This is a genomic window from Sulfitobacter sp. CW3 (genome assembly GCF_019392245.1).
Lineage (GTDB): Bacteria > Pseudomonadota > Alphaproteobacteria > Rhodobacterales > Rhodobacteraceae > Sulfitobacter.
Window position 1 is genome coordinate 1 of sequence record NZ_JAHXRL010000010.1, and the last position, 115,343, is coordinate 115,343.

Annotated in this window: 111 protein-coding genes and 1 pseudogene (1 of these 112 running past the window's edge); 50 read left to right on the top strand and 62 right to left on the bottom strand. The window is 54.2% G+C overall.

What is annotated here, in order from left to right; genetic code table 11:
- The 8 genes from KZZ06_RS17585 to KZZ06_RS17620 form a co-directional block, all read left to right on the top strand.
- Positions 1–398 (top strand): hypothetical protein (locus KZZ06_RS17585; RefSeq protein WP_219581322.1); only part of this gene is annotated, 398 nt, incomplete at its 5' end.
- The gene (locus KZZ06_RS17590) at positions 395–1,294 is read left to right on the top strand and encodes a complex I subunit 1 family protein (protein WP_219581323.1); all 900 of its coding nucleotides are present in this window, start codon (positions 395–397) and stop codon (positions 1,292–1,294) included. The genes KZZ06_RS17585 and KZZ06_RS17590, both read left to right, overlap by 4 nt.
- On the top strand, positions 1,291–1,806 hold the full coding sequence (locus tag KZZ06_RS17595; RefSeq protein WP_219581324.1) for an NADH-quinone oxidoreductase subunit J: 516 nt from the start codon (positions 1,291–1,293) through the stop codon (positions 1,804–1,806). The genes KZZ06_RS17590 and KZZ06_RS17595 overlap by 4 nt, the downstream gene beginning before the upstream one ends.
- Positions 1,803–2,114: an NADH-quinone oxidoreductase subunit NuoK gene (gene nuoK, locus KZZ06_RS17600; RefSeq protein WP_219581325.1), complete on the top strand. Its 312-nt coding sequence runs from the start codon at positions 1,803–1,805 to the stop codon at positions 2,112–2,114. The genes KZZ06_RS17595 and nuoK overlap by 4 nt, the downstream gene beginning before the upstream one ends.
- A 2-nt stretch (positions 2,115–2,116) precedes the next feature.
- A complete protein-coding gene (locus KZZ06_RS17605; protein WP_257884445.1) occupies positions 2,117–4,006 on the top strand; it encodes an NADH-quinone oxidoreductase subunit L in 1,890 nt (629 codons plus the stop codon).
- A 12-nt stretch (positions 4,007–4,018) separates the two neighbouring features.
- Positions 4,019–5,479: a NuoM family protein gene (locus tag KZZ06_RS17610; RefSeq protein WP_219581327.1), complete on the top strand. Its 1,461-nt coding sequence runs from the start codon at positions 4,019–4,021 to the stop codon at positions 5,477–5,479.
- Complete coding sequence (locus tag KZZ06_RS17615) at positions 5,479–6,843, top strand: NADH-quinone oxidoreductase subunit N (protein ID WP_219581328.1); 1,365 nt, start codon at positions 5,479–5,481, stop codon at positions 6,841–6,843. The genes KZZ06_RS17610 and KZZ06_RS17615 overlap by 1 nt, the downstream gene beginning before the upstream one ends.
- 680 nt (positions 6,844–7,523) lie before the next feature.
- Entirely contained in the window at positions 7,524–8,849 is a 1,326-nt protein-coding gene (locus KZZ06_RS17620; RefSeq protein WP_219581329.1) for an APC family permease, read from the top strand.
- A gap of 53 nt (positions 8,850–8,902) precedes the next feature.
- Here the strand turns inward: KZZ06_RS17620 and KZZ06_RS17625 are convergent, their stop codons facing one another.
- The 19 genes from KZZ06_RS17625 to nhaA all read right to left on the bottom strand — a co-directional run bounded on the left by KZZ06_RS17625 (position 8,903) and on the right by nhaA (position 27,437).
- Positions 8,903–9,271 (bottom strand): potassium channel family protein, encoded by a 369-nt coding sequence (locus KZZ06_RS17625; RefSeq protein WP_257884446.1) that lies wholly within the window; start codon positions 9,269–9,271, stop codon positions 8,903–8,905.
- A 126-nt stretch (positions 9,272–9,397) separates the two neighbouring features.
- Positions 9,398–10,084, bottom strand: coding sequence for a DUF6629 family protein (locus KZZ06_RS17630; RefSeq protein ID WP_219581330.1), 687 nt, complete (start codon positions 10,082–10,084; stop codon positions 9,398–9,400).
- 48 nt (positions 10,085–10,132) lie between these two features.
- Positions 10,133–10,855, bottom strand: coding sequence for a CBS domain-containing protein (locus tag KZZ06_RS17635; protein ID WP_219581331.1), 723 nt, complete (start codon positions 10,853–10,855; stop codon positions 10,133–10,135).
- Positions 10,856–10,915: 60 nt separating this feature from the next.
- A complete protein-coding gene (locus KZZ06_RS17640; RefSeq protein WP_219581332.1) occupies positions 10,916–11,419 on the bottom strand; it encodes a cytochrome c in 504 nt (167 codons plus the stop codon).
- Entirely contained in the window at positions 11,416–12,333 is a 918-nt protein-coding gene (locus tag KZZ06_RS17645; protein WP_219581333.1) for a carbamate kinase, read from the bottom strand. Before KZZ06_RS17645 ends, KZZ06_RS17640 begins: the two co-directional genes overlap by 4 nt.
- A gap of 2 nt (positions 12,334–12,335) precedes the next feature.
- The gene (gene argF / locus KZZ06_RS17650) at positions 12,336–13,337 is read right to left on the bottom strand and encodes an ornithine carbamoyltransferase (protein ID WP_219581334.1); all 1,002 of its coding nucleotides are present in this window, start codon (positions 13,335–13,337) and stop codon (positions 12,336–12,338) included.
- A 15-nt stretch (positions 13,338–13,352) separates the two neighbouring features.
- Positions 13,353–14,582 (bottom strand): arginine deiminase, encoded by a 1,230-nt coding sequence (locus tag KZZ06_RS17655; protein ID WP_219581335.1) that lies wholly within the window; start codon positions 14,580–14,582, stop codon positions 13,353–13,355.
- Positions 14,583–14,599: 17 nt separating this feature from the next.
- The gene (locus KZZ06_RS17660) at positions 14,600–16,048 is read right to left on the bottom strand and encodes a YfcC family protein (RefSeq protein ID WP_257884447.1); all 1,449 of its coding nucleotides are present in this window, start codon (positions 16,046–16,048) and stop codon (positions 14,600–14,602) included.
- Positions 16,049–16,066: 18 nt separating this feature from the next.
- Positions 16,067–16,717 carry an isoprenylcysteine carboxylmethyltransferase family protein gene (locus tag KZZ06_RS17665; RefSeq protein ID WP_219581336.1) on the bottom strand — a complete coding sequence of 217 codons (651 nt, stop codon included), beginning with the start codon at positions 16,715–16,717 and terminating at the stop codon, positions 16,067–16,069.
- Positions 16,714–16,965, bottom strand: coding sequence for a DUF2933 domain-containing protein (locus KZZ06_RS17670; RefSeq protein WP_219581337.1), 252 nt, complete (start codon positions 16,963–16,965; stop codon positions 16,714–16,716). Before KZZ06_RS17670 ends, KZZ06_RS17665 begins: the two co-directional genes overlap by 4 nt.
- A 91-nt stretch (positions 16,966–17,056) precedes the next feature.
- Positions 17,057–18,238, bottom strand: coding sequence for a copper-containing nitrite reductase (nirK, locus tag KZZ06_RS17675; protein ID WP_219581338.1), 1,182 nt, complete (start codon positions 18,236–18,238; stop codon positions 17,057–17,059).
- A 124-nt stretch (positions 18,239–18,362) separates the two neighbouring features.
- Positions 18,363–20,762, bottom strand: coding sequence for a copper-translocating P-type ATPase (locus KZZ06_RS17680; protein ID WP_219581339.1), 2,400 nt, complete (start codon positions 20,760–20,762; stop codon positions 18,363–18,365).
- Between the two features lie 48 nt (positions 20,763–20,810).
- Entirely contained in the window at positions 20,811–21,617 is an 807-nt protein-coding gene (gene fabI / locus KZZ06_RS17685; protein ID WP_257884449.1) for an enoyl-ACP reductase FabI, read from the bottom strand.
- Positions 21,614–22,645, bottom strand: coding sequence for a bifunctional enoyl-CoA hydratase/phosphate acetyltransferase (locus KZZ06_RS17690; RefSeq protein ID WP_219581340.1), 1,032 nt, complete (start codon positions 22,643–22,645; stop codon positions 21,614–21,616). The genes fabI and KZZ06_RS17690 overlap by 4 nt, the downstream gene beginning before the upstream one ends.
- Before the next feature lie 3 nt (positions 22,646–22,648).
- Positions 22,649–23,857: an acetate/propionate family kinase gene (locus KZZ06_RS17695; protein ID WP_219581341.1), complete on the bottom strand. Its 1,209-nt coding sequence runs from the start codon at positions 23,855–23,857 to the stop codon at positions 22,649–22,651.
- Positions 23,850–24,026, bottom strand: coding sequence for a hypothetical protein (locus tag KZZ06_RS17700; RefSeq protein WP_219581342.1), 177 nt, complete (start codon positions 24,024–24,026; stop codon positions 23,850–23,852). The genes KZZ06_RS17695 and KZZ06_RS17700 overlap by 8 nt, the downstream gene beginning before the upstream one ends.
- A gap of 18 nt (positions 24,027–24,044) precedes the next feature.
- Positions 24,045–25,799 carry a DUF3141 domain-containing protein gene (locus tag KZZ06_RS17705; RefSeq protein WP_219581343.1) on the bottom strand — a complete coding sequence of 585 codons (1,755 nt, stop codon included), beginning with the start codon at positions 25,797–25,799 and terminating at the stop codon, positions 24,045–24,047.
- Positions 25,796–26,065 carry a hypothetical protein gene (locus KZZ06_RS17710; RefSeq protein WP_219581344.1) on the bottom strand — a complete coding sequence of 90 codons (270 nt, stop codon included), beginning with the start codon at positions 26,063–26,065 and terminating at the stop codon, positions 25,796–25,798. The genes KZZ06_RS17705 and KZZ06_RS17710 overlap by 4 nt, the downstream gene beginning before the upstream one ends.
- Positions 26,066–26,246: 181 nt before the next feature.
- On the bottom strand, positions 26,247–27,437 hold the full coding sequence (nhaA, locus tag KZZ06_RS17715) for a Na+/H+ antiporter NhaA (protein WP_219581345.1): 1,191 nt from the start codon (positions 27,435–27,437) through the stop codon (positions 26,247–26,249).
- A gap of 519 nt (positions 27,438–27,956) precedes the next feature.
- Here nhaA and KZZ06_RS17720 point away from each other — a divergent pair.
- From KZZ06_RS17720 to KZZ06_RS17730, 3 genes are all read left to right on the top strand, one after another.
- A complete protein-coding gene (locus KZZ06_RS17720) occupies positions 27,957–28,211 on the top strand; it encodes a hypothetical protein (RefSeq protein ID WP_219581346.1) in 255 nt (84 codons plus the stop codon).
- Positions 28,212–28,263: 52 nt separating this feature from the next.
- Complete coding sequence (locus KZZ06_RS17725) at positions 28,264–29,181, top strand: DMT family transporter (protein ID WP_219581347.1); 918 nt, start codon at positions 28,264–28,266, stop codon at positions 29,179–29,181.
- 85 nt (positions 29,182–29,266) lie between these two features.
- Positions 29,267–29,908 (top strand): RNA polymerase sigma factor, encoded by a 642-nt coding sequence (locus KZZ06_RS17730; protein ID WP_219581348.1) that lies wholly within the window; start codon positions 29,267–29,269, stop codon positions 29,906–29,908.
- A gap of 57 nt (positions 29,909–29,965) precedes the next feature.
- Here the strand turns inward: KZZ06_RS17730 and petA are convergent, their stop codons facing one another.
- Both petA and KZZ06_RS17740 read right to left on the bottom strand, forming a co-directional pair.
- Positions 29,966–30,523: a ubiquinol-cytochrome c reductase iron-sulfur subunit gene (petA, locus tag KZZ06_RS17735; protein WP_219581349.1), complete on the bottom strand. Its 558-nt coding sequence runs from the start codon at positions 30,521–30,523 to the stop codon at positions 29,966–29,968.
- Positions 30,524–30,598: 75 nt separating this feature from the next.
- A complete protein-coding gene (locus KZZ06_RS17740) occupies positions 30,599–30,796 on the bottom strand; it encodes a heavy-metal-associated domain-containing protein (protein WP_219581350.1) in 198 nt (65 codons plus the stop codon).
- A gap of 157 nt (positions 30,797–30,953) precedes the next feature.
- Between KZZ06_RS17740 and KZZ06_RS17745 the strand changes: the two genes are divergently transcribed.
- The 3 genes from KZZ06_RS17745 (at position 30,954) to KZZ06_RS17755 (ending at position 33,580) form a co-directional block, all read left to right on the top strand.
- Positions 30,954–32,234 carry a sialidase family protein gene (locus KZZ06_RS17745; RefSeq protein WP_257884450.1) on the top strand — a complete coding sequence of 427 codons (1,281 nt, stop codon included), beginning with the start codon at positions 30,954–30,956 and terminating at the stop codon, positions 32,232–32,234.
- Positions 32,231–32,782, top strand: a complete 552-nt coding sequence (locus tag KZZ06_RS17750; RefSeq protein WP_219581351.1) for a TlpA disulfide reductase family protein — start codon at positions 32,231–32,233, stop codon at positions 32,780–32,782. The genes KZZ06_RS17745 and KZZ06_RS17750 overlap by 4 nt, the downstream gene beginning before the upstream one ends.
- A 132-nt stretch (positions 32,783–32,914) precedes the next feature.
- On the top strand, positions 32,915–33,580 hold the full coding sequence (locus tag KZZ06_RS17755) for a L,D-transpeptidase (protein ID WP_219581352.1): 666 nt from the start codon (positions 32,915–32,917) through the stop codon (positions 33,578–33,580).
- Positions 33,581–34,237: 657 nt separating this feature from the next.
- Here KZZ06_RS17755 and KZZ06_RS17760 read toward each other — a convergent pair.
- The gene (locus tag KZZ06_RS17760) at positions 34,238–34,711 is read right to left on the bottom strand and encodes a hypothetical protein (protein WP_219581353.1); all 474 of its coding nucleotides are present in this window, start codon (positions 34,709–34,711) and stop codon (positions 34,238–34,240) included.
- Between the two features lie 625 nt (positions 34,712–35,336).
- On the opposite strand from KZZ06_RS17760, the gene KZZ06_RS17765 reads away from it, so the two are divergent.
- The gene (locus KZZ06_RS17765; RefSeq protein ID WP_219581354.1) at positions 35,337–35,966 is read left to right on the top strand and encodes an RNA polymerase sigma factor; all 630 of its coding nucleotides are present in this window, start codon (positions 35,337–35,339) and stop codon (positions 35,964–35,966) included.
- Between the two features lie 799 nt (positions 35,967–36,765).
- The gene (locus KZZ06_RS17770; protein ID WP_219581355.1) at positions 36,766–37,662 is read left to right on the top strand and encodes a patatin-like phospholipase family protein; all 897 of its coding nucleotides are present in this window, start codon (positions 36,766–36,768) and stop codon (positions 37,660–37,662) included.
- A 141-nt stretch (positions 37,663–37,803) separates the two neighbouring features.
- Here the strand turns inward: KZZ06_RS17770 and KZZ06_RS17775 are convergent, their stop codons facing one another.
- On the bottom strand, positions 37,804–39,156 hold the full coding sequence (locus KZZ06_RS17775) for a DUF6880 family protein (RefSeq protein WP_219581356.1): 1,353 nt from the start codon (positions 39,154–39,156) through the stop codon (positions 37,804–37,806).
- 620 nt (positions 39,157–39,776) lie between these two features.
- On the opposite strand from KZZ06_RS17775, the gene KZZ06_RS17780 reads away from it, so the two are divergent.
- Positions 39,777–40,553: a hypothetical protein gene (locus KZZ06_RS17780; RefSeq protein WP_219581357.1), complete on the top strand. Its 777-nt coding sequence runs from the start codon at positions 39,777–39,779 to the stop codon at positions 40,551–40,553.
- Positions 40,554–40,862: 309 nt separating this feature from the next.
- On the opposite strand, the gene KZZ06_RS17785 is transcribed toward KZZ06_RS17780, so the two are convergent.
- From KZZ06_RS17785 to KZZ06_RS17810, 6 genes are all read right to left on the bottom strand, one after another.
- Positions 40,863–41,228 (bottom strand): hypothetical protein, encoded by a 366-nt coding sequence (locus KZZ06_RS17785; RefSeq protein ID WP_219581358.1) that lies wholly within the window; start codon positions 41,226–41,228, stop codon positions 40,863–40,865.
- An 86-nt stretch (positions 41,229–41,314) separates the two neighbouring features.
- Positions 41,315–42,415: a hypothetical protein gene (locus KZZ06_RS17790; RefSeq protein ID WP_219581359.1), complete on the bottom strand. Its 1,101-nt coding sequence runs from the start codon at positions 42,413–42,415 to the stop codon at positions 41,315–41,317.
- A gap of 58 nt (positions 42,416–42,473) precedes the next feature.
- Complete coding sequence (locus tag KZZ06_RS17795; protein WP_219581360.1) at positions 42,474–42,827, bottom strand: hypothetical protein; 354 nt, start codon at positions 42,825–42,827, stop codon at positions 42,474–42,476.
- The gene (locus KZZ06_RS17800; protein WP_219581361.1) at positions 42,824–45,193 is read right to left on the bottom strand and encodes a hypothetical protein; all 2,370 of its coding nucleotides are present in this window, start codon (positions 45,191–45,193) and stop codon (positions 42,824–42,826) included. Before KZZ06_RS17800 ends, KZZ06_RS17795 begins: the two co-directional genes overlap by 4 nt.
- Positions 45,190–46,137 (bottom strand): PD-(D/E)XK nuclease family protein, encoded by a 948-nt coding sequence (locus tag KZZ06_RS17805; RefSeq protein ID WP_219581362.1) that lies wholly within the window; start codon positions 46,135–46,137, stop codon positions 45,190–45,192. Before KZZ06_RS17805 ends, KZZ06_RS17800 begins: the two co-directional genes overlap by 4 nt.
- Positions 46,138–46,139: 2 nt before the next feature.
- Complete coding sequence (locus tag KZZ06_RS17810; protein WP_219581363.1) at positions 46,140–46,484, bottom strand: helix-turn-helix domain-containing protein; 345 nt, start codon at positions 46,482–46,484, stop codon at positions 46,140–46,142.
- Between the two features lie 463 nt (positions 46,485–46,947).
- On the opposite strand from KZZ06_RS17810, the gene KZZ06_RS17815 reads away from it, so the two are divergent.
- A complete protein-coding gene (locus KZZ06_RS17815) occupies positions 46,948–48,489 on the top strand; it encodes a hypothetical protein (protein WP_219581364.1) in 1,542 nt (513 codons plus the stop codon).
- A gap of 64 nt (positions 48,490–48,553) precedes the next feature.
- On the opposite strand, the gene KZZ06_RS17820 is transcribed toward KZZ06_RS17815, so the two are convergent.
- The 5 genes from KZZ06_RS17820 to KZZ06_RS17840 form a co-directional block, all read right to left on the bottom strand.
- The gene (locus KZZ06_RS17820; protein ID WP_219581365.1) at positions 48,554–49,177 is read right to left on the bottom strand and encodes a hypothetical protein; all 624 of its coding nucleotides are present in this window, start codon (positions 49,175–49,177) and stop codon (positions 48,554–48,556) included.
- Between the two features lie 4 nt (positions 49,178–49,181).
- Positions 49,182–49,829, bottom strand: a complete 648-nt coding sequence (locus KZZ06_RS17825) for a hypothetical protein (RefSeq protein WP_219581366.1) — start codon at positions 49,827–49,829, stop codon at positions 49,182–49,184.
- 148 nt (positions 49,830–49,977) lie between these two features.
- Positions 49,978–50,406, bottom strand: a complete 429-nt coding sequence (locus KZZ06_RS17830) for a hypothetical protein (protein ID WP_219581367.1) — start codon at positions 50,404–50,406, stop codon at positions 49,978–49,980.
- A 288-nt stretch (positions 50,407–50,694) separates the two neighbouring features.
- Complete coding sequence (locus tag KZZ06_RS17835) at positions 50,695–51,327, bottom strand: retron system putative HNH endonuclease (RefSeq protein WP_219581368.1); 633 nt, start codon at positions 51,325–51,327, stop codon at positions 50,695–50,697.
- Positions 51,324–52,577 (bottom strand): AAA family ATPase, encoded by a 1,254-nt coding sequence (locus KZZ06_RS17840; protein ID WP_219581369.1) that lies wholly within the window; start codon positions 52,575–52,577, stop codon positions 51,324–51,326. The genes KZZ06_RS17835 and KZZ06_RS17840 overlap by 4 nt, the downstream gene beginning before the upstream one ends.
- Positions 52,578–52,824: 247 nt before the next feature.
- Here KZZ06_RS17840 and KZZ06_RS17845 point away from each other — a divergent pair, with 247 nt between their 5' ends.
- A complete protein-coding gene (locus tag KZZ06_RS17845) occupies positions 52,825–53,070 on the top strand; it encodes a hypothetical protein (RefSeq protein ID WP_219581370.1) in 246 nt (81 codons plus the stop codon).
- Between the two features lie 104 nt (positions 53,071–53,174).
- Here the strand turns inward: KZZ06_RS17845 and KZZ06_RS17850 are convergent, their stop codons facing one another.
- The 15 genes and pseudogenes from KZZ06_RS17850 to KZZ06_RS17920 form a co-directional block, all read right to left on the bottom strand.
- A complete protein-coding gene (locus KZZ06_RS17850) occupies positions 53,175–53,687 on the bottom strand; it encodes a histidine phosphatase family protein (protein WP_219581371.1) in 513 nt (170 codons plus the stop codon).
- A 26-nt stretch (positions 53,688–53,713) separates the two neighbouring features.
- A complete protein-coding gene (locus KZZ06_RS17855; RefSeq protein WP_219581372.1) occupies positions 53,714–54,667 on the bottom strand; it encodes a nucleotidyltransferase domain-containing protein in 954 nt (317 codons plus the stop codon).
- A 4-nt stretch (positions 54,668–54,671) separates the two neighbouring features.
- The gene (locus KZZ06_RS17860; RefSeq protein ID WP_219581373.1) at positions 54,672–55,766 is read right to left on the bottom strand and encodes an HD domain-containing protein; all 1,095 of its coding nucleotides are present in this window, start codon (positions 55,764–55,766) and stop codon (positions 54,672–54,674) included.
- A 157-nt stretch (positions 55,767–55,923) separates the two neighbouring features.
- A complete protein-coding gene (locus KZZ06_RS17865) occupies positions 55,924–56,913 on the bottom strand; it encodes an ATPase, T2SS/T4P/T4SS family (RefSeq protein WP_219581374.1) in 990 nt (329 codons plus the stop codon).
- Positions 56,913–58,409, bottom strand: coding sequence for a TrbI/VirB10 family protein (locus tag KZZ06_RS17870; RefSeq protein ID WP_219581375.1), 1,497 nt, complete (start codon positions 58,407–58,409; stop codon positions 56,913–56,915). Before KZZ06_RS17870 ends, KZZ06_RS17865 begins: the two co-directional genes overlap by 1 nt.
- Position 58,410: 1 nt before the next feature.
- On the bottom strand, positions 58,411–59,151 hold the full coding sequence (locus tag KZZ06_RS17875; RefSeq protein ID WP_203243549.1) for a TrbG/VirB9 family P-type conjugative transfer protein: 741 nt from the start codon (positions 59,149–59,151) through the stop codon (positions 58,411–58,413).
- A 2-nt stretch (positions 59,152–59,153) separates the two neighbouring features.
- Complete coding sequence (locus KZZ06_RS17880; protein ID WP_219581376.1) at positions 59,154–59,810, bottom strand: virB8 family protein; 657 nt, start codon at positions 59,808–59,810, stop codon at positions 59,154–59,156.
- 28 nt (positions 59,811–59,838) lie between these two features.
- Positions 59,839–60,846, bottom strand: a complete 1,008-nt coding sequence (locus KZZ06_RS17885; protein WP_219581377.1) for a type IV secretion system protein — start codon at positions 60,844–60,846, stop codon at positions 59,839–59,841.
- A gap of 2 nt (positions 60,847–60,848) precedes the next feature.
- Entirely contained in the window at positions 60,849–61,352 is a 504-nt protein-coding gene (locus tag KZZ06_RS17890; RefSeq protein WP_219581378.1) for a hypothetical protein, read from the bottom strand.
- A complete protein-coding gene (locus tag KZZ06_RS17895) occupies positions 61,349–62,149 on the bottom strand; it encodes a type IV secretion system protein (protein WP_219581379.1) in 801 nt (266 codons plus the stop codon). Before KZZ06_RS17895 ends, KZZ06_RS17890 begins: the two co-directional genes overlap by 4 nt.
- A complete protein-coding gene (locus KZZ06_RS22680; protein ID WP_306664495.1) occupies positions 62,139–63,245 on the bottom strand; it encodes a lytic transglycosylase domain-containing protein in 1,107 nt (368 codons plus the stop codon). The genes KZZ06_RS17895 and KZZ06_RS22680 overlap by 11 nt, the downstream gene beginning before the upstream one ends.
- Positions 63,246–63,440: 195 nt before the next feature.
- Positions 63,441–66,095 carry a VirB3 family type IV secretion system protein gene (locus KZZ06_RS17905; RefSeq protein ID WP_257884451.1) on the bottom strand — a complete coding sequence of 885 codons (2,655 nt, stop codon included), beginning with the start codon at positions 66,093–66,095 and terminating at the stop codon, positions 63,441–63,443.
- A 66-nt stretch (positions 66,096–66,161) separates the two neighbouring features.
- Positions 66,162–66,443, bottom strand: coding sequence for a TrbC/VirB2 family protein (locus KZZ06_RS17910; RefSeq protein ID WP_219581381.1), 282 nt, complete (start codon positions 66,441–66,443; stop codon positions 66,162–66,164).
- Positions 66,443–66,841 (bottom strand): annotated as a pseudogene (locus KZZ06_RS17915) (lytic transglycosylase domain-containing protein); the annotation flags it as partial. The pseudogene KZZ06_RS17915 and the gene KZZ06_RS17910, both read right to left, overlap by 1 nt.
- Before the next feature lie 253 nt (positions 66,842–67,094).
- Positions 67,095–67,421: a hypothetical protein gene (locus KZZ06_RS17920; protein ID WP_203243541.1), complete on the bottom strand. Its 327-nt coding sequence runs from the start codon at positions 67,419–67,421 to the stop codon at positions 67,095–67,097.
- A 682-nt stretch (positions 67,422–68,103) separates the two neighbouring features.
- Here KZZ06_RS17920 and KZZ06_RS17925 point away from each other — a divergent pair.
- Positions 68,104–68,856 (top strand): hypothetical protein, encoded by a 753-nt coding sequence (locus KZZ06_RS17925; protein ID WP_219581382.1) that lies wholly within the window; start codon positions 68,104–68,106, stop codon positions 68,854–68,856.
- Between the two features lie 25 nt (positions 68,857–68,881).
- On the opposite strand, the gene KZZ06_RS17930 is transcribed toward KZZ06_RS17925, so the two are convergent.
- Positions 68,882–69,235 carry a hypothetical protein gene (locus tag KZZ06_RS17930; RefSeq protein ID WP_219581383.1) on the bottom strand — a complete coding sequence of 118 codons (354 nt, stop codon included), beginning with the start codon at positions 69,233–69,235 and terminating at the stop codon, positions 68,882–68,884.
- Between the two features lie 233 nt (positions 69,236–69,468).
- Positions 69,469–70,494 (bottom strand): replication initiator protein A, encoded by a 1,026-nt coding sequence (locus KZZ06_RS17935; RefSeq protein ID WP_257884452.1) that lies wholly within the window; start codon positions 70,492–70,494, stop codon positions 69,469–69,471.
- A 1,196-nt stretch (positions 70,495–71,690) separates the two neighbouring features.
- On the opposite strand from KZZ06_RS17935, the gene KZZ06_RS17940 reads away from it, so the two are divergent.
- The 10 genes from KZZ06_RS17940 to KZZ06_RS17985 all read left to right on the top strand — a co-directional run bounded on the left by KZZ06_RS17940 (position 71,691) and on the right by KZZ06_RS17985 (position 86,641).
- Positions 71,691–73,664 (top strand): ParB/Srx family N-terminal domain-containing protein, encoded by a 1,974-nt coding sequence (locus KZZ06_RS17940; RefSeq protein WP_219581385.1) that lies wholly within the window; start codon positions 71,691–71,693, stop codon positions 73,662–73,664.
- A 164-nt stretch (positions 73,665–73,828) separates the two neighbouring features.
- On the top strand, positions 73,829–74,350 hold the full coding sequence (locus KZZ06_RS17945; RefSeq protein ID WP_219581386.1) for a DUF3085 domain-containing protein: 522 nt from the start codon (positions 73,829–73,831) through the stop codon (positions 74,348–74,350).
- On the top strand, positions 74,350–75,009 hold the full coding sequence (locus KZZ06_RS17950; RefSeq protein WP_219581387.1) for a hypothetical protein: 660 nt from the start codon (positions 74,350–74,352) through the stop codon (positions 75,007–75,009). The genes KZZ06_RS17945 and KZZ06_RS17950 overlap by 1 nt, the downstream gene beginning before the upstream one ends.
- A 107-nt stretch (positions 75,010–75,116) precedes the next feature.
- Positions 75,117–79,394, top strand: coding sequence for a strawberry notch-like NTP hydrolase domain-containing protein (locus KZZ06_RS17955; RefSeq protein ID WP_219581388.1), 4,278 nt, complete (start codon positions 75,117–75,119; stop codon positions 79,392–79,394).
- 206 nt (positions 79,395–79,600) lie between these two features.
- Entirely contained in the window at positions 79,601–80,329 is a 729-nt protein-coding gene (locus KZZ06_RS17960) for a DUF736 family protein (RefSeq protein ID WP_219581389.1), read from the top strand.
- A 199-nt stretch (positions 80,330–80,528) separates the two neighbouring features.
- Positions 80,529–81,737, top strand: a complete 1,209-nt coding sequence (locus KZZ06_RS17965; RefSeq protein WP_219581390.1) for an AAA family ATPase — start codon at positions 80,529–80,531, stop codon at positions 81,735–81,737.
- A complete protein-coding gene (locus KZZ06_RS17970) occupies positions 81,727–84,267 on the top strand; it encodes a S8 family peptidase (protein ID WP_219581391.1) in 2,541 nt (846 codons plus the stop codon). The genes KZZ06_RS17965 and KZZ06_RS17970 overlap by 11 nt, the downstream gene beginning before the upstream one ends.
- A gap of 18 nt (positions 84,268–84,285) precedes the next feature.
- Entirely contained in the window at positions 84,286–84,543 is a 258-nt protein-coding gene (locus KZZ06_RS22760; RefSeq protein ID WP_219581392.1) for a WGR domain-containing protein, read from the top strand.
- Between the two features lie 101 nt (positions 84,544–84,644).
- Positions 84,645–85,115: a hypothetical protein gene (locus KZZ06_RS17980; RefSeq protein WP_219581393.1), complete on the top strand. Its 471-nt coding sequence runs from the start codon at positions 84,645–84,647 to the stop codon at positions 85,113–85,115.
- Between the two features lie 590 nt (positions 85,116–85,705).
- Positions 85,706–86,641: a DUF2493 domain-containing protein gene (locus KZZ06_RS17985; RefSeq protein WP_203243529.1), complete on the top strand. Its 936-nt coding sequence runs from the start codon at positions 85,706–85,708 to the stop codon at positions 86,639–86,641.
- 105 nt (positions 86,642–86,746) lie between these two features.
- Here KZZ06_RS17985 and KZZ06_RS17990 read toward each other — a convergent pair whose 3' ends face one another.
- Complete coding sequence (locus KZZ06_RS17990; RefSeq protein ID WP_219581394.1) at positions 86,747–87,676, bottom strand: S1/P1 nuclease; 930 nt, start codon at positions 87,674–87,676, stop codon at positions 86,747–86,749.
- 709 nt (positions 87,677–88,385) lie between these two features.
- Here KZZ06_RS17990 and KZZ06_RS17995 point away from each other — a divergent pair.
- From KZZ06_RS17995 to KZZ06_RS18015, 5 genes are all read left to right on the top strand, one after another.
- Positions 88,386–88,601: a hypothetical protein gene (locus KZZ06_RS17995; RefSeq protein WP_203243527.1), complete on the top strand. Its 216-nt coding sequence runs from the start codon at positions 88,386–88,388 to the stop codon at positions 88,599–88,601.
- Positions 88,602–88,927: 326 nt separating this feature from the next.
- The gene (locus KZZ06_RS18000) at positions 88,928–89,329 is read left to right on the top strand and encodes a DUF1419 domain-containing protein (RefSeq protein WP_219581395.1); all 402 of its coding nucleotides are present in this window, start codon (positions 88,928–88,930) and stop codon (positions 89,327–89,329) included.
- Positions 89,326–89,955: a hypothetical protein gene (locus KZZ06_RS18005; protein ID WP_219581396.1), complete on the top strand. Its 630-nt coding sequence runs from the start codon at positions 89,326–89,328 to the stop codon at positions 89,953–89,955. Before KZZ06_RS18000 ends, KZZ06_RS18005 begins: the two co-directional genes overlap by 4 nt.
- Positions 89,956–90,169: 214 nt before the next feature.
- Positions 90,170–91,081 (top strand): ArdC family protein, encoded by a 912-nt coding sequence (locus tag KZZ06_RS18010; RefSeq protein ID WP_219581397.1) that lies wholly within the window; start codon positions 90,170–90,172, stop codon positions 91,079–91,081.
- A gap of 247 nt (positions 91,082–91,328) precedes the next feature.
- On the top strand, positions 91,329–91,748 hold the full coding sequence (locus KZZ06_RS18015; RefSeq protein WP_219581398.1) for a hypothetical protein: 420 nt from the start codon (positions 91,329–91,331) through the stop codon (positions 91,746–91,748).
- On the opposite strand, the gene KZZ06_RS18020 is transcribed toward KZZ06_RS18015, so the two are convergent.
- A complete protein-coding gene (locus KZZ06_RS18020; RefSeq protein ID WP_203243709.1) occupies positions 91,749–92,438 on the bottom strand; it encodes a hypothetical protein in 690 nt (229 codons plus the stop codon).
- On the bottom strand, positions 92,438–93,196 hold the full coding sequence (locus KZZ06_RS18025; RefSeq protein ID WP_219581399.1) for an AAA family ATPase: 759 nt from the start codon (positions 93,194–93,196) through the stop codon (positions 92,438–92,440). The genes KZZ06_RS18020 and KZZ06_RS18025 overlap by 1 nt, the downstream gene beginning before the upstream one ends.
- A 758-nt stretch (positions 93,197–93,954) precedes the next feature.
- Here KZZ06_RS18025 and KZZ06_RS18030 point away from each other — a divergent pair.
- The 3 genes from KZZ06_RS18030 (at position 93,955) to KZZ06_RS18040 (ending at position 98,311) form a co-directional block, all read left to right on the top strand.
- Positions 93,955–94,500: a helix-turn-helix domain-containing protein gene (locus KZZ06_RS18030; protein WP_219581400.1), complete on the top strand. Its 546-nt coding sequence runs from the start codon at positions 93,955–93,957 to the stop codon at positions 94,498–94,500.
- A gap of 97 nt (positions 94,501–94,597) precedes the next feature.
- Entirely contained in the window at positions 94,598–96,370 is a 1,773-nt protein-coding gene (locus KZZ06_RS18035) for a relaxase/mobilization nuclease domain-containing protein (RefSeq protein WP_219581401.1), read from the top strand.
- Between the two features lie 9 nt (positions 96,371–96,379).
- On the top strand, positions 96,380–98,311 hold the full coding sequence (locus KZZ06_RS18040) for a type IV secretory system conjugative DNA transfer family protein (RefSeq protein WP_219581402.1): 1,932 nt from the start codon (positions 96,380–96,382) through the stop codon (positions 98,309–98,311).
- A gap of 444 nt (positions 98,312–98,755) precedes the next feature.
- On the opposite strand, the gene KZZ06_RS18045 is transcribed toward KZZ06_RS18040, so the two are convergent.
- Positions 98,756–98,965 (bottom strand): helix-turn-helix domain-containing protein, encoded by a 210-nt coding sequence (locus KZZ06_RS18045; protein WP_203243517.1) that lies wholly within the window; start codon positions 98,963–98,965, stop codon positions 98,756–98,758.
- A gap of 377 nt (positions 98,966–99,342) precedes the next feature.
- Positions 99,343–99,861 (bottom strand): Crp/Fnr family transcriptional regulator, encoded by a 519-nt coding sequence (locus tag KZZ06_RS18050; protein ID WP_219581403.1) that lies wholly within the window; start codon positions 99,859–99,861, stop codon positions 99,343–99,345.
- A 56-nt stretch (positions 99,862–99,917) separates the two neighbouring features.
- Here KZZ06_RS18050 and KZZ06_RS18055 point away from each other — a divergent pair, with 56 nt between their 5' ends.
- The 12 genes from KZZ06_RS18055 to KZZ06_RS18105 all read left to right on the top strand — a co-directional run bounded on the left by KZZ06_RS18055 (position 99,918) and on the right by KZZ06_RS18105 (position 110,566).
- Positions 99,918–100,517: a hypothetical protein gene (locus KZZ06_RS18055; protein WP_219581404.1), complete on the top strand. Its 600-nt coding sequence runs from the start codon at positions 99,918–99,920 to the stop codon at positions 100,515–100,517.
- Between the two features lie 709 nt (positions 100,518–101,226).
- Entirely contained in the window at positions 101,227–102,666 is a 1,440-nt protein-coding gene (locus KZZ06_RS18060; protein WP_257884453.1) for a multicopper oxidase family protein, read from the top strand.
- A 37-nt stretch (positions 102,667–102,703) separates the two neighbouring features.
- Entirely contained in the window at positions 102,704–103,159 is a 456-nt protein-coding gene (locus KZZ06_RS18065; RefSeq protein WP_219581405.1) for a DUF411 domain-containing protein, read from the top strand.
- Between the two features lie 64 nt (positions 103,160–103,223).
- The gene (locus KZZ06_RS22605; RefSeq protein WP_257884454.1) at positions 103,224–103,358 is read left to right on the top strand and encodes a hypothetical protein; all 135 of its coding nucleotides are present in this window, start codon (positions 103,224–103,226) and stop codon (positions 103,356–103,358) included.
- A 151-nt stretch (positions 103,359–103,509) separates the two neighbouring features.
- Complete coding sequence (locus KZZ06_RS18070) at positions 103,510–103,935, top strand: cytochrome c (RefSeq protein ID WP_219581406.1); 426 nt, start codon at positions 103,510–103,512, stop codon at positions 103,933–103,935.
- A gap of 17 nt (positions 103,936–103,952) precedes the next feature.
- Entirely contained in the window at positions 103,953–104,528 is a 576-nt protein-coding gene (locus tag KZZ06_RS18075) for a DsbE family thiol:disulfide interchange protein (protein ID WP_257884455.1), read from the top strand.
- The gene (locus tag KZZ06_RS18080; protein ID WP_219581408.1) at positions 104,525–105,037 is read left to right on the top strand and encodes a TlpA disulfide reductase family protein; all 513 of its coding nucleotides are present in this window, start codon (positions 104,525–104,527) and stop codon (positions 105,035–105,037) included. The genes KZZ06_RS18075 and KZZ06_RS18080 overlap by 4 nt, the downstream gene beginning before the upstream one ends.
- 355 nt (positions 105,038–105,392) lie before the next feature.
- Positions 105,393–105,881: a hypothetical protein gene (locus KZZ06_RS18085; protein WP_219581455.1), complete on the top strand. Its 489-nt coding sequence runs from the start codon at positions 105,393–105,395 to the stop codon at positions 105,879–105,881.
- Positions 105,882–105,883: 2 nt separating this feature from the next.
- Positions 105,884–106,621, top strand: coding sequence for a cytochrome c biogenesis CcdA family protein (locus tag KZZ06_RS18090; RefSeq protein ID WP_219581409.1), 738 nt, complete (start codon positions 105,884–105,886; stop codon positions 106,619–106,621).
- 146 nt (positions 106,622–106,767) lie between these two features.
- Entirely contained in the window at positions 106,768–109,044 is a 2,277-nt protein-coding gene (locus tag KZZ06_RS18095; RefSeq protein WP_257884456.1) for a cation-translocating P-type ATPase, read from the top strand.
- 279 nt (positions 109,045–109,323) lie between these two features.
- Positions 109,324–109,875: a DedA family protein gene (locus KZZ06_RS18100; RefSeq protein WP_219581410.1), complete on the top strand. Its 552-nt coding sequence runs from the start codon at positions 109,324–109,326 to the stop codon at positions 109,873–109,875.
- A 187-nt stretch (positions 109,876–110,062) separates the two neighbouring features.
- A complete protein-coding gene (locus KZZ06_RS18105; protein WP_219581411.1) occupies positions 110,063–110,566 on the top strand; it encodes a murein L,D-transpeptidase family protein in 504 nt (167 codons plus the stop codon).
- A 26-nt stretch (positions 110,567–110,592) separates the two neighbouring features.
- Here the strand turns inward: KZZ06_RS18105 and KZZ06_RS18110 are convergent, their stop codons facing one another.
- The 6 genes in view from KZZ06_RS18110 to KZZ06_RS18135 are tightly spaced (at most 20 nt apart) and all read right to left on the bottom strand, a layout consistent with a single transcriptional unit that may run on beyond the window.
- Entirely contained in the window at positions 110,593–110,757 is a 165-nt protein-coding gene (locus KZZ06_RS18110; RefSeq protein ID WP_219581412.1) for a hypothetical protein, read from the bottom strand.
- On the bottom strand, positions 110,754–112,292 hold the full coding sequence (gene lnt / locus KZZ06_RS18115; protein ID WP_308340038.1) for an apolipoprotein N-acyltransferase: 1,539 nt from the start codon (positions 112,290–112,292) through the stop codon (positions 110,754–110,756). Before lnt ends, KZZ06_RS18110 begins: the two co-directional genes overlap by 4 nt.
- Before the next feature lie 3 nt (positions 112,293–112,295).
- On the bottom strand, positions 112,296–112,772 hold the full coding sequence (gene lspA / locus KZZ06_RS18120) for a signal peptidase II (protein ID WP_219581413.1): 477 nt from the start codon (positions 112,770–112,772) through the stop codon (positions 112,296–112,298).
- Positions 112,773–112,775: 3 nt separating this feature from the next.
- Complete coding sequence (locus KZZ06_RS18125) at positions 112,776–113,567, bottom strand: ZIP family metal transporter (RefSeq protein WP_219581414.1); 792 nt, start codon at positions 113,565–113,567, stop codon at positions 112,776–112,778.
- A 2-nt stretch (positions 113,568–113,569) separates the two neighbouring features.
- Positions 113,570–114,022, bottom strand: a complete 453-nt coding sequence (locus KZZ06_RS18130; protein ID WP_219581415.1) for a DUF411 domain-containing protein — start codon at positions 114,020–114,022, stop codon at positions 113,570–113,572.
- 20 nt (positions 114,023–114,042) lie between these two features.
- Positions 114,043–115,343, bottom strand: partial view of a M23 family metallopeptidase gene (locus KZZ06_RS18135; RefSeq protein ID WP_257884457.1) — the 3' portion only. The gene runs 46 nt beyond the window's last position; 1,301 of the gene's 1,347 nt are visible here — the last part of the coding sequence; the start codon falls outside the window, past its right edge; its stop codon occupies positions 114,043–114,045.

Genomic DNA, 115,343 nt, shown 5'->3' on the forward strand with positions numbered 1-115,343 from the left:
TGGCCAGTGATACGCGCAGCGACGACCCGGTTTATGCCGAAATTGGATTTTCTGTGCTCACAATGACTGACGGTGATGCGTTGGCAAGGTTGGTGCAACGCTGCAACGAGATTACCCAGAGCCTTGATTTGATCTCGGCTGTGGGTTCGGTTGCAAGACTGGAACCGCACAGTATTGGCGCTGCTTCAGGCACGGGCGAAGCCGTGGTCGAGACACCGCGTGGCGCAGCCCAACTGAGCCTAACATTGCAAAAAGGTAAAGTTATTGCAGCAGATATAAAAACACCAACGACAGCGCATTTAGCTTTGATTGGAGATGTCGCGGAGGGACAGGAGCTGGGCGACGCGCTGACCGGGATCGGATCGCTGGACATCAGCCCGTGGGAGGTGACATCGTGACCGTATCGATTGTGCTGGTAGCACTTGCGGTGGGTGCATACCTAGTTGCCGTGTTGGAAAGCTGGGCAGTTCACGGGCGGCTGGAACCCGCGCGTCCTGCAATTTCAGCGCTTGCACTTTTAGGGCGTGAATCCCTGCTGGCGCGCACGCCAGACAGGTTGTTTTTTGAAGCCGGACCAGTGGTCTTGCTTGTAGCTGGTCTTTTGGCGGTTGCTGTAATTCCACTGGCACCGGGCTTGATTGTCACTGATCTAGCGACAGGTGCTTTGTTTCTGAACGCGGCGCTGGCCTATGTTTTGGTCGCGCTGATCATGGCCGGATGGGGGCCGAACGGTGCCTATGCCATGATAGGTGGCTGGCGGTTTTTGGGACAGTTTGTGGCCTATGCGATGTTGATCGTGATGCCGATTACTGCCGTGGCAATGCGTGCAGAATCATTGTCGACCGTGGACATCGTTACCTCGCAATCAACCTTGTGGAACATCGCTTATCAGCCGCTGGGCTTCGTGCTGTTCGTTGCCGCTGCGATGGGGTTGTGCTGGTTGCCTCCCTTGGACTTGCCGACAGCGCGCGGTGATCTGACAGGTGGGATCGAGGCCGAATATACTGGTGCGCGCCTTGCCGTGCTGCGGCTGGCACGGATGGTCCTGATCATGGCACTGGCGGGTGCAACCGTGACCTTCTATCTCGGTGGTTGGCTTGGTCCATGGTTGCCAGCCTGGGCGTGGAGCGCGATCAAGATCCTTTTTGTAGCGGGTCTGATGGTTAGTGTCGGACGACTGGTGCCGCGCGTTCGCGAGGCGCAATATCTGGAGATCAGTTGGAAACTCGGCATCCCTCTGGCCCTCGCAAATATATTCCTTGTTGGCGTCATCACTCTGGTGGTCCCGATATGACCCCTCAGATGATCTTCCTCATGTTTTTTGGCGGTGCGGCCGTGTGGTTCGGCATCGTCGTATTTCGCACTCATTCAATGGTGCGCTCTGCATTAGCGTTACTGTTTTCGCAAACCGCCGTGGGTGTGATGTTCCTGCTGATGCAGGCGGAATTTCTGGGCGTCTTGCAGATCATGATGATGGCCACGGAGATGAGCGTTATGGCGATCTTCATGGTGATGTTCATGATGGACCCTGGCGGCATGGGCGCGATGGACATGACGCACCAGAAACGTCTGTCACTTTGGGCGGGGGGCATCGGATTTGTCGCCGCGCTGGCGGTTATATGGCTGGCCGATTGGGGACCGGCGAACCTTCAGATCCCGGACGCGACCGAGCAAACGGCAGAACTTGGGCGTGAACTCTTGGGCCGCTCGATGTTTATCTTTGAATCGGCCGCGCTCATGATCCTGACGGCGATGGTGGCCGCCACTATGGTTGCGATCCACCCGAACGAAGGACGCAAGCGATGATCCCCGAACTGATAATCGCCCTCAGCGTCGGTGCGGCCCTGTTTGGGGTCGGGCTTTATGGCGCGCTGAGCCAAACTAATCTTGTGATGATCATCATGGGGGTAGAGTTGATCCTTGCTGCGGCACTGGTCAATCTGGTGGCCTTCTGGCGCTATCTGCATCCGGACGTCCCGGCGGCGCAAATGTTTGTGCTGATTGTCATGGCGGTGATGGCGGTTGAAATGGCTGTAGGCTTTGGTATCGCCATCGCGCGGTTCCGTTCGCGTGGGTCGGTCGAGATGGAAGAAGCTCGCGAGTTGAAGGGATGACGATGCTGGTTCTGACCCTGCTGGGCCCACTGCTGGCAGCATTGGCGATGTTCACGCTGCGCCGCATACCCGAGGTCCTGGCGCTGACTGGGGCCGTGTTTGGGTTTGCTGGCGCACTCGGGCTTTTTGTTGCTGTATCAGACGGTGTGGTCGTGAGCATCTCACTGCCCTTTTTGCCTGATTTTCCGATCCGCCTCGTCGCTTCGCCCCTCACTGCAACGCTTTCGATGGTTGTGGCTACGGTTGCCGCTATGGTGTTGATCTATGCTGCGGGATACATGCGCAAGGACCCCGAGCGGGTGCGGTTTTTTGGGACAATGTTGCTGTTTGTCACCGCTATGCAGGCACTGGTGCTGTCGGGTGACTGGATCACGCTGCTGGCCGCTTGGGAGATGATGGGCTTTGCCAGCTATCTGTTGATCGGCTTTTGGTATGGCCGCGCGGGTGTGGCCAGTGCCGCAATGCGCGCGTTTCTATACACGCGCAGTGCAGATTTGGGTCTCTATATCGGGGTGTTCATCCTGATTGGCATGTCTGGCACATCCGAAATTGCCGTTACACTTATTTCAACTGGTACACCCACGCTTGTGGCCGGAGTGTTGCTGTTGGTGGCGGCGATGGGCAAATCGGCACAGGTGCCGTTACAGGACTGGCTGATGCGTGCCATGGCGGGGCCGACGCCGGTGTCGGCGCTGTTACACTCGGCCACACTGGTGGCGGCAGGGGCGATTCTGCTGATCCGCACGGCCCCCATGTTGCCCGATGGCGTGCTTTTGGTCGTCGGAATTGTTGGTGGCATCACCGCTGTGATCACTGGACTGATTGCATTGGCAGAGCGTGATCTGAAACGGTTGTTGGCGGCCTCCACCGCGAGTCAATACGGGCTGATGTTGTTGGCCATCGGTGCTGGAGCGCCGATTGCGGCCCTTCTGCATTTGATTGCCCATGCGGCGATCAAGAGTTCCCTTTTCCTAGGTGCAGGCGTGTTTCAGCATGACCGTGACGGCACTGGGCTAGAGACACTGGCGGGGGCAGGGCGTGCAAGGCCGGGCATTTTCGCAGGTTTTGCTATTGCCGCGTTGGCACTAGCGGGCATGCCGCCGCTGGCCGCGTTCTTTTCCAAGGATGCGATCATCGCGGCCGCACTGGACAGCCCCACGGCACCGTGGCTTTTGCCGCTGGCGTTGGCTGGATCAGTGTTGACGGGTGCCTATATGGGCCGCGCACTAAATGTATTGTGGGATGGCGACGCGGGGCCCGTGCAGGTGCCAGTACCACTCATGACCATTGGCATGGGCTTACTGGTAGCACTGGCCACCGGGCTAGGGCTCGGCTTTGGTGCGCTTGAACATATGTTAGGGGCGGAAATTGAAAAACCCGGCTGGATCGTGCCCGCAATGGGACTGGCCGTAGGGCTTGCTGGTTTAATACTTGGTTGGTTTGTGCCCCCTGCGCGTCTGCTTGGTCCACTCCTGACACCTGCGCAAAACGGCTTTGCTGTTGCGGGCGGAATGGACGGGTTGATCCTACGTCCCGCCTTGGCCATCGCTGCCAACTGCGAAGCCATGGAGCAGCGCCTTTTGCTAGCACAGGTCGGGACGGTGCGTAGAATTGGGCTTGGTACCGCGCAACTGGCAGAACACGCAGACGCCGCACTTTTTGCTTTTTCACTTTGGGTCGGACAGTTGTCGATGCGACTGGGTCTGGCGAGTAAATTCACAGATACCAATGGTATCGACGCTGCAATCTTTGGCTTTGTGCAGCGGATGATTGCCGCTGGTGCCCAAGCACGCCGCCTCCAAAGCGGCTTCATTCATCGCGAACTTGCACTGACAGCAATCGGCATCGCGCTGATCGTGGCCGGACTGTTGGCAGCACCGTATTATTCCTGAGGAGACATTACCATGCCACTCTTGACCCTTGCCACCTTCCTGCCGATTCTGGGCGGGCTGGCGCTGATTGCGCTGCCAAACAGGTCGGCCCGCGTGGCACATGGCATGTCGATTGCGGTGACGGGTGTCGTATTCATGCTCACGCTTGTGATCTGGTCGCGCGGCACTGTTGCGGGCGGTTTCGCCCAGATTGAGGAACTCGCGTGGATACCGGCCATTGGTGCCGCTTATCGGTTGGGACTGGACGGGTTGAGCCTGCCGTTGGTGTTGCTCACGTCGTTGCTGTTCTTTTTGTCAGCGATCTACTCGGCGCGGATCAGCGATCGTGCGCCAAGCTATGTTGTGTTGATGCTTATGCTCGAAACGGCCGCACTTGGCACGTTTATGGCGCTTGACGGACTGCTGTTTTATGTTTTTTTCGAGGTCTCGCTGGTAGGCATGTATTTCATGATCGCCGGATGGGGATATGAAGACCGACAGCGCGCCGCGCTGATGTTCTTTATCTATACGTTGCTGGGATCGTTGCCGCTGTTGCTCGCGATTATCGGGTTGTATCTGAGCAGTGGCACCTTCGACATGCGTGTCTGGATCGACATGCCACCTCTGACAGGCATTGCGGCGATGCTTGCGCTGATTGCGATGCTGTTTACCTTCGCAGTCAAGATACCGGCCTTTCCGGTGCACACTTGGCTACCTGCCGCACATGTTCAGGCACCCACGGCGGGCAGCGTGATCCTGGCCGGTGTGATGCTGAAATTCGGCACTTACGGACTGGTACGCTTTGCTTTGCAAATGACGCCTGAGGCATTTGCGCAAGCCGGTCAGGTAATCCTAGCGGTGGGGGTGGTCAGCGCGCTGTACGGGGCCTTCGCCGCACTGGCACAGTCTGATCTGAAAAAAATGATTGCCTACACGTCGATCAACCACATGGGCTATGTCGTGATGGGTGTGGCGGTGGCCGCGCTTACCGTTGATTTGCGTATCCGCACAATTGCATTGGACGGTGCGACTTTGCAGATGGTCAGCCACGGTCTGGTGACAGGCGCGTTGTTCTTTTTGCTGGGCATGTTGCAGGACCGCGCCCACAGCCGCGATATGAGTGAATTTGGTGGTCTGCTGGGCCGTGTGCCGTGGTTGGGCTGGTCGTTCATCCTGATGGCGTTCGCTTCACTTGGTTTGCCGGGGTTGGCGCATTTCCCTGCAGAGTTTCAGGTGTTTCTGGCGACCCTGAATACCGCTCCATGGGCGATCATAGCTATCCTTGCCATCGTGGTAACCGCAGGCCTGTATCTGCGCGCCATCGCCGCCGTGTTCCTTGGCTCCGAGAACGAGAAATGGCTGGAAATGCGCGATCTAGACCGCAGGGAGAAGCTGGTGATTGTGCCTCTTTTGATTCTGACTGTTTTAGTTGGTGTCGCGCCGAGTTGGCTGATCAACATGATCCACACAACAATGGAAAGCCTAAGTTTCTGATGGAGCGTGATCTTTCCTTTCTGATTCCGGAGCTTTTGCTGTCATCCGCCGCGATGCTGATGATCGTGGCCGAGATGATGCGTGCCGCGCGTCTGGCACTGGTGATTGGGCTGGTGGGACTGGCAGCAGCGACGCTGCTGACATTGCCGATGCTGCACGCTGACACAACCGTGTTCAGCGGCACCTACCGTATAGATCTGATTTCGGGCTGGGCCAAGTTGATCCTGCTTCCGGGCACGGCATTAGCATTGTTAATGGTGCGCGCCGAAATCGCGGGTCAAGACCGCGAGGGCAGCGTCTATGCGCTGATCTGTCTCGTGACACTTGGTGCGTTGATGCTGGCGGGTGGCGGCGACATAATGGTGCTGGTCTTGGGGGTTGTGCTGACGGGGCTCGGTTCGTTCGCGCTGGTGGCATTCCCGCGCGATGATGCGGCCACAGAGGCCGCGATGAAATACCTCGTTTTCGGGGCAGTCACCGGATCGGTGATGATTTACGGGCTAACCTTCTGGTTCGGCGGGGTAGGATCGACGCTATTCTCCGAGCTTGGCGCGCTTGACGGCAAACCATTGATACCCACGGCGGGGCTGGTGGCGGTGATCATCGGGTTGGGATACAAAGCCGCACTGGTGCCGTTTCATTTCTGGGCACCTGATGCCTATGACGGCGCGCCAGTGTCCATTGCTGCCTATCTGTCTGTCATCACCAAACTGGCAGCGATTTTTGCCTTTACGCAGGTGTTGCGCGATCTTCCAACCAGCAGCGGTTGGCCGCTGGTGATCGCAGTGATCTCAGCGGTTACAATGACATATGGGTATCTGACAGCGCTGGTGCAAACCAATCTGGTACGGCTGATTGCCTATTGCTCTATAGCGCAGTCCGGTTACTTCATGTTGGGCATTGTGGCGCTGGGTGCCAGCTCGCTTGCAGTCCCCGGATTGATCGTGCTGGGGGCTGCATACGCGGCAATGAACCTCGGTGCCTTTGCCGTGGTGATGATTTCCGGACGCAGCCTTGATGACATGCGCGGCTTTGGCCGCAAACGACCTGTCATGGGAGTTGCGATGGTTAGCTTCCTTCTGTCGCTGATCGGTATCCCGCCGTTGTTCGGCTTTGTCGGCAAGGTTTACCTGTTCACGGCCGCAATTGAGGCAGGCTTTGTTTGGCTGGCAGTGATCGGCATCCTCAATTCCGTTCTGGCACTTGGCGTCTATCTGCGGATCATCGTGCCGATGTATCAACCTGCACAGGATATTGACGAGAGTTCCGAAAAGTCACCTCACCCCGCGCTCGTCGCAGTCATCGGCATTACTGCGCTTGTAACGCTCGGGGTGGGGTTCTTGGCAGGCTTCCTGCCGGCATGATACCCAATTTTTGGGTGCGCTTTACTTTCGCTGTAACAAAGCACGGACCGGTACGTCTATTGTATGTACCCTTAGTATCAGGAGGCCCAGATGGAGCACACAACGACCCAAACCGATAAAGCCCAAGTTGAAACTGCCAAAAGCGGCGGATGCTGCGGCGGACATAAATCCCGCACAGATTCTGAGGTTCAGCCTATATCTCAGCCATCAGCCCAAAAAGCGCCTGTCGCCAAATCAGGCGGCTGCTGTTGTAGTAAGTAGAACTGAGAACGATTGGTGATAGTTACGTTTCCAAAACCGAAGGTGAGCGGCAGAATTGTGTTTTGATGTATCTGCCGCTCACGTTTGCGCCGGACGCGTCGAAGTTTCTCACTCTTGCTCGTCGATCGAGGCTGATTAGCGGGTTACTTTTCGATGGGGAGGTGTCCAAATGGCTTTGCTTCCATATGGATTTTTGGCGGCAGAGAGCGTAATTCAGATAGGGATCTGCGCCATATTCCTGTGCCACATCTTGAGCCAAACCTTCACGCCAAACTCACTTAACTATATGATAGCTATGTGAGAGGCTTGATGCGGACCACCTGTCTTTAAGGCCCCGAAAGTCGAAAACGCGGGACTAGACCAATGGATATTAAGGTCTGTTAAACACCTGAAATGAATTGAAAATGAAAGCATTATAGATGGATCACCAACACAGTGACGACACCGAGAACAAAGGCTCTATCAGCCTGAGCGGCGGCGTGGCGATGGGCACCGGAGTGATGATCGGCGCCGGAATCTTCGCACTTACGGGTCAGATCGCGCAACTGGCTGGGCCACTCTTTCCGTTATCGTTTGTTGCCGGTGCAATTGTCACCAGTTTCAGCGCCTATAGTTATGTCAAAATGTCGAACGCGTTTCCATCTTCGGGTGGCATCGCGATGATCCTGCAAAAAGCGTACGGACCGGGCGCAATTGCCGCGGCTGCGGCGCTGCTAATGGCGCTGTCGATGGTGATTTCCGAAAGCCTCGTTGCGCGGACCTTCGCTACCTATGTGCTGCGTCCGTTCGACATTACCGGCGGCCCGCTGGTTCCCATACTCGCTGTTGGGGTTATCCTGTTTGCCTTTCTCGTCAATATCGCAGGCAGTCGCTCGGTTGGGTTGTTGTCGCTTATCATGGCGGTGGTGAAAATTGGCGGCATCGCACTTTTTGGTATTGCAGCACTTTGGGCCAGCGGGTTTCAGTTCGCAGCCGCAAGCGAGGGATCTCCCGGGTTTGATATCACCGGATTCATTGCGTCCGTGGCACTTGCCATTCTGGCGTTCAAGGGCTTCACCACGATCACCAACAGCGGCGGAGAGATCACTGATCCGCACCGCAATGTTGGCCGCACAATTATGATTTCGATCGCGATCTGTGTTGTTGTTTACTTGATTGTGGCCTTTGCGGTTGGATCAAGCCTGACGATAGACCAGATCGTTGCCGCCAAGGACTATTCTCTTGCTGAGGCCGCAGCACCCGCACTTGGTAACGCGGGCTTCTACTTCACTGTCGTGCTGGCAGCTGTAGCGACAGCCTCGGGGGTTCTTGCCAGCGTCTTCGCGGTCTCGCGGATGTTGGCCATGCTTACAGATATGAAAATGATCCCGCATCGGCATTTTGGCATGTCGGGGCCGATCCGCAGTCACACGCTGGTCTACACGGTCGTTATCGCATCCATCCTCGCGGTCTTTTTCGATCTGACAAGGATCGCGTCATTGGGCGCTTTCTTTTATCTGGTGATGGACATGATCGTGCATTGGGGGGTTCTGCGTTTTATGCGCAAAGAGGTGAACGCAAATGCTTCGATCATCATCCTGGCGCTTGTGTTTGACGCTATCGTGCTTGCTGCCTTCACGTCTATGAAGCTACAGTCCGACCCTCTTATTGTCCTGTATGCAGCCGTCGCGATCACGGCAGTCTTCGCGTTCCAGCGGATATATCTGTCGCGCTGGACGGCGCCACAACCAAGCGAAGAACACTAGCCCTCCCCAAACAACAGGCGCGTCCGGCAAGCAGGTGCCGGGTGTGCCCTTTTTCACTTTTCTGGGTCATCAGGCTCGGCACAGGGGGGCCAATCCCAAAGCCGGTTCATCATCGCGAAAAGATATGCCCCTGACCACGCGATCAGCAGCAGCCCGGTCAACGCCTCGACGCCTGTGAGAAAGCGAAGATGATCTGTGGGGAAAATATCGCCAAGGCCAAGGGAGGTATAGCTGACGACTGAAAAATAGAAGTAATCCAGCACCGTATCAACGCCATCACCGGAAAACCCGCCGATGCTCAAAAGCTGGTGACCGACGCCAAACATGCCAGCAAAGATAACTATTCCGGCGAAATGCGCGACAAACAGGATCAGCACGGCCAGCATAACACGATTGAACGGCTCCAAAGGTATCTTTGCCATGCCTACCGATACCCACCGCATGACAGACAGATGTATCCAACTACTGGAAATGATGGCGATAGCTGCCAGAATTAGTGAAAAAAGCAAAGAAACACTCCTGATTGGGTGAACTTGCCCGAACGTACATCAGGCAAAAAGCATTGGGCATTCGCGCGCACATTTATTGCGCAGGATAATGTAGATCAGGTGCAGTGTACCAAGACCCGCCAAGAGGCAGAAGAACGAAATATAAGCATAGCGCAGCAACAGGATATCCACCACTACAACGGCGATGATGGTGGCGCCGAAATACCGCATGTGCAGATAGCGCGACATAAGCGGTGGCGCGATGATCAGGAACAGGTAGATGAGATAGGTCATCCAGCGCGGCATCATATAATCCAGTAGCATCATGCCTTCATAGGCCAGTGAATCTTGATTGACAGTGACCCTGACCCATTCAGGATTGATCAGATGGGGGATGTAAAGCAGCAGCCCAAACGCAATCCCGATTGCCGCAAAACCCAAGAAAAGCTTCTTGCGCGGGCTGTCGGGCGGTTCCAGCACATAGACAGAGATGGGTATCCAGATCGGCCACATGAACCATGTGAAAAAAATGAACCCTAACGCCCCCCAGAGGACCATGTCGGGATTACCTGTATTCATACCGATCCAGACGTGGCCTTCCATGAATTGCTGAATGCCGGCGAACAGCGGCATCAGGGCGACCGGAATGTACCGCCAATTGATTTGCGTCGCTTTCCAGGTGGCGAATGCACCACCTGCGACAAGAAAAACACTGGCAGCAAAGCTGACTTCTGCTGAAAGGCACATATCGAACTTTCTTTGCGGTTTTGATTTCTTCAGGTGCAGTTTAGTGCCCTAGAACGGGAAGCGTTTTGGGTCAGACACTAACCTAAGTACGCTATGTTCTGTATCCGCCCAAAGGCTGACTGAGATCTCACCAAGACCCTCAATGTTGTCCAGCGCCACCCAAGCAGCCTTTTCCTCAGCATCCGAATCTGCAAGTCCCCAAACATCAACGCGATCACCTTCGACCACGACGTTCAGATGCGCAGGATTGAGCCCCGGAACCTGTCCCAGTGCCGCCATGACAATCTCGCGCTTTTCGCGATTGGATGTCGATGGCTCAAGCGTTACCCTTTGCGTACTCGCAAGGGCTTGCATCAAATTGGCACGACTGACGATACCAACGATCTTGCCATTCTCGACCACTGGAACGCGTTTGATACGTTTTTTCTCAAGCAGACGCGCAATGTCTGCGACAGGTGTATTCGGAGACACGACCTCAATATCGTGGGTCATCAAATCCGTGGCTCGGCGAGTGCGCATGGCAATGAAGTCCCGCGCCATATTTTCGTGTCCGGAAAACAGCGAGAGCCACCAGGATTTATGGGCATCGCCTGATCCTTCAACCCGTCGCATAAGATCGCCCTCGCTGATTAGACCGATGACCGTCCCGTCCCCATCAAGGATGGGTACCGCGCTGATATGGTTCTTCATCATAAGCGCTGTGATTTGTTCCACAGTTGTATCAACGCCCGCGGATATGACGTTTTTCGTCATGATGTCTTGAGCTTGCATTCTGAACTCCTTTTTTGCGATGATAGTCGGCAGAAGACCTGCCAGATCTGGGGGCTACGCTCAGTCGTGGGGCACACCGAGCTCTTCTGCTTCGAGATGATCCATCAATTCCTGAATGTCTTCGGGAACATCTGTGATCGAGAACTTTGCCTGTTCCTCACGGTCGTGAACAAAAGCTGTGATATCGGCCAGTTCCTGTCCTGATATCTCGATCACATTGCCCAGCTCCTCGCGCTGCATTATCACCATGACCTCAGCACCGCGCCACATTTTCGCGGCGAAATCGAACGGGTTCATTGGCTGGCTCATGAATTCGGCGTCCAGCATCGGTGCATCTTCACCGCCGATACCGTTCACTGAATGACAGACGACGCAGGCCTTGGAGCCGAATGAAAACCGGCCGTTGGTGGCGTTCATTTCCGGGAGAGTTAAGCTGCTTTCCACTGTGGTTTCAAAGGTCTGTGTCGCGTGGGATGCGGCTGTTGCAAAAGTCCCGAAAGTCGACAGGGCAACTGCTATGACCCCCGCGCTGATTATCGCCGTGTTGAGTCCAATAGCGTTCATTGTGCATTCCCTCCGATTTCGTTTGATACTTGCGTTCCGGCATTTCCGTCCATGATCTCAATTGCGTCCTGCAATCGTCCGATCCCCGCCAAACCACCCGCTGCGGCAAAGGCTGCTGCGGCCTCCAATTTTGGGGCCATCGAGCCAGCAGGTGCATCGAAACGCAGGGCGTCTTTGGGTGAGAGCCATGGGCGTTTCATGGCGGTGTCGGACCCGAAATCCTGATAAACACCATCAACGTCGGTCAGCAACAAAAGCACATCCGCACCCAGCGACCGGGCTAGCAGGGCGCTTGACGCGTCTTTGTCTACCACCGCCTCAATCCCGATCAGACTGCCATCGTGCTGTCGGATCACCGGGATGCCGCCACCTCCTGTGCAAATGACAACAACGCCCGCATCCAGCAACAGTTGGATGACGCGGGTATCGGGGATTTCCATCGGGGCGGGCGAGGCTACTACACGGCGCCACTTTGCGCCATCTTGCGCGATGTGCCATCCATTTGCGCTGGCGATGGCTTGTGCCTGTTCGTGGTCATAGACCGGCCCTACAAACTTGGTCGGATCCCCAAACGCCGGATCATTGCGGTCAACCACGACCTGTGTCAGCAGCGTGGCGACGGGGCGATCATGGTCCAGGACATTTTCAAGCTCCTGTTCGATCAGATAGCCGATCATTCCCGCCGTTTCCGCACCCAGTACATCCAGTGGATAACCATCTTCCGCGGGATTCTGAAGCGCCAGAAGGCCAACTTGCGGCCCGTTACCATGTGAAATTACCAACCGATGCCCCGCGCGCAGGACATCGGCCAGGGCCCGTGCCGCAACCAGCGCATTCTTACGTTGGTTCTCTGCGGTCATGGGCTGCCCGCGTTGCAACAGAGCATTGCCCCCCAGGGCTGCGACCACCAACATGCCTAGGCCCCCAACGTAGCGACAAGAACGGCCTTGATGGTGTGCAACCGGTTTTCGGCCTGATCAAATACGATAGAGGCGGGGCTTTCGAACACCTCTTCGGTGACCTCCATCGCTGTGATGCCAAATTTTGCTTCAATATCGGCACCCACCTCGGTGTCGGCATTATGGAAGGCGGGCAGGCAGTGCATGAATTTCGTCCTCGGATTGCCTGTTCGTGCCATAACGTCGGCATTCACTTGATAGGGCGTCAGCAACTCGATCCGTTCTGCCCATTTTTCCTTCGGCTCACCCATCGAAACCCAGACATCGGTATAGATGAAATCGACGCCTTCTACGGCGGCATCCACGTCCTCAGTCAGCGTGATCCGTGCACCGGTCTCGGTGGCGATGGCATCGGCCTCGTCGCGGATCGCTTGCTCGGGCCATAAACTTTCAGGCGCACACAGGCGCACATCCATGCCCATCTTGGCCCCGCCGATCAACAGGCTGTCGCCCATGTTGTTCCCCGCATCCCCCAGAAATGCATAGGCAATCTGGCTCAGGGGCTTGTCCGAATGTTCGCTCATGGTGAGAAAGTCTGCGAGAATTTGGGTCGGATGGAATTCATCCGTTAAACCGTTATAGACGGGTACCCCGGCAAACTGCGCCAGCGTTTCGACAATTGGATGACCAAATCCGCGATATTCAATTGCGTCATAGACCCGGCCCAGAACACGCGCAGTGTCCTTGACGGTTTCCTTCTTGCCCATGTGCGAACCTGATGGTCCGAGGTAGGTGACATGCGCGCCCTGATCGTGTGCGGCCACTTCAAAGCCTACGCGTGTGCGGGTACTGTCCTTTTCAAAGATCAGCGCAATTTCTTTTCCGGTCAGGCGCGGCACTTCATAGCCGCCATATTTGGCGGCCTTGAGGTCGGCAGACAGTTTCAGCAGGAAGCCTATTTCCTGTGGGCTGAAATCACGCAGGGCCAAAAAGTGGCGGTTTCTCAGATTGTAAGACATTTGAAGTTTCCTTTTTCAGATTGCGTCGCGGATGGTTGGGCAGCTCATGCAATGGCTGCCACCACGTCCACGGCCAAGTTCGGCACCGGGTATGGCCCGCACGTCGATACCGGCGTCCTTCAGGGCCGCGTTTGTGTCGTCGTTCCGGTCATAGCCGATGACGACGCCGGGCCGCAGCGCCAGCACGTTGTTGCCGTCATTCCACTGTTCGCGGGATTGCTCTGCAGCGTCCGAACCGCCGGTGGGGACCAGATGCAGCTTCTTGTGGCCCAGAATCTCTGCGGTGATTTCGAACAGGTGACGTGCGTCACGGCGAATATCGAGCGGGGCCTTGCCCGCACCGGGACGTAGGTCATAACATGTGATCGCGTCGGCCACTTCCTGATAGGTGGTCACGACATCGCCGCCGCAGTGGGTGAATACGGTATCGAGATGCATCGCGGCCCGTGAACTGGGCATCTGACAGGCAATGATGCGATGTACATCGCCTCCAGCGAACAGAGCTTCAGCCAGCTGTCCGACCGCCTGGGGCGTTGATCTCTCGCCCATTCCTACCATGACCACACCGTGGCCGATTGGCATGATGTCGCCACCCTCTAGCGTTGCAGCGCCAAATTCCTGCGTCGGATCCCCAAACAACACCCGTGCCTTGCCGGCGAATTGCGGGTGGAAGCGATAGACTGCACCCAGGAGTAGCGTTTCGGGACGCCGCGCAGCAAAATGCATCGGGTTAAGGGTCACACCTCCATAAACCCAAGCGGAGTTATCCCGCGTAAAAATAAAATTAGGCAACGGCGGCAGAACAAAGCCGTGGTGGCCAAGGTAGCTGCCAAACATGCCGGATGGGGTGAAAGGGAGATCGCCAACTGTAACCCCGCCAACGAGGAACTGCGCCAAATTGCTGCCCGGCAATTCCTCCATCCATGCGCGCAGATCATCGCGCATCCCGACACCCACATCGTTGCGGGTGATGCGATGGTCCAAAACCCAGGCGCGCGCATCGGGCAAGTCCAGCGTTTCGGCCAGCAAGGTCATTGCGTCCAGCACCTCGATCCCTTCGCCGCGCATGATGTCTGCGAAGACGCCGTGATCCTTAATAGCCTGCTTGACCCAGAACACATCGTCAAACAGCAGCTCCTCGCGGTTGTCCGGTGTGAGGCGTCTGTGGGCGAGACCCGGTGGCGAGACAATCACTTGCCGCAGTTCACCAGTTTCAGAATGTACGCCAAGAGCGTGGTCAGTCATTGTAATTCTCCGTTGATTTACAGGATCACGGCAACGCTGAGCGCCGCCATGACGAACAAGGTCAAGATCAGCAGAAGCGGCCAGATAAACACCAGCCAGCGATCGAACGACACGCGCCCGATGGCCAGACCACCAATCACAACGGCCGAGGTCGGTGTGATCAAGTTCACCAGCCCGCTTGCGGATTGGTAGGCAGTCACGACCAGATCGCGGCTGACGCTGGCGAAATCCCCCAATGGGGCCAGGATCGGCATCGACAGAACTGCAAGCCCAGATGAGGACGGTACAAGAAAGCTCATCCCGATCTCGATCCAGAGCATCAGGTTGATGAAGGCGATCTCAGACAGGCCGCCCAACGTGTCGGCGGCACTGTTGAGAATAGTGTCCGCGATCAGGCCCTGTTCCATGATCACGACAATGCCGCGGGCCAGCCCGATCACAAGCGCCACGCCAAGAAGATCTTTGGCTCCCTCGACAAAGGCTGACGTCAGTTTTTTTTCGCCCATCCGCGCGACAAGGCCAACGACGATAGCCATGCCAAAGAAAAGCGCGCCCATCCGCGCCATCCACCAGCCTTGACTGGACACACCCCAGATCATTACGGCGAAGGTCGCAAAGAACAGCAGCAGTACCAGTTTTTGCGTGCCGGTCAGCTTTGGCTCTAAGAATTCGGCATCCGCATCGCCCAGAAATATTTGGCGGTGTGCCTCACGCTGCGTTGCCACGACAGACCGGGTCGGATCTGCCTTGACCCGTGATGCATAGCGCATCACATAGGCGATGCTGATCGCCAAGCCACCGATCAGAATGAACAAACGCAGCGCCAAACCTTCCGTAAACGGAATTCCTGCGGCGTTAGACGCGATGACTGTTGCGAACGGATTTATGGTTGACCCAAGCGTGCCAATTCCCGCACCGATCAGGATGATCGCAATACCGGTGAGCGCGTCAAAGCCAGCAGCGATGACAACCGGTATCAACAGCGCATAGAAGGCCAGCGTTTCTTCGGCCATGCCGTAGGTCGTGCCGCCCAACGCAAAGAGCGACATCAGAATTGGGATCATCCATATCTCCCGCCCCTTCATACGCCCCATCGCGGTTTGAATGCCGGTGTCGATGGATTTTGTGGCGTTGACCACGCCCAAAAACCCACCCAGCAACAAAACAAACAGCGCCACGTCAATGGCATTGGCCGCATAGCTGTCAGGATCGTAAAATCCCGCTACAGGTGCCAGCATGACCTCGATAAATCCCTGCGGATTGGCATCGACCGTCTGATAAGTTCCGGGCACGGCGATCTCACGCCCCACCTCATCGTTCATCGCCCTGTCATATTGCCCCGCTGGAATGATCCATGTCAGAGCAGCGACAATTATGATCAGTGCAAACAGGATCGTGTAGGCGGTCGGAAACCATGATGCCATGCCATCGGCGCTCGGTTCAGAGTTATCGGACTGGTTGGCCATAGTCTCACTCCCTTCTAGTTATTGCGTTGCTTTTGGCGTTTCGCTCAGCGACGGGATGAAGGCCGGTACGCGGGCCGCATACGCATCAAACTGCGCGCCAAAAGTTTCACGGGTTTCGCGTTCTTCAGCGCGGGCAAGTCGCACGTACATCCAGAGCAGCACCGGATACATTGCCAGTGTCAGCAGGGTCGGCCACTGAAACAGGAAGCCCGTCAGAACCAGAACAAAGCCCACATACTGGGGATGACGCACGCGCGCATAGGGACCGGTGGTCGCTAAAGTGCCACTACGTTGGGCTTGATAGAGAACCTGCCACGCCGTGGAGATCATCCAGAATCCAAGACCAATCAGAATAAAGCTGATCATGTGGAAAGGACCAAAATGGGGATTTGTTTTCCAGCCGAACATCATTTCCGGCAAGTGGCCCGCGTCGTGCGAGAACCAATCGATGCCCGGATAGGTCGTTTGCAACCAGCCGGACAACAGGTAGATCGTAAGCGGAAACCCATACATTTCGGCGAAAAGCGCAACCAGAAAAGCACTGAAGGCACCGAAGCTGCGCCAGTCGCGCGGTGTCTTTGGTTTGAAAAAACTAAACGCAAACATGATAAAGATTGCTGCGTTCAACAGGGCGAAGAACCAGAGGCCATAGCCGGATGCATCAGTCATGACTTGTCACCACCCCCATGCCCGCCGTGACCGCCGTGCATGAAAAAGTGCATCACAACGCATGCCAACAGCAGCAGGCCCAGAAACCCATTACCCGCAAAAATGTGAACCCGGTGCTCGAAACCCAGTAGCAGGGCGGCAATTCCCAGCGAAATAGTCAAGCTTATTCCGAAGCGAGACTTCCAGAAGGAAGGTGCTGTAGATGGTTCTGGTGGTTGATCTGAATGGTCGTGTTTATCTAAATCCATGGAAGCGTCCTCTGTGTTTTTTTTGTGCGAAGTTCTTGCAGTCCTATTGCGCCGACCGCATTCAGCTGGCGGACGCAAATCAATTTCAGCGCTACCCGTCCGAAGCAGGTGGCTCATCAAGTGAGGTGAATATGTCGGGGGCTTCATCGCCCTCTACAAAAAGATATCCGGCAAGACCGCGTTCAGCCCGTGACAGTGCGTGATCGACAAGCACAAAACGGCCGGGTACCTCGCACTTGAATTCAACGATTCCTGATCCTCCCGGTGCCACCAGAATAGTCTGGACGCTTTCGAGCGGGGGACTGACAAGGGAGCCGTGCAAGTATGCTTTGTCGAAAATCTCGCCGATTACGTGGAATGCGGACGTGTAGTTCGGCCCACCTACGCCAAAGTAGATGCGCACTGTCTCACCGACTTTGGCCTTCAACGGATAGTGGTCGGTCAAAGCGCCAACGTGCCCGTTAAATACCAGATACTCCGCATGCTCGTCGATCAGCTTGTCATAGCTTTCGTTCAGCAGACCACTGGTGCCGAACCGTTCCTCAGTGTAGATTTCGCCCTGCATGACATAGAATTCACGATCGACAGGAGTCATCCCTTCTTCGGGTTCGACAAGGATCATCCCGTACATGCCGTTGCTGATATGCTGGGCGACGGGCGAGACCGCGCAGTGGTAGACATAAAGACCTGAATTCAGTGCCTTGAACTTGAAGCTGTAGCTTTCTCCAGGCCCGGGCGCACCCAGCGACGCGCCGCCACCAGGGCCAGTGACCGCGTGAAAATCGACATTGTGGGCGTACCAGCTGTCTTCATTGTTCTTAAGATACACTTCGACCGTGTCGCCGACGCGAACGCGCTGAAACGGCCCGGGAACGGTGCCATTATACGTCCAGAACCGGTAGCGTGTGTCACCGTCCAGATGAGCCTCGACCTCGATAGTCTCTAGATCAATGCGCACAGTTGTTGGTTCGGTGCGGGTGATCGCGGGCGGCACGTTCGCAGGGTTTTCGCTAACGTCTGCCAAGCCGGGATGATCCGGGTTTGCGCTGTAGATACGATTGCCTAGGCTGGCGGAAGGGCGACCATGTGAGGCGGTGCCTGCTGGATCTGTTTGCGCGATGGCAGCCGATGTTCCAATCACGGTTCCGACTGTCACGCCTGCCGTACCGACAAGCAGGTTCCGGCGGCTCAGCCCAGAACCCGGATGCTGATGTACAGCTTGATGTGTTCCGTTTTCAGTAAGCTTCTTATCTTCAGGTTTTTTGCATGACATACGTATATCTCCCTTCACTGCTTGTGTTACCTTTGCGAGGTCCTCCTGATCGGCTCTCAAAAGTTTGTGCCCGATCAGGAGGAGGCAATTTACATGACTTTCCCGAGGTGATTTCAGACCCTTCTCAGAACTTCAGCCGTTTCAATCGCAATGCGTTCAGCACCACCGACAAGGACGAAGCGCTCATCGCGAAGGCTGCGAAAATCGGGCCAATCAGTATGCCCAGGAACGGGTAGAGAAGGCCCGCCGCAATCGGCACACCGGCGGAGTTGTAGATCAGTGCAAAGAACAGGTTTTGGCGAATGTTTCGCATCGTCGCGTGGCTCAACTTGCGCGCTCGGACGATACCGTCGAGGTTGCCTTTGACCAGCGTGAAACCGGCGCTTTCGATCGCCACATCCGCACCTGTACCCATCGCAATGCCAACATCGGCTTGGGCAAGTGCAGGGGCGTCGTTCACGCCATCCCCGGCCATGGCCACCTTTTTGCCTGTCGCCTGCAATTCACGAATGATGCGGGCCTTGTCTTCGGGCAGCACATCGGCGCGGATTTCGTCGATGCCCAAACGGCTGGCAACAGCTTGCGCTGTACGCTCATTGTCGCCGGTCGCCATGATGATGCGAAATCCCAGCTCGTGCAGCGCTTTGAGCGCAGCTGGCGTGGTTTCCTTGATTGGATCGGCAACGCTGACCAGCCCAGCGATGGCACCATCCAGCACGATGAACATCACCGTCTCACCCTCATCGCGTCGCGCATTGGCGGTTTCGACCAGCGGTCCACTGTCCAGCCCAAAGTCTTTGATCAGAGCTGCATTGCCCAACGCAACGGATTTTCCATCGACGATGCCTTTCACGCCCTTGCCCGTCACCGCTTCGAAATCTTCCGCCTTGGCAAACTCGATGCCGCGTTCTTCGGCACCGCGCACGATGGCTTCGGCCAGCGGATGCTCTGATCCGCGCTCCAGCGAGGCGGCAAGGCGCAGGACTTCGGCTTCGTCGTGACCGTCTTCTGGCATAACCGCGACCAGCTTTGGCTTGCCTTCTGTCAAGGTGCCGGTTTTGTCGACGATCAGTGTGTCGACCTTCTCAAACCGTTCCAATGACTCCGCGTTCTTGATCAAAACGCCCATTTGCGCTCCGGTGCCGGTCGCGGTCATGATCGACATGGGCGTGGCAAGACCAAGCGCGCAGGGACAAGCGATGATCAGGACGGCAACAGCCGACACAAGCCCGTAGGCCATGGCAGGGTCTGGTCCCCAGATCGACCAGATGATGAACGAACCAATAGCTATGGCGATGACCACAGGCACGAACATGCCCGCAACCTGATCAGCGTACTTCTGGATCGGCGCACGGCTGCGCTGCGCGTTCGCAACCATCTGCACAATCTGGCTGAGCATCGTGTCAGCCCCAATGCGGGTCGCCTCGATCACAAGACTTCCGGTGCCGTTAATCGTGGCCCCGGTGACAGGTTCACCCGCCACTTTTTCGACCGGCACAGGCTCGCCTGAAATCATGGATTCATCCACCGAAGAGCGGCCTTCCAAGACCACTCCGTCAACGGGAACTTTATCACCAGGACGCACACGAACGTGATCTCCCAATTGCACTTGATCCAGCTCGATTTCTTCTTCGGTGCCATCGGGACGGATCACCAGTGCGGTTTTGGCAGCCATGTCCAGCAATGCACGGATCGCTTTACCGGTCCCTTCACGAGCACGCAATTCCATCACTTGCCCCAGCAGGACCAGAGTGACGATGACCGCTGCAGCCTCGAAATAGACACCTACGTTGCCGTTCTCATCCCGAAACCCATCGGGAAATATCTGCGGCGCAATCACCGCAACGATACTGAAAACATAGGCGGCACCCACACCCATCGAGATGAGGCTGAACATGTTCAGGTTCATTGTTCGGAAAGACTCCAGGCCCCGTACGAAGAACGGCCAGCCCGACCAAAGGATCACCGGTGTTGCGAGCGCGAGCTCAAACCAGAGCGACGTGCGTTCTCCCAGTAACTCCATAAAATACGTAAAGCCGACGAATGGGCCCATCGCCAAAACAAGTAGTGGCACCGTCAGAACGGCTCCGACCCAGAACCGATGCGTAAAGTCGACTAGCTCGGGGTTTGGGCCCTCGTCTTCAAGGCTGATTGTTTCTGGCTCCAACCCCATGCCGCAGATTGGGCAGGAACCAGGACCGGGGTGGCGCACTTGCGCGTGCATCGGGCAGGTATAGATCGTACCGCCAAAGTCCGCTGGCACGGTGTCGTATTCGTGGCCCTTTTCAGCGACAGTCGCACTGGCGTGGTCGTGCCCGTGGTTGTGACCGGAATGGTCATGATCGTGACCTTCGCTTTCTGGTGTCAAAAACATCCCACATTTCGGGCAGGACCCTTCTTCGGTGCTGCGCACCTCGGGGTGCATCGAACAGGTGTAGACCGTGCCCGAGAATCCTTTGGGCACGGTATCGAAGTCTTCACTATCATTTGTTGTTTTGCTAAATCCGTCTTTGGTGACATTCATCTTGTGTTCCTTTCATGTCGGCCGAGCGCACAAAGTGCGGGGCGAAATTCAGTGAAAAACCATGCCATCGACATGAAACCCGGCATCGACATGCAGGATTTCACCAGTGATGGCAGTTGTGTGGTCGCTGGCCAGCAACAGAGCAGCGCGCCCCACCTCGTCAGCGGTGACAGTGCGGCGCAGTGGAGATTTGGTTTCAGTCTCGCGGATCAGTTCGTCGAAGTGTTCAATTCCAGAAGCCGCGCGCGTCTTGATCGCGCCCGCCGAGATCGCGTTGACACGGATGCCTTTCGGTCCGAGTTCATGGGCAAGATAGCGCACAGAAGTCTCAAGGGCTGCTTTGACCGGACCCATCAGGCTGTAGTGATCGACAACCCTTTCCGCGCCAATAAAGGTAAGTGTCGTCAGGCTGCCGCCCTGATGCATCAACGGTTCGGCCAGTTTTGCCATCCGGATGAACGAATGGCATGACACCTGCATCGCCTGTGCAAAGCCTTCGGCGGAACAATCCGTCAATCTCCCGTGCAGATCAGCCGCTGGTGCCCAAGCAATGGCATGCACCAGAAAATCGAGCTTGCCCCAAGTCTCGTTGATTTTGGCAAAGACCGTTTCCAACTCCCCTTCACGCGCCACATCGCAGGGCATTAAGAGAGGCGCGGAAATTGACTGTGCCAACGGTTCAACGAAAGGCCGCGCCTTGTCACTGAGATAGGTCAGCGCAAGATCAGCGCCTGCTGCATGACAATTGCGTGCGGCGGCCCAGGCCAGACTATGTTCATTGGCAACACCAACAATCAGGCCTTTCTTGTCAGTCATGTCCAGCAACCGAACCGGATCAAGGGTAGGACTGTTCATTCTGCTACCTCCGCAAGAGCTAATGTCGATTGCGGCGCGCAGCAGGCATGCTCAGGTTGCGGTGCGGCGGCTAGGCTTGCTTCGGCCTTAGGGATCTCGGGATTCTGCGGTTTGCTGCGATCCAGCATCACCGCCGCCACGGCCAGTGAGGCCAGTCGTGCAACTGCGGGATCGGCGCGTGATGTCAGAACAACCGGGGCCGACAGCCCCAGTGCCACTCCTGCGGCAACTGCGCCACCAAGATATTCCAATGCCTTTGCGAGGATATTCCCTGATACCAGATCAGGCACCAGTAGGATATCCGCCACTCCGGCAACCTCTGACAGGATGCCTTTTTCTCGCGCGGCTCCAACCGAAACTGCGTTGTCAAAGGCCAGCGGGCCATCCACGTGCGCGCCCGTAATCTGACCGCGCCGCGCCATCAGTGTCAGTGCAGCGGCGTCAAGTGTTGACGGGATCGCATCTGTGACGGTCTCGACAGCAGATAGAACGGCAACACGTGGTGCATGAACACCAAGCTTATGAAACAGATCAATCGCATTTTGACAAATCTCGCCCTTTGCGACCAGATCAGGTGTAATGTTGATGGCAGCGTCAGTGATACCGATCAATCGATCATGGCTGGGTACATCGAGCAGAAAAATATGGCTGCACCTGTGATAAGCCAAGCGCAGTCCGGTTTCACTGTCCAATATGGCACGCATTAGAGCATCCGTGTGCAGATTGCCCTTCATCAGGACCTCAACCTCGCCCCGGCGCACCATCGTTACGGCAAGGGACGCGGCCTCGCTGTCGGTTGTGGCGGGGATGATCCAATCCGGATCGATCTGCCAATCAAGATCGCGGCCGAGGCTGAGGATTGCGTCTGGGTCACCTACAAGTCGCGGCGCGACTAGACCGAGCAACGTCGCATCACGCACTGTTTCCAGAACCACCAATTGCGCGGCACAGGCGACAGCGACGCGCACCGGTGGCAGATCGTGTGCGCGGTCAATCAGGGCTTGCAGCTTTTCAGGGGGCTGAATCACAGCTCATGCCTCCACTTCTGATGCTTGCGGCATCGGTTTAGCCAGAAATTTTACAGCCACATGACGCGCGATCATCTTTTCTTCATCTGTAGCGCGCGCCTCAACAATCACCCTGCTGTCTGGCTTTGATATCTTGGTCCAGCCAGACTTGTTGGCCACACTGTCGATGTTGACCCCCAGATAGCCGAGACCGACGCAAATCCTGCTGCGGATCTCATCGGAATTCTCGCCAATCCCGCCAGTGAAAACAACGCGGTCCAGCCCGCCTAAAGCACCGGTCAGACGCGCCAGATGTAGCCTCGCCTGATAGCAGAAATATGCGACGGTTTCTGCAGCAGCTTCTTTGGGACTGTCCAAGAGATCTTCCATGTTCCGGCTGAGGCCCGACATTCCCAGCAGCCCGCTTTGTTCATAGAGCAGGGTGGCCATTTCATCAGATGACATGCCTTTTTCCTGCATCAGGAACAGCAAAATTCCGGGGTCAACATCACCGGTACGCGTCCCCATCGGAAGACCCGCAATTGTTGAAAATCCCATACTTGTCTCAACCGGGTTGCCGTTGCGGATGGCAGCCATCGAAGCGCCATTCCCCAGATGCGCAACGATGATCCGTTCGGCATCCACATCGACGCCATCATCGCGCAACGCTTCCATGATGTATTCGTAAGACAAGCCATGAAATCCGTACCGACGGATGCCATCCTTGGCGTAGGCTCGGGGCAGGGCGGTCATCCGCGCCAGACTGGGCAAATCATGGTGAAACGACGTATCGAAACAGGCCACTTGCGGTACTTCGGGCCGTGTTGCCAACACCGCGTCGATCCCTGCAAGATTGGGCGGCATATGCAATGGTGCAAGATGAGCGAGCCGGCGCAGCCTTGCCAACAGGGCCGGCGTGACGTCCTTGGGGCAGTCACATTCAGGCCCTCCATGAACCACCCGGTGGCCGACAGCAACGAGGTCGAGCGATCCCGGCAGGCTTGCGATGGCCATGAGCAGGCGAGTGAGTGCCGCCTCGTGACTGTCGAGCCTTCCAGATTCGTCAACGACAACGGTGCTACGGGCATCGCTCAGCTGAAAATGCCCGCCGGTAAGTCCGATGCGGTCAATCTCCCCTGACCACAGCCGCTTTGGCTGAAGCGATGCAGTAAAAAGCGCAAACTTGAGCGAGGAAGACCCAGAGTTGAGTGTAAGGATAACCCGTTCAGGCATCGGTAGCTTCCTCGGATTGATCTTTGTCCTTTTTGCCCTGCTTGTCTGAATGGTCGTGAGAGCCATGATCGTGGCCCCCTTTGCCGCCATGGCGATGTCCGAACAGGTGCATGCCGATCATGCCCACCCCGAACAGCAGGATCAGCCAGTTTTCAATTATCCATTGCATTTCGTTATCCTTTTCAGTTCAGACCGGCATGCGCGGGTTGCTGTCGGCATCCATCTTCTCATTTCCGTAAAGCGTCCTGAACGTGCGTTCGTATGTCGCATCGCGTGCGATACGAGCCCGTTCAATTGCGTCTCCAACTGCAGAGATCGCAGTTCTCTCGTGCTGGATCATTGAATCGTCAGGTTCCAACGGCACCCTTGTTTTGGCAATGTTGCTCGCTGTCTGCCGGACAAGCCGCATCCATGGATTATAACGTTCAGAGAACATCAGACGGCTGGTGCGCATGGGATGCATCAATCTCAGCATCTCGGCGCTGGCTGGCGTTGTCATCAAACGTACCCAGGGACTGACAAAGGTGCTGTAGAAGGCCTCGTTAATTTTGGACACGCGCTCCACCTTTTCGAAGGCCTGTTCGGGCACCTTATGTTCCAGATCGCTTACCTCGCGGGCCTCGAACCTGACTTTGTATTCGGGGGAGTGGCAATCGGGGTCACCTGATGGATTTTCGATCTTCATCTCGTACAGACCGGGTTTCAGCTTTTCGATCTTGTCCAGACTTTCCAAAATCGCGCGGTGCTCAAGCCTTGCCACCGAGGCTGATACGAAGATGCCCAAATGCCCAACATGTGTGTTGGTCAGGTAAACAATCCGCTGGCCAGCCGCCTTGAGATCCGCTGTGTCTTTGTAGACTTCTGGAATCCAACCAAGAGCCTGTGCAGGCGGCGTGATATTGTCGCCGTAGGACGCAAAGACGATCATCGGGCTTTTGATCTTGCGCAAGTCGGCGACGCAGTGATCGCCAATCGGCATTTCGCCATTTTCGAGTTGGTTGCCGATGAACAGATTCTGGGTAATTGACAGAATTTCAGAGCGGCTGAGGATGTAAAAACCGTTCCACCAGCGTTCAAAGTCGAGAAAACGGTCGCGTTCTGTGTCCACATTGGTCAGCAGGTTGGCGTATTTTTCCCAGATCGCCTTTTCCGGCTTCAGGCTCTCGAAATTCTGCGCCAACCATGCGCCGTCGAACCTCCCATCGCCCAGATCAGCAGTCAGATGGGCCAGCCACGCGCCACCAAGCAGTCCGCCGGTGACACGCATCGGGTTCACGCCTTCCTCGCCCGCCCAATAAGACAGGGGCGATCCGTTCAGAACCACCGGCCCCACAAGGCCTTCGCAATGTGCGGCCAACAGCGTAACGGCCCAACCAGCCTGACAATTTCCATAAAGGACGGGGGCGGCACCATCGTGGCGCGCCGAGACATCTTCGACAAAGCGGCGCAGGGCGAACAGAACATCCTCGAGAGTCTGTTCCGGGACTGGTTCAGGAAAGAAGACAACGAAATATACTGGGTGGCCCTCGGACATCGCCATGCCGACTTCGCTCTCGCGCTTGAACCCACCAATGCCGGGACCGTGGCCCGCACGTGGGTCCACCACGATGACTGGTGGTTTTGCGATATCCACGCAATCATCCCAGCAATTGCCATCCACTTCGGTGATCCTGAGCAGCGCATAGTTGGCCGGACGGCCAAACTGCCGCGCGTCCAGCAACGTCTCATATTTGAAATCCAGCAGTGGTGGCATCCCGGCCTGCTCATGGGCGATCATGTTGTCGGCGCGTTCGCGAAGCGTATCCAGGAACAACACTGAACGTTCCCAGAGATCACGGCTATATGCAGCTGGGTCGGGCAGGGATGATGATGAGCCAGATGATGAAGTCGCCGTATCTGAATTGGCAGGGAGGAGAGGTTTAATCGAAGTTAGGGTGTTCATGCTGACGCCCTCCGCGAAAAGAAGTTCCACGCGGGCACAAAGATCATAGCAATATACCAGCCGTAGGCATAGCTTTCGACCAGACCCAATAGGGCGCTCTGCCAACTGATCCAGCTCACACCCGGCAGCAGCGGCAACCACACCTGATACATCGTGGCCCCGGCGAAGATCAGACCGAACACGACGCACAGGGCAAAACTGAGCGCCAGCAAAATTCCGACTGACATTCCAACATTATAGATGCTTATAGGGTTTGAATCTGACATATGGGTCACTCCTCAAAATGTGAAGTTGCGAAAAAAATGGAGTTGTCCCATGTTTTCGCGGGTTCACTACTAAGACGCTCTCGGTGAGAGACCGTTACATGCTGGGACAAGAAATCCTGCGCGAAGACCAATCATCGCCGCAAAAAGCGTCAACTTCGCGTGGTAGAGGTCTAGCTGACAATCAGATGGCGTCCCTTTGGCGTCGTGATATGCGCTCTTCGTGTTTGCCTTGCGCAAACCGCAAGACAGCAAGTCCGACCACGGCAGACAGGGTTGAGCCAATCAGTATCGCCAGACGCGCGCTAGCGGCCAAAGCAGCCACGTCAAACGCAAGTGCCGTGACAAAGAGGCCCATGGTAAAGCCCACGCCTGCAAGAAGTCCGGCACCGTAGATGTGTCGGAACCCGACACCCGGCGGCAGCACACCGATGCGCAGTTTCACAGCACACCATGTCGCGCCCAGTACGCCAATCTGCTTGCCCAGAAACAGTCCAAAGAAAACGCCCAAAGACACGCCGCCCGTTACATTTTGCAAAGTCTCGATTTCGATTGTGACACCGGCATTGAAGAACCCAAAGATCGGAACGATCAGCAGGCTTGCCCAAGGGTGCAAAAGTTGCTGGATTCTGAGCAGCGGCGGATTGCTGTCATCATGTTTGGCCTCATTGGGGACGACGGCTGCGATCAGGACGCCTGCAAGTGCTGCTTCGATCCCTGATTGGAATAATGCCAACCAAAGTATTGCGCCGAGCATAGCCAGCGGCAGCGGCTTTGCCTGTCCAACGCGGTTCAGGCCGACCATGGCCGCAAAGGTCAGAGCGGCCAGCATCAATGGCAAGGTATGAACTTCCTCGCCGTAAAAGAACGCGATGATTGCAACCGCCCCGAGGTCATCAAAAATTGCCAAGGCCATCAGAAATACTTTTAGGCCAACGGGGACGCGATTTCCCAGCAAGGAGAGTAGCGCAAGGGCAAGTGCTATATCGGTTGCCATGGGGATCGCCCAGCCACGCACCGCGTCGCCCTCGAACGCCGCAAACGCGATATAGATGAGGGCAGGGACAATCATGCCGCCTAACGCTGCAATTGCGGGCAACGCCGCCTTACGCAAAGTCGACAGGTGGCCTGCCACCAACTCTTGCTTGATTTCGACTCCGACAAGCACAAAGAAAAAAGTCATCAGACCCTGATTGATCCAAACAATCAGCGGCGCGTCTATCTGGTAAGGGACCAAGCCAATCCGGATTGGCGCATGGTGAACCTTTGCATAGATTTCTGCCAGCGGAGAGTTGGCCGCAATCAATGCAAGAACAATGGCGCTGAGGATCAAAACGCCGGAAATTCTGTTGAGCGTCAGAGGTTCAATAGCCAATTTGGGTCCAGTTCATCCAGCGAGCCTGAAATCATGCTGACAAGCGGAATTGAGCGACATGAACAATGTTTGGTCTGCGCAGCTATTTTCGAAAGCCAAAGAGCTAGGTATCATCCTGTACGGTTTGAATGACGCAGACCAACTCAGGGTTAGCGATCATCGAAGCTTGCATCAAAAAAACACGACACATCAGCGTCAAGAAAAGCCCGATTCCTATAATAAACAACATAACATGTTCCTTTCATTTCTCATTCAGCGCTGTGGCCAAGCCACAAGGCGGCGTCACTTGCTCACCTAAACAATAGGACGTCCAAGCCCGCTTTTCGTTACAGATGCTGCCCACCCTCATGATCCGAAAGATGTAATTTTCCCAATTCATCCACGAATTCCGTAACGCTGAGGTCTGCCAACCGTCTTTCATCAAAAGGTTCGCAGCAATGAGGAGCGCTAAGGATGAGGCCATGCCGTTTGGATCGCGCGGAGCAAGACCAACGAAAAGCACGAACGTGCAATTGTGGCTTGGCAGAGTCTGAAGATCTGGAAGATGCTGACCTAATTCGATTATTCCAAGACCTAGCACTGACTCTTTTGGATCTGATGGACCCCGATGATGCCGATATTCTTGCGCGATTTGAACTGCGTGGCGAAACCGTTTCTGAGGTTGCGATCCAATTAAGATGTTCCAAAGCTCAAGCGAGCTGCCGACTCTCGCACGCGCAAAGCCAACTTTACCAATTGGTCGTTTTGACTCTCTCGCAGGCAAAATTCGAATGAAGTCTACTGTTTGGTTGCCTTCGTTCACAAGGGCTGAAAGTGTTCAGTTTACATGAGCATTATATCAATCTTAAAAATAGTTACGGTGATGGTGCTTTGGGCCGCGTGTTATCCATTGCTGACAGTCGGGATCCAATTGGCACCGCATCTCAGCTTTGCAACCTTACGCGCAGTAATTGCGGGTTTGGTGCTGGTCGGGCTGGCGTGCGCGCTACATCGCCCGTTTCCCCGAAAATTTGGTGTTTGGGCGACTTTGTCGGTTATGGGGTTTGGAGCCACAAGTCTGGGTTTTCTCGGTATGTTTCATGCGGCAGAGTTTGTCTCGCCCGGAATCGCGACGGTCATCGCCAACACGCAACCCTTGCTGGCGGCAGGTCTTGGCGGGCTCGTGTTAGGCGAGCGCTTGCAGCCTGCAGGAAAATTCGGCTTGTTTATAGGGTTTCTCGGCATCCTCGTGATCGCAGCACCGCAACTGCTCTACGGCGCTCAGGATAGCTATCTTCTTGGCGTCGCCTACATTGTGCTTGCGGCTTTAGGGGTCACAGTAAGCAACGTCATGATCAAAATGATCGCTGGGCAAGTTGACCTTCTCATGGCGATGGGACTGCAATTTTTGATCGGAAGCATCCCTCTGGCCATCATCGCGGGCATGACGGAGGATCCTTCCTTGATCCAATGGTCGTTGCCTTTTGTCACAATCCTGCTGACGTTGGCAGTCTTTGGATCAGCTTTGGTTTATGTGCTTTGGATGTCAGTGCTTACCGAGGTAGCACTCAATCAGGCCAATGCATTCAGCTTTTTAGTGCCAATCTTTGGACTGACGATGGGTGTGCTATTTTACGATGAATCGTTGGGGATTTTAAAGCTAATCGGCGTTGTACTAGCGATCATCGGTGTTATGCTGGTGGTACGCAAAGGCGTTGTGCAAGAGCAAAGTGCGCCACTGCCACAGAGTTCTGTGAACAACTGATCAATTTAGTGGTGATCTTTTTAATGGTGGTCTTAACGAGTGAAAGCCATGCTTTGCGGACGCATTTTCACCCGAGAGGCTTGTAATGTCTGATCTAACCCAAAAGTCATCTCATTTGCCAGACCCTCAAGAAGACCGGCGCGCGGGTTCGCCCGTCTTGGAACTTGCACTAAAAGCACATTATCTCGATTTTCAGCGCTATTTGATGCGCCGTGTCGGAGACAAAGCCACGGCTGAAGATGTCTTACAGAGTTTTTGCATCCGCGTGATGCAAAGCAAAACTCAGTTGCGCGATGAAGCCAGCGCTCTTGGTTGGCTCTATACCGTTCTGAAGTCTGTGTTGATGGACCACTTTCGAAAGGAAACCGTTCGGAAACGTGGCGATGCTCGGTACTCACAAGAGCAACTGGTCTTGGACGGTGATCATCTCGCACAAGAGTCGGATGACGCAATTTGCAAATGCCTTCGCGGATTGCTTCCCGAATTACGGCCTGAGTACGCCGAGATACTGAGGCGGGTCGACTTTTTGGAAGAGACGCGCAAGAACGTCGCGGATGATATGGGTGTCTCGCAGCAAAACTTGCGCGTACGTTTACACCGCGCAAGAGGCGCAATCGGCGTCGCATTAAAACAGCATTGTGGTGCGTGCTGTGAAACTGAATACAGAGATTGCTTTTGCGAGAACAGTTGCACAGATGACAGTTCTCACGGGAACGGAGCGTCCTAGAACCTTCGATCTTACGCTATTGGAGATAGGGATAGAGCCAGAATTTGCAGCCATCCTTCAACCGATCTTCAGAACAAGATCCTCTGATAACTCCATCTCTGGGATATGAAGGTTTTCGGGGGCAGGGCCTTTTCTGATCCGTCCAGCAGTATCATAGTGCGATCCGTGACAGGGGCAGAACCATCCGCCAAAGTCCCCGGCACCGTCACCTATCGGGACACAGCCTAAGTGTGTACATACGCCTATCATAACGAGGAATTGTTCTTGTCCAGCAACCGCACGATTGTCGTCTGTCGCCAACGAACCTTCTTTTAAATTCGGATTTCTTGCAATCTGGTCGGGCAAATCTTCAAAGATATCTGCTTTTGCGGCTTCAATTTCTTCTGGGGTTCTATATCGAATAAATACTGGTTTGCCCTGCCATTTTACTGTCAACTGACTGCCTTCTTCCAAAGACGATATATCCACCCGGATCGTTGAAAGCGCTACAACGTCTGCAGAGGGGTTCATTTGGTCTATCAGCGGCCAGATCGCCGCGCCGACTGCTACCGCCCCTGTGCCCGCAGTGGCAAAATATAGAAAGTCTCGACGCTCTTTGGGAATTGTTTCGGTCAAAAGTTTTTCTCCTTATGGCTTAGAGATTGGGTACTGCGGCTCAGTGATCTCTCGCGAACAGCTACTTCACGAAAATCAAATGACCTGTGCCTCATAGCCACCTGCATTAATGGATGAAATCAAGATGCCAGCCTCTACGTCGCTGCTGACGGTGACTTCCCGCTTGGCCATATCGAAGTCCATATGGGCACCGCCATCCGCTGCTTTGATCGCATTCTCGATCGCAGATTTACAGTGGCCACAGCTCATCTTCGGTACTGAGAACTTTGTCATGTCGATTCCTTTCTGACTATACGTATACGCTAGCTGGTTCCTGCACTGGAACGTCAACAGCTAATTTCAGAAAGGCAACGGGGCGATCTTTGCTGAACCTTTGCACCTCGAATATTTAAATGCGATGATAATTTCAGGAACTTAGCGAGGCGGGTTGATGCTCTTGGTGAACAGACTGGCAAGACAGATTTCAAAGAGCTTTCTTGCTGTAAGCATATTGCTTTTTCTTGGTGTCCAGATTGCCACCGCTGAAGGGGCGCTTTTCTCATCGATTACGGAACTCGCTGCTCCCGTGGCCGACGGTGCGCGCGAACCATCGCTTTCAACCACAAGAGACGGTCGCGTCTTGATGAGTTGGACCGAACCAGAAGGAAATGGGTTCGCGGTAAGGACTGCAATCGGCGATGCGGCCGGGTGGTCTGCGCCGCAGACTGTCGTCCATAGCAACGAATTATTCGTCAACTGGGCCGATTTCCCATCTGTCGTCGCATTGGCAGACGGGACGCTTGCCGCTCATTGGCTGCAAATCAACGGTGACGCTTCGTATCAGTACGACGTCAAGATCGCGTTGTCGGATGATGAAGGAAAAACCTGGGGCACGCCGTTCATCCCGCATGAAGACCGATCGCAACGTGAACATGGATTTGTAACCCTGCTGCCGGGGCAGAGCGATGAATTTACAGCAATCTGGCTCGATGGCCGAAACTACGACACCTATGGATCTCAGGATGATTCCGCCAATGCGATGCAGTTGCGCGCGCGCTCAATCGCAAGTGATGGCCTGATGACTGATGATACACTGCTCGATGAGCGGACCTGCACCTGTTGCCAAACGTCCGCCGTCCTAACGGATGCTGGAACCATTCTTGCCGTCTATCGGGACAGATCACCTAGTGAAATCCGCGACATCTCAATCGTTCGCAAAAACAAGGAGGGATGGTCAACCCCAACTTCAGTTGCTGTTGACGGCTGGCATATCGAAGGGTGCCCCGTTAACGGGCCTGCAATCGACAGTAGTGATGGCCAGACGGTGGTTGCTTGGTTTACAGCCGCCGACGACGTGCCAAAAGTGAAGGTGGCTTTTTCAGACGATGACGGCGTGAGCTTTGGAGCGCCCATAGAGATCGACAATGGCGCTCCTTCCGGGCGGGTTGATGTCCTTCAGCAACCAAATGGACCGGCTCTAGTCACATGGGTAGAACAGACTTCACAAGGCGAGGCCGTGTTGATCTGCGCGGTTGATGCAAAATTTGGATGCACAAACCCCAGTGTAATCGTTGTAAGCCCAACCGGGAGAACGGTTGGTTTCCCTCGAATGGCTCTTGGCAACGACGGTGTTTTCATTGCGTGGACCCAGCCTTCAGGAAAAGCTAGGATACATCCCGAGGGTGGGACGATTATTCGCACGATATTTGCGCGGCTAGGAGACGGACAATGAACGGATGGATGCGCCGATACACTCTTTTTGCCGCCCTTTTCGTGCTCCTCACTGGAACAGCTTTCGCCCAAGGCGGAAAGTTCCTGTTTGGCATACACTCCACAGCCAAACCTGTCCCAGCCATTGCGTTCAATGATGCGTCTGGAAATCCACTCACTCTCGACGATTTTAAGGGGAAGTACGTTCTTCTGAACGTCTGGGCGACTTGGTGTCCACCTTGCCGCAAAGAATTGCCGGACTTGCAAGGTCTCCAGCAGGAGCTTGGCGGGGATCAGTTTCTGGTGGTTGCCTTGTCGACTGATGCAGGCCGACTGGCGAACGTTCGTGGCCTATACCAAGAGCTGGGCTTGGATGAGACCCAAATTTTTATCGATGAAACAGGATCGGCAATGCGTAAACTTGGTATATTCGCAATGCCCACGACTCTCTTGATCGACCCGCAGGGGCAGGAAATTGGGCGCAAACCAGGACCTGCGGATTGGGACAGCGCTGAGGCATTGGCCTTCTTTGAAACGCAGATGGGCGGCAAGAAATACATCGATGACTGAATATATGGGCTTTCTTGTAACTTCGAGCCATGCAACCGGTTGAGACACGCATTCTTGATTAGCCTTTCAGCCGAGAATACCGGTTTCTGATCTAGAGCCTGTGCAATGCTAATAAATGAGGACGGCAAGCCTATGCTAACGAGACGTCACTTTGTAATCACTACAGCCGCCTTATTTTCGGCTCCGATAGCAAATTCTGCTATGGCCGCAGCCTCTTCTGATAGATCAAAATGGGACGCGTGGGATGCACAGGTGACGCCGCCCAACTACGATCCGGCGACATCAAATCCTTGGGGTTTCCATCGGCGGTTCTTGCCGCAGATTGTTGAGGCCAACTATGGGCTCACGCCCGGTGATATCCATGTGGATGCAGTGGCACGCTATCTCTATCATATCCGTACAGATGGTACTGCAATGCGCTACGGAGTCGCTATCGCGCGCGGGAACCTTTATGAACCGGGTACATATTTGATACAACGGAAGGCCAAATGGCCGATTTGGACGCCCACAGCGTCTATGATTGAACGTGATCCTGAACTCTACCAACAGCATGCCGACGGCATGGATGCAGGCCCGACGAATCCGCTGGGATCGCGCGCATTCTATCTATTTGTCGGTAATCGCGACACGTATTTACGCATCCATGGAACGCCAAGCCCGAGTTCGATTGGGGGCCGCGCCAGTTCGGGATGCGTTCGTATGGTAATGGCCCACATAAATGGCCTTTTTGAACAGGTCACAAGTGGATCGACGGCGTTCTTGTATCCTCCGGAAGATGGCGTAACGGCGCAAAGCTAACGGAGCCGCCGCTGCTCTCATGTATTTATCCCTAAAGAGTCAGGTTACCATTGGCACGTTGGCAGGGCGCGTGCAGATTGGACGACCATTTACGGACCGTAGTGGCAGAAAGGTCGTCTCAACCGGCCCATTGTGACGATAGATAAAACACCCATCCACTGGGTCGATCCGGACAGCGTTCAAATCTTGGTAGGGTGCAACGATGGCAAGCACACCCTCGGGTAGTTCCTTTATGAACCCATCCGACGGAGCGCTGTTCGAGCTTTGGACACTGCCACACGCCGCCAACAGAGTTAAAGCGCCTACACCAAGTAAGAACTGCATTTTCATGGTTATGATCTCTTAAATTTGTTAAATGGGTAGGATCGACGTTAGCGTAGAACTGTGCAGTTTGGCAGGCATTGGTTGATCTAATGGCGGAAAGGTTACACGCGCTCTTTGTTTTTCACCACTTTGAAGAGTCAGGGGATCAGGGTTGGCCGTATCTGATGCGTTCATGTCTGTTTCGCCTTTTGCGCTTTAAGTTCTGACCGCCGAAAAGTCCGATGCATATCAGCGGCTCTTGAACTTAAGACGCTCCTTGCTCCGAAACATTACAGCCGCCGGCTTCAACACAAGCGCTATACGCCAAATACATTGGCTCAGATTTGCGCGGTCTTACTGGAATGTTTCCGAAATCCTCGGCGTCAATCGGCGCATGTACCAAAGTACCAACATAGGAACAAACACCCATTGCAAGATCGGGGACAAGCCGGTGGCCACAAATGGTAGGCGTGGCATAACCCCGTCATAGGCCCAACGGCCCGTCACTTCTGTATGAAGGTATTCAAGTCCAACGGTCACCAGCAGCCCAATTGCAAAAAAGGCAGCGACGGCAACAGGACCTGTCCTCGCAAACCAGTCTCGGCCTTTGCCTACGAAAGCAGCGCCCCAGAATGCAGCAAGCGCGATGGCCAGATCGCCAAATGTTGCCTGTAGACAGATGGCAATACCAACAAAATGATCAGTTCTTCCAAGGCTAGCGTATAAGGGTGCCTGCAGTATTTCCCATGTGAAATGCCCGAAGAATGACAATACAAGCAGATCGACCTCTGGAGGCAAACGACGCGGGACTGTGACGGATAATGACATGTCAAACCTGATGTTTTTATGGAATTCGAGACCGGTAGCAAATTCGTCTTACGGTGAAACCGCTACCGTGAACAGACAAGCAAGGAATTAGGTGGCCATGCGTATTGTCTCCAAACAGGGACGACATCGAAGATTGATCCAAATCAAGTCGATCTTTCGCATCTGGTGCTAAATCTCGAAGTGTTAGAAAACAAGAGTCAGGATGTATGTTTAGATCAATGCAGAGAAATTGGGTTATATGGATGCGCACAGTAACAGTTACTGCTGCGATCTTGGCCATTCTTTTCTCAGCTTTGGCGCACTCTTCAAAACTTGATCATCGCGTTCTGCCCACACAGGTTTCCATCACCTCAGATACAGTTTTGGGTTTGGGGGATGACGGCCATGCCGTCTCTACCGCAGAAACAGGCTGCCATGCTGGACACAGTTGCATGTTCGTTATTCTCCCGAGTAACAACTTGGCTTTGACGCGCTTTCATTTTGCGCTGCAGCTCTTCCATCTAGCCAGTTACCTGCCATCCGAGGCAGGAAATCTGCCCTTCCAACCACCTAGAACACTTTCACAGGTCTGATCGCCTGCATCGATTTTGTCGATGCTGCACAAACCATGTGAAAGGAGCGAAACATGTTCGCTGAACCAAAACACCCAACAAAAGAGGTCTCGCGTCGTGAGGCGGAGGCAAAACTCATCGAATGCCGTAAAAAATTTCTGGGCTTTCTTCTTAAACGCCTAAATTCTCCGCAGGACGCAGAGGATGTCTTTCAGGACTTCTGCATCAAGGTTTTACGCAATCACAGGACGATCAATAGCGGCGAGCGACTGGATGCATGGCTGGGCACCACGTTGCGGCACACGCTGATTGATCACTATCGGCGTCGGGCGACCCGAAGTAGGGGCGCTCAAGCCTATGCCATAGAGGTCAAGGTTCTTGAGCCTGCGACAGAAGATCTTGGTGAACCAGCCTGCAGTTGCATTGCTGCAGCCATGCAGAATCTGGAGCCCGCGCAAGCCGAATTGCTGTCGCGGTTGGAATTGCATGACGAGCCAAGGGTCACGATTGCGGCTGATCTAGGCGTTACCCTGAATACCTTGCGTGTTCGCGCCCACCGCTGCCGAAATGCGTTGAAGAAAAAGATCGCCGAGATTTGTCCAGTCTGCGGCGACGGCCAGTTTATGCAATGCGACTGTGATCATTCTCGCGACGTATCGCCCTTTCCGATCCCGAACCGGACTAAATTGGTAGCAAAGGTATAAGGATTTGTGAGGGCATGCGACTTCTTCTCAACAAACGTTTTTCTCAGGGGGCATTAATGACTGGACGACGTGAAAACCATCGTAAGGCCAGAACCTTCGACCCACCGCCGCGACGCTCCTTTAGGGACACGGCCTCGAAGAACCTGGAGACCGCGTGGCGAATGATCTGTTGTAAAGTAATCTGAGGAATGCTCTCGTGAAACTTCCAGGCAAGCCAGATCTAGTACATGACGATGAACTAGAGGCACTGATATGCGACTGCGTCGACTTGCTCTTGCCGACGCTCCCACCGGAACAAGCGATGGTAGTTCATGCCATTGATGTGGAAGGTGCATCGGCGCAACTAGTTGCAGAAAAACTGGAACTTAGTATGCGCGATGTGACCGCGTGTCTTGCCGCTGGGCGACAGAGTCTAAAGAAACGATTTGGCGAGATGCAAATGATCTGCTCCCAGCATGGCTTTGCAGGTTGTGATTGCCTTCTAAGGAGTAACCCAGACTCCTGAATTTGCTGCGGGCTGTAATGTCACCAAGTCCAACACGTCTACGTATCTTAGAAGCCAGTAATTAATGTAGGATATGGCGATGTGCGCGAAGCCGATCATGGCTCTACGGAGAATGACGATGCTTGTGTTCAATCCAAGGGCTGCCGTGGTGAGCATTGATCGGGCCAAAGAAGGTAGTGCGGAAACTATGCACTTGGTCGATGCGGCTACAGGCGAAACTGAAACAGCGCAACTGTGAGGAAACCATTGCCTTGACCAGCCTGACCGAATTCGTCTGTGATGGAGGTGATCATCATGGGCAGTGAACGAACTGAGAAACGCCGGTTGGGGGTGGTCTTGTCTGGTGGCGGCGCACGTGGTTTTGCCCATGTCGGTGCGCTGCGTGCGCTCAATCACATTGGAATCTATCCAGATTTTATTGTTGGCGTGTCGATGGGGGCCGCTGTCGGCGCGACCTATGCCCTGAATGACGATTGGTACGATACGCTGATCAATATGGACATTTCTGGCTTTCCGCCGTTACCGGATTTTTCGACCCCCGGCATGATGAATTACGTCAAGAACCTGAGAGTTGCGCAGAAAGCAATTACAGGAATGTACTTTGGCTGGGGCGTCGGGCAGCCGACTGCCGATTGGGGCCGCGCGGTCCTATCCGACCTAACCCTGAACAAACCCCTCGAGGCGGGCCGCATACCCATCTTTGCGACAGCGACAGATATAGTGAGTGGCGAGCGGGTTACTTTTGGGTCAGGGCCAGCGACCGACGCGCTGTATGCGAGCGCTGCCTTGGCCGGAATCCTGCCCCCGGCCGAAATCGACGGCCGCATTCTGGTGGATGGCGGCTACTGCGATCTAGCCCCAGTTGATGTGGTGCGTGATGCCGGGGCAGATCTGGTCATCGTTATCGATGCTGCAACGAACCTTGTTCAACAGAGGCCTTCTAACGGGGTGCAAGCCATGATCCGCGCGCTGGAGATTTGCCAGAATGAACACACGCAACTTCGTTTCAAGTCTGCAGACTTGGTCATTCGTCCAGTCATTGATCCACCGGTCGGAGTCCTAGAATTCAGGCACAAACGCCGATGTGCCGCGGCTGGCACACGCGCGATATTGCAGTCCCGATCAGCGCTGACGGCCCTGGTTCGGCACAGCAATCTAGAGATCGACCGATTATCAGACCAAAGGCCTTGAGGCAGAACGGAACGTATCATGACGCGACTGTTCTCTGATATGGTCGAGCGATTAACATCAGCATGTTTGCAAATAATTTAACATAAGTATCCTTATGCGCTTAAGAACAAAATAGGAACATGCCTAGCTGCACTCGAGTCATCACATCCCCGGCCCCCAGAACGATGTCTTTTTTCCGTGCGCAGCCCTTAAGCCCGCAACATACGCTTCATGCGTTTCAAATGGAGCGAAGTCATCAATCCTTGCGGCTAGATTTTTACACTCGCGCAGGTGGCGCGCGGCGTGTGGGTAACGTTTGACCCGGCCATTCTTAAGCGCAAAGTCGATCAGGCCGCGTTTGAGAAGCGTCGCGGCCAGCGGATACTTCTCTTCCAGCACCTCGGAGGCTGGTCCCAAAAGCTCGTAGTGGTTCCCGTCGATTGCGGCGGCGCGACTGGTGATCAGGGCTGCCGCCTGTGCAAACGCGGGCCATGTCATCAAGAAATGCAACGCCGTTGTGAAGCTTTCAAAGCCCTGTGCGTGCCCAAAGGCTTGGTCTTCCGCCGCAACGTCCTCGAAATCTGGCAGCCCAGCGAGCCATGCGCGCAGGTGGTCCGCGTTCAAGCTACGTGCAAAACAGGTCCACATGAACGCCCGCGCCGCATCCGTTTGTCCCATCCCTTGCATCACATTGATCCGGGTCACTTCCCATTCGTAAGGGATCCATCCGCGATCATCCTCGTCGGGCGCGTTAATCGCCGCCCACGCCTCTTCAAGCCGCCCCGACGACAGAAGACGTTGGGCGATTTCTGCAGCACCTCTGAATGATTTACGCGCTAGATCACTTTGCTGGGCGATATAGGCGTCGGTATCGCCCTGCGCATCCGCAATCTCTTCAAGCGCCATGCGCAACGCGTAATTCTCGGACACATCTTCGTCCAACGCAGCAATGCCAGCCCTGAGGTGCTGCATACCCTCCGTCCCCAGCATGGGTGCCAAACCTGAGATTAACGCGGGATAGTGCCCATAGTCATCATCAGGCAAAGCCGTAAGCAACAGGTCGGCGAGTACATTCGGATCCGGCTCGACCGCTTCAGCGAGATCAATCAGGTCCTCGCAAGCGGTGTGAAACACCGATTGCACCCTGCCTGTGCTGTCATCGCACCGCTCATAAACACCATTGGCCAATGCTAGTAACTGCCAGATCAGTTCAAACGCGGTTTTAGGGTCTGACGGCCCAACTTGGCCTACTATTGCCTGCCTTTGCATATCAAGATCGGCCGCAAAGGCGTTCCGCCCCTGCCAGTCGACAAACGACCGCGACCGGGCAATTGCCATGAGCCGCTTGCGAATTTCCCGTTCAACATCCCCCGTCCCTGCTTCGCCCGCCAGTTCGAGCCTCAACCGCCGCTTAGCGCCCGCATTGCCTTTGGTGATCTCAAGCAGAAGATCAGCCAGACGCTCAGCGCCAAGTGCTGCAAGGTTATCCGCGTTCAGTGTTGTCTTTGGCGCCATGCGGAAATTCTAGAGCACGCCGCAGGTAAAATTCTAGCCCCCTGCCCTTTGATCTTTCCTGGATTAGCTGCAAAGGCAAACCGTAGTGAGCCGACCTTCGCTGCGGGGCGCACGAACTGGCAAGATGCGGGACAAAGCCGCCATTACCTTTCCTGTCGCTGTTGGATGAGGTCTGGTTGAGACTGCTGCGGTCATTGCAGTTGTCCTGCCAGCAGTCCTGAATGTCACCAAAGGGGTCAATGCTGTCGCAGCAACTCTCGAAAGCCTGAGCAGGTTCTGCCAACACTCAACCCCGGCCACGTGTTAATCGATGTAGATGGTATCCTCGTCCCGTTGAACAAACTGACTGACGATCATCTTAAGACGCTGCAAACCCAGACATCGTGACCGCGTCAATCGGTAGGAAAGCTGAATGTGCAATGTGACCCACCGATCGCCTATTTTATCACGCTGGGAAAGCACCAAGCGGCGAATTAACACATGCGCTCTTTTATCAAATAATGATCACCTGGCGAGATCCCTCTAAGAGGTTAAGTTCAGCGGTGTACCTTACTTTGCGGATTGAACTTTTCGTGAGTGTCGACTTCGAATATCAATGTGAGAATTGAAGAGGGTTCACATTGGTCCGCAAAGCAGAAACCGACAGGTGGCATTTCGTTGCTCTTGGGTCAGGCATCGGAGCGATGCTGCTGTTCTGGCTGTTCCTCTACGCGCCCAATGGTATGTGGAAACTGGCGGTTGCAATCCTACTCGCCGTCGCTCTTGTCGTCATGATGTGGAACCCGAGATATCGCTTGTTTGCGCTTGGGACTGCGGCAGCGATCACCGGTATTGCCGGTTTTGTAACCGAGCTCTCGCTTAACGTCACAGCAACCTTACCAGGCGGCGGTATTCTATCCGCTGGAGTCGAAGGTGGCACCGATGTGTCACCAGCGTACTTCATCGCCTTGTTTGGTTTAGGAATAACCACGGTGGCTTTTGACAATGTCGGTCGAGGGTGGCTGTGGTCATTGGTTCACACAAACGACACCGCCCGACCCGACTTGTCTTTCGTCTTGCACGACAGCGCTGTAAAACTCACAGAGCGACTGGCAGAGAATGGAGATCGACGTTTTCATTTAAGTTTGTCTGCATCCAAGGCGGAGGGTGTGGCCGTTAGCTTGGTACGGATAGAAATTAAGGACGCAGAAATCTTGGAATGGGGCGTCGGAAAAGGTGATGGCGTGCAAAACAGCATGAGGATTGAGCACAATAGCGGCTCAGAACTTAGCATTCTTGGAACTATTCCTGAAAGCAAAATTTCTCGCGGCAGTGCGATCAAGCGAGAGATCGCGATTGTGGATGAATTTGACCGTAGCTGGTCAGTAGGACCCGTAACGTTTCAGCTATCTCCCTGACCTCATCATAGAGCTCATGAGCTCGAGCATACGCGCGTCGTTTGTCACTCCACCGATATCCGGCAAGATCGCTTTCACAATTACAAGATTCTGGGCCTCATCAAACTCGTACCCGACCGTTAGATCGCCTACCTGAAGCCGATAACGAGGGAGTTCGTTCGAGATCGAAATAGCATCGGACGGCACAGGATTTGCAACAAGCGCGCGCAACACAGATGTAAGCTCGTTTTGAACATTTGGTTCGAGTCCAATCCAAACGGATCGTGCAGTCGCCCCCAGTATGACACGTCTTGAAGAAACCAACGCCGATTACCGTCCTGCTGCAGCTTCTTGATTGACGACCAGGTCTTCCAAATCGAAAAAACTCCGGTCAGGGTTACGGTCTGCTTCATCCATAGCATCGTTAACACGCGCATTCTCAGCCAAATGCACAAGTGCGACTGCAACCTTAGTATACTGCAGAGGCAAAACCACAGCGACCTCTTTATCGTAGGATGTCAGGACCGTTCCGGCCATATTATGGCTTATTCTTCCGACAATATCCCTTTGATCACGCCTGAATTCTTCAAGGCCTTTTCGTTCAAGAGACCCGCCTATCTGTGCCCAAATTGTGTCAATGAGCTCGGAAGAAAGGCCTCGTTCGCCCACTGGTAGGTCTGAAAAGTCGAGTTTCATACTTATCTCCTATCGGTTATAGAGATCTCTAGGACCTCAAGAAAGTGGAGAACCTATAGGTACTGTAGTCTTGGTGACGTGATTTGTCAAGTTTTATGCCCTGACAGTACCGTTTGCAGATGAGCAATCGCCACAGTTTCCCAATCACTAAACCCGCCGGGGTCTGACCAAAAGCTCTGCCATGCTTGATTCAGGCAAAGTGCAACACCTGAAAGCTTGTCTGGGCGCGCCGCTTTCAGGCCCACATTCTCAAAGGCATCAATAGCGCCGCGCGCAATACCAGCGAGTGCGTCTTCAGGATAGCATTGCTTATGGATCATATTCTCGGAATACCCACCAAGCTGTATCTGATCTGACCAAATCTTCGTGATCTGATCACACTCTTGTTTGAAGCCCAAGGCTTTCAACCCACACAGGATCACGTTCATCCGCGACGCGTCCGACGGATGTGTCGTTTTTTCAAAGTTGGGCGTGTCAAAAGGGTTCGATGAGAGCTTGAGACAGAGATGACAATGAGACCAAGCATATGCTGGTCCCAGACAATAGGTCGCAAAGAGATCACAGTAGAATTCCCGCATCCAGCTGGTCACCCATGAATCAAGAAAAGCACTCATGCGTCGCCGGGTCATTTCTGGTCCCTCACGGCGCTCACTGTCTACGATACGCTCCTCGAGGTTCTGAATCCGGTCAAAAATCGCGAGGGCATATTCTACCTTAACGGGCTTCAAGCTCGGGAGCTTCAGGTTATCGTCAAAAAGGATCGGGTGTCCAAGTTCATGATATAGGTCCGGTAGGTGCAGCAAAAACCTGTTTTCCAGTGGCGGCACGTAAAGCACATTGAAATCTTCATCGATTGTGAAATGGGATGGCGAGGTTTCACTGACGATGGGTATTTGTAGAGGGTAACAAATGTCCTCGCAGATCTGTTGCGTAAGATTGCTCAAGAACGGGTCGTTATCCGCGGAATGTATGAGGGCAAATACACCTGACCGCTCAATCATCGACAGATGCTCGTTTAGTGCCCGATAGTCGTGAACGACACTTGCGGGATCACTTGCCCAGACGATTTGTACCGACTTCAAAATCCATTCTAACCGCTCGTATATTGCTTTCAGGCGATCAACACATGTCTGCTGTAAACCTCGGAGATCTGCCCTTCTGCACTGAAGGGCGGACTCCTGGAGCACGAGCGCTCTCTTTTGGGCTAGAAATATCGCGCCAATGAGATGCTCCGGTCCTATTCTCTCATCCTCCAGAAATTCGGTTTGCAAGTGCTGAGCGTTCGCGCGCCAGCGCCGTTGCTATGCGTCCAAGCAAGTCGATCGTCCCCGCCCCAGGTCGACCAAGTTGCAGTTCTTGTCTTAAGAAATCTAACTCATAGCTGGACACAGAACACCGCGTCTTAAGCAGCGTCTGAAACTCCAATGCATCAAGCGACGCCGTCGCTCTTTCCTGCTGCTCCAGAAGTCTAAGCAGCTTGGACAAGACATCCAAGTTCCTCTCATCCCCGTCCAGTGTCGCACGGCGCGCTTTTTCAGCAAGGTTACTGAACACGTCAAGTCGCCCATAGGCCACACGCATGCCGCTGGCGGCGCTCACCCTACCGCCTCATCCGCATCACTTTGAGCAAATCGAACTGCATCCATGTCGTATTTTGCAGCTTCGTCAAACAAAGTTATATCACACATCTTGATCGATATGGGATCCCGCATGCAGCTGTCAGGCTTTGGCCAAGTCAGGCAGCTCAACGAGAAGACGTCGGATATTCCATCTACCAGCGACATCTCACCGGATATGCGCCGCACGTGCAGTGGATCGGCAGTTCCTTGCATCAAGAGTGGCGCACCAGTCGTGCAGAGGTAGGCATCATCATCACTCAGCTTGAGCCAGGATCCTACGAATGGATTGTAGATGCCACTTTGATTGCCCTTGTTCGGTTGGCCCACGTTAAACATCCGCATTGGAGCCGGCGATGTCTTCAAAATCTCGAATACACTCACAGTCACATCCATTGATACACGTCCTTCCCCGGCAAGCTCTGCAAAAGCTTGTTCAATCCCAGCAATCTCCTCTGGCCAAACACGGCCGTCGCGGTGAACCGCAACGCGTTTGACTGGCAAACTCAAATGCTTGAATTCTTCTCGAACGACAGCAAGAATGGCCTGCTTGACCTGTTCGGGCAGCAATTTTTCTTTTTGCTTGGATTTGTCCCGCCGCACCCGGATGATACGCCCACCATCACCGACGAGCGTGAAAACTGACGTATTATTCTTGACGTCCACACCAATTGTCAGATCAGCACTCAGTGGCTCATCAAGCACGAACGGCCATCGCCCATTGCCCAAGCAGACCTTATTTAAAGCAGCGCCTTTGAGATAGCCGTCTATAGCAACACGTCCGTGCTGTTTCTCATATCGCGGCGCAGCACCGTCTTTGACGATGCGCTTGTAACCACGCCGCGGGGTGTCTGAGTGTATAACCTGAACACGCATGTCAAACCGATTGAAGAACTCGTTGCAAACCATTGCAGCCAACTGATCTTGTGTGCGCTGAGGACCAGGAACGTTGTTCAGCATGACCAACACCTCCCCTGCTTCAATCTCACCAGACTGGGCAGCAGCGAGGAGCCCCTTCCACTGACCTTCGAGAGACCGGCCAAAACCTGTATCATCAAATGTTGCGACAATGGGGTCGTAGTTTCCTGATGGATAAAAGCTGCGAAGAGTTTGCTTGAAATCAGCTACGAATGCTGGGCCAAAGCTACTTTGGACAGACTGGGGAATGAGGATGGTTTGAGGATCCAACGCACCTTGACGATAGAAGCCCTTGTTCCGATCCAGCATCATGGACCGTCTCGCGTTCGAGTAGTCCTTGATGGATTGAAAACGAGACCGATCCTTCTTGCGGCTTAAGACTGCATCGTTTCCAAATAAGAGACGTGGCACTTCTAGAAGGGGATTTTCGAAGCGATACATCTGTCCGTCGACCCGCAGGTCTATGTTGCCGACTGCAAAATTTGCTAGGTATCGCGTAACAAAACGCTGAATCCGGCTCCTGCGATCCTCTGGCTTCAAAATTGTCTCGCGCTGAAGTCGCTTTCCGTTTCGACCCTCAGAGTCTTCCAACAAGTAACACAACGCCGTCGGGGCGAAGCGCTGTTCGTCCGAGGATGTGAAATAGGTCAGAACAGAACCTTCAGGGTCGAGGTTCACAACTCTCTGAGGTGCAGCATTGCCCGCTGCACGCACCAAATGCTGAAGAAGCGAAACGCTATTTCCGTTCTCAAAGATGCAATGTTCACCCACTTTGATATCGGCCGCGTCGTCGATACGAAACTGATACCAAGTATCATTCATTTTGTAGAGACAGCTTCGCCCTACCAGTTTCTGCAAAACGTTAGCATCGACGAGTGAACCGATTGGTTTTGCATTCACAAGCTTGCTTTGAGCGTCGCAAATGATGCCAAACCCACCATCTGGATGCCGGCACGCCCGAATGGAAACCCCCTCGAAGATGTTGACCTCGTCGCCAGTAATGTAAGGTTTCTTGAAGAAAAACGGTTTGCCGATCCCCGGCTGCCAAAGTTCGCCATTAAGATAAAGCGGCCGCTGAAGCGCAAAGTCGAGAAACCGGATCCGTAGTGCTTCCTGCTCATCAATCGGGCTGGAGAAGTCGAGCGTAAGGACTTCGTCGGATTTTGACAAATTCACAAAACCACCGACAACTTGATATGCAGGTTCAATATCTTCGATAGCCTCAGGCACTGCCAAAAAGTATGTGCCATCCCGCTTAAGTGATACAAAGGGTGCTTTCTTGGTGAAGGATAGCCGCCGCACGAGCTCTGTCACCTTTTGATGATAACTCGCCGATCCAACCAAGCCCAAACCGCGAATAGTATAGAGCTGGTACTTTGGCCTTAGCTGTTCGAGCCCTTCCAGGCGAAAAAGTGATGCTTCAAGGGTCATTGGACCACCTCCGGACAAATTGATTGAAACGCGCATGCAGCACAGCTCAAGCCGCTATGGGCCATGCGAAAATCACGAATATTAATATCTTTGTAAATTTTGCCTTCGGTCAGGCAGTTCATCTCGTAAGCACTGGCATCCATATAAGCCGTTGTCGTGGCGATATCTTCCGCGGTCAGCCTGTAGTGCTTTGTCTGGTTCAACAAGAGTTGCGCTTCATAGAGATTGGTGTCGGTCGGTTTGCTGTTCCAGTCATCGGGGAAGTCTGCTTGTTGCGTGCTGCGGCTCAATGCAATCGCATAGACTGCTAGTTGCCGCTGCGCGTCATTACCGACCTCTGCGTGGACCTTCCAATCGACGATTGTCGGAGGGGCTCCTCTGTTGAACGCGATCAAGTCAGGAATCGCGACGGCCTTTGCTCCGTCTATGAGCTGGAAATGAAGCGTGCGCGGTTGTGTGATCAGCTGTACAGCGTCATGGAGAATTTTCTGGATTGTATCATTTTCCCAGAAATTTCGGAGCGCTACTTCAATCTCAGACCACGCTTGATCGAGAGCCTCATGTGTCGGGCCTGCGCCAAATTCATTCTCAAAAAGAAGCGCAAAGCGATCCCCTTCATCTCCCAACTTCACATCAATTTTTGCAGCACGATGTTGGTTCGCATATGCAAGCTGCTTGTCAAAGAGCCCCCGCGCGGCGTGCCGTGATGCATCAAACCCCATCGGTTCTTCATTCAACGGATCGTCGAGCGATGGAATGATATGGGACGAAATGATTGTATCGACAAGCTGGCCCCGCCAAGCACTCACTGTATTCAATTTGCCAAAAAATAAAGCGCGTCTTCGTATCGGATCCGCAGCTTTGTGGTGCCCCGCCATCGACCCGAGAAGCCACTGAACCTGGCACCGCTGAAAAGATCGTGACGCTGTATAAGACCATACCATACCTATTCCGCCCTGCTCTGACGAAGAAACTTGAGATAGTCCACAAGTGCGTCCGCTTCACTGGGGCTTACGTCGCTCACACGGGCGGCAAGTCGAGAGGCCGTTTCCGGAACCTCCTCCTTCGACTCCTTTGGCACCGGATAGCCTGCCTTGGCCATCAAACCCTCATAAGAGCCACCATAAATTTGCGAAAGCTTGTACAACGTGTTGGGCGAAGGTGTCTTGATCTTATCGTTCTCCAACTGGCTCAGATAGGCATTTGATATACCCACAGCAGCCTCGACACGCCGTAACGTCAAACCCGATTCTTTCCTCAACCTTGTCAGCTCGACACCGAGACTTTGCATATCAGAACTCCTTATATGCTAATTATCGCAAGCATGCTTGCGATGTCAAGCACGCAGGAACGTACAGGGGTTATGGGACCTTGGCGCAGAGCGACCGCATGCGCAGTTCTAGCACGGCGCTCGCGATCTTAAAGGTAGCGGTCGCGCTCGGGATCAATTGAAGGGGGTCTTGAGTATGCCCTGTAAACAAACAGATAGAGTGGTGGAGCTCAAACCTCAGCATTTTGGAGGTAAATGCACAAACCGCCCCCGGCGCTTTAACGTCGATGGGACAATTTACCACCTGTAATGGCGATCATGGTAGGACATACTTGCTAACAGCTTAAAAATTCTAAGTACTTAAGTATTTGATAAGTTTAAATTATTTTAAGCGGAAAATTCAACGCGAAAATATCGCATGACTTATAGAGATCATGTTATAAATGGAGCAGTGTGACATTCCTCAAAACTTGAGACCTGCCAGATGAAAATTGTAGAGACGCAGGCCCTGATACACAAGATCGGTCCGGCCCTTACAACCAAGTACATTGGTGCCTTAAAACAGCTCGGTGTTGGTGATAGCGCAGCGCGCAAATGCGTTCAAAGAGCAACTGCTGACCACACAAAGCTCGCAGGAATCCGGTTCGAAAAAAATACCCGGTTCATCTATACACCAGAGGATTACGGCACGCCCCGGTTTTGGCGCAACTTCGACGAGGCCTGTTATACTCATGGGAAAAGTTATTGGGCCGCCATGACAAATCTTCGCGCACGCGGCGGTACGTGTCGTCTAGACCGCTTTGAACAGGTAAGCGGCGCGCCCATTGCACGAAAGGGACAACTCTCCCCTGCCCTCATTCTTGAACGCTTAAAGGCCGTAAATGTCCTCGAAGAATTTGTCGACAACGATGAAACTTATTTACGCTTCCAGTCAAGATATCTGCGCACCGCACCGATCGAACTGATACGCGCAAATGAGCTGGCCGAGTTCGTTGCCCTGCACGGAATAAAGGAATGGGCACGGCGATTGGGACTGGGGAGCTACAACAAGTTCAATATGCGTGGCGGAGACGCTCCTCCCATTGTTTCCGGCATCACTTTCGACCTTACGGCTCCAGCCTATTTTCGACCCCTGTTGCAAATTTTTGACGGCGCCCCAAAGCCGGGATTTCTCGTCTGCGACATCAACACCTTTGAGATCATGAAAGAGCCCGAAGTTGAGGCATTTGTTCGCAAATGCGACGGCGCGGCCTTCTCCGCAAAGATTGGCCGGATCATGCCAATGCTCGTGGCGGACGTCTTTTCCGCAAAAGGTATGGATCTGGCGAAGAGTAAAGGTATTCTAGCCATTACGCTTGAGAATCTTTTCGGCGCAGAACTGGCCCGGGCCTTGCGCGACCTTGTCCGGTTGCTGACAGACACAGGTGCCACAGCTGCCGTTAACCCCGACCACCTCTCAAGAGTCCTCAAATCACTCACCAAGATTGAAGGGGCCTCTTCAAATTTGCGCGGTGCGTTATTTGAGCTCGTCGTTGGCAGCTTGGTCAAAGACGTCGAAGGCGGATCACTCAAAACTGGATTTAAAATTCGAGACCTCTACACCATGGAAAAAGCTGAGATCGATGTTCAATTAGACAAAACCAAGCATGCAGGCTTCTTGATTATTGAATGCAAGGCAAAGAACCCCGGCGCGCGCGTGAGCGAAAAAGAAGCCAAACGCTGGTACGACGACCGCGTACCGCTCATTCACCGCATTCTCAATACGGGCTTTAAAGAGGTCGAGAGGCCGTTCCATTTCGAGATTTGGACCAACGGGATCTTTGCTGCCTCGGCCCTCGCCTGGCTTGAGGCGCAGCCTAAAACATGCGAGGGTTACACCATCGATTGGAAAGATGGCGCAGCACTCAAAGCATACGCGGACAAAGCATCCAATGGATCACTCAGAGAGATGTTGAACGAGCATTATTTTAAGAACCCTATGACATCCGTTGTGGCCGATCATCTTTTGGACCCGAAGGACACCTGAAATTGAGGCGTGTTGACGCTGAAAGGACGGGGATAGGCTCAACGGCCCACCTCGCCCGAGCGTCTCAGTTCCAGCCTTGCCATGACAGCAACTGTTCTTCGGCTCCCAAAGGTTCAACCCCACCTACTTGCCAAACCATATCCGTCAACGTTTCGTTTCGGATATCAGCAAACTGGATCAAACTGCCGATCGCACCATTGACGGGGTCGTTTGGGCGACGATGGAAAACTGCCGCAGATTGTTCCCGGGCGATTTGTTCCCCAAAGCCTTTGTTTATCATGATCACCGGCGAGGTTAGTGTTTCACTTCGAATATCTGCCAGAATCGCGTTGGCATCAAATCCAGTTCCAACGCTTTGAGGGGTAATCGCTGCTGTATCCATCGCATTTCTTCCTGCTGAAAAGTCAGCCATGAGATCATCGATATCCAAGCTGGTAGCGACAACAGAGCCGACACCGACATACATTGACGATGACCTAAGATCGTCTGCGGTCGCCAATGCTGCGTAGATCCTGTTCTGAGCACTGGCAGACTGCATCATCACATCACGCGATGGGCCGGGGAGTGGGTGCTCTATTGTTACGACATCCCAATCGCTGAACACCTGACTGTAAGGAACGTCGGCCATCGCTGGTACTGGTAGACCAAGAATGCAGATCGTAATGAGCCTATGAATTGAGTTTATCATAATCCTAGTTCCCTTTTGTTTCATTGTTCTGAACAGCGCCGAGATGGTGGCCATGAAGTTCGACGAAGGCTGCAATCTGTTTCAAACGATAAACACGGTACACCCGTTCATGAAACGCGAGCAGTACATCACCTGGCCAAATGCGGAACGCTGTTGTCCCGCCTTCCGACTCCTCGACACGCCAGACGCCAAGATGATCAATAGCAGGGCGAACACGCTTCCACATTTTGCTCACAGTGACACGAAAGCCTTTTGTCTCCTTGTCGTAGATTGCTTCGGCAATTTTTGCGATTGAGACCGGGGTCTCGTCCCCACGATGTTTCTTGAGCAGATTACGTGTCATTGAAGCTTGCTTTTCGTCGAAGATCGTCTCCTTGAAGGCCTCAATGTCGGTTTCAGGGCTTTCATCGAGAACACCGGACATTTCTAGCCAGATCGTCAACCAACGCTCAAAGACGACACCGTGCAACCGCGTCGAGCGAGAGTCTAGTTCTCCTAGCGCTGTGTCGAGATCAGCGCTCATTTCAATATCTTGCCAGGTCAAGCTTTCCAGCTCTTTCTGGATTACTTCGTAGACGCTATCGGCGATGCTTTGCATCTTTCTGACATCATTACCCAAATCTTTCACCACCACGCCTCCCAGTCGTTCCACTTTTCCATCACACACAGAACCTAAGACATATATAGGAGTTCTCTTTCTGTTCCGCCATCTTGGCTGCAGGCTAATTAGCTCGGTGTGGCATCACGAACAGAAAACAGGTGTAGGCGATTATCGCCCACACCTCTCTTTTTTGGATCGATTAGGCCGCGCGGCTTGCCTTTTTCGAGCGTGCCAGCGTTTTGGCGCGCATTACGCGGTTTTCGGGCAAGTACTCACCGAAGTCGGTATCCATCGTCAGGCGATACTCGTCGCCATCGATGATTGTCAGCAAAACAGCGTAGCCATTTACGAACTCATCCAAAATCGCCAAGTTCGCGGTACCGTCTGCGGAAGCCGGAACATAACCTGCCCAAGCAAACACACCTGGCACGACTTGACGGACCAATTCGATTTCTTCGGTGCCAAAGTTTGTCTGAAGCAAGAATGCCAGATCGACAGTGCCTTCCGTCACCGCGCCCGCGTTCTCGCGAAACTGCTGCGCTTCAACACCTGTAGCGGTTGCATCGAAGTAGTAGCCACCAACACCGGGGACATCGTTGTTCAAAGCGCCGATTTCAAACTGACGCATCTTAGATACCCCACGACTAAATTTAAGTGTCTTCATTGTAAAAGCCCCTCCTAAGGCTCTTGGGTGGCACCAGATCATCTGGCACCGGTAGAATGGTTATCCAATGATTCGGAGGGCAAAAAAATATTGGTTGTCAGCTAGTTAGGCCTTGGCTGATATAAATTAGCTTTAACTCTATTAGCCTGAAAGATAGTCCATGGTTGCGCGAGACGATGCAGCTGTAAAATATTCTGAAGTAGGCATTCTGACTAGCATGGCCCCCGAAAGCATACGTCACACAATTGCAGCTTACGGAAGCGAACTGCCACAATGCTGATACGCGATATGTCCAAAGCTCTCTGCAACTTGCTTTCCCACATCCCAAAAGTCTGCAAGATCCAACTTGTCAGCGTCCAGCAGGGCAAGCGTCGTTTCCCTATCTTTGACCAGTTCAGGATGATCCAGTTGTAGCTGTTTGATCATTGCGCGCGCAGCAGCATCGTCAGCGTGCGCGGCTTCAACGTGGCCGCTCAGCATAAATTTGAAACGCCCAGTACAATCCGGGTAGTTTGGCACCACGTGATTAATTTCGTCAAACCAGTCACCTTTTCGGGTTCCGCAAGTCTGCGCAACGTTCCCATCTTGATCCTGTTGGCCACAGCTCAGAAAAAGGTTGGTGTGAGACACTTCGAGATCTGAACGCCCATTCGCGCCGTGTTGCGGCCTAAAATGTTCAATGTGGAACGACTTTCCTGGCGAGCTTAAATCAAGGCCCCTGCCACAGTAGACGCACAATCCGCGTTGTTCGAAAAACAGGCTGTGGACCACGGCTGTCCGAACGGCCGGCTCATTGAATGGATAACTTGGTTGCCAATCTGCGTTTGCCAAAGCCAGCCAAGTTGTAAGTTCTGGCGGAGCCTCGTTCTTTCGCGCCCCTTTCACTTGGATGCCTCAAGCTTCTTCAATCTCTTTTTCAGCACGATCAAATCTGGGGGGTGTCCCTCGATTTGATTGGAAATCTTGAGGAACAGTTGCGATGCAGCCGCGAGATCAGCAGCATCAATCGCATCGTTAAACTCGTCAATCAGCAGATCAAGCGGCGGATAGCGCTCCGACGACCCAAAGATGCCCTCAAGCAGATAATTACTGGTTCGCCCCTTGGTGCTTAGCGGTAGACCCGCCGTCATTGTGCCGTTCTCTGAAGCGCTAAGGATACGAACATCTTCGCTCTTCACCGCTGAAATCACCTGCGGTGAGTGGGTTGTGACGATAAACTGACAGTTCGCAAAAGTCTTGCGGAGTGTGGTGAGGATTTCGCTTTGCCAAGCCGGATGTAGATTTAGCTCAACTTCGTCAATGAGAACGACGCCTGGGATTTCATTGAGCGGGCTGTTTGGCGCTGTCACTTGCAGACGTCGCGCGAGATCAGCCAGCAAAATGATGTAGGACCTCTCACCGCTCGACAACTTGTCAACATGCACCAATGTGCCGTCTTTTTTGGTCAGGAACAGTCCTGGCTGAGACGCCGTAGACGAAAATGAAATGTCCGAAAAGCTGTCGATAGACCTAATGAGCTTTCTGACAGCTTGCAGCTGAGGGTCGCGAAATTTCGGCTCTTTGTCTCTAACTTGTCTGGCCTCTTGAGCGTCGAGCTTGTCCCACCAGACCTCAAGATCGTTGATCGCCTTCAGATCCGCCTGCAATGACGTTTCTTGCAGAATATCATAATTGAAAACGTCTGTAGACGTCGTCTTGTTTTTGAAACCCCTATCCTGATGATAATACACAAAAAGCGGTCTCTCGGTTAATTCCAAACTAGAATTTTGTGCTCTCTCCCAGAGCTTTGCCAATGTTGGATTAGAAGGTTGGCGGCCAAGCTCACTATAACGGATTTCAACAACGTCGGGGGATGATATTTCTGTCTCGCCCAATCGATACTCGAGGCGCAAAAAACAATCATCGGCGTCAAATCTGATGTCTTCTTTCGTCAGCGCAGGTTGGCGATATTGAGGTTTGCCTTGAGTATTGGGAAACAGCATTCTAATCGGTTGCAACATCGTTGCGATAGCATCCAGAATAGTTGTCTTCCCCGCCCCGTTTCGACCAACAATAACCGTAAGGTTGCTGCTGAAACTAAGTTCCAGGTTGCGGATGCCACGAAAATCCTTGACGGTCAGTTTTTTGATTATCATTCTCTGCGCCCCACCAACAAACCGTTTTCTGGAACTGTATAGGCTTCAAACTGTTGCTGCTACCCTATATTATTAAAGCCTTAGTTACGAATAGGCGCTTGATTTAGGTGATATGTTTGTGTGTTGCGTTGGCCTTAGCATCTTTCTGCTCACAATTCCAAAAATATCAACATCAACTGATCCGCAAAAGGGGGAAGGCGCGGCCTTCCCCTCGGGCCCGGGCGATATCGCCGGCATTGTTAGGAGCGTGCGCGGCATCGCTCGCAAGTTCGGACTGCATGACAGCGATGAACTCGTCAACTTCGATCTGCAAGGCGACGGCGGTGGCAACAATATCAGCTATGCCAAAGGCCGTGCCGGGGAGGAAGAACAAAGTGTCCTGACTGCAGCCTTCACCGGCAATCACGGCTGGTTCTGGCGCAATCGCGATGGGCAAGATTTCAAGGTCACGCTTTATGTGCGTGGCGATTACAGCGAGATGAAGCTGCCATAAGAATCTTATCGCCCTGGCGCATGGCGGGGGCTATTTCGCAGAAGCTGAAGTTAGCCGGGGAGGTCCGCAGAAATCGTAATAGGCCCAGACTGCCTAATCGTCCCCTAATAGATATTTCTCCGAAGACGCACTGGGATTGCATGAGGAATGTTGTTGAGAGAAGCATCAGATTCGTAACCAAAGCGACGAAGTTCTCGAAACACACCTGAATGCGAAACCAATAATATGTTCTCTCCGCTTGGAAGATCATTCAAAGCGTGTTGGATACGATCTCGAAAATCAGCATCAGTCTCGCCGTTTTCGGGGTGCGTTTCTTGACCCCTTTGAGATTTTGAAACACCTTCATAAACACCCCATGACCGTTCCGCCCATGCGGGATTGATGTGTATCTTGTAGCCACCCACGCCTCGAAACGGCGAAATCGTCTGAAGACAGCGTTTCAGATGGCTGCAAACAATCACATCAATCGGAAACGCCTTCAGCGCGGCAGCAGCCAAGTCGGCTTCCCGTTTGCCTAAATCTGAAAGAGGGATGTCAGACTGGCCCATTGTCAGTCCCGCCTTGTTCCAGGGCGTTTGTGCGTGTCTTAAGAAAATCAGCGTTGACGGCGGTGTCATTCGCGGCTTCCAAACATTCTTGTCGCCTAGAGCAAGAGGGCTTTGATAACATCGTGTTCAGCTCCAAACTCGTCAATCATCATCGCCAGAAGTTCATCCTTAAAATGGCGGGCCTCGACAGAAAGATCCTTATAGACCTTCGTATTCAGCCCTTCATCTCCAGGCAATTTAAGCTGTGTTCGGATTGGTTCTTCGTTCAAATCGGATAGAAAGCGGGCATAACGTGACAGTGGTTGTTCCATTGCGATGCCAAACACCGCCCGCATGCGAGCGATCGTTGACAATGCAAAAAGCTCTTCCAGCTTCCGGCGCTTCGCAACAACGTCTATATCTTTGGTTTGGCTCACCGCCGCGACACCAGCAAGATACAGGAGCATGCGTGAAAACCTTAGCTTTACCAACCGGATCGCGCGCGGTTTATCCGCGGCGGCTGTTTTGTGCTCGAAATCAACACAAATCGTGCGCCAGTAGCGGATCACATCATTCAACAGAAATAGACACAGTTTATGTTCGTCCAGGTCATCGGCGACATAGCGCTTTATAAGCTGTGTGCGTGTTTGTTTGAACAAGCCCTGGTTGAAGGTCCACTCCCCTTCCAGCAAAAACAGCATCCGTCGTGTAATGAAAATATTGGTATCGTCGTCACCTCCGATCGTCTCGAGGAGCTCTTCAATGTTCAGCGGTGTTTCAAAGACCCCACCGTGAGCGGGCATTACAAGGCCTTCTTCGTGTAACCGTGCTCTGTAAAGGTCTTGAGCGGCTCGGGCATCGTCCGCAGTTATGTTGCCATTGAACAAAAAGAACAGATCAATGTCAGAACCGCTTGTACATTCGCGGCGCGCGACACTGCCATTCACTCCAATCAAATAGTTTGGATTGTCTTTAAACATCGCTTTGGCGATGGTCCGCATAAGCTCCAGCTGACGTTCAGACTCACTTTTGCAGGCCGCTAATATCTGCGACGCGTCGCCGTTCTTCATCAAACTATCCCTTAACGAGTTCGTTGAGTTTTACGGACTGACGAGAGCGGGTCTGTTTGTAACGTGCATTTATGTGGTGCAAGCCAACAAGCTCTATACTGTCATCCACAAAAAACTTGCGATCATTTATATTTACATCAGCATCGAGCCAAGACTTTGGCAAATGCGACCGTAAATCATCTTCATGTTCAAGCACAACACTCAGGTAAGCAAACAGCTCTGGGTGCGACGCTCGGAAGCCCTTTTCAGTTTTTAGAAAATCATTTTTGCCGAACCTATCGATATTAGCCACCATGTAAGATTGGGCCACGGTATCGAGTAGCCGCCCAATTGGAGCGTTAATCACCAGATTGTAGACGTTGTTTTTCAAGTCCCAAAAGTCATCAAAATCATTTGTAGGGAGACGTCCAGATGTGGCCCACCGCCTGACAGCAGCGCTTGCACTACCAAATGCCGACCGTGGTCCTGCAAACGCCCGGCACCGCGTGATGCCTTCTAACGTGTCGATATTGATCGGGGATGAAAACAGAAAGGAATAACGACCGACATCTTCCCCATCTATTAGAGCCAGCACCTCTTCAGTATCGACTTCAAACTCACTCAAAATGTCCAGAATATGCGATCCAAACCGCGTCGTTCCCTTCACGATGTCACGTGTCGTCCGGTGATGGTTTGTGCCAAAATATTCTTCGAACACCGGCTCTAAGGTATGTGACAATGGACCGTGACCAACATCGTGCAACAAAGCCGCACATATGAGCGTCTTACGCTCGGCCTCACCCATCTCGATCTCAAGCGCATAGGTTTCTGCCAGTTTGGCCACACCAATAGAATGCTCCAGACGATTGTGCCTGCGCCTATGAGGATCGCGACCAGACCCCTTTTTTACATAGTCAATCGCACCTAAAAACCCGATACCTGCTAACCGTTTCAAAGGTTGCGTCGTCAAAAGAGCCAATGCCACATTGTCTGAAAGGTGAACGTCGTCGTCAGACCGCATTGTAGGCGACGCAAAAGCAGTATGCATCAACGCAGGCGCGCAGAGCCATGCTCTCTGCGTCTCACCTTCATGTTGATGTTTGCATTGCATTTGCGACATCGCTGCGATTTTCCTACCAGTTATAGTACAACATAAGCTGAAAGTCTTGACGATGCGATGGGCATCTCAGGATTCTTTTATCTGTCTATCTCGCAATTTCGTACCGAAGATTCGCATTCGACGCAAAATTCGTTACCGAACGAAACGATCAAAAGTCTTAAGCCGTGTCCATACTGGGCAGATAGAGTTCAACCACTCCACGTCGGCCCGCGATCCGGCCCAGTTGGATTACGACATCGATGCTGGACGCGCAGTAACGGCGCACTTCCTCAAACGTCATGTTGATTCCCACGGACATGATCATGAGCGCCAATCTATCGATCGCTTTGGGCGCGGTATCAGCATGTATGGTCGTGAACGATCCTCCGTGGCCGGTGTTGATCGCGTCCAAAAAGGTTTTACTTTCCTCTCCGCGTATCTCGCCAAGGATAATCCGATCAGGTCGCATTCTGAGCGTGCCTTCAAGCAGTTTGGCCGGTGTCGTCTCCCCTGATCCGCTCCTGCTGGCCTTCAGACATACCGAGTTTCTTTGCTCAGGGAACAGTTCATAGGCGTCCTCGATTGTTACAATACGCTCAGATGCCGGAACCAGTTCCAGCAAACCCCGAGCGAACGTTGTCTTGCCAGTTGACGTGCCGCCTGACACCAAGATGTTCAACCTATCTTCGACACAAACAGACATCGCGGCGGAAATATCACCAAGTCCCGCGAACTGCGACACCCGCTCAGCACGCTCCCGGCGCAAGGCATCAAGATCAACGAGTTTGCCGTGCAGCAGTACTGCTTTCTCAAGCGAAATTTTTTTCTGACTATAGGATCGAAGCGTAATTGCGGTACCGCCCTCGATAACAGGGGAGGAAACAACCTGCGCCCGGAGCGGCCGATCCTCGAAGATTACCTTGCCCGAGAATATCGGCTTTTTCTCAGAAAATTGGGCCCCAACGGCAGAGGCGATCGACATCCCGAGATTATTTGCTTCCTCGGCAGCAAACATGTGATCTTTGTATTCAACCATGAATTCCCCGCCCTGACGCTCCAGCCAGACGCATCCATTCGGATTCACCGCGACTTCAACAACCTCCGGATCCTGCAAAACACCCGCGATAGGTTCCAGATAGCTTTGCAGAAATGACGTCGGGCCTGGCATCAGAAAAATTCCAGATCACGGTCCACCATCACAGTGATCTGTGCACCCTGTTCAATGGCAATAATCGGTGGGAGACTCGCATATTCGTTTACAATGTTCGCTGTCGCACTGGTAAAGTTGTCCGCCACATTCTCTGCCGTTTCGGAACTCACTTCATTCGAGCTCGAACTGGCAGCAATCCCCGGGGCAGCGCCGATGAGCGAAATCAATGCAGCACCACCAAACCGTTGCCCAAAACGCGTGTTAACGCGCCCAGTGATCCCCGAGCGCCCTTGATCATCTCCTCCAAACGCTGAAATTTGTACGGATTGCCCATCTGGCGTAACAATGCGGGTCCAGCCAACTAAGATACGCGCTTGGCCTAATGAAACATCCGAGCTGTATTGACCTATCAACAGCGAACCCGGAGGTATCAATTCCCGCGTCCCATCAAATGAGTAGACAGGATAGCTTACCATTGCCGTCACTGCCCCCGGAAGGCTCGAATCGACAGCATTCTCAAGTGTCGCTTGGATCATTGTCCCCTGCAGCACTGTATTGGCCGGATTTGCGATCAACTCAGCTTGGGTCACAGGAGCCGCTACCCCGCCATTTGAGACAAACTCCCTGTTTCTCTGATCTGGAGATTGTGGGCCAGCATCTGGTGATCCCGCCGCCGTAGGTTGACCCCCAGCATCACTGGACGATCCTTCATCAAAGACGACAGAGGCTGATTTGACTCTCGCTTCCATAAGAGCGCGTTGCGCTTCACGCGCCGCACGCAATTCCGATAATCTTTCTTGCTCTCTCTGGTTTGCTGTACGCTGTTCTTCGGCGGCAATCGCCGCCGCCGCCTCATCTTCACGCCGCTGACGATCCGCCTCCACCTGAAGACGCAACCGCTCAAGTTCCGCATCCTGTGCATTTGATGCACCCGCCGCCACCAAGGCCGCGAGGTCCGCATTCTGCTTTTGAAGCTCCTCAAGTAAGGTGGTTTGGTTGGCTCTTTGCTTTGCCGCGTCAGCCTCTGATTGAGCCAGTTTATTTTGGAAGCTGGATTCTAACTGTTCAACGGCTTCAGCGTTCTGAGCCTGCGCACGTTGCAAGGCATCGGCCAATTGTTGCGCCATACTGTTGGATTCTGCCGCTGCCTCATCCGCAATGCCTCTCAATTGAGCTTGCAGCGCCGCCACCTGCCCTGCAAGTTCAGCATTGCGACCTTCCAGCGCTGCCCGTTGTTGATCGAGTTGATCAGTCAGCGGACCGATATCGAACGCTGGTTGTTGAGTATCAGTCGCCTCTCCGGGCTCGACACGCCCAATACGGCTTCCATCCTGCTCATCCTGAAACTCCTGACTTTCAGAAGTCTCCAGTACCGACGACAGCTGAGGCGCAATGATCGGATAGCCAATAAACCCAATGACTGCGGCCAAAATCAGCCCCAAGCCCACTTTTCCTGCACGTCCCATACCAGCTTTGTCTTCTGCTTTGATTTCATAGTCGGGTTCGGTCTCCATCTCAGAACTCCTTGCTGCTCAAAACAGAAACGACCGCTGGATCACCAGTAGATCCACCAGCGACACGCCTGATACAGACAACACGTTCGCCGATCCGTACGGAATATTCTGACTGGAGGCCGGACACTTTGATGATCGACCCGCTTGTTGTGGAGTTGACCGTGGTTTCAAATCCCGCTCCATTTATACCAAACACACTTGGGCGAACGTCGCGCGGCATCTCAAAATAGGTGTGTCTTCCATCGTTCCAAACGCGAAGCGGGCGAAAGGGTGCTTCTCCCGCAAATTGGTACCCGGTATCTCTCGCCCCTGTTGCAACGACGCGTGGGGCGCTTTTTTCTTCAGGATACTCAATCACCACTCGGAACGTGTGGGTTTTGGTACGTCCTTCGGTCAGCAGGAACGATAAGGTCCGCCTATTTGTATAGATGGTCATATTGCTCGAAGCGCGCGCGACCACCGGCTTTACCGACACCGTGTTTCGATTTGAAAGCACTTCGATTTCGTAGCTTTCTGAATCCCCAAGCAAAACTTGGCTGATACGCTCCCCTCTTCCCAGTTCAATCGCTGTATTGACCCTTAGGTGCGTATCCACACGGATGACATCAATGGGGCTGAAGGTCACCTGCCGGACCCGGGCATCAGCTCCAAGGGATCGTGGCGCACGTTCAGCATAGGACGCAGAGGCACCCAGCATCAGGCCGATCATGACGACAGCAGCAAATTGTTCGTTAATATTCATCTTCAATTTTCCCCAAGAGTTTCGGCGTCAACCCGGTACGTCGAGACCACAAATCCCAGAGGGTTCTCCCAGACACGTTGAAGCTGGCGTTCCCGTCGCGGCTCAAACTCGAACCCAATGGTTGCAACAAACGCACGGGTGACAATCTGCTGACGTGTCCTGCGCAATGTCTTCTCAAAACGAACCTGGGCTACGAGCGGCTCCAGAAAGTTGATCGCTTTAACCGTGATGGTGACCTCCGCCCCCTGCCCATAGATGCGCGGCGGATAGTCCTGGTTGTTACTGCTGTCGGTCCACAGATTGCGCAGCGCCCTTTCAGCTGAACCGGTTGACCTGCGCTGAACGCTTTCCAGTCGTTGTTGGATGCCAGCAAGTATAAAGCTTTCGCGGTCCGTGACATAAGCGACAAGCAGAGCCTGTTTAATCGCTTCTTCATCCTGAATGCCTGTCGGCTGGACCTGAACGATGCGCTCCGCCTGTCCGGTTGTCTTGTCGACCAGGACTGTGAACACCTCTGTCGTTCTAAGCGGCATTAGCACCACCAGCGCAAGCCCGAGCAGAAATGCCAATGCAACCGCAATCCATGCAACAGTCCAGGCCCGCCGCGCACTGCGGCGTGGCTCTAGAATCAAATCAATGTCAAAACCATGTTCACTCACGACACACGCTCTTTCTGTTCTTTCGCATTCATTTCCGCTGCATTCTTTGAGCAAGGGAAATCACTGTGTTGGTGCTGGCAAACCCTGCCCGCCGCGGGGCCGTTGCATCCCGAGCCAAGGGTTTACCCATCGCACGCTCTGCCGCTCCTCTTGCATATCGCGACCCAGAATTTGTGGCCGAGGCCGCGCCAGCACCAAGTGCTTTACCTTGCGCGTAGGTTGAAAACGCGATTGCCCCAAGCCCGATGCCCGTCTGGGCCATCGATTGCGCAATCGATGGGACCATCAACATCAGCCCCGCTCCAAGCATCATCACGACTATGAAGCTCACCATATCGCCAATAGTTTCCACTGTGCTCATATCCGAGGGGGTAACTGCGACTGCTGTGGCGATGGTAAATCCAGCCATTGCTGCGGCTAGCATCGGCACGAGGGCAAACCCAAGTGCAAGTTTCACATAAGCCTCGAAAAAGGGCGCGCTCTGTTTGAACATCGTCGATACAATTGCTAGCGGAGCGATGATGATCAGCACACCTATCATTAACTTTGCCGCTGCGATTACAATGATGCTAATAGTCGCCATCAGTGCAGAGATGAGAAACATGACGACCCCTGCGATCGCGCCTGCAAGATAAGAGCCATTGGCGCTGATCGCGTTTCCGACATCAAGGCTTTCGCTGTAAAGATTGTCCAACCCGTCATAGAGGTTGGTCACACCGCCTCCAGTGACCGCTTCGAGAATGGTCGCCCCAAACCGTGACGGAGCCTCCGTTATCGCATCGTAAACGACGAAGAAGTTGCCAAAACTGTTAAGGAAGATTGCGACAACGCCTACGCGCAGCATTAAACTGATCCCGTTTGGCACAGTCATCGGGACGGCCTGAATTGCAAGGTTTGCACCTGTCAAGGCGACTACCAAAACCGCAGCAACCTGAAAGACTGGTACCACAGAACCCGCCACGGCATCAAAGGCGTCGGCACCTATGCTGGCGACAGTCGCATCAACCCCTGTCAGAACATCTTCAATAACTGCCATCTTTAGTTGGCTTCGCAGTTTGCAGCACGATGTGCCCTATGCGCGGCCGCAATCTGATTTCCCATGTCCTTTTGGTAGCTATTGAGGACTTCGTATTGCGCCTCATCCATGCTTTCTGCGGGTGCTCCAGTCATGTCGATTGCAAACTCGTCAAACGTCATAAGCTGCGTGAGGCACCCACACGTTCCATTTTCGATCTGTTGTTGTTTGAGGAACGTCACATAGGCTTTCCGCGCGAAACCCCATGCGAAAGGTTTTGATGCCAAGATTCCGCTTCGGTCTGGCTCACGATTGCAATTTGCTTCGCTTGCACCAGCAAAGAACAGCAGTTGGCGTCTTTGCATCTCTTTCATGACTGCCAGTAGTCGCAAGCTGTCGTCAGTGTTGACAGCATCCACTGCACTCTCTTGGAGTTGCTGAGACGACTGGCCTTCAATATCTTGCGCGGCAAGCGGCGAGGCAAACTGTATTCCAACGAGCAATGTAAAAATAGCGCGAGACATCATTCTGCCGCTCCTGAAAAATCAAAGAACGCGCGTTCCTTTGCTTGCTCAGCGGCCCAGTTGATCCCGTTTTGACCCGACGCCAGACCTTGCGCGGCGTTGAGCCGCCACATCTGCCCAAGCATGAAATTGGTCTCAGCAGCCATCCGCGTGTTAAGATCGATGGATTCCTTCATCGTCGATTGGTTGGCAATCTGACCCACCAACCCGTCAATTCTCTCGAGGCTTTGCGCGGCCTCCTCATAGGAGAGTTGCGCTGCTGCGATGGCAGTTGCATTTGCCGCAGCCGTCACAGCGATCAACCCATCCGCCGTATTGTCGGATGATGAAAGCCCCTGCAGCCGCTCTTGCGTAAACCCCGCACTTGCCAGTGTTTCACGCATCGCATCGGCTGCACGGCGCTCCCCCATTGTCACATCACCATCAAGTAAATTGTCGAGCAGACCATCAAAGTCGCCGATAGACAGTGCGTTTCTGAAACCGCTTAGATCGGTAATCTTGGCTGCCCGGCTGCGGATGTCCTCAACTGAATTGTAAAGGGACGCGATCTCGTTCAATCCCGTGATGGAACCCAGAATGTTCTCAAGATTGGTAAGTTGCTCGATTTGCAACTCAACCTGCCTTTTGAGCTCTTCAATCTGTGCAATCTGGTTTTCTGCGTCGCGCAATGCGGCCTGAAGTTGCTCCACATTCTTTGCAAGATTGGTCCCGTCTATGACCGGGACACCCTGCGCCTGCGCCGAGATTGGCAACAACATGATGCCCAAGGCCATGATTGCTGCATTGATGCTAGCCTTCATCAGAGAACTCCCAGAATGTTGTGTATTGAAGGTCTTGCGCGGCAGAGTTCATTCCGGCTGCCGCTTCGACTTTGACGTGGGCCGCCCGCATCCGCAGGGTCAGAGCCATCAGCCGCGCACGCTCCGCCATCATGTAGGTATTGTGATCAACAGCCTGTTTGGCCGAATTTGGCTTGGACTGACGCAGCAACTCGGAAACCCGACGCATTGCCTGATCCACCTGCCCGCTTTGATAGGCCCCATATCCGTTAGAGGCGTCGGCCCAATTCCCCCAGGCAGCGTTTGCACCGTCAATGCCGTTGAGGGAGCCTGTCATGTCCGCCCCTGTGATAATGCTCAGATATTCGTCATAGTAGCCCCGGATCCGGCGCACGTAATTTTGCGTTTCCTCAAACGGCGGTATGCCACCATATTTGTTCACATTGCCGGGCCCCGCGTTATAGGCCGCAAGGGCATGGTCTATCCGGCCATAGGTATTGAGCTGGGTGGTAATGTAGCGCGCACCTCCGTCCAGGTTTTGCCATGGGTCTCTTGGATCTACGCCGAGATCGGCGGCCGTACCCGGCATAAGCTGACAAAAGCCACGCGCACCGACATGGCTTACGGCAGCATTATTGAACCGGCTTTCCTGTTTGATCAAAGACTGAAACAGAATGCGCCAGGTGGTCGGCGTTAGTCCAACCCTACGCACACCCGCATGGTTCTCGTACCGCGCCGCAGTGGTGATAATCATCTGCTCGACAGATGCATTGTCGCCAAACAACCGCTGCTGGTCCGGATGATCTTCCTCTATTGGAAATGTCGCGGCAGCACCTGGCATACCGCCGCCACCTGTCTCGAAACCGGAGATGTCAGTTGTGCCTGTTGTCTGTTCCAGAAACCGTTCAAAAGCGTCGAGCTGATCTTGTTCCAGCGTGCTCTGCTCATCCCGAGTGGTCAGCTTCGTCCCTTGTTCAGTGAAGTCACGCGCGCGCTCTGAAAGCCGCGAGATGGCGTTTGAAAGGCGGGTGCCATCCACAATCGGCACCCCCTGCCCCCAAACAGGACTGGCCAGCACAATCAGCAGACCGAATTTTGTGAGACCAATCCCTTTCATCTCAAAAATCCACAAACCCACAGTCGTCAGCCGATGCGACAGCTGCAAACCCGCCGTACAACGACACCCTGGTTCCGTCTCTTGTAACAAACGTGTCATTGATATCCGTCCTGCCAAAACAATCCGAGCGCTTGCCCGTGCTGACCCCGGAGCAGCCCGCAACAACCGAGGCCAACAGAATTCCTGTGATCCACTTCATGCCATATGTCTCCAAAACTCGGTCTCCTTGCGCCAATTGTGAGGTGCGCGCTCTTCGCCGGTGCGCCCACCACCCAAAACTGTCAGCGCGCTTCCGAGGCCACCCAGATCCATGTCGACAAAGACGCTGTCACTTCCCGAGCGCACCAATGCGATCCGCATCGCACCGGCACCGCGTGATAGAAAATCTGCTTCGCGGTCGTTGAGCCGCAAGATTCTGTAATCCTCCGGGTTCGCACGCGCGTTTGGATACAGCACTTGTGTGGTCACGCTTTCCGCGATGATCTGTCCCACGGAGCTCTTTTCAAGGTGGCCCGGTGTTTGGGTCAGCATGATCACGACGCAGTTCTTCTTGCGCATCGTTACAAGCCAATCATGAAGGCGCTTCTCAAACATCTCGTCGTTCAGCATCTTCCACGCTTCGTCGATAACAATCATGGTCGGCTTGCGATCCTCGATCACCCGCTCAATCCGGCGGAAGAGATAGGCCAGAAGCGCCGAACGTTCTGTACTGAGGTCTAGAATTTCGGACATATCGAGACCCACAACCTCCTCACCGATTTCAATGGGCAGGTCTGCCTGTTTTGAAAAAAGCCAGCTGTAACGACCCCCCAACGTCCATTCACGCACCCGCGCAAGCAGATCTCCGTCGTCATCAGTGGAGGTGACAAGGCTCTCCAACCCCCCAAATGTGCGCAAGCCTTCTTGCGCAGAGGTGATCTGGCGCACGGCGTTATTGATCGCGACGGTCTGCGTCGTCGTCAGTGGCTTGTTGCGGGCCAGAATGTCCGTCAGCCAATCGGTTAGCCAAGCGGCGCCGCGCTCGTCCGTCTCCGTCTGAAAGGGATTGAAGCCTGTCGCTTCACCCACTTTGATCGAAGAATACGCCCCGCCCATCGCCCGCACCGCCATCTCAAGACCCTGATCTTTGTCAAAGACCAAAACCCGCGCCCCAACGCGGCGCGCCTGCGCCATCAGAAACGCCGTTCCAATGGTCTTGCCTGATCCTGTTCGACCGAGCACCAAGGTGTGACCCGCACTTGGCTCTTCCAGCCGCTTGCCCGCTTCATGAAAATTGAAACGGTACATGCCGGATGAAATTGTGGGAAAGACGGTAATGACCTCTCCCCAAGGGGATTGATCTTTGACACGGCCGGGCCGTGCTTTGTGAAACGCTGCCATCTCGGAAAAATTGTCTGACGATAATAGAGCCGTGCGCACCCGATGCGACCAATTGCCTGGGGCCTGTGCGAAGAACAGCGCGGATATCACACCTTTGAACGCCCAATAATTCGCCCGTTCGCGGATCATTGTCGCTCCGGTTTCCTGCGCCGCACGCCAGACTTCGGAAGCCGCGATCTCAAGCTCTTTCGGGCTGTCGGCTGTGACCATCACGGACAGGTGGTGAATGCCGTACACCTGCCGACCAGAAGCCACGTTGTCTGCCGAAAGCTCCAGGTCCTGCTGTTGCGAGCGGGCGGCATCGTCAGTCGCCTTCATCTGCCGTGCCACCAGCTTCATTTTCTCAACAACCGCGTTGTTGCGCTGCGGCGTGAAGCTGTTGGTGATCACAATATCAAAGGGCAGTTCCAACGCGTCAAGCATGGTCGGCCAAGTGTTGGGGCTATAAGCCTGAACCCCGAACAAGGCACCAAACCGCTTTTCCTGACCATTGTCGATTTCAACGAGCTTGCCCTTGAAGGTGAACTCGCTGTTGACCCCGGCAGTAGAGAGAAACTGACCAGGCACAGCATGTCGTGGCTGATAGCTTTGGCCCTGCACAGCGCCCAAGAGCCCCAACCATTCCCCATCTCCCACACGCAACCGCCTGAACCCGACGCCCTGATGCATTCCCTCGAGCAACCGCATGGCTTCATTGAGCTTGTCTTTGCGCTCGATAAGTTCGGCGCGAAACTGCGCGTTCTCTTTCTTGGGCGAGAAGTACTTCGACAGGCCCAGTTTATCAGAGATGCTCGGCCGCAGCAGCAAAGAGATCATGATCACGCGCCGTTTGAGATTGCGTGATGTGACATCTGACAGCCAACGTCGATCCACCTCGGTTGTAAACGCATCTTCGTCAACAGGATCAAGATCGACCTTTTCCGGGATGGTGATCTTGTTGACGTAAAACCCGAATTGTTCTCCGAACTGCCCAACCTGACGGGCAAAGGCCTCGGCCTGCGTATCCACTTCACCATCATCAGATGTGAAGCTGTCGAGGCCCTCCACCACAGCCGAAGCCATCAGATCCCCCTGCCGCGTCAGAATGATGTCATCTGTGAGTGCTGACATATATGGCAGATGCCGCGCCGCCGGCTCTTCCTTGCTGGCCGCTTTTCCAATCAACTGAGCGGTATTTGATCCCGCCATCGACAGCGTGGGGCCATAGCTGTCCCCGCCCCGAATGGCGCGGTTCGTCGTGGGCGGCGTCGCCGTGTAGACGGTCGCCAAAATCTCGAACAATGCCGGATTGCGGTCCGCAATCACCCACAAGACCGGATAGGCTGCAGGGATCAGAAGCAGGAACTTCCACTCATCCAACCCGACAAAGGGGATGACCGCCGTCATCATCAGCCCAATGAAATATCCAATGGGCAACCCGAAGAACTTGGGAGGTCTTGTCAGTCCAAGAAAGATGGGTGTTTCGCGCATGGGCAATCACTTTGTCAAATTGGTTACGCCCTGCTCCCCTACGTCGAAAGCAGGGCGCGGAGGTTCTTACGGGGCGGCGAAACCGTCAATGATTGTCGCGGCGGAAAACACCAAAACGATGCCAAGGAAAATTGCCAAGAAGAGCGGCCAGTTGAGACGCCCGGTGAACATCATATATCCAGCAGCGACCAGGCCCAGGATGCCGACAAGCCGACCAATTGGTCCGGTGAGTGCATCAACGACCGTTTGCAGCATGTTTTCCAACGGATCGAGGTTTTGTGCGAGCGCGGGCTGTGCAATCAAGACAAAGAGGGGGATCAGAGCCAATAGAGGCCTAAATCTTTTCATTATAAGTTCTCCTGAGGAATCGTTGCGCGATAAAGCGCAAACACTTTGACGACGTGTTCTTGCGTTTCGCGATAGGGCGGAATGCCGCCATATCGAGTGACGGCTTCAGGACCCGCGTTGTAGGCGGCAAGCGCCAGTTGAGCGGATCGAAATTTCAACATCTGGGCCAGAAGGTAGCGGGCCGACCCATGCAGGTTTTCTTCGGCATCATGCGGGTCAACCCGCAACACACGTGCAGTGCCGGGCATCAGTTGGCCCAGACCGATGGCCCCGGCAGGGGACACAGCTGATTGTCTGAAATTGGACTCAATACCAATGTTGGCCCGAAAGAGCGCGAGCCACTGCAGTCCAGACATGTCGACGGCCGCGATCCCTGGATGATCGAGATATTGTGCAGCAACCCTGCGCACCATCGCCTCAACTTTTGCACTACCCCGCCTTGGGGCGGTTAGGCGTGGCAATGTTATTGGGTCTGACTGGGCAGTGGGCTGTGAGGCGGGCCGATCAAGGTCCAGCACCCCTGACACGAATGGGCTGGATACTCTTGTGGTGTTTGAGAACTCACCTTTTTCAAGGTCTATAACATCGGCGTAGCCGATTGGAGCTGTTGAGAGGACGGCGATCACACAAAGCGCAATGATCCAAAGAGTGTTAGCCGTTGTCCTCCGCAATTTCCCAAACCTCTTTTTGGCCTGCGGCAAGAGGGATATTCACAACGGTAAAGCCAAGTTCAACAGCAAGAGATACCAGACCGGATACAGTAACGATGTATTTTGGACTTGCGTCCCCTGCGACGACAACCAGTGCCCGCAAAGGCGCACCATCATCACCCGCCGTACACACGAAAAGCCGCCAAAGCCCCCGCCATACACCTTTATCCTTCTGTGCACCCTCGATGCATTCGACTTCCAACGTTCCCCCAGCCAAAACGTCCTCGCGGACCCCGGCCATCTTGCGCACAGACGATCTGTCTCTCATTTTCGACTCCCCAGAGCAGCAGCCAAAGCCACTTGTCTGGGTCATCTAACACCACCGTTCCAACCATCGCTAGCACTTCGCGCATAACAATAGTTTACGTATTCATCGTTAGGATACATATTTAACCTAGTCAATGCCATTTCAGGTTGTATGCTGAAATCAGACCATCAGGAGGCTGATTTCTTGTCTCTCTGTGACCTCAAATCCTTACGACGTTGGGAAATATCATCCCCATGACCATTCGCCACGCTGTCGAAAATCCATGAGTGCGCCGCCGGGTTCATACACTCTATCCACGAAATTATCTGCCACAGGTGTGGCAGCTTCTTATTTGTTTTCGCGATTCGACATGGCATTTCGAAGCTCGGCATATGGCCTGTTGCTAAGTGTCTGTACCATCCCAGTCGCCGCGGTCGCCCAGACTGTTTTTTGTCTGCCCCCGGCGGTCCCCCTTCTCCCAAACGATCCGCAGATGCTGAGTGAGTTCAGGGCAGAGCTCTCGGCGGAATTCGCCCAGTATTTCACTGACGCTCAAGACTATCTCAACTGCCTGCAACATGCCCATGGCGTAACGCGCCTCGAGATTGAAGACGCAATTCGTGACTACACCACTCTCTTGGACACGCCCCCAAGGCAGTGATTGACCACCCCCAGCCCCACATCGCTCAAATCGGAGATCTGAATGACTGACTTTCTCAAAACCCGCTGCCTGCTCTTGGTGCTCGCCCTGTCCAGCCTTGTCGCAATAGCGCCGCGACCCGCCCAAGCCTACCAAGTTGATTGTGCGATCTTGTTGTGTTTGTCCGGCGGCTGGCCCGCCTCTGCACCCTGTGCACATGCGCGCGCCGTATTCATACGCAGGATCACGCCTTGGCCTATTGAGCCGCCTCTTCAAATCTGGCGATGCCCGATGCGCACGGTGCTGAACACGCCGCAGAAAGTGTCACCAAGCGCAGCCTTCTTGCGCTATGCTTTTGAAAATGTTCCGGCGCAATCGATCCCGAGCGACACCCTGCCGACGTTGATATCCCTTGGTGAAGGGTCCCAAGACAGGTCGGCACCAAATGATGTTGCAGACCAGACAGCCGCAATGCTGTTGCTGGCCCAGAGTATCTCTGACGACAACGGCACGGCCGATATCGATATCTCAGGTGCTGCATTTGATTTTGTAAGGAGCATCAAAGTATGGCGCGTGGATCATTATCAACACCGTGCGCAAGGCAGCGAGGGCGATTGCCAAGAGACCGACAGCACGTTCTTGGGCACCTACGGCCGACAAGGCGACTTCAATTGGGCAAGATCAAGCGCCCATCATGTGCCAGGGTGGATGGCCCTTTCGACAAGTTGTAACAGCGGCATGGGACTATATCGCGCTGTCGGCATTGAATGGCATGATTACGAGGGCCGACACGGCTATGAGTTGGTCCGGTACTAACCTCGCACCTATGATCCAGATGATGCTACGTTTGCGCCATAAAGCATGCGGCGGTCGGAAGCTTGCCGTCAACAAACCCACTTGTGTCCAGATGCAACACCGGTGACGCACCTGGCGCAATTTCAAACAGGTGGTCAATCACCGCATCTTCGCCCCTGAAGCTGATCGGAGCTGACACAATGTCCAATGTGTCGGGATCGACGAGAAGAAAAGTTTCGCCCGCCTTGTCAAACAGCGCGCGGTAAAGCGGACGCCCGGTCTTCTCATGCCCGATCAGACCATAGGAAACGGTGAAAGTTTCTTTCTGGTTGCGCCACGCATCCACGCCTTCCTTGGTGACCAAATTGAGGGGTACACTCGGTACAGGCACATCGTTCATAATACTTCACGGTCATATGCTTGGGCGTTAATCAAGGTGTTCATAGACTTTTGCAAAATTGCTGCAAGAACAATCGCAAGGAAATGTGAGGTGTCACTTTTCAACCACGGGTTTGTAACGGGTTGGGTTCGATGCCACTGGCGTTACGCGCGCGTCAGATCAATTGAGTTATCCGCAATCACAACCATGAAAGGCTCGGGACAAGCCAAAACCGCTACGACGGTCGGCCAGATTCAGGGGCGGCCTCTCTTCTCAAACCACTTGCGACAGAACCCCACAAACGCCCGGTCCGGGTTTTTTGGTGCGTCAAGACCACCATCGCTCATCCAGGCTTTCCATTCGCCTTCGAGATGGTAGATGTCCCACCCCGGTGCCGCGTCGCGCGCCTCTTCATAAGTCGCAGCTTCCAGTACGATGCGCGCCGCCGCCTCGACCACCTGAACTTCTTTGTACATCGTCCCCCGATTCACAAAGACGAGCAGATCCGTATCTCCTTTGAAAGAGATCGAATAGTCGGGAAGATGATCATGTTCGACCAAATGCCGCAAGGACCGCCTAAACTCTTTCAGCGAGGATTTTGACCCGGATTTCTTATGCAGCAGATCTAAGTTGATGGACCACGTCGGTTGGCGCCCACAGTGTTTGCGGGCAATCTCATAGACCCGGCGTTCAATCGGTTTGCGCAGCCTGAAGTAGTCCTTATGCAGCGTCAGCACTTCCTGCGCGCGGATCGCATTGAACACCCACTCGGAAAGTTTAAGCTCACACCACAGCAAGCGCCCATCATTGCCGTGCTTGCGTCTGATAGAGGCCGCATCGATCAGGCCGAATGTATCGTATTGTTCCTCATCGCCGGTTTGAATGTTTGTGCTGATCCGCGTGCCCGCCAAACGGTCCACCGCCTGCACAAGCGCTTGATAGTCTTTGCCAGACGTTCCCCGGTTGGCAAACACCAGCAGATCACGGGAGTTCAGGCGGACGCGCCTTGACACCTCTTCTCCATCCCGCAGCTTATGCATGATCTGGGAAATACAATAGATCAGGATGTCCTTGTCATAGATCGTCGCCAACCCCTTCACACTGGGTGTGATCTCTACCCAATGACCGTTATGCTCATAGCGTCGAACAGCTGTTTCAGGCTTCTTGGAGAGTGAATAAAACGGATGCTCCATCTGCGGCATCACATCCTTCAGCACTGCATCCGCCACATCGCAGATGAACAGATCATCTTGCGGGTGGCGCTCCGGAAGGAGCTGCAAATTTTGATTCGGGGTATTAGACACCATGTGGATAACTATTCGGGGTTTCACACACCTGTCAAGAGATTCGGGGTATTAGACACTTGGAGACCTGCATTCCGGCTAAATGTCGCTTTACACTATAAAATATGCAATCGGCTGGTTCGGGGTTTTACACACCGCGGCTGGGTATTCGGGGTTTCACACACCTTTGCCTGATTATTAAGGGCCGAGGCCATCTTTCGGGGTATCACACACGCTCCGCTGGTTCGGGGTTTTACACACCAAGTCGGGCTGATTCGGGGTTTCACCCACCGATGCTGGAACATTTGCCCTATAACGGTCTAAAATTGAGGCATCAGAAACCGAATCGAACAACCAAACGATGGGCAACCGCCCTCAACTCGTCTGCAGATCCACCTAGCCCGATTCGGGGTAACACACACTAAGGTTCGGGGTATCAGACACGTCCATTCGGGGTAACACACACCGCTTGTCCAATTTTATTGTTATGCGCCAATGACTTATCTGTATTTTCAGTGCCTTAACACACTATATAACACATATATAACACAGCAAACCGACGGGCTAATTTGCTCAAATAACCACTTAAAAGTTAGAAACGTTGAAAATGCTTAGAAAAAGGAAGCAGAGGGTCGCGTACCGGATTGGATCAAGTAAATAACTGTCATATTTCTGCCCTGAGGCCCAAAGTTCTCGCGACAGACTATTTCAAACATGAAAAGTAGTTTCTGTGTCCATCATTCCATTGGGCCAGATTGGCCAAACAAGTGAGCCTCGTGAAGCATTTCTTCGGTTGGCATCTAAGCACTACCTGATGAGCGTTTCATGGCCCCTGCCCCGCAAGTCGGGGCACCTTGCTCTAGGCCTGCGCCGTTAAATCGGCTCCACCCCAGAACACCGCACGATACATCTCCGCTGTTCCAATAGTTGTTTGACCATCTCAGCAAACAGAGCTGCCCAATCTCCTTTGGCTCATGCAGACCTGCATGTACGTCGATCTGCCTCAGGGGTTACGATCAAATGGGGCGCTGCGCGGTCCCTGCGGGACCTTGCTGGGGAATGAAGATGGGCTTGGTGCTCAAAGGTCTGGAAGACGGGGGCTGAAACCGGCGGACGGAAGGAAAGTAAAAGCAGGCTTCTTTGGGGGGTGATCCTGACATTTCGGGATCGAACCAACCAATAAAGGAAGCATCATGACAACCCAAATGACATCCCAACAGATTGAAATCGGAAAACTGGAACAGCATCCCGCCAACGTGCGTGCTCAATCCGTCGAGGCTTATGAACCCGAGAATATTGTACATCTCAAGGCCAGCATTGTGACGCTCGGCCTCATCCAGCCCCTGGTTGTGCAGAAGATCGGGTCGAAATACGGTGTTTTGGGCGGCGGTCGTCGTCGCGCCGCTCTACAAGAACTGGCTGCTGATACATCTGAGAAGGCCTTTACAAGCAAAACGAAGGTCGAATGTCGGGTCGTGCCCGCCGATTGCGATCTGACAACTGCCATCTCTCTGGCTGAGAACATCACCCAGGCCCCAATGTCGCCGATTGACCAGTTTGAAGCCTTTGCCCGGATGATGAAGACCGACAATCAGTCGATCGCCAGTATCGCGATGACCTTCGGTACGACCGAGATTGCCGTCAAAGAACGCCTCCGGTACGGGCTTGTTCATTCCAGCATCCGCGAAGCAGTCCGGGCCAAGACACTCACTCTGGATGCCATGAAGGCATTTGCCGATCATCCCTCCCCGGAAGTCCAGTTCGAAGTCTTTGAGGCGTTGACCCAGGACGGGGCGCGGCCGCATGCACATCAGATCAAGTCCACATTGCGCGCCCGTGGGATTCAAGTGGGTGACGCGTTGGGTGCGTTCATCCGAGACGACTATGAAGCCAAAGGAGGAGGAGTTGCCGCGGACTTGCTGGACGAGCATTCGGTCCTTGAAGATATGGATCTGGCCAAAAAGGTTTTGGTCGAAAAACTTCAGGCGGCCGCCGAAGCCGAGCGCGACCGTCTTGGGTTCGCCTGGGCAGATGCAGCGGGTGAGCATGATTACCAGATGTTCAGCAGCTATGGCCGCGTCTATCCAGCAACAATCGTGCCGGACGCAGCAGGTCAAGCGCGACTTGAGGAGATCGCAACGCTGGTTTCTGCTCTGGAAGATCGCCAGTCTGCCGAAGAGATCAGCCAAGACGAGGCGGACGAGATCTATGATGAAATCGATACGCTAACCGAAGAGGCGGATGAGCTGCAAACCGGGTATCTGCCGGATGACCTCAAGAACGCCGGAGTGTTTGCGACCTGGAACCACAGCAATGTCCATCTGACGGTTGGTCTGATCCGCCCAGAAGATCAAGCCTGCGCAAATGCGACTTCTGGAGGTGACGGAAACATAGCGCCAAAGGATGTGACCAAGAGCGACGCCATTACCTATTCTGCAGCACTTTCCTCTGACCTGAAGATGGAACGGGCGATGGCTCTGGGAGCCGCCTTGGCATCCCACCCTGAAATTGCCACGGATTTTGCTCTGTTCAAGATTATCAACGATGTGCTCTGCGCTGGTGCCCGTACCTATGCTGTCGATCTGACGGTAACTGCTCAGCATCGCACCCACGCCAAGCTTGATGAGATTGACCGAACCGCGCAGGAGCAAATGGACGTGATCCGCGAAACGCTGGATCTAAGCTGGGCCGATGAAACCCGCTCACCTGCCGAGCAATTTGCCAAGTTCCGTGCGCTTGATGGCTCCAAGAAGGCCGCCCTTGTTGCGTTCGCTGTCGGGCTGACGGTCAAACCCTGTTTTGCGCGCAACCGGACCGCAGACGTCCTGATATACGACCTTGAAGCAGAAATCATGCCCGATGTCCGCGCGCATTGGGCCCCGAATGCAGCGCTCTTCGGTCGTTTTAAAAAGGCACAGCTTTTGCATATGCTGAATGCAGACCTCGGCCTGACCCAAGAAGCACTCAATCTTGCCGGTTCCAGCAAGAACGACGTGGTCACCTTTTGCGATCAGCTCTTTGCAGAGCCTTTTGCAACCCTGACCGACGCACAGCGCACGGCCGTGGCCACATGGTGCCCGCCTGATATGCAAACCGTCACGCCGGCTGCAACAGTTGAGACCAGCGATGTCCCAGATCACGTCGAAGATCACGCCAAAGCCGCCTGATCACTGGCAAGACCCAAAGGAGCGTTGTTTCTTTGGGTCTTGCCCCAGCACATCAAAAACAAATCCCCAAATACAGATCTTCGGAGATACAAATGGCCCTGCTCGAATTCGCGACCCCTGAGGTCGCCAAGATTATCAAACACGCACAAAGCTGTACCAGATTTATGCGCAAATGGGACGGTGAGGTAACGCAACCCGGCCTGATCCTTTCCGTCGCTCAGGGCGTTTTCCTGATGTCCAATGGACTGGATGCGACCTCGATCAAGGAAGTCGGCGCGCCGGACACCAATGGAATGCAGGTTTATGCGCACGGCAAGAACCCGCAAGTTGATCCCAGCTGGGTTGCTGAGGTGACTGCAATTTTTCGCGGCTATACCGGCATCTATCACCTCGACATTATCCAGGCGGCGCAACAGATCATCACGCGCGGGGATCCGACCTTGATGCTGTGCGTGTCCAACCACGTGATCGATGTGTTTGATCCCAGAAAGCAAACGCCGTTGATCGGTCAGATCTACAAGACGCCATCCGGTCTCGGAGGTGTGTTCCACGTCAAAATTCTGGATCTCACAGCGACCCATGCATGGGTTCGAAATCACGGAAACAGTGAAGATTTTGACAATGCTTTGCCCTACCGCGTCCCGCTCGACAAGATCTATCCAATTGAGATGAAAGGAGCTGCGTGATGGGGTGGCTTTTTTATACCGACCAGCGCATCCGGGGTCATGCCCAAGAAAAGGCGGAACTTACACGGATTTGCACTTTTGAGAACGATACATTGTCCCAGATGCCCCTTAGACTGAGCAAAGTAGGGTCTGTCTGGTATGTCGCTGTCAGATCTTTACCAAGACCGGGAACGTCGTTCACGCAAACCCAATATGTTGCAGGCCCGGACGGGGCATATACTTTCGCGGCTGTGTTTCTGACCGGCTATGATCAGGGGTGCTTTGGCTACAAGGATATGGATGAGACTATGGGCCCTGTTCAGGCACGCGCACCTCTTGGGCTTATCGCGTGTCTGTCAGACATCTCTGACCCGAAGTCCTATGCGCACGGTTGGCGGCAAAAATGCAAAGACTGGGCCGCGATCCCAAACTACCAAGAGGGTGATGAAATACATCTCGCGGCACCTGTCACGATCACCGATGGATCAACCGTTCAGGACGTCCGGCGCACGCATTACAAACGCCGCGGACGGCGGATGACCTGTTTTGCAGACATCAAGTCGGGGACCTTGGTGCGGCTTTCCAAAGAAAGCCTGGCAGGGTCGGTGTTGATCAAAGGGGCTGTGTCAACAGGCTCAGATGTGTTGGCCGAGTTTTATGCCCGTCAACGAGAGAGGTGATCTCGGCGCATCAGATTACAGAATTTTTTCCAAGCCGCCGGACCTCTCCAAAAGAGGAAAGGCGGCTTTGTTTTTGGTGAATTTCAAACCCCGAAAGGAAAAATTCCATGTCAGACCCCAACGCATCCGCAACATCTGAAGCCCTGAGCGTTCTCTCCTTGCGCCACTTGCTTCAAGCCACGGCACTTTTGGTGACGCGGGGAAGTCTACGCAGCGCTGACCTTGCCAAAACAATGCGCGTCCACTTCGGCGGCAGTGACGCTGCCGGGCACTGGGACTGGCGCATGGCCTATGACGTGATGCAAGCAGCGGCGAATTTGGCGCTTAAGGACGCCACGTCCCCAACGCCGCCGCGCGCATTGGCGCAGCTGGCACAGGGCCTGCTCACCGAAACGCGGCGCTCTGAGGATCAGATCCGTTTGCAGCAATTCTCAACCCCCCTGCCCTATGCCGCTCTTGTCGCACATGCGGCCTGTGTCAGAAAAAGTGACCTCGTTCTCGAGCCGTCAGCTGGCACAGGTAGTTTGGCGGCCATGGCCGTCCGTCACGGGGCGGACATTCTGCTCAACGAGATAGATCCATTTCGGGCAGTACTGCTGGAAGCAATCTTTGATTTGACGCCGAGCATCCATGACGGCGAGCATATTGATGATCTGTTGCTCGATCCCCGCAAGCCAAGCGTCGTCCTGATGAACCCGCCGTTTTCTTCCTCCATTGATCGCAGCAATGATCCGCATACCGCCGCCAAACACCTTGTCGCCGCATCAAAACGGCTGGCCCCCGGGGGCAGGCTGGTGGCGATCATGCCGACGCGGTTCTCAGCAAAAAGCGTGCCAGCCTACTGGACGCGGCTCACGGGGATCGTCACGCCAAGGCTCGCTTTGGACATTCCAGGGTCGGTGTACCGAAAGATGGGCACAACGGTCGATACGCAAGTCCTGATTTGCGACAAGGTGGCGTTAGATGATCACGTCTTTGAGCAGCGCTCAGCCGACACCCTCGAAGAAGCCTTTGCCCTGCTCGATGAGACCCTACCTGAGCGCAGCGATGTTCAGCCGGGACCTTTCGCCAGAACACGATCACCAATTCTGACCGTCAACAGGGAGGCTTTGCGGCGCATCGGCACTTCGAGCAAGGCGTCGGGTCTGTCGACTGGGGTCGTGATCGGGCCAAAACACGCGCTTGCGCCAGTCGCCTATGATGTTTTGGCCGCACCACGAGAAAACCCGCCAGTCTCCGATATCTATGCACGTTATGCCCCGCAAAGGATCGACATTGCGCAGGCCCGCTCTCACCCGACGCCACTGGTGGAAAGTCTGGCAATGGCCTCTGTTGCACCGCCCGCACCCGCCGCGCGACAAATCGCAGAGCTCCAACTGCCAAAGCGCATCACGTGCGAGGGGGTGTTGTCGGACACCCAACTGGAAACAATCATCATGGCCAATGACGCGCATGAGCGTAATCTGCCCGGCAAGTTTACCATCAACGACAACAACACCCAGTTGGTGCGCAAGGACGATGATCCAGAAGCGAAGGCCTACCGCTTGGGGTATTTCCTTGGTGACGGAACGGGGTGCGGCAAAGGCCGCCAGGTCGCAGGTCTCATCCTCGCAGGATGGCTGCAGGGCCGCCGCCGTTCGGTTTGGGTTTCTAAATCTGCTACGTTGATCGAAGATGCAGTTCGAGATTGGCATGATCTGGGCGGCTCACCCGCGGATATTCAATCCCTGTCCAAGTGGAAACCTGAGCAGGACATTTCTATGGCGGCAGGAATTCTCTTTGTCACTTACGCAACCTTGCGCTCTGCGGGCAAAGGCGGGAATACGCGGCTTGATCAAATCCTTAAATGGCTCGGACCTGATTTTGACGGTGTCATCAGCTTTGATGAAGCACATGCCATGCAAAATGCGGCCGGTTCCGAGGAAGGGCGCGGTACAAAGCCCTCTCAACAAGGCCTTGCGGGATTGCGATTGCAGTTGGCCCTGCCCCGCGCGCGCATATTCTACGTTTCGGCAACGGGTGCTACAAATGTTCACAATCTTGCCTATGCGTCACGTTTGGGTCTCTGGGGACAAGGCGCTGATTATCCGTTTCCAAGCCGCGAGAGCTTTGTCTCAGCCATGGAAGCTGGCGGGGTTGCTGCTATGGAAGTTGTCGCGCGTGATCTCAAAGCTCTGGGGCTATATACCGCCCGTGCCTTGAGTTTTGATGGTGTTGAGTATGATGTTCTTGAACATGCTTTGAGCGCAGCGCAAATCGAAGTTTATGACGCCTATGCGCGTGCCTTCAAAACCATCCATCAGAACTTGGATGCCGCTCTTGAGGCCACAGGTGTGGTTGATGCGACTGGCAAAACCCAGGCCTCCAGCGCTAAGGCCGCCGCGCGGTCACGTTTCGAGAGCACCAAACAACGGTTTTTCAACCACCTTTTGATGGGGATGAAAGCACCCTCCATCATTGCGGCCGTCCAACAAGATGTGGAGGACGGTTGGGCGGCTGTTGTTCAGATCGTTTCTACCGGAGAAAGCCTGCTCAAGCGGCGCCTTGACGGTATGGATCCCGAAGATGAGCTGGTCGAAGGCGCGCTTACGCCGCGTGATTACGTATTGGGATATCTCGAGCAAGCCTTCCCTATCCATACACAAAAGCTTGTTGAGATCGATGGAAATGTGATTGCCGAACCCCTCAGAGATGCCAACGGTGATCTCGTTGTGTCGCGCGAGGCGCTTGGGCTGCGCGAGGAGGCGATGGTGGAGCTCATGTCACTGGCACCTATCCCAGCCGCCCTTGATCAAATCCTTTGGGCCTTTGGGGCAGATAGCGTTGCAGAGGTTACCGGCCGTTCTCTACGACCCCTTAAAGGCACGGATGGGACGCTCTACATCGAGAAACGCAGCGCAAGCTCCAATTCTTCTGAAACCGGTGCGTTCATGGGAGCCGAGAAGAACATTTTGATATTCTCGGATGCGGGCGGTACTGGGCGGTCATACCACGCAGCGGAAAACGCTAAGAACCAGAAACGGCGCAGGCACTACCTGCTTGAACCGGGCTGGCGCGCTGATGCGGCCATTCAGGGCCTGGGACGGACTCATCGCTCTGCACAGGTGAGTGCGCCTTTCTTTCGTGTTTGCACCTCCGATGTGCACGGCGAGAAGCGCTTCACTGCAACCATTGCCCGCCGCCTGGATAATCTGGGCGCATTGACCAAAGGTCAGCGGGAAACCGGTGGTCAGGGGATGTTTCGCGAAGAAGACAACCTCGAAAGCCCGATCGCTCGGCACGCGCTGCGTGGCCTTTATGCCGATCTGGCCCATGATAGAGCATCGTCGATGCGCTATGAAACCTTTACGGAGTGGACGGCACTCAATTTGGTGGATGGTGAGGGGGTTTTGCTTGATGATCTTCCGCCGATTCAACGGTTTCTCAACCGGGTTCTCGCGCTGCCCATCCATATGCAGAACGCATTGTTTGAAGAGTTCATGGAGCGCATTGCAACGCAGACCGCACGTGCACGCGAAGCCGGAACGCTCGATCTGGGAGTTGAAACGCTGCGTGGTGACCAGATTGTCCAGACGTCAGGTGAGGATCTCTGGACCTGCCCCCAATCCCACGCTGTCACCCGGATTATCGGTCTTGAGGTCACCAATCCGGTTCATGTGCGCAGATCAGGCGAGGCACTCGAGCGGGCCGGGCGTCGCGTAACGATGATCAACCACGCGTCGGGCCGTGTTGCCCTGATCGATGGGGCACCAATGCAAATCTATGACGAGGACATTGTCACGCTGATGCGCAAGACAGTACGACCAACGGGATCGAAGTTGATTTTGGAAGAGGCGTTTGAGAAATCTGCTTGGGAAGAAGTCGACGTTGGCGAGTTTGCACGTCTTTGGGATGATGAGGCCAACGCGCTGCCCCACGAAGAGACAACCAAACTCTTTTTGCTCACCGGCCTGTTGTTGCCGATCTGGAAAGATATTCCAACCCGCAATGAGCGTATTTACCGGGTGTCTCCGAGCGGAGGTGGCGCGATGATTGGCCGGACGTTGAGTGAGGATGGGGCCGCGGCCCTTCGTGCACGTTTCATGAAAGGAACGCCGCAGACCCCGAATGAGATGCTGACAGTTGCACTTGGGTCGACCACTCCTGTTGATCTGGGTCACGGGCTTTATCTGCGGCGTCGCCGCGTTGCGGGCGAGACACGTCTTGAAATCGAGGGTGCCGATGGACCAACCACCGCCACCCTCAAGTCGATGGGTTGTTTTACTGAAATCATTGCTTTCCAGTTGCGGTTATTTGTGCCGCACGGTGAGGGGGCAGATACCACGGCGATCCTGGCCCGCATAACGGGCCAGAGCAGTGACAATCTAAGAGCAGATGCAGCATAAGGCATGCCCTGGGCTGAGAACCTGTCCGAATAAGTGCCGTGTGGGGGTGGGCCAGCGTGTCATCGCCCACATACGGGGATGCATCTGACGGTGCGCAAGAAAGTTAAAGCAAGCTTTTTTAGTTTTGGGTTCCATGAGGGACCTGAAAGAGAAACCGTGCGGCAGATCGAAGGTCGGCTGGCGCACATCAATGAAGGATACTTCCCATGTTCGCAGGAACTCTCACCCAAACCACAGCCCGTGACACTGTCTCGTTTAACGGCAAATTGCATGCGCGGGACTTCGATATCGCCATTGCGCTCAACCCGGTTGCGAAGACATCTCCCAAATCTCCTGATTTCGAAGTGACAGCGATCAATCGCACTCGTCGCACAATTCGGATTGGATCGGCGTGGGACCAGATCAGTGACAAAACCGGTAACCGCTACATCTCGTTGCAAGTTGACGTCGGAAATGGTCCGTTTCGGGTGAATGCAGTGCAGACCGAAGAGGCACGCAAAGCCAAGAGCAACGACTTTGACATCATTCCATTTGTTGCAAACAGTGTGATGAAGTCTGGCTCGATCAGCGGTGAGTTGACTGCGATGGATGCAGATAACGCATTTGCGGGCTATGTGGCCAATATGATGTTCGATCTGAACTTCATGTTGATCGAGAACGAGTACAAGACAGCTGAAAAGCACCCAGATTATCGCATTGAAATCAGCTCTCCAAACGGAACAGCGATCCGCGTCGGGTCGGCCTGGCTTGCCACAAGCGAGAAGACCGGCAACGATTACATCTCGCTTCTGATCAACACGCCTGATGGGGATTTGCGGGTCAATGCGGTCCAGAACGAAGAACAGCGTGGCGGGGATACATTCTCAATCATTCCTTTTGTTGAAGCGGGTGAAACTGTTGGCTCGGCAACTGGTGGGTTGGCCTTGGTCGCGTGAGTACAGTTAAAAATTTAGGACGGGGCGCTTGAGGGTTCTCGAGCGCCCCTTTTTATGTCAAAAGAGTGCCCTTTGACGACTAAATACGATGAAATCTGGATTATTGCGGATTTTTCAGGAATATGCTTGCTAAATCAGGAATATTTGTTGATATTCAGGATAACGGCAGAAACTGCCGGATTATTCCAAGGAATCTACGATGGAACACTTCTCGGTCATTCAAAGCATTATCAGATCTGGATTGGCCGGTGATCAAGACGGATTAGACAAACAGGTGCAGCGGTTGTTGACGCGGCTTGAGAAAGCCGGACAAACCAAAGAGGCCACAACGGTGCGCAGACTGTTACAGTCTGCGACGGACACGAAAGAGTTAACCCCTAGTCGTGTTGAGGTTTCTCGGGCGATGATCACAGGCGAAGTGCTGACGCTGGATACGAACCCTCCCATCGACCGTGAAACAGGTGCGCAGCTCTGCACAATTGAGTTCCCCGGAGCACAGCGGACGGCCCCAATTTACGAGGTGGATGTCAGGGAAACAATCCAGGGACTGCTGGACGAGTGGACCCATCCGGAAGCACTTCGCTGCGTCGAGGTGGATCCCACACGTTCTTTACTTATCTTTGGCCCCCCAGGATCAGGTAAAACGATGACGGCATACCACATCGCGCAAAATCTGAACCTGCCTCTCGTGATGGCTCGCATTGACGGTTTGATTTCATCGTTTTTGGGTACGACGGCACGCAATATTGCCAATTTGTTCGAATTTGCCAACCGATACGCGTGTGTGCTGTTGCTAGACGAGTTTGATGCATTGGCGAAGCAGCGTGACGACCCGCAAGAAATTGGCGAGATCAAGCGTGTTGTAAACACGCTTTTGCAAAACCTCGACCTGCGGCGTGATCATGGAGTGACAATCGCGATCACCAATCATGATCGATTGCTCGATCCTGCAGTCTGGCGGCGTTTTGAGACACATGTCCATATCGGGGAACCGAACATGGAAGCCAGTATCCGACTGGTGAAACGGTTTTTACTGCCGATCAAACCCGATGAAGCGACCGTGAGCATTATCGCCTACTGTCTTCAGGGCAGGTCTGGGGCGGATCTTCAACGCATTTGCACATCAATCAAACGTACCTTGGCGTTAAGCGGTAAGGAACATAGCGGGCCGGGTATTTTTCAGGCCCTGAGTGCTGTTCTTGCGCGCCTCCCTTCTCATGACCATGCCCCCGCAAAACTACTGGCAACCGATCCGGACGCGTTTGTGAGCTTGATTACGAACGACAATCACTTCGCCATTAGTCAGCTGGAGATTGCGGCGGCCACTGGGATAAGCAAATCCAAGATCAGTGAGCTTAAGAAGTCCAATCGTCATGTTGCTGTGATGGAGGCGTCTCATGCCAAATAATCCCGTTCAGATCATCCTCAACGATGCCGATTTTTTGCGCGCCCCGGATCCAGGTCAGGGCGGTGGTAATAAAGACTTCTTTGAAAAAGCAGACGTTGAGTTTGATCGCCATAAAAAGCAACTGCTGCAGTCGATTGAGGGCATCATTGCAGCCATTCAGGCCAGCCCCTACGGGCCAGCCGCATATCTGAAAGTCCAGATGCGGGAAGCTGCGTTGGCAAAATCGTACCGCCCAGTGTCCTGGCTCTTCCAGAAAGACCAGTTTCCCTGTGTCGGTGCAGACGCCGTGGGAACGCTCTACTTCAGGGCACCCCTTGTTTATCTTGCCGGTCTTAGGCGGCGGATCGAAGAGGCGGAATACACCGTCACTATCAACGTGTCCAAGAACACCGGCCAGCCCTACACTGCAACATCGATTGCGCGGTCCGAAGCGGGTGCGATCGACAGCATTGAAATCGCTCCGGTTTCAGGGAAGCGACATTTTTCCACATCGGCAGCCATGCAGATGTTCGAAGACCCTCGCACAGTATCTGGGTACCATGTGGAGCTTTTCGAAACGCCCGCCCGCAATGTCATTGCCGATGATCCGCTTGGGTATGGCGCATTGCTGACAAGCCTTCAGAAGATCCTGCTCAGCTTTGGATCCGGGGCCCGCACACTTTTGGCCTCCAAGGTCGGGCGCACACCCGTCCTTGAATTTCAGCTGACGCGCGGGGATGAACCTGCATTGGTCGACAACCGTCTGGGGCTGTCGGGTCGTGACGTCTCCTCTATTGCGCGTGGCGGGCCGGTGGATATGTCACCGGAACGTCATGATAACGCGCTGGCAACGTTGGCCCATCATCCATTGGTACGTGCTATCCGGCCTCCGCTCCAACTCCAGCTTGGCGCTCAGGACGCACATTTGCCGCAAGACACTGCGACAGCATCCGGAAGTCAGGTCACGATCCCGATGCCCGTCGAAGGCGCGCCTTACCCGATTGTGGGTATCGTAGATTCGGGTGTATCCAACGTTCTTGCAGCGTGGCGCAAGGGCCGGTTTGATTTCTTGAGCGAGGATGAGTTCGACGAGAAACACGGCACAAGTGTCGCGGGGATTCTCACTCTTGGTCAGACCCTAAATGATCCAAAAGTCGCCTCTGAAGCGAGCGGATGCGTGATCTACGATGTGCCCCTGTTTCCTAAGGGTCCTTTTATGGACAAATACCTGAACGGCTTTTCTGATTTTCTCGAAGAACTGGAGCAGGCTGTTGCCGAGGCAAGTCAGGACCACGGCGTTAAGATATTCAATCTCTCCATCAACGTCACCTCTGACGTGGATCGGCACAGATATGGCCTTTATGCAGCGCGGCTTGACCAGATTGCTGACACATATGGGGTGATCTTCGTGAACTCCGCGGGGAACCTGCCGGTGGGCCAATCGCGTGCGCCTTGGCAAAAAAAGCCCAGCGATGTTGTCGCCTATTTTGCATCACGCACGCAGGCCGATACGATTTTCCAGCCTGCGGAAAGCGTGCGTTCAATTTCGGTGGGCGCATTGAATCCGCCAAACACATCGCAAGTGCCGGGTGCACCGGCCATCTATTCAACACGCGGACCAGGTCTGCAGGTCGGCGTAAAACCGGATGTTGCAACATATGGAGGTGCTGGTGGTGTTGGTCCTGGAAATGCGACCGGACTGACAACGATAACGCACACGGGCGTGTCACAAGATGTGGCAGGCACAAGCTATGCAGCACCGCTGATTTCAAGAACCCTTGCAGGACTGGACCGCGAAACCCAAGGAGGGCTGGGGACCGAAGCATTACGGGCGATGCTCTTGCACCATACGGACACACCCGAACCCCTGACCAAGCGTGGCATGAAGGACATCAGCCGCCAGTTTGCAGGTTACGGACAGCCGTCAAGTGTTGCGAGTATGCTGGAGACCGATGATCACGAAGTGACCATGGTCTTCCAAAGCAGGCTTACTGTGGGTGCGCGCAAGCCCGCAATATTGCGTTTTCCGTTTTCGTGGCCACAAAGCCTTGTAGGCGCAGGCAGTGTCTGCTCGGGTCTGGTTAAGATGACCCTTGTGTATTCGCCGCCACTGGACCCCGCCTTTGGAGCAGAATTTGTACGTGTTAATCTCGAGGCCACGCTTCGCCAACGACAGATCAAGAAAAACCAGAATGGCCAGTATGGCTACACGAGTCAGATTGATGCGCGTTACCTGCCCAAATCTTCAGGTCTTGGTGTTCCGGAGAAAGCGCTGATCGCACATGGTCTCAAATGGTGGCCTTCAAAGCAATACGGAAGCAACCTCATCGAGCGTGGTGATACCTCTGACTGGCGTCTGGAGGTCAGCAGCTTGGTGCGGGCTGAGGCGGAATTCCCAGTTGAGGGGGTCCCTTTTGCAGTTCTAGTGACGATTAGGGACCCCGATGGCACAAAACCCATTTTTGCGGAAATGCGGCAGTCGCTGCAGGCCAGCAGGGCAAATGCGCAAGACATCAAAGCTGCGGTACGGCTGCGTCCACGTGGGCGGTAGCAAGGGAGGATATTTGCTATGGAGACGGTCAGCGTATCTGGTGCACGCAAAGGTATTACATTGTACAATGAAGATACGTCCCTAAACAGGGACCGCTTTTACCGCGTTTGCCTTTCGCACGGACTTCTGGGTGGTGACGTTGTTGAGCGCCAATGGGGGCGGCGAGGAACTTGGGGCCGATGCCGGCTGGATTGTTATGAGGATCGCACCTCCGCCTTGCGTGCAATTCATGCGCTGATTGATGCCAAGTTGCGTCGTGGCTATCATCTTCGTTGAAATATGAGAGCTTGCGCCGGTGTCAGTCCGTAAGACATCGAATTGAGACCTTGCAGGCAGCTGTATCATCCTGCGGTTTGATCAGATGGAGGAGTGAATCTTTGGACAGCTATAGTTTTGAACGGCTAAAGGCGCACATCCTACCGTTGTCAGTCGCGCAAGAATTCGATGCGGCACGCACGGAATGGGACCTTGTCGCAGTCGAAGTTTCGGAAGAGATGGACAATTGTCCCTGCGGGCAGGATATCAAAGAACATTGCTTCATTGCAAATCGCCTGACCGGGCATCAAACCTATGTGGGAAATGTTTGCATCAACCGGTTTATGGGAATCTCGACTGGTAGCTTATTTGCGGGCCTAAAGCGGATCGCGGAAGATGACAGCGCCAATGTAAACGATGATTTGATCGAGTATGCCTATAAGAAAGGCTACCTCTATGATGCCAAGGAGCTCGCGTTCCTCAAGCAAACGCGGCGAAAGAGGAAACTTTCCACCAAGCAGCTTGAGTGGAAACGCAAGATCAATCGCCGCATTTTAAAAGGGACGGTGGTCGCACGCAGGACCGAGCGGTAGCGGCTGTGATACTTTCCTTGTTCGAGGGGCATTGCACGCAGCGAGCTTAACCCATCGGTCTCATCATCTCGAGCTGGGAGAGAAAACAATGTACAGGCTTTCGCCTGTCGCACATTCGGGCATGCGCCCTCAGAGCGATGTCGCGTCCAGCATCCCGGTTTGACAGGGCCACGAGCACTCCGGTCGGTGGCCGCGCGGGCGGACTGCGCTCTGGTCTGTTTTGCGAAGAGGCAAAACGATCCCGTCACTTCGTCCGCCCGCGGCGCCCCCTTCCTGCGTTTGCCTGCGTCAGACCTGCCAAACCTACCCTAAATCACACACACATGAGAGCGGTATCATATCCTCCGGATGCGCTCCCGAATCAGCTCGCGTCAAGGATCACATAACTTTTCGGCGACGACAGTGATCGTGGCAGCGATTGTTCAGGGTGGTGAGATTCTTCTGTGGTGGGAGGTCGCGCTTCGAAAACTTATATGCCCAGCCAAGCTGGCGGCTACGCCGTCCCTGACCCGACCAGATTCGGAGCAAAAAACTTGGACATGCCCCCGCGCTCATGCGGTTGGCCCAAACCAAGCTTCAGGAGATACTTCATGGCTTACGACACAGCATCCACATACGAGACAATCGAACTCTTTGGCCTCACTGAAAGAGATGCACAGCTGCCTATTCCGAATGACGACGTTCTCGAAGACGCCATTGTGCGCGAAACCTTCGAGGCCATGCTCGGCCAGCTTCGCGGAACAGGTCTGGAAGCGGAAATTGAACCCCTCGCCCACGGCCTCGCAACCATTCTGCAACGCCGCAAGGTCAACCTGACCCGCGAACTCGACAGAACTGCCGACAAGATCAAGGCTTTGGCAAAATCACATGATGGATCCGAGATATCCGAGACAGCCCTTGAGGATGCACAAGAAAAGTTCATCCAGATCCGCGATGTGACCGCCGCATTGGGCGTCATGAGTGAAAAAGCTGCCGAATGTTACGAGCAGGAGACAGGGCACGCCTTTATCCCTGCATCGGGATCGCGGGCAAGCGCTCGGGCGAGGGAAACAGGGGCGGTCTTTGAAGCAAAACTGCTCCTTGAACAGCATGACCGCGAAACTGCCGACAGCTGCAAGATCCAAGGGGTACCTTTGATCGTATCGGGTGCAACCGACTGGACAGACGTGGATACGATCTTCCGCTATCTCGACCGGGTTCGTGACCGGATCAAGCAAAACCGCAATCAGGAGATATTCCTCTGCCATAAAGGCGGCAAGGGTGCAGAGTTGATTGCAGCATCCTGGGCGCGGGCGCGTGGTATCCATCAGGCGAAATTTGATCCCCGCTGGAAGGCGCACGGACGTGCCGCACCGTTCAAATGCAACGACGAGATGCTTGACGACAAGTTCGCCGCTGCGGGCGTTGTTTTGTTCGGCGGCAATGGGGTTGCCCTCAATCTCGGTCAGAAAGCCGAAGACAAGGGCATCACGGTTATGCGGATTGCAGACCCGGCAGGCACATCCAAGCCGAAATCCAAGTCCTGATTTGCAGAAATGGTCGCCAGCCTTGAGGGGTTGGCGGCCCTTTTTTTTACTCACGCTTTGGCCTGTAGAGCCAATGATTATCCGGATTTCTTGATGATCAAGTGCTCAGTCAGACAGCACCGCCTCCATGGTTGCGGCGAGACGATATCCGGCTTGTGTCAAACGGGATATAACTACGGGTCCGAACCGGTCGAGATATGCCTCATCCATCACGACGGTGCGTTGATTATCCTCATCGCCATCATAGCTGCGCAGGGTCTCCGAATACCAACAGGCATCTTCTTTCTTGATACAATAGTGCACCTCGGCTTGACGGATTTGATCAAAGCTCTCTGCTGCCCATTCCCATGGCTCTGTAGCAACCCAACCCATGATCGCGTCAGGATCTGCGTCTTCTATCATCCAGTCCGCAGCACGGTACATTGGCGTGAATTCTGCATATTCATCCGCGTTAGCGGGCTCGCGCACGAAGATCACCCGTCTTTCCACGAGGCATCGATCCCAAACAGCGTGCAAATTGCTTGCGCCGCATCGCCCACGTTTGTTCACAGAGTTGCCGCCCCGATCATCCGAAAACGAGACGTGCATTGGTTGATGAATATCACCAATCCAATGGCCGAGAGCCAATGCCGCAGCAAGTCTTTCGTCATTGGGCAAACTTGTGTCACCCAGCCGTTCCGCGTCCGGCTCAATTGCACTCAAAAGGCAGTCGCGCCCGCCGGGGCATTGTGCATTTTCGACGCGACTCCAATCTCTTGGATAGTTGATATAATGCTCGCTCGGGCGTTGCCGAACCTGGTCTTCACGCAGGCATCCATGATTGAAAGATGGATAAAGTTGATCGCCATGCTCGTCCTCAAAGCTCTGGTTTTCTATCAGTGCGTTTAACTTGTCGCGGGCATCATCTGTGAGCTGCCGGTAAGCGATTTCACAAACCAGGACATGGCCGAATTTGCTCCATGCCTGCGCCTGTGATGGAAGCACCCACGTGAGTGCCATTATGATCAGGGCCAAGTCTCTCATTTGCTTCAACATGAATTCTTTCCTTAAAACACGCCCCTTCACCCAATTGCAGTGGGGCTATCGATCAAAAGATACGATGAGGATACCCTGGATCTGGTTATTGGCAAAATTTGGCACGTCAAGTGCTTGGGTATGACGTTAAATTGCATGACAACGATGTTTATGGCACCTCAGCTTGACCAGCTGAACGGGCTCTAGGCTGCGCCCGAAGCCACAACAAATGTGTCTTCGCCCCTGCGGGTGACGATCCCTTGTGCGGGCCCATGTACGGTCGGTCAGCTTGAGCCTCTTGAGCAACCTTTCTTATCAGGGAGCTACATCTCCGCCGCGCAGAGCACGAAGGGCTTCGTTTGGCACACCCCCCTGCCCGGCTTTGGCGCGGCGACAGGGTCATGGCACCGATGGGGAATCTCACAAGCAGATCTGTATTTCACCAAGGCCACGGGCATATCGAAGACTGCATCTTGCGGAGGCAGCTATGATCTTTGGTCCATTGAGAGAACCAGTGACAAGATTGCGGTGTTGTCGCGACAGTTCTGATCTGCCTTGTTTCTTTTGAGATGAATGGGTTGCTGATCTCGGCGGGTTCGTTCCCTGCGCTGCGCTTCGGCAAGCAGAAATACGGCTTCCACCCCTTCGGTGCGGACCCTCCGCATTGCAACTTGCGACCCCGCCTTAACCGATCAGCTTGTTAACCCACATCGAAACAAGGAGATCAGAAATGACTAACTACATCCTCACAGTTCCCGTCACTTTCACAAAAGACGGCAAAGAACAGACCAGCTACCGCCGCGTTGGTGCAGTCTTCGAAAACACCAAGACCAACGGTGGTGAAACCTTCCTCTCTATCAAGCTCGACTACCCCGTCGGCGTTACCGAACTGGTCGCCTTCATTCCCAAGCCAAAAGGCAAAGAGGAAGGTGTCACCGAAGACTAAGAACCTACCGGTTCTGGAGCGGCAGAAATGCCGCTCCCTTTCTTGTACCAAGAAATGCTGCGCAATCACCCAGTGGTGAACGTCCATGTGCCATGGCCGCTCGCATGGAAGTGGACGGATGGATCAGTCGACGCCATGCGCCGTCCCATCCGATTGTTTTTGTCCTTCCGGACGTTCACCCCGCCTCTCGGCAGGGCTCAGACGCATGCGTGGTTGGGTTAAGAACCGCCCTCGGAGGGTGCAATCAGTTAGGGCGGCGGGAAGGGAAAGTGAAAGAGGGCTTCTTTTTGGGTTGATTTTTAATCTGTCCAAAGGAGTCCCAGCAGATGTATTTCGAAGATGATGACGACCTGATCGCCGCGCTTGATGGATCACGCACGGCTACTCACCCACCCGAGCTTGACCGGATTGCGGACGGGCGGTGCGATTACGACGCAACCTTTGCCCTGATAAACCGCTACCAGGCAAGCTCCGCCCACGCACAAATTGGCTTCAAAGCAGGCCAGTGGTTTGAAACGACCGAAGAGATTTACTGGTATTTTCTGGAATGCCTGCCGCCGCTTCATCAGACCTCTATCGGGTTTGTGATGATGGAATGCACAATGGGTGACCTCTATGAGGCATTCTTTGAGATTGATGGGCGTTTTTATTGCGCAGTGGTCACTTGGCCTGGTCCAGCGTCCTTTGAGGCGTCCACTGTAGCCTTGGTGCAGGAGGTGCGGTCATGAAAACGAATATCATTGCCCACGTTGCACTTACCTTTGAGTTTTCTGCACCATCTGGCCCAGCCGATCAACGATCCATGGTCGAAGACGATATCGGCCGGTTGACCGATGCAGACAGCACCTCAGGCGTCGCGTGCACCGACTTTAGCGTCACATCGATTGAAACAGCAACACAGAATAGCGCTGTCAGCCGAACCCATGTCATTTGCGCGACCTGTGGCTCAGAAAATGTCCGTGCAGATGCTTACGCATCTTGGGACGCAGACACAGGTGAGTGGGTCCTTCATTCCATCTATGACGAGAAATTCTGCGAAGTCTGCGAGACAAGCACATCGCTGCTGGAAGTTGACGAAGCCACGGGCTTGGAAGTGCAGGCCTTTGGCATGATCTACTGCGATGACGGCGCGCGTTTGGTTCAGGGCCGCGAGCAGCCAGAGTTTTACGACCTTATCGTCAAAACGATGGCGGTAGCGGGTGGGGAAATCCTCACCCTGCACGAGTTCGACGACATGAACCGCTTGGAGGTCGAGAAATGTCTCGCGGATATGGCAATGCTATATCCATCGGCCCCAGTGAGTTGCTTTTTCGGTGATCTGGTCGGCTCTGGTCGCACCAACCTGCCTTCGTAAAGGCCTTTCAGCTTTCAAGGCCTTGGGGGCTTCGCCCCCCGCGCCCGCAATGCAAATAGACGGGGCCGTGTCCTCGGCTGACGCCTGCGGGCCGCACCACCCCCATCGATTTGCATTGCGTTTGCACCCCCCACCCTCGCCGGGAGCAGGTTTTGAAACAGGCGCCCTCGCGGGCTTTGTTCAAAACCAACTCCATGTTTTTTAGGAGGCCAAAATGGCTAAGTCGAAATTCGACGTTTACGATCACGTTACTGATCAAATCATTACTCAAATCGCAGCGGGCACGCCCCCGTGGCGCAGGCCCTGGACGGGCGGTGCCATTGGTGCGGCAATGCCGCTGCGGTGGAATAGCGAAGCGTACCGCGGCATCAACGTTGTGATGCTCTGGGCTGTGGCCGCCGAGCAGGGTTATGTGTCAAACCGTTGGTTGACCTACCGACAGGCGCAAGATTTGGGCGGGCAAGTCACCAAGGGCCAAAAATCTTCAACCGTTGTCAAATACGGCACTTTTGACGGCGAAAAAGAGAGCAGCAGCCTCATTGATCCGACGTCTGCTGCGACAGATGCGAGAAAGATCGGCTATTGTCGTGCTTACCGCGTCTTCAACGCAGACCAGATCGAGGGGCTCGACAAGGCATTCTACGTGAAGCCCGAACCGCCACGCGATCTGGGCACAAAGGCCGATGCCGGTCTTGACGCCTTCTTTGCTGCCACTGGCGCAGAAATGGAGACAAGCGCGGAGCCTCGCGCCTATTATGATATCGCGCGGGACAGGATTCACATGCCGCCGATCGAGACATTTCATGACGCGGCGCGTTATTACGGCGTTCAGGGGCACGAGCTTGTGCATTGGACGGGGGCAATCAAACGTCTGGACCGATTGGGCCGCTTTGCAGACCGCAAGGCTTATGCTTTTGAGGAATTGGTGGCAGAGATCGGTACCTGTATGCTTGGCGCCCATATTGGCGTGGAACCTGATTTTGGGCAAAGTGCCGCGTATGTCGAAGGCTGGCAGGCAGCTTTGAAAGAAGACAGCCGTGCGATCTTTCGGGCAGCCTCAGAGGCGCAAAAAGCCGTCGATTACATTTTGGCGCTCGCAGAAATACCTTTGGGAAAAGCTGCTTAATGCCCCTGCCCCGCCCCAAAACGGGGTGGGGGATACCTTTGATGATCTTGCCGCCACCTCAACGGCGGCTTATCCGGTGCGTGCGGATTAGAGGTAGTGGGGCCTTTCTTAACCCTGCGGGTCAAGGCGTGCCCCACGTTGCGCTGTTCGCGCAGAAGTCGCGAGGCCATGCCCGCTCCGGCGCATTTATCTTGAAATGCGATCCCGAAGCTGGCAAAGGGGCGAGCAACGAAAGATATTTAACGTTATGAAACATATCTATCCTGCCCTCTTGGTTCTTTTCGCTGCAACCCCGGCGATTGCACAAACAGAATGGGAAAGGGCCATTGCGCGTGGCCTTGAGACCTTCACCCTTCGTCAGGGCGAAGGCACGGTTACGTTGACTTGTGATCCTGATCGCGTCTTCGGAAGCAATGTTACCAACGCAAGCCTGCGTGTGGTCTTCCCAAAGGACCCCGCGCCAAGCCGGTTTGTAATTCTGGCATCGGACGGCACGCAGGTTTCCTTTACGATGACCGATGGCGGTGCAAATGAGGTGGGCGTCGACGCGCTGGACTGGGACAAGATGGTTGGAATTCTCAGTGCCGGTGGCGCGTTCGCATTTGTGACGGGTCAGGATGCGCTTCAGTTCGAAAATGTGACCCCCCTGCCCGACCTCAAGTGCTGATCAAAGTGCTGAGACAAGGATATCGAACTCCGCGCCGACAAAGGCCGCGACAAGACGGTTCACGGAAATGACATCAAGCGGGTCGGGGATGAAACCACGCACTCTGGCTTCGATCTCGTCGTCAACCACCAGCTTGACGGGCATTAACGCCACACCATTGTCAATGCGTTGCTCAAAAAGCAGTTTCATGGATTTGGACGTGGCCTTGAGGTTGTTTGCGCCCGCCCTCTTAAGAAAGGCCGCGCGGGCCTTCGGCAACAAGGCGCGCTTGATGTAATCTGTGTCCGTGCCCAACTTGATGGCTGCCTTCTCTAAGGCCTTCGAGGTTGCCAGAGAGACAGGGACACCGACACTTATGCGTTGCTCCACACGGGGCGCTGGCGCATCCGATTCCGGTGTTGTTGCCTGCGCCTTTGCAGGTGCTTGCATGTTTTTGGGTTCCGCGGAGGCTTTTGGTGCGGTTTTTGACTTTTTTGTCTTGGGATCTGACGCAGGCTTATCCACTTTGGCTTTGCCGTTCGTATCGTCTTCGAGGGATGTCGGTTCAGGCGGAGGCACCGCACCACCCGTCCGTTCTTCCCGCATTTTAGCCTGGACGGCTTCGCTTGAGCGCTCGCGCTCGCGCACCGCATCATGTTCAGGGGTTTCAGAGGGGCTTGGGGCAATTTTCATAGGTGGGCGTCTGGCCATTACGCGGCACTCCCTTTGATTTCGTCATAAAGGCTGATGCAGATCACCGTCAGGTCTTCAAAGTTGTTTGCCATTAGCGTGCCGCCAATAGCAGCGCGGTGAGCGTATTGCGCGACGGGCAAAGGCCCGTGATGCAAGAAATGCTCAAACAATCGGCTATTGGGGAGCATGGTGTCAAAATGCGGGGTTTTGAGCAGATTATCCAACACCACTTTGTCATGCTGTGGCAGTTTGCTGCCCCCTACCCTTGCGGCGGCATTAATGATCTTTGTGGGGACATTCGCCAAAACCGAACGTACTTGAGGAAAAGAATCCTCTTCTGAAATCGTTTTGGACAGATCTTCCATCCATTTGAACGCACTCAGCACCAATCGCCATTCCGCTTGTGCAGGCTTGGCGGGAATAACGACGATATCTGCCACAAGGGCTAGATCATCGGTGTCCTTGTATGTCCCTGGCCGTGTGTCGATGATCAACAGATCAGTGCCCGCCGCCTCGAGGGCTTCGACCTCGGCATAGAGATCTTCAACGCTTGCTGGTGGTTGCTTGATTGTCAGAGTTACAGGCCAAGGAGCTTTTTTGACCCGGCCCCAATCGGCTTCTTCATAGGCGGTTTGCCAGCCGAGCAACTGCTGGTTCACGTCGCCGTCGAACATACAAACCTTCTCTCCTTTGGCGAGCGCAGCGCTCGCCAATGACATGGCGACAGTTGTCTTACCTGAACCGCCCTTGGTTTGAATGAGTGTGATGATTTGCATGCCGAGCCTCGTTTGCCATGTGCCTATGCGGGCTTTTGGCGCAGTGGCCGCCCGTCTTTGGGCCCGAGTGGAGCACGGACCCATTGGGGATGTGGAATAATGGGCGTGTGGGGATCAGTCAATAGGGCGATGTGGGTTTCTGGACGGGCGGGGTCCGGGACTTGCGGACACGTGGGCGGTTGATGTTGCGGGGAATTGGAGTTCTGGCCGCTCGACGATGAGGGGCTGTGGCAATTTGGATATTGGAAGGTTTGGGCAAGTGGAGATATGGAGATACGGATAGGAGGGGAGGTGGCTAGAGGGATGCTTGGCGAAGTGGCCTAGAGGCTACGTGGATACGTGACGTAATGGCGCAATGGAGAATAGGTAATAGGGGGAAGCGGGGTTTTGGATTTGTGGGCAAAGGACTTTAGGGCGATTTGGAGGTGTGGGCGAAAGACCGAGAAAAATGGACCGAAATAGAGCTCAGTTTGCTAGAGGAGGCCACGGACTAGTGAATTGGGCACGGAGACGTTCGTTTGGACGAAAAAGCGCCTCGAGAATGAATTTCGCCCGCTTCGCGGTCTACATATGCGCGCCCTCTGATTAATTTTTGCCTGACGGCAAAAAACGAGGGCGAGACACGGAATCATTATACACTGTTCGTTTTCTCATGCGAACCCTTCTGCGAAGGTGAGAAAAGCGGCATATAATGATACTTGGCTGGAATGGGTGTATGTGTTATATCTTTGGCACACATTCAGACAAGGTGCGCTGAGATGCCAACTCGCCCAAAGATGACCGATGAGGAAATCGAGATAATTCAAAGGCTTATCTCTGAGGGGATGGGAGACAGTGCGATTGCAGCACAGGTCGGCCGTCATCGAACATCTGTCGTAAAAGTTCGGGCTGGAACGCGACGCAAAAGCGTCACAACAGGCGGAAAGCAGCTCCAGGTGCGCCTGACAGATGAGGAATATGCCGCGTTCAAAATAGAAGTTGATCGGCTTGGCATCACTCTTTCAGAGGGTGGGCGCAGACTGGTGCGGCATTCTTTGGGTGTTTTGGAAATAGATGTGCGCGAGATTGATGCGCTTGCAAATGTGCGTCGTGAACTGAACGCGATTGGCGGTGATCTTAATCAAATGCTAAAGTTGGCAAGATCTGGCGCTTTGGAGGTGGGCGGTGAAGACGAAAGTCTTTTGGAACGTCTGGATTTGAAGGTCGATGATATGGTCAATCAATTGATTGCGTTTGTTGGGGCAGGGCGGCGCAAAACATTTGTGCGGGCCGTGTTCCCGCCGGAGGGGCCGATAGATGGGTGATATCGAGACAGTCCAAGAGGCGGTTATTGGTCATGTGCTGCCTGACATTGGTAAACGGCACCGAGGTACATTTGGCGATCATCCGGCGCGCCAGCGGTTGGGCGGCCCTGCGGCGCGCTCGGCGCGGGCGTTAAGCGGTAATGTTCTGCGCATTCCTCAATCGGTGGTAAAACGCGTTCCAGCAGGGGGTGCACGCAGCACCAAGGAGCTAAAGCGGCAGTTGGAATACGTCACACGCGATGACGGTGTGAAAGCAACCTGGATGAATATGAACGGAACCGAGCGGGACCTGTTCAAAAATACGGTAGCAACCACCATCCCCTTGTGGGCGAGTACATGGTCAGGGGCTCCCAAGCGCGGGCATACCGACCACATTATTTTGAGCTTTCCACATGGCACAGATGTGGAGGTTGCTGAAAGCATCGCACGAGAATGGGGGCAGGCGGTCTTTGCCAATGGTGAGTTTGGGGACCGCTGGCAGTATATTGCAGGGCTGCATCAGGATACCGACCATGTGCATGCGCATTTTGTCGTCAACAAACGTGGAGTCGAGTGGGGCCAGTTTCTTTCTATCAGTATGAAATCGGAGCTGAACTACGACATCATGCGAGAGTTACATGCAAAAATCTCAACAGAACATGGTGTTGCGATGAATGCGTCGTCGCGGTTGTCCCGCGGTATCATTGAGAATGCTCCGCGAGAGACTGACTACAGGGCTGCGCACGCGCAGGGGACCACAGTTGAAGTTGAGCCGCTTTCGACGGTCTCGCGTATGAAACGAGAGGCGATGATCCGTGGGTTCGTCCGACAGTATAAAGGCTTGAGTGGTCTTGCCGGTCTCTCGGGTGATCAGGAGCAGGGTGCTGGCTTTATGGGCCGTTTGAAATCGCTGTTTGAAACGGCGTCGCAAAATTTGGATGAAGGAATGACTTTGATGACCTCAACAGACGTGGACGTGCCGCCTGTCGATCCCGGTACCCGTTTGGCCGAAGCTCAAGGGCGATTGGTTGAAACTGCTCAGCAGGCGTGGTCCGACATTCAGAACATGAAGCCTGGATCTGAGAAGATCCAGCTTGAGGCCGAGTTTGCCGAACAGGCGCGATCATTGCGAGAGGCGGCAATTCTTGAGCCGTTCTTTGATCGTCATACCCGGACTTTGGAGGGTGCTGACGATCCATTTGCCAATCTTGTTGTGCGCGGGCTGCATGCAGCAAGAGATACGCTGCTGGAAGAGGGCCGCGATGGCTCCGGGGTCGATGCGTTGTTCGACGGCATACGCGAAAAGCTGCATCAGACTTTTGCACAAGACGAGGAAAGATTGCAGCGTGTTGGTACGTCCAGTGCCGAAATGGTTGAGCGTTTTTTGCTTTCCGACAGGACGGAGGCTCAGGTTGCGGCATGGCGTGATCAAGAGAATAGCGCCGTCGGGGCACTCTATCTGGAGGCAGAACGTGATCTTGCAAAGGATGGTGCGCGGATTGTTGAAGATTATGAAGTGCCCCGCGACCTGCAGGAGGTTATCGCCCGCGATCAACTGACACAGGCAGAGCAAGACAAGCGACTTTCGGATCTTCCGGCAATCGAAGCCATCGTTGATCGGCTCAGCAGCGAAATGTCGGAGGACGATCTGCGTAATGTCCGGGCAGGGGATGCAACGTCGCTCAAAGAACAAATCAAAGACCCAGCTGTGCGGGCTGCAGTTGCATCAGAGTTGAAGAATGAAGCTGATCTTGCTGTGGATCCTGCGTCCCGTTACAGCGAACCGGTTGATCAGTTCCAGATGTTGGCGCGAACCACGCCTGCGCATGCAAAGGAGCGGGCCACATCGCGTGATGCAAGGCCAGATCTTGCAGACGATTACGGGCTTTGAGGTAGCGCAATGATACAAGGTATGGAGACGAGGTGGCGCTACGTCTTCGCCACCCTTGGCGGGGTTGTGGCGGGTGGGTACATCGGGTCGATGGTCGCCACTATATATATAGTGTTGGCCAAACGCGGGGATCTTAACTCGATAGATCCCATGGAGCCGTGGTTCCTTCGGTATCCATTGTCATTGCTGCAAACGACGCCTGATTTGCTCAATGGAGCATTGATTATCACCGGTGCAATCACAGCGGCACTCACGATTGTTGGTGTTGCGGGGGTCTATCGGGGCAGCCTTACGAAATATGATGACGCCCATTTCCAAAGTAAACGCGAGATGCGCAAAAATAAGATGATCGCCAGCATAACAGGCAACGGTTTCATTTACGGCAAGCTCGGGAGCCCAAATTCAGACAAACCGTATGTCTCTGCCGATCCGGACCGGTTCCCCCATGCGATCATGATTGCGCCGACCGGGCGGGGCAAGGGCGTGGGGTTTGTGAAGCCGAACATGCTGCACCACGGTGGCTCGGCGGTGGTGCTTGATGTCAAAGGCGACATCTTCAAGGATACCTCCGTGCATCGCTCAAAGGGCTTGGGCAACAAGGTTTGGTATTTCTCGCCATTTGACTATGTTGACCAACCTTCCCCTGATGGGAAGCGATCAACGGGCCGTGTGACACGGACCCATCGATTCAATCCATTGGCCCGAATTGCACAGATGACGTCCACCGACGAGCAATACACGGCACTCAATACACTTGCGGATTTGTTCCTCGTCGTCGAAGGCGATTCCGCCAAGAGCTTCTATCAGGCAGGCAAACGATTGTTTGTGGCATGCTGCCTCTTTGCAATCGAACAAAACAAGCCGACACTTGGATACGCTTCGGAAGTAATGGGGGGAGGGGGGTCGCGGGCGGATAACTACCGCCAGCACGCAGAGCTTACCAACATTCCCATCGTAGCACGGACCCTGATTGAGATGGCGGACGAGACCCAAAAGATCCTCGACAGCTATATCTCGGTGATCAATGGCGCGGGCTTCGAGTTGTGGAACGATCCATCTGTGGTGAGGGCCACGTCGGAAAGTGACATTGATTTTGCAACATTTAGGTCTGACCAGCAGACGTTATATGTTGTGGTGCAGCCGGAGCACTTGACCACACTTGCACCCTTGATCCGGTTGCTTTTTGCTGATGCGATCGCATCTCTGCAACGCCGGGAACCAGATAAAGACGAGCCCCATACGGTTATGTTCTTGATGGATGAGTTTGATCAGCTTGGAAAACAGCCATTGGTTCTGAACAGTATTAAAACAATCCGTTCCTATGGCGGACGCTACTTTATTGTATCGCAAACTGTGCCTGGGCTGGACCTGATCTATGGAGAGGCAGGTCGGCGCTCTTTGCTCGGCGGTGCCGGGATACAGATATTCATGACGCCGCAGGATGACAGAACTGCGGAGGTCATATCTACCTCTTTGGGGAAACATACCATCGTATCTAAGAGCGAAAGCCAGCGACGGATCAAAGATCTGGATGACAGTGCGAATGTCAGCCGGAAATCGGAAGAACGGCCGTTGATCTCATCGAGTGAAATTCTGCGGTTTCCGTTGGATGATGTGTTGATCCTGCCCGAAGGCCAGTATCCAATTAAGGCCAAACACATCCGGTACTATGAGGATCGCCATTTTGGTCCGATTGATAAGGCACGCCAAGCCCATCCATTGCCGTTTCCGAAACTTGACCACGAACGCAAGAAGGTGGTGCCGAAGTTGAGCACAGTTGCGACAAATACTGGGACAACACCCGAGAATAGCGGTGACACCGAGAAAGGTGAATTCATCGAAGAGGTTCAGGTTAATTTCGCCAAGATGTCCGCACGCGCCACAAGAGCCAGTGGCCCAAGAAAGCCGCCGACGGCTGCCAAAAGTGCCGGCAACCTATAGATTCTAACCGCCAGGATATGCGTTCACTCCAACACATTAGCTGGCGAGCTCCCATGCCAACACAGCGCTAGATTCCTTTGGGTATGATGCCGGTATGACTTATAGCGGGATCAAAAAACACATCGGTTGTTTCTCCATCGTTCCAGGAATAACGCCATCCAACCACACGGGGTAACAGTTTGGATTCATCAAAAAGAACGTAGGATGGCATAGCGGACAGCTTGAGAGGTTTCGTTTGCATGGTTTCCCTATCTTGATCTCTGGTATTGAAAGAGCGTGGTCATTCCGGTGTTGCTTGTTCTTTCCCCGACATCTTGGTGGACTGGAAAGGGTGACCAGATGAGATGGCGGAAAGACGCGTTTTTGGAAAGTTAAATGCCTTCGGCTGATCAGTTGATCCTTGGTGACCGATAGTCCTGGTTCGGGGCGCGATAAACACCAGAGTCAGCGCTTTTCTAACAATTGCGCAGGATCGACTTCCAGGGCACCTGCAATTTTATCGACTAAATCCAGCGTTGCGGAAAACTTGGAATTCTCGACGCGGCCCATATACCCCCGACTTATCCCTGCACGCAGCGCCAATTCTTCCTGACTGATGCCTAACGCACGCCGCCGGTCTAGAATATTATGAGCAAGGCGGTCGCGTGATTTCATATGACGCAATGCGCCATAGGGACACGTATTTCACCACGCGATATATATCACATTCGAAACCAGGAGCGTCAATTTTGAAACTCTAGCTATGCTTGCAAATATGGGTGGAAAAATGTTGTGACGTAACTATGGACCTGTTCGCCAATGCCGTATCAAGCCGATTGCGATAGTGCAGGAGGTCTTCGAGCCGGAGCATTCCAACCGCTGCTCTGTGGCGAGGCGCGCAAATTGGCCAGCGGGAAACTGGGTGTGATCTGTGTCAACAAAAGAGCGGAAAGCTAAAGGTTAGGAACGATGATCAAAGAACCAAATGAGAAAACAAATCCTAACTACAAGAACTATTTAGATGATTTCCATTGGGTGAGCGATCTCCGACCTTACTGACGCCTCCGGGCAATCTCTCTATAAAGGGCGGGCTGGGACACCCCTATGCCATCAGCAACACGCACCCATCCCCCTTTCGCTGGCTCACCGAATAGGTCCAACCAGGCATCCAATCGGTCTGACACGCGCCGGAATCGGAGTATTTCAATGCGGGCGCGTTGGGCCTGAACCTCACGGGCGCTGGTTTCGATCAGACCGAGAGCCGCTTTGGGTGATTTTTGGAGTTCGGCCAGAAAGGCAGCCTTGGGCAGGTAGACAACAATTGCGGGTTGGCGGACGATTGCGTCGCAATGGTAAGCATTCGCAAACAGCGAAGCTTCCGCAAGCGCCATGCCTTCCGAAGCGATATGTAATGTTAATGCCGACCCATCTGTCATGGGGCGTTCCAACGCAATTTGGCCGGACCGCACAAGATACATAAATTTCACAGGATCCTCGCGACGGAACAAAGTTGCACCCGCTTTGAGACTACGTTCCAAACTTCCATCAAAGATTTTTTGCCATTCTAACATGATAGGTATCATACAGGGTTCAGGTGAAAAGGCGTAGACCCAAACGAAAATTATTGATGGAGACGGCCATGAAACCTGCACTTACCATAGCTCTTGCAATCCTGTTGGGAGGCGCAACTTACATCTTTGCTCAGACAGTACAGAATGATCATTCGCAAACGATGGATCATGGCACACATATGAACGATGACAGCTTTGCTGTGTCCCTTCTTACAGAACCGGGTCAAGGCGCGTTTGCGGCCTTGTCGGAGATCATCATGGTGCTTGAAGCTGATCCGGAAACGGACTGGTCGCAAGTCAATCTGGGTGCCTTGCGCGACCACCTTGTGGATATGGATCGCCTTGTGACCCATACAACAGTCAAAGAGCTGGAGTTGACCAACGGCGTTCGTGTATTAGCAAGCGGTGATGCTGATACGATCGCAACTCTTCGCCGCATGGTGCCAGCCCACGCCGCCGAACTTGCTAAGGATGGCCGCTGGGATGTTGAAGTCAACGAAAGTCCTGAAGATCTGGAGCTGACAGTCACCAGTGCTGATAGTGCGGTCATTGCGCGGATCAAAGGTCTTGGGTTCTTTGGGCTGATGGCAAGTCAGGATCACCACAAAGAACATCATATGATGATGGCGCGTGGTGTAAACGCCCACCGAAACTGAAACGCAAACACTGCTTTTCTGGTGCCGCAATCTCACGACAAGCACGTCGCTTACGGATAACCTTTCAAAAATGCAACTTTCTGGTAGTTGCGCCCGCACTACATAGCGAGGGCTGCTGGTTCAGCGTCAAACGTAACAAAACAGTGGAATGGATGAAGCGAGGTCAATTTGAGTCTTGATGCCTTTGATCCTTCGACCTTTATTTCACATAGTCACGCTCAAGTTACCAGAATGCACTTGACCTCCACCAACTGGAAGGCTGCATAAGTGCTTTCATGAGATCAATACTGCACCTTTTCCTGATTCTTGTCCTGACTATTGGCGTCGTAGTTGCGCCTGAATATGGTTCGGCGAAAGAACCCAGCATGGCAATGCAGATGGACGATCAGGATCAGACTTGTGCGGGATGCCCGTCAACTGATGGTGCGGGCATCATCTGTGACAGTGGATGTACTGTGCCCTGCGGCCTGGGCGGTTCATCTGCAATGATTGCGCCGCAGAAATCTTCAACACAATTTCCTAAGCCATTCGGTCTCATGCGGTCGAGCATTGATCTGTTGCTCCCAATAGGGACAGCACCGGCACTCGATCCTTTCCCCCCGAAACTTCCGATCTAGTACATTCTCGGCCTTGCAATCTGCAGGGGGACTGAGCGGTGCATCGCCCCTGTGTGGCTGAGCGCAGCCCAATTTAGATCAGGAAAGTCTCGATGAGCAAACAAGTTCCAATGACACGAAGAGGCGTGCTTTGCACCGGTGCGGCGTTCGCTTCAATATCGCTTATGTCGCCGATGCGGGCAGCGGTGGCGCAGCAATCCGACGAGCCGCTTCGTTTGCGCGCCGCACCCTCGAAGGCCGGACTGCGCCCTGCACCATACAGCTTGACTGACGTCTGGAGTTATAACGGTGCCGTTCCCGGTTCGGAAATCAGGGTCCGTCAAGGCGACCGGATACGCGTTCTGGCTGAAAACCGTCTGCAGGAGGGGACGACCATTCATTGGCATGGCATTCGTACGCCAAATGCGATGGATGGGGTGGCGTTTCTTACACAAGACCCGATCCCGGTTAATGGTGATTTCCAATATGAGTTCGACGCTCTGGATGCGGGAACATTCTGGTACCACCCGCATCAACGCAGTTTCGAACAATTGGGTCGCGGCCTTTATGGTCCGCTGATTGTCGAAGAGGCTGAACCGATCCGCGTGGACCGTGATGTGACCTGGATGCTGGATGACTGGCGGATGACAAACGACGGTCAGCTCTCGAATGATTTCGGCAATCAAGGCGATGCTATGCATGGCGGTCGGATCGGAAACACTGTCACGATAAATGGCCAAATACCTGATCGCATGGCGGTTCAGGCTGGTGAACGTATTCGCCTGCGCCTGATCAATGCGGCAAATGCCCGGATATTCGGGTTGGATTTTGGCGATCTTGATCCTGTGGTAATCGCGATGGACGGCCAGCCCGTTGTGCCGCACGCACCAGATGACGGGATTATCGTCATTGGACCCGCTATGCGCGTTGATGTTGTGATCGATTTTACTGGAAAGCCCGGCGATCTTCTGAGCGTGAATGACGTCTATTACAAAGACCTCGAATTCCGGCTGGTTGATTTTGCCTATGGCTCTGATGCTTTGCGGAAAACGGTGCCGGACTGGTCAATGGTCCTTGCGCCTAACCCGTTGGCTGATCCCGACATCAAAAACGCGACACGGCATCAGATTGTCTTCAATGGCGGGATGATGGGGCAGATGATGATGGGCGATGGCATGGGGTCGATGATGGGTCAGATGCGTCAAGGCAATATCTGGTTCATCAATGGAAAGGCCGCGAACGGACTCATTATGGACCCGCTGCTGACACTGCCGCTTGGGACTTCACATATCCTTAAAATGGAGAACCGGACCGCTTGGCCGCACCCGATCCATCTTCACGGCCATACTTTCCGCGTGATTGCTCGAAACGGGCAGCCAACACGGCACCTTGAGTGGCAGGATACCGTCATGATGGCACCACGCGAAAAGGTCGACATCGCCTTTGTGGCCGACAACCCCGGAGACTGGATGTTTCACTGCCACATCATGGAGCATCAGGCCGCAGGTATGATGGGGGTTATCCGCGTCGAATTGGATGCGACAAAATCTTAAAAATACGCAGAATTAACGGAAGAAAAGGAAGAAGATCATGAAAAAACTGTTCGGATCTACCAGTCTGGCTGCTGCAGGAAGTGTTGCCCTATTGGCAATGAGCCTGAATGCGGCACCCTTGGCTGCTGAAACGGTCACGCTCTACAAAAACCCACAGTGCGGTTGTTGCGAAAGCTATGCTGATTACCTGCGTAAAAATGGCTTTGAGGTAGACGTCAAACCAACCCATGATCTTGTGCAGATCAGCAGTGATGCCGGTATTCCGGAAGACTTTCAGGGATGCCATACGTCCTTTATCGGGGATTATGTGATCAGTGGTCATGTGCCCATTGATGTGGTCAACAAAGTCATGTCTGAAAAACCCGACATCGTCGGCGTTACGCTTCCCGGGATGCCGATGGGATCACCCGGTATGGGCGGCGCAAAGCAAGAGCCATTCAAAGTTTACGCCATTGAAGAAGGCGTGGACCCGACGGTTTATGCGGTCGAATAGGCAAACCAATTGTCCGGCGCGAAACCGTGCCGGACAATTTTTAGAAACGCGAAGGATGAAGAGTATGATGATGGATGGTGGAACGATGGGCGGCGGCATGATGATCGGTATGGGTCTCGTGTGGTTGCTATTCATAGTGGTGCTCGTGCTCGCGGCAATCGCATTGGTAAAATATATCCGCTCTGATGACAGTAAATAAAATGCTGCACGATGCGTAGTAGCGGCGCTGCCAGTGGTGACAGCTTGCTGTCGATGGGGTTGATCTGGGCATTTTGTGTCTTGCTGATACTGATCGGGCTCGCCGCGATTGCGCTATTCTGCATCTGGCTCCGAAGAAGGTGGGTGAAAAAATGATAAAGTGGCTCGGCCTTTGGGTCTTTACATTGGCGGCGGCTGGCGCGGCGGCAGCGCAAGATACTGAACTTCTGAACGGTGAGACACTCTATCAGGAAAACTGCGCAAGTTGTCATGGCGCAAATCTGGAGGGCCAGCCCGACTGGCGCTTGCGGTTGCCAAACGGAAGGCTGCCAGCTCCACCCCACGATGCTTCGGGACATACCTGGCATCATGCCGACCGCGTGTTGACAGACATCATCACACGGGGAACGGCGGCGATCGTCGGGAACGGGTACGAAAGCGACATGCCAGGATTTGCAGACACACTTTCGAGCGAAGATATCGAAGCGATCCTCGATTACATCAAGAGCACATGGCCCGATCGTGAGAAGGCTGCGCAAGAAGATATAACGCGTGCCGACATCGAGGCACAGCAATGAGGGGGGCGGACAAATCCATGCAGCAAACACGGCCATGGTATCGCGTCTCAGGCCTTGTGGTGGCGCCTGCTGTTGCTTTTGTACTGATGGCGTTTTTCGCCTGGGGGCTGTTCAACCGCGACGAGGCGCTGCCCTCGGCGATGCTTGATAAGTCTGTGCCAGAATTCTCGCTCCCCCCCGTCCTTGGCAGGGACGACGGGTTGTCGACACAAGACCTGGCCGGGCATGTTTCAATGGTGAACGTGTTTGCATCCTGGTGTGTGCCATGTCGCGCGGAACATCCGCTGTTCATCGAGCTTGCCGAAATTGGCGAGGTACCGCTTTATGGTATCAACTATAAGGACCCGCCCGAACAGGCACGGGCATGGCTGGATGAACTGGGTGACCCCTATACCCGCATCGGCGCGGACAGAGATGGCCGCGTCGGCATCGAATGGGGTGTTTATGGCGTACCCGAAACATATGTCATCGCCGCTGATGGAACCATCGCCTATCGCCATGTCGGGCCTATTACACGCACAATTCTGCAAGACACAATCATGCCAATCGTTCGCAATCTGAAATCTTCAACCCCTGAGAAGGTAGCACAATGACTTCGCTGAAACTGACAGTCGTTCTTTTCCTGGTGTGGGTCACCGGCGCATTTGCAGCGCCGCAAGGTTTTGCGCTGCATGACGAGCCGCAACCCGTAATCAACGTGCGCTTCTTGCTTGAGGACGGCACACGCAAAGATATGGAATCGCTGCGAGGCAAGGTGCTTTTGGTAAACGTCTGGGCAACTTGGTGCATTCCGTGTCGCGAAGAAATGCCGACGTTAGACGCATTGCAGGCGACGCTCGGCGGCGACAATTTCGAGGTGGTTGCCCTCTCAATCGACCGTGCCGGAACGCCGGTCGTGCGGAGGTTCTACGATGAAATCGGTGTGAAACATCTGAAAACGTATGTCGATAAGACCATGTTGTCAGCAACTGCTTTACGCACGGTTGGTTTACCAACGACAATCCTGATCAATAGACAAGGTCAGGAACTAGGGCGGCTTGTCGGACCGGCGGAATGGGATGATCCTGAGATGATAGCGTTCCTGAGGGGGTTTATCGAATGAGTACTATGGGAATTTCATCACGGCACCTTGACCCTACAGCAACTGGAATGATCGAACGCCCAACATCAAAAGGCAGCAACCAGATGGTTCAAATTTCACAGCATGACACTGGCAGCGAGGATGCGTCAGTCATTGGCCGTCGGCCGCAATGGATGACGCGCAGGCGCTTACTGCTTGTTAGTGTAATCATTATGATCGGGAGCGGATTGGCCCTGAATTGGGGATGGCTGACCGCAGCAGGGCTTGCGCCGATCCTTGTATCGCTTGCACCCTGTGGCGTGATGTGCGGACTGGGGCTTTGTATGAAGGGCGGGACTGGCACAAGTTGGTCGAGTCGGCTGAGTGGTATTTTTCGATGAGCCTTGCGTCCACCCGGTCAATTGGCAGGCACGGGGCACAGATTTCACTGCGTGCCCTGCGCCGCTATTTTTCAGTGATCATCCCCGCAAACCTGATCTGGGAATTCGCGCACATGCCGCTCTATACGATCTGGAATGAGGGCAGCTGGGGCGAGATTGTTTTCGCGGCGCTTCATTGTACAGGGGGAGACATTCTAATCGCGATGAGTGCGCTCATGCTGACGTTGATGCTGGCCGGTCAAGGCTGGCCCTTCGCCCGACAGACACGCCAGCAGGTGACTGTTCTCACTGTTGCATTCGGCCTAGCTTACACGCTGTTCAGTGAATGGCTGAATATTGTGATCCGGGCGGCTTGGGCCTATTCGGATCTCATGCCAATTATTCCTATTCTCGATGCGGGACTGTCGCCTGTCTTGCAATGGATTTTTATCCCGATAGCCGCCTTTTGGTGGGCTTCGCGTCCTTTCAATGCAGATGAGTTATAGCGATGGATATTTCTGGTATTGGTATCCTTGCGGCCTTTTTGGCGGGGGCCATATCGTTTCTGTCACCCTGCGTTCTTCCCTTGGTGCCTGGCTATGTCTCTTTCATCGCCGGTCAGCCCGGTCTGCGCACGACCCGTCAGGTTGGGATGCGGGCACGGGCCGGAGCTTTGGGGTTAAGCGCCTGTTTCGTTCTGGGGTTCTCGACGGTCTTTATCGCCCTTGGGGCCGGTGCCAGCGCGCTCGGATCGCTTTTGCTGACATGGCGGGCTGAGCTCAATTATCTTGGTGGTGGGATCATCATACTGTTTGGTTTGGTTATGCTGGGCGTGTTCCGCATTCCGGCATTGTCGCGTGATACCAGATTGAACCTCAACATTCCGGGGGGACGTCCATTCGGGGCTTACGTGCTGGGTCTTGCATTCGCCTTTGGTTGGACACCCTGCATTGGTCCCATACTCGGAGCGATCCTGACGCTGAGTTCGACCTCAGGCGGGATGTCTGACGGTATCTGGTTGCTCGCAATTTACTCGGCAGGGCTTGGTGTTCCGTTTTTGCTTGCCGCGCTTTTTACCGATGCTATCGCAGCGCGCATCCGGGGGATCAGCAAGGCCGGACGCTGGCTTTACATGGGAGCGGGGATTGCCATGGTCGTTATGGGAGTTGCGGTCATCACTGGGCAGCTTTCACGGTTTGCGTATTGGCTGCTTGGCACCTTTCCCATTCTTTCGACGATCGGATAGATCTGAGTGAGCAGTGCAGTTCCTGAGTTCTAAGGGATTATCTGCTGGGATGCGCGTTCACCTTTTAAGATATACAAACTTTTGACTTGCACCTCTAGTTACTGAAGCTCCTACACCGGAAAGGAAAAGTGCTAAAGGACGCCAAGATGCCACATGATGCCGCTCACGGTCACGAAGAAGATACTTGCTGCGGCGCATCCGCCGATACATTGGCGCAGCCAGCGCCGCCGCCAAATTCAGGCCGCAGTTTTCGCGTAAATGGGCTCGACTGCGCGGACGAAGTTGCGATCCTGAGCAAGGTTGTCGGGCCGGAGGTTGGAGGGAGTGAGCATCTGGCTTTCGACGTGATCAATGGGCGTATGACCATCCTCGAAGGCGCCAAGCCGCTTAGCGATGACAAAATTATCAAGATCGTTGGCTCGACCGGAATGAGCGCGAAAATGTGGAACGCCGAAAGCGCCGAAGCGGATCAGGCGGAGCATTTCGCCCGCCAGCGTCTGTTCACAGGTCTGAGCGGCGGTTTGTGGGCGGCGGGATTCCTCTACCATATCGTCGAGACCGGGGCAGGGGGTGCGTTACGGTTGTTTTCTGGTCATGGCGAAACCTCAATGCCTCTGATCGAGGTGGGTCTGTTTTTGCTTGCGGTCGTGTTCGGTGCCTGGCTGGTCGCGCCCAAAGCCTGGTCGGCTGCGCGCCGGTTGTCGCCGGACATGAACCTATTGATGATCGTCGCCGTGGCCGGTGCGATCGGACTTGGTGAATTCTTTGAAGCGGCGACGGTCGCTTTCTTCTTTGCCCTGTCGCTAACTTTGGAATCTTGGAGCGTGGGACGGGCCCGCAATGCGGTCTCGGCCTTGCTTGATCTGGCACCACCGACGGCGCGGGTCATTCGTGCAGATGGGTCTGAGGCCGATGTTCCTGCAGCAGAGGTTGCCATTGGAGATCGCTTTGTTGTGCGGGGAGGGGATCGAATTCCGCTTGATGGCGAAGTGACCGAGGGTCGCGGTGATGTCGATCAGGCCCCGATCACTGGTGAAAGCGCGCTGGTCGCCAAAGAAACCGGCGATGAGGTTTATGCCGGTACGATCAACGGTGACGGAACAATGACGGTTAGGGCGACGAAAGCCGCAGGCGATACCGTTCTGTCAAAGATTATCCGAATGGTCGGCGATGCCCATTCGCGGCGCGCCGAGGTCGAACAATGGGTCACGAAATTTGCACGCATCTACACGCCCATCGTCATGATATTGGCAGTGCTGATTGCAATCGTGCCGCCACTTCTATTTTCAGGGGCATGGAATTACTGGTTCTATAACGCGTTGGTGCTGCTCGTGATCGCTTGCCCTTGTGCGCTTGTCATCTCCACGCCTGTTTCCATCGTTGCATCTCTCGCGGCGTCGGCACGCAACGGCGTGCTGATCAAAGGCGGCGCCTATGTCGAAGCACCCTCACGCCTAACCGCACTGGCGATGGACAAGACCGGAACGATCACCATGGGTGAACCGGAAGTCGCGGGTCTGCATCCCTTGGGTGGCACTGCCGAGCGTGACCTCTTGAGTGCCGCTGTTGCGCTGGAAGCCCGCTCATCCCACCCGCTGGCACGCGCTATCCTTGCGCGCGGTGAACGCGACGGATTGAAGCAATCGGTGGCTACGGACACGAAAACTGTGCCGGGTCGCGGCGTAGAGGGATCATGGGAAGGGCAATCTGTGTGGCTTGGTTCCGACCGCTTTGCCACCGAAAAAGGACTGGGTGATACCATTCCCCGTGACCTATTGGAACGGATTGAGGGAGCTGGAAGTACGCTTGTTGCCGTCGGGTCCGGGGATCGTTTGCTGGGTCTAATCGAATTGCGCGACCGCATTCGGCCGGATGCAAAGGGAGTGGTGGCACGCCTCCATGCCCAAGGGGTGAAAAAGATCATCATGTTAACGGGTGACAACGAGCGCACAGCGCGCGCCGTAGCGGCAGAGGTCGGCATTGACGAAGTTCGCGCAGAGCTGCTGCCCGAGGACAAAGTGACGGCGATTGAGGAGCTGGTTGCCAACTACGATGTCGTGGCGATGATCGGCGATGGTGTGAACGATGCGCCGGCCATGGCGCGGGCACATTTCGCAATTGCAATGGGTGCAGTCGGATCTGACGCAGCGATTGAGACGGCCGATATTGCACTGATGACCGATGATATCGGCAAGGTACCGTGGCTCGTCGGTCATTCACGTCGAACAATGAATATCATCCATCAAAATATTGGCATTGCGCTGGCGACCAAGGCGCTGTTCGTTGGCTTAACGGCTTTCGGGATGGCAACGATGTGGGGTGCTATCGCTGCGGATGTCGGCGTTTCCCTGCTGGTGGTGGCCAATGCGCTGCGGCTTTTACGTGCAAAGACCGATCGTGATGATCCGTCGGAAGTGGCATAAACACCCGCTTAGGAGGGACATCATGAGCAATACACGAACAGCTTCGCAATGAATTGAGGGACCGGCTTGCGCAGGATACTCAATAATGGAGGCTAGCGCAGCTCTCGTTGGCAAGCAATCATGTACAACTTGCGTCAAAAACCTCGGTACCAATTGCAACATTCTCTGTAGCTTCTGGGCAGGCGTGTCTGCTAGGTGAAAAATCCTAACGTTGCGCATATTCGGCAGTGTGGCGCGCTCGTCTATTTCAAAAACCTTCCCCCCAAAGGATTAACCCAATTGGAAGCCATTCTAACCCTGATCTCGCAGTATGGCACTTTAGTTTACTTGCTTCTTTTTGGCTATTGCGCATTGAAAAGTGGGGCTTTGCCGTTGTTTGGGGGCTATGCCGCGCAGGCCGGAGTCTTGGATGTCGCATTGGTCGCCTTGGCGACATTTGCAGGCGGCTATTTGGGGGATGAAATGCGCTTTGCGGTGGCGCGCCGTTTTGGCGGCGGCTTTTTGGCGTCACGGCCCCGTCTGTCGGCCTTAATGGTCAAAGCCGAGGCGATGTTGGATGCCTATGGCTGGATTTACATTTACATCTATCGCTATCCCAAAGGGATGCGCACGATCGGGGCGCTGCCGGTGGGTCTGACACAAATGAAATGGTCTGTGTTTACGTTGTTAAATGCATCTTCGGCCCTGTTGTGGACGGGGCTTTTGGTGGGCGCTGGATATTACTTTGGTGCTGTGATCGAGCGTGCTGTGGTGGAGGGATGGGGCGCTTTGAGCATCCTGTTGCTTTTGGTCTTTCTCGGCCTTTCTGTGGTCGGGTGGAGGCGGTTATAGCAGCCTGTCGGATGACGTTACAGGATGCATGGCTAATGCGTTGCGGCTGTTGCGTGCAAAGACTGGTCGTGATGATCCGTCAGGTGGCGAATAGCCTGATGAACAAATGGCACAGGGCATTGATAAAGAAACGCCCTTTGTGCCAACATGAGTTGAAAAACTAAGAACAAAGAGATCGGGCGAAACAATGACACGAACGACACGCCGCTTCGCGGTTCTGGGCGGATTGGCTCTTACTTTGGCTGGCTGCGCGAACAAGTTTCGAACCTATAGCGGTCCAGAAGTCACGCGCTTGCAGATGTTCAAGGACGATCGAACCCTCTTCCTTTACAATAATTCAAAGGTCCTGAAGACGTATAAATTTGACCTCGGCTTTGCACCCGCGGGTCCCAAGCAGTTTGAAGGTGACGGAAAAACACCGGAAGGCTCCTATACTGTGGACAAGCGCAATCCAAACAGCCTGTTCCATCTGTCGGTCGGTATATCCTATCCGAATGAAGCGGATATTGCTTATGCAGCCGCACAGGGCCGCAGTCCCGGTGGCGACATCTTTATACATGGCGGACCGCGATTGGATATTGACCCAATCAAACCCGACTGGACAGCAGGATGTATTGCAGTGTCTGATCGCGAGATAGAAGACATCTACGCAATGGTTCGTGACGGGACGCCAATCGACATCTTCGCCTAGGTTTTCGTAGAGATCGCCAGTTTCGTTCAAATGAACCTTAAGAGAATGATTGAGACAACCATTGCCAAAAGGCCAAATACGAGTGCGGAACTCACTGCGTATTGAGCAATGTCTTTCTTGTTACCACCGCGCTTCTTCGCAAGATACGCACCCCATATGGCTCCAGCCAAAGCTGCTAAGATCGTCATCATGATACGCTGTCCTTTTTAAAATTTAGTATTGCCGCCATCGTCAGGCTCACAGCAAAGACCAACCAGAACATTACCTGTCCGTAGCTTGAGAATGGTGTTGGTGAAAGCGCCGCAGGCAGAGCGCCGTCCAGTATATTGGTCTCGCCCAAACCGAGATGCGAAATCAGGCGACCATTACCATCTATGATGGCTGAAATGCCGGTATTGGCTGCGCGGATAAAGGGAAGCCCCTCTTCGACGGCGCGCATTCTCGAAGATGCCAAATGCTGGTTCGGGCCAATTGATGCGCCGAACCAGGCGTCGTTCGTGGCGTTAAAAATCCATTCAGGCCGATCTGTCGAATTTATAATTTGTCCGGGGAAGATTGCTTCATAACAGATTGACAGACCGACGCCGGGCAGTTGCGGCATGCGAAACGTCTCCGGCCCGGACCCTGGTGTGAAGTCACCCAATCCAGCAGTTAGCCGCCTAAGCGGCAGGAGGTCTCGAAGGGGCACGTATTCGCCGAACGGGACGAGGTGATGTTTTGCGTAGCGGTTTATGATTTGAGCTGTTGAATCGATTGCGAGAACCGCATTTTTGTATTGCTGTTCACCGTCAACGTTTTCGCGCGTTTGCGCCCCCGTTAACAGGACGGCATTATCAGTTAAAAGCTTCGCGATCTCTCCCAGCATCCACTGATCTTCTTCGAGGTATCCAGGAAAGGTACTCTCGGGCCAAAGCAGGATATCAAACTGGCCCGGCTGAGCAGACAAATCCAGATAACGGGCGATATTGCGGTCGCGTAACGCTGGATCCCACTTTTCCCGCTGTGGGATGTTACCCTGAACAATTCTAACATTGACCGCGGTTTGCTGATCTTCACCGGTCAGACGGGCTTCGCTATTTATCCATATACCCGCCGCCAACATGACAAACATCGCGGCTGCAAGCCCACTCTGCCAACGATCTCGCGTGAAAATCACGGTGGGCAGGGTAGAGAGCAACACTGTGAGCAACCCTAGACCATAGCTGCCGAATAGTGCCGCCATCTGACGCGGGACATCGTAATCGACCCATGCGTAAGCAATCAGATTCCAGGGAAAGCCAGTAAGAACGGTGCCGCGCAGCCATTCGGATCCAGACCAGCATGCAGCAAAGACAAGGGTGCCTGACACCCCTGTCGTCTTGGTCGCGGCGAAAACCACCATCGCCGCCGCTGGAAAGAGCGCAAGCGCCCCTGCCAGCCCGATCACGGCAGGGGCGGCCATCCAACCGAAACGTTCAGCATCAACAAAAAAGCTTTCCGCAATCCATGACAGTCCGAACAGGAAAAAGCCGAAGCCGAAAGCCCATCCGGTAAGAAACGCTCTTGTTCGACCCTTGTTGGCGGTGAGGTAAAGCAGCCCACCAAAACCGATGGGCAATACAAACGGAGTTGAGAACGGTGGTAGTGCAAAAACAACACTGACTCCGAGAACGACAGCAACGATAAACGGGACTATGTCCGTCCTAAACCTTGGACCAAGACTGGAAATGCTAATTGAGGGTCTCACTCTCTACTCAGGCGCTTTTTTTATGGCGGCATGTTCCCGACCAGCAGTGATCAGCAGAAGACCAACGCCACAAACCACAAACACGTCTGCCAAATTGAATGCAGGCCAGTGTGTCGTCCCAATATAGAAATCCAGAAAATCAGTTACGCCGCCGAAGCGGATGCGATCCAGAATATTTCCAAGAGCACCGCCTATGACCATACCATAGGCAACAGCTTCACTTATTGCAGTCGACCGTACTAGCGAAATGGCCAGAAACAGAACAACAGCGGTCGCAACGATAGCTAGCGCCCACCATGGCGTGCCCTGTAGAAGACCAAAAGTAACGCCGGTGTTACGGTGAAAAACCAAGTTGAAACCGGGCGCGACATTGACGCCAGCGGTTAACGTTTCTGCATTTACAAGCACGAATGCTTTTGACGCTTGGTCGGCAGCAAATGCAATGACGGCTGCACAAATTCCCAGAGAACGGATTGCCATGTTTCAGCCTAACCAAACGTCGAGGAACAGCATGACAACCAGACCGATTGCTAACCCGGTCGTTGCTTGTTTCTGATGTCCACTGCGGTGGGTTTCGGGGATGATCTCGTGACTGATGACGTAGAGCATAGCGCCCGCCGCGAAGGCGAGACCCCAAGGCAAAAGGGGTTGAGCAACCACGATAACTGCAGCACCAAGAAAGCCGGTGACAGGCTCAACCAAGCCAGTGAGAGCTGCGATGCTAAAGGCCCGTTTTGCAGAGTATCGCTCACCGAGCAATGCAACCGCGACCGCCAGTCCTTCTGGCGCGTTCTGCAATCCGATACCCAACGCAACTGGAAATCCCCCCGCAAACCCGTCCGCGCCGAACGCGACCCCAACGGCCAGACCCTCTGGGGCGTTGTGAATGGTGATTGCTATGATAAATAGCCAAACTCGACGCAGAGATGCGGCCTCAGGACCTTCGCGCCCTGAACTGAAGTGCTCATGCGGGATCACTTCGTTCATAATGGCAACTGCCCCCATCCCAAGCAGGATCGCAACGCAGACAATCAATGCCGGGATCGCCCCATCCCCGTATCGAATTTCAGCAACATCGAGCGCTGGAATGATCAACGAGAAGAACGAAGCCGCTAGCATCACCCCTGCGGCAAAGCCAAGAGAGATGTCGCGCCATTTTCGCGAGGGCGTGCTGCCAAAGAGAACCGGAACGGCACCGACGGACGTCATAAGACCGGCTGCAAGGCTTCCATAAAAGCCCAAGGCGATAGGAGATAGGGTCGTGAGCGCCTCCATGTTCAATTTGCCGGATAGGAAGAGAATATCTCGGTGCTACCGTCCTTTTTCACCAGAAAGACATCATAGGCGTCGGAAGTTTCCCCAAAATCCATGCCGGGTGAGCCGATTGGCATTCCGGGCACAGCAAGACCGACTGCATCCGGGCGTTCCTCAAGAAGACGCGTGATGTCGGCAGGTGGCACATGCCCTTCTATCGTGTAGCCTTTGACCGTTGCGGTGTGGCATGAAAACATTGCAACAGGGATACCCCGATCCATTTTCAAACGGATCAGTGCTCCCCCAATATTTTCGCCCTCCGGTAAGAAACCAGCGTCTGAAAGTCTGTCCATCCAAGCCACACAGCATCCGCAGCCGCGCGTCTTGGCGACTTGAATGGCCGTCTGGGCTGCGGCGGTCGTTGACACGGTCGCCAGCAGCACAGCGCCAAAGATCAGTTCAATTTTGGGGAGCATGCGTTATCCTATTCGATTGTTCATATTTCGTCGCTAAGCGTCGCTGTAAACAGCGCGCGTGTTTTCTCAAGGAGCGCTGACGCACCCGCGGTATCAGGATTTTCTACCGAGGCGATCAGTTCCTTTCCAAGCGGGTTGATCGGCCGCCCGTCTATCCGTACTTCGTAGTGCAGGTTGGGGGCTGTCGCAGTACCTGTCTCGCCTACCTGACCAATGACTTCTCCGGCAAGTACGTGGTTTCCGGTTTTCAGTCCATTGGGTACGGCGCTCAAATGGGCATACCGGGTCATCGTGTTGGAGCCGTGAGATATCTCCACCACTTGGCCATATCCGTTCTGCCATCCAATAAAGGAAACCCGGCCCGGTGCGGTCGCGCTGATTGGCGTCCCTTTAACGGCTGCGTAATCGACACCAGTGTGCATTCGAACGTTGCCGTAAATTGGATGTTTGCGTCGGCCAAAAACCGAAGATAGGCGCGCGCCCTTTACAGGTGGTGCTATTCTTCGCAGGACATCCCCATTCAGATAGACAGTCGCCTTGCCGCTATCCTCGTCAGACCAAATGACTTCAAATATATCCTTCGCTAAATCAAGAGCCGCGTAGGTTAGCTTCGGTTGCCCAACTTTCGACCCGTCAGCAAGAACCGATTGTGCCCATTGGATGTTGAGTTTCTCGCCGCCTTTAAGATCTCGCCGAAAATCGATTGCATCACTTAAAATTTCGGCCAGATCGACCGCAAAGCGAGCAGGAATGCCGGCTGCATCCAAGGAAGAATAAATGGATCCGCTGACGACAAGCTGACCTGCTTGCTCGACAGACGTAAGGACGGGGGGTCTAGTGCGACCAGCGACCTTACCATCGAGTGTGACTTCGATTTGGACACCTTCATCGACTGTTAAAGCGACGAATGACGGGGACCCGTTGGGCTGAAAATTGACGCGCAGCTGATGGCCGGGTCTTAATCTGCGCAAGTCGTATTCTGCAGCAATGGCAAGAGCTACTTCGGCCCGCAGCGGTGCGTCCATATCGGCGCGGGTTAGGATTGAATCAAGCGTATCGCCATCTGTTACCGTCGCTTCCCAAGCTGGGATAGCAAGAGCTTGTGTGACTGCCGTCAGCTCATCAGGCCGAGTGAAATCGGACGAATGAAGCAATGGGGCTAGAGTAGCATTCCTGTTAACCACCTCTGTTGCAAAGGTAATGGAAAAATCCAAAGAAAAGGGTTCTGCTGGTGGTTGCGAAAGCTCTGCAGCCCGAACTATCACTTCCGGAGCTGGCGCGTTCGGTGTCATCATGGTTCTGGCGGTCAGCGACGCCATAG

What these genes read in the sequence shown, in the direction of transcription:
- KZZ06_RS18130 (WP_219581415.1), bottom strand. Translation starts at nt 114,022, where the DNA reads ATGCTCCCCAAAATTGAACTGATCTTTGGCGCTGTGCTGCTGGCGACC.
- KZZ06_RS17655 (WP_219581335.1), bottom strand. Translation starts at nt 14,582, where the DNA reads ATGACTGACCACGCTCTTGGCGTACATTCTGAAACTGGTGAACTGCGG.
- KZZ06_RS18045 (WP_203243517.1), bottom strand. Translation starts at nt 98,965, where the DNA reads ATGAAATCACGCGACCGCCTTGCTCATAATATTCTAGACCGGCGGCGT.
- KZZ06_RS17905 (WP_257884451.1), bottom strand. Translation starts at nt 66,095, where the DNA reads ATGCGCGAAACACCCATCTTTCTTGGACTGACAAGACCTCCCAAGTTC.
- KZZ06_RS17625 (WP_257884446.1), bottom strand. Translation starts at nt 9,271, where the DNA reads ATGGCAAAGATACCTTTGGAGCCGTTCAATCGTGTTATGCTGGCCGTG.
- KZZ06_RS17865 (WP_219581374.1), bottom strand. Translation starts at nt 56,913, where the DNA reads ATGCCAGGCCCGACGTCATTTCTGCAAAGCTATCTGGAACCTATCGCG.
- KZZ06_RS17700 (WP_219581342.1), bottom strand. Translation starts at nt 24,026, where the DNA reads ATGCAATGGATAATTGAAAACTGGCTGATCCTGCTGTTCGGGGTGGGC.
- KZZ06_RS22760 (WP_219581392.1), top strand. Translation starts at nt 84,286, where the DNA reads ATGGAGACGGTCAGCGTATCTGGTGCACGCAAAGGTATTACATTGTAC.
- KZZ06_RS17830 (WP_219581367.1), bottom strand. Translation starts at nt 50,406, where the DNA reads ATGCGTCAGTTTGAAATCGGCGCTTTGAACAACGATGTCCCCGGTGTT.
- KZZ06_RS17755 (WP_219581352.1), top strand. Translation starts at nt 32,915, where the DNA reads ATGCTAACGAGACGTCACTTTGTAATCACTACAGCCGCCTTATTTTCG.
- KZZ06_RS17945 (WP_219581386.1), top strand. Translation starts at nt 73,829, where the DNA reads ATGCGCAAATGGGACGGTGAGGTAACGCAACCCGGCCTGATCCTTTCC.
- KZZ06_RS17820 (WP_219581365.1), bottom strand. Translation starts at nt 49,177, where the DNA reads ATGATAAACTCAATTCATAGGCTCATTACGATCTGCATTCTTGGTCTA.
- KZZ06_RS18040 (WP_219581402.1), top strand. Translation starts at nt 96,380, where the DNA reads ATGATACAAGGTATGGAGACGAGGTGGCGCTACGTCTTCGCCACCCTT.
- KZZ06_RS17610 (WP_219581327.1), top strand. Translation starts at nt 4,019, where the DNA reads ATGCCACTCTTGACCCTTGCCACCTTCCTGCCGATTCTGGGCGGGCTG.
- KZZ06_RS18015 (WP_219581398.1), top strand. Translation starts at nt 91,329, where the DNA reads ATGAAACATATCTATCCTGCCCTCTTGGTTCTTTTCGCTGCAACCCCG.
- lspA (WP_219581413.1), bottom strand. Translation starts at nt 112,772, where the DNA reads ATGGCAATCCGTTCTCTGGGAATTTGTGCAGCCGTCATTGCATTTGCT.
- KZZ06_RS17640 (WP_219581332.1), bottom strand. Translation starts at nt 11,419, where the DNA reads ATGAACGCTATTGGACTCAACACGGCGATAATCAGCGCGGGGGTCATA.
- KZZ06_RS17765 (WP_219581354.1), top strand. Translation starts at nt 35,337, where the DNA reads ATGTTCGCTGAACCAAAACACCCAACAAAAGAGGTCTCGCGTCGTGAG.
- KZZ06_RS17910 (WP_219581381.1), bottom strand. Translation starts at nt 66,443, where the DNA reads ATGAAAAGATTTAGGCCTCTATTGGCTCTGATCCCCCTCTTTGTCTTG.
- KZZ06_RS17940 (WP_219581385.1), top strand. Translation starts at nt 71,691, where the DNA reads ATGACAACCCAAATGACATCCCAACAGATTGAAATCGGAAAACTGGAA.
- KZZ06_RS17760 (WP_219581353.1), bottom strand. Translation starts at nt 34,711, where the DNA reads ATGTCATTATCCGTCACAGTCCCGCGTCGTTTGCCTCCAGAGGTCGAT.
- KZZ06_RS17805 (WP_219581362.1), bottom strand. Translation starts at nt 46,137, where the DNA reads ATGGTATGGTCTTATACAGCGTCACGATCTTTTCAGCGGTGCCAGGTT.
- KZZ06_RS18065 (WP_219581405.1), top strand. Translation starts at nt 102,704, where the DNA reads ATGAAAAAACTGTTCGGATCTACCAGTCTGGCTGCTGCAGGAAGTGTT.
- KZZ06_RS17955 (WP_219581388.1), top strand. Translation starts at nt 75,117, where the DNA reads ATGTCAGACCCCAACGCATCCGCAACATCTGAAGCCCTGAGCGTTCTC.
- KZZ06_RS17855 (WP_219581372.1), bottom strand. Translation starts at nt 54,667, where the DNA reads ATGAAGAACGGCGACGCGTCGCAGATATTAGCGGCCTGCAAAAGTGAG.
- KZZ06_RS17925 (WP_219581382.1), top strand. Translation starts at nt 68,104, where the DNA reads ATGACTGACTTTCTCAAAACCCGCTGCCTGCTCTTGGTGCTCGCCCTG.
- KZZ06_RS18020 (WP_203243709.1), bottom strand. Translation starts at nt 92,438, where the DNA reads ATGGCCAGACGCCCACCTATGAAAATTGCCCCAAGCCCCTCTGAAACC.
- KZZ06_RS17990 (WP_219581394.1), bottom strand. Translation starts at nt 87,676, where the DNA reads ATGTTGAAGCAAATGAGAGACTTGGCCCTGATCATAATGGCACTCACG.
- KZZ06_RS17730 (WP_219581348.1), top strand. Translation starts at nt 29,267, where the DNA reads ATGTCTGATCTAACCCAAAAGTCATCTCATTTGCCAGACCCTCAAGAA.
- argF (WP_219581334.1), bottom strand. Translation starts at nt 13,337, where the DNA reads ATGTCTTACAATCTGAGAAACCGCCACTTTTTGGCCCTGCGTGATTTC.
- KZZ06_RS17705 (WP_219581343.1), bottom strand. Translation starts at nt 25,799, where the DNA reads ATGAACACCCTAACTTCGATTAAACCTCTCCTCCCTGCCAATTCAGAT.
- KZZ06_RS17985 (WP_203243529.1), top strand. Translation starts at nt 85,706, where the DNA reads ATGGCTTACGACACAGCATCCACATACGAGACAATCGAACTCTTTGGC.
- KZZ06_RS17810 (WP_219581363.1), bottom strand. Translation starts at nt 46,484, where the DNA reads ATGCAAAGTCTCGGTGTCGAGCTGACAAGGTTGAGGAAAGAATCGGGT.
- KZZ06_RS18125 (WP_219581414.1), bottom strand. Translation starts at nt 113,567, where the DNA reads ATGGAGGCGCTCACGACCCTATCTCCTATCGCCTTGGGCTTTTATGGA.
- KZZ06_RS18080 (WP_219581408.1), top strand. Translation starts at nt 104,525, where the DNA reads ATGACTTCGCTGAAACTGACAGTCGTTCTTTTCCTGGTGTGGGTCACC.
- KZZ06_RS17895 (WP_219581379.1), bottom strand. Translation starts at nt 62,149, where the DNA reads ATGAAGGCTAGCATCAATGCAGCAATCATGGCCTTGGGCATCATGTTG.
- KZZ06_RS17645 (WP_219581333.1), bottom strand. Translation starts at nt 12,333, where the DNA reads ATGTTGGTGGTCGCAGCCCTGGGGGGCAATGCTCTGTTGCAACGCGGG.
- KZZ06_RS17840 (WP_219581369.1), bottom strand. Translation starts at nt 52,577, where the DNA reads ATGATAATCAAAAAACTGACCGTCAAGGATTTTCGTGGCATCCGCAAC.
- KZZ06_RS18000 (WP_219581395.1), top strand. Translation starts at nt 88,928, where the DNA reads ATGTATTTCGAAGATGATGACGACCTGATCGCCGCGCTTGATGGATCA.
- KZZ06_RS18010 (WP_219581397.1), top strand. Translation starts at nt 90,170, where the DNA reads ATGGCTAAGTCGAAATTCGACGTTTACGATCACGTTACTGATCAAATC.
- KZZ06_RS17630 (WP_219581330.1), bottom strand. Translation starts at nt 10,084, where the DNA reads ATGTGCCTTTCAGCAGAAGTCAGCTTTGCTGCCAGTGTTTTTCTTGTC.
- nuoK (WP_219581325.1), top strand. Translation starts at nt 1,803, where the DNA reads ATGATCCCCGAACTGATAATCGCCCTCAGCGTCGGTGCGGCCCTGTTT.
- KZZ06_RS17950 (WP_219581387.1), top strand. Translation starts at nt 74,350, where the DNA reads ATGGGGTGGCTTTTTTATACCGACCAGCGCATCCGGGGTCATGCCCAA.
- KZZ06_RS18095 (WP_257884456.1), top strand. Translation starts at nt 106,768, where the DNA reads ATGCCACATGATGCCGCTCACGGTCACGAAGAAGATACTTGCTGCGGC.
- KZZ06_RS17710 (WP_219581344.1), bottom strand. Translation starts at nt 26,065, where the DNA reads ATGTCAGATTCAAACCCTATAAGCATCTATAATGTTGGAATGTCAGTC.
- KZZ06_RS17995 (WP_203243527.1), top strand. Translation starts at nt 88,386, where the DNA reads ATGACTAACTACATCCTCACAGTTCCCGTCACTTTCACAAAAGACGGC.
- KZZ06_RS18060 (WP_257884453.1), top strand. Translation starts at nt 101,227, where the DNA reads ATGAGCAAACAAGTTCCAATGACACGAAGAGGCGTGCTTTGCACCGGT.
- KZZ06_RS17815 (WP_219581364.1), top strand. Translation starts at nt 46,948, where the DNA reads ATGAAAATTGTAGAGACGCAGGCCCTGATACACAAGATCGGTCCGGCC.
- KZZ06_RS17930 (WP_219581383.1), bottom strand. Translation starts at nt 69,235, where the DNA reads ATGAACGATGTGCCTGTACCGAGTGTACCCCTCAATTTGGTCACCAAG.
- KZZ06_RS17635 (WP_219581331.1), bottom strand. Translation starts at nt 10,855, where the DNA reads ATGCAAGCTCAAGACATCATGACGAAAAACGTCATATCCGCGGGCGTT.
- KZZ06_RS17660 (WP_257884447.1), bottom strand. Translation starts at nt 16,048, where the DNA reads ATGGCCAACCAGTCCGATAACTCTGAACCGAGCGCCGATGGCATGGCA.
- KZZ06_RS17860 (WP_219581373.1), bottom strand. Translation starts at nt 55,766, where the DNA reads ATGTCGCAAATGCAATGCAAACATCAACATGAAGGTGAGACGCAGAGA.
- KZZ06_RS17800 (WP_219581361.1), bottom strand. Translation starts at nt 45,193, where the DNA reads ATGACCCTTGAAGCATCACTTTTTCGCCTGGAAGGGCTCGAACAGCTA.
- KZZ06_RS17725 (WP_219581347.1), top strand. Translation starts at nt 28,264, where the DNA reads ATGAGCATTATATCAATCTTAAAAATAGTTACGGTGATGGTGCTTTGG.
- KZZ06_RS17680 (WP_219581339.1), bottom strand. Translation starts at nt 20,762, where the DNA reads ATGAATGTCACCAAAGACGGATTTAGCAAAACAACAAATGATAGTGAA.
- KZZ06_RS17605 (WP_257884445.1), top strand. Translation starts at nt 2,117, where the DNA reads ATGCTGGTTCTGACCCTGCTGGGCCCACTGCTGGCAGCATTGGCGATG.
- KZZ06_RS17665 (WP_219581336.1), bottom strand. Translation starts at nt 16,717, where the DNA reads ATGACTGATGCATCCGGCTATGGCCTCTGGTTCTTCGCCCTGTTGAAC.
- KZZ06_RS17960 (WP_219581389.1), top strand. Translation starts at nt 79,601, where the DNA reads ATGTTCGCAGGAACTCTCACCCAAACCACAGCCCGTGACACTGTCTCG.
- fabI (WP_257884449.1), bottom strand. Translation starts at nt 21,617, where the DNA reads ATGAACAGTCCTACCCTTGATCCGGTTCGGTTGCTGGACATGACTGAC.
- KZZ06_RS18085 (WP_219581455.1), top strand. Translation starts at nt 105,393, where the DNA reads ATGAGCCTTGCGTCCACCCGGTCAATTGGCAGGCACGGGGCACAGATT.
- KZZ06_RS18030 (WP_219581400.1), top strand. Translation starts at nt 93,955, where the DNA reads ATGCCAACTCGCCCAAAGATGACCGATGAGGAAATCGAGATAATTCAA.
- KZZ06_RS17770 (WP_219581355.1), top strand. Translation starts at nt 36,766, where the DNA reads ATGGGCAGTGAACGAACTGAGAAACGCCGGTTGGGGGTGGTCTTGTCT.
- KZZ06_RS17695 (WP_219581341.1), bottom strand. Translation starts at nt 23,857, where the DNA reads ATGCCTGAACGGGTTATCCTTACACTCAACTCTGGGTCTTCCTCGCTC.
- KZZ06_RS18105 (WP_219581411.1), top strand. Translation starts at nt 110,063, where the DNA reads ATGACACGAACGACACGCCGCTTCGCGGTTCTGGGCGGATTGGCTCTT.
- KZZ06_RS17850 (WP_219581371.1), bottom strand. Translation starts at nt 53,687, where the DNA reads ATGACACCGCCGTCAACGCTGATTTTCTTAAGACACGCACAAACGCCC.
- KZZ06_RS17870 (WP_219581375.1), bottom strand. Translation starts at nt 58,409, where the DNA reads ATGGAGACCGAACCCGACTATGAAATCAAAGCAGAAGACAAAGCTGGT.
- KZZ06_RS18110 (WP_219581412.1), bottom strand. Translation starts at nt 110,757, where the DNA reads ATGATGACGATCTTAGCAGCTTTGGCTGGAGCCATATGGGGTGCGTAT.
- KZZ06_RS17965 (WP_219581390.1), top strand. Translation starts at nt 80,529, where the DNA reads ATGGAACACTTCTCGGTCATTCAAAGCATTATCAGATCTGGATTGGCC.
- KZZ06_RS18050 (WP_219581403.1), bottom strand. Translation starts at nt 99,861, where the DNA reads ATGTTAGAATGGCAAAAAATCTTTGATGGAAGTTTGGAACGTAGTCTC.
- KZZ06_RS17920 (WP_203243541.1), bottom strand. Translation starts at nt 67,421, where the DNA reads ATGAGAGACAGATCGTCTGTGCGCAAGATGGCCGGGGTCCGCGAGGAC.
- KZZ06_RS18075 (WP_257884455.1), top strand. Translation starts at nt 103,953, where the DNA reads ATGCAGCAAACACGGCCATGGTATCGCGTCTCAGGCCTTGTGGTGGCG.
- KZZ06_RS17670 (WP_219581337.1), bottom strand. Translation starts at nt 16,965, where the DNA reads ATGGATTTAGATAAACACGACCATTCAGATCAACCACCAGAACCATCT.
- KZZ06_RS18070 (WP_219581406.1), top strand. Translation starts at nt 103,510, where the DNA reads ATGATAAAGTGGCTCGGCCTTTGGGTCTTTACATTGGCGGCGGCTGGC.
- KZZ06_RS17775 (WP_219581356.1), bottom strand. Translation starts at nt 39,156, where the DNA reads ATGGCGCCAAAGACAACACTGAACGCGGATAACCTTGCAGCACTTGGC.
- KZZ06_RS17745 (WP_257884450.1), top strand. Translation starts at nt 30,954, where the DNA reads ATGCTCTTGGTGAACAGACTGGCAAGACAGATTTCAAAGAGCTTTCTT.
- KZZ06_RS18005 (WP_219581396.1), top strand. Translation starts at nt 89,326, where the DNA reads ATGAAAACGAATATCATTGCCCACGTTGCACTTACCTTTGAGTTTTCT.
- KZZ06_RS17890 (WP_219581378.1), bottom strand. Translation starts at nt 61,352, where the DNA reads ATGATGTCTCGCGCTATTTTTACATTGCTCGTTGGAATACAGTTTGCC.
- KZZ06_RS17615 (WP_219581328.1), top strand. Translation starts at nt 5,479, where the DNA reads ATGGAGCGTGATCTTTCCTTTCTGATTCCGGAGCTTTTGCTGTCATCC.
- KZZ06_RS17885 (WP_219581377.1), bottom strand. Translation starts at nt 60,846, where the DNA reads ATGGCAGTTATTGAAGATGTTCTGACAGGGGTTGATGCGACTGTCGCC.
- KZZ06_RS17750 (WP_219581351.1), top strand. Translation starts at nt 32,231, where the DNA reads ATGAACGGATGGATGCGCCGATACACTCTTTTTGCCGCCCTTTTCGTG.
- KZZ06_RS17785 (WP_219581358.1), bottom strand. Translation starts at nt 41,228, where the DNA reads ATGAAACTCGACTTTTCAGACCTACCAGTGGGCGAACGAGGCCTTTCT.
- KZZ06_RS17970 (WP_219581391.1), top strand. Translation starts at nt 81,727, where the DNA reads ATGCCAAATAATCCCGTTCAGATCATCCTCAACGATGCCGATTTTTTG.
- KZZ06_RS17595 (WP_219581324.1), top strand. Translation starts at nt 1,291, where the DNA reads ATGACCCCTCAGATGATCTTCCTCATGTTTTTTGGCGGTGCGGCCGTG.
- KZZ06_RS22680 (WP_306664495.1), bottom strand. Translation starts at nt 63,245, where the DNA reads ATGAAAGGGATTGGTCTCACAAAATTCGGTCTGCTGATTGTGCTGGCC.
- KZZ06_RS17740 (WP_219581350.1), bottom strand. Translation starts at nt 30,796, where the DNA reads ATGACAAAGTTCTCAGTACCGAAGATGAGCTGTGGCCACTGTAAATCT.
- KZZ06_RS22605 (WP_257884454.1), top strand. Translation starts at nt 103,224, where the DNA reads ATGATGATGGATGGTGGAACGATGGGCGGCGGCATGATGATCGGTATG.
- KZZ06_RS17875 (WP_203243549.1), bottom strand. Translation starts at nt 59,151, where the DNA reads ATGAATATTAACGAACAATTTGCTGCTGTCGTCATGATCGGCCTGATG.
- KZZ06_RS17620 (WP_219581329.1), top strand. Translation starts at nt 7,524, where the DNA reads ATGGATCACCAACACAGTGACGACACCGAGAACAAAGGCTCTATCAGC.
- nirK (WP_219581338.1), bottom strand. Translation starts at nt 18,238, where the DNA reads ATGTCATGCAAAAAACCTGAAGATAAGAAGCTTACTGAAAACGGAACA.
- KZZ06_RS18090 (WP_219581409.1), top strand. Translation starts at nt 105,884, where the DNA reads ATGGATATTTCTGGTATTGGTATCCTTGCGGCCTTTTTGGCGGGGGCC.
- KZZ06_RS18055 (WP_219581404.1), top strand. Translation starts at nt 99,918, where the DNA reads ATGGAGACGGCCATGAAACCTGCACTTACCATAGCTCTTGCAATCCTG.
- KZZ06_RS18025 (WP_219581399.1), bottom strand. Translation starts at nt 93,196, where the DNA reads ATGCAAATCATCACACTCATTCAAACCAAGGGCGGTTCAGGTAAGACA.